At 46.8% G+C, this 115,343-nt stretch carries 95 protein-coding genes and 11 tRNA genes (2 of these 106 cut by a window edge); 49 read left to right on the top strand and 57 right to left on the bottom strand.

The window, feature by feature from the left end:
- From U0358_RS05245 to U0358_RS05215, 7 genes are all read left to right on the top strand, one after another.
- Positions 1-456, top strand: the 3' portion of a protein-coding gene (locus U0358_RS05245) for a class II fumarate hydratase (RefSeq protein ID WP_322407292.1). The gene continues 927 nt to the left of window position 1, outside the view; the window shows 456 of its 1,383 coding nt (coding positions 928-1,383); its start codon lies off the left edge, out of view; the stop codon is at positions 454-456.
- 24 nt (positions 457-480) lie between these two features.
- Positions 481-1,149, top strand: coding sequence for an SDR family oxidoreductase (locus tag U0358_RS05240; RefSeq protein ID WP_317496597.1), 669 nt, complete (start codon positions 481-483; stop codon positions 1,147-1,149).
- Between the two features lie 145 nt (positions 1,150-1,294).
- Positions 1,295-1,371, top strand: a tRNA-Met gene (locus U0358_RS05235).
- Between the two features lie 19 nt (positions 1,372-1,390).
- Positions 1,391-1,475 (top strand) — tRNA-Leu (locus U0358_RS05230).
- Between the two features lie 21 nt (positions 1,476-1,496).
- Positions 1,497-1,571: transfer RNA gene (locus U0358_RS05225), tRNA-Gln, on the top strand.
- 37 nt (positions 1,572-1,608) lie between these two features.
- A tRNA-Gln gene (locus U0358_RS05220) sits at positions 1,609-1,683 on the top strand.
- A gap of 14 nt (positions 1,684-1,697) precedes the next feature.
- Positions 1,698-1,784 (top strand) — tRNA-Leu (locus tag U0358_RS05215).
- Positions 1,785-1,861: 77 nt separating this feature from the next.
- Here U0358_RS05215 and U0358_RS05210 read toward each other — a convergent pair.
- Positions 1,862-3,004 (bottom strand): FAD-dependent oxidoreductase, encoded by a 1,143-nt coding sequence (locus tag U0358_RS05210; protein WP_322407291.1) that lies wholly within the window; start codon positions 3,002-3,004, stop codon positions 1,862-1,864.
- A gap of 106 nt (positions 3,005-3,110) precedes the next feature.
- On the opposite strand from U0358_RS05210, the gene U0358_RS05205 reads away from it, so the two are divergent.
- From U0358_RS05205 to U0358_RS05100, 22 genes are all read left to right on the top strand, one after another.
- Positions 3,111-3,980 carry a DMT family transporter gene (locus U0358_RS05205; RefSeq protein WP_317496595.1) on the top strand — a complete coding sequence of 290 codons (870 nt, stop codon included), beginning with the start codon at positions 3,111-3,113 and terminating at the stop codon, positions 3,978-3,980.
- A gap of 79 nt (positions 3,981-4,059) precedes the next feature.
- A complete protein-coding gene (miaB, locus tag U0358_RS05200) occupies positions 4,060-5,499 on the top strand; it encodes a tRNA (N6-isopentenyl adenosine(37)-C2)-methylthiotransferase MiaB (RefSeq protein ID WP_253619657.1) in 1,440 nt (479 codons plus the stop codon).
- A gap of 15 nt (positions 5,500-5,514) precedes the next feature.
- The gene (locus tag U0358_RS05195) at positions 5,515-6,504 is read left to right on the top strand and encodes a PhoH family protein (RefSeq protein WP_317496593.1); all 990 of its coding nucleotides are present in this window, start codon (positions 5,515-5,517) and stop codon (positions 6,502-6,504) included.
- On the top strand, positions 6,504-6,995 hold the full coding sequence (ybeY, locus tag U0358_RS05190) for an rRNA maturation RNase YbeY (protein WP_317496592.1): 492 nt from the start codon (positions 6,504-6,506) through the stop codon (positions 6,993-6,995). Before U0358_RS05195 ends, ybeY begins: the two co-directional genes overlap by 1 nt.
- The gene (gene corC / locus U0358_RS05185) at positions 6,992-7,879 is read left to right on the top strand and encodes a CNNM family magnesium/cobalt transport protein CorC (protein WP_317496591.1); all 888 of its coding nucleotides are present in this window, start codon (positions 6,992-6,994) and stop codon (positions 7,877-7,879) included. Before ybeY ends, corC begins: the two co-directional genes overlap by 4 nt.
- The gene (gene lnt, locus U0358_RS05180) at positions 7,879-9,390 is read left to right on the top strand and encodes an apolipoprotein N-acyltransferase (RefSeq protein ID WP_322407290.1); all 1,512 of its coding nucleotides are present in this window, start codon (positions 7,879-7,881) and stop codon (positions 9,388-9,390) included. Before corC ends, lnt begins: the two co-directional genes overlap by 1 nt.
- A gap of 88 nt (positions 9,391-9,478) precedes the next feature.
- A complete protein-coding gene (locus tag U0358_RS05175) occupies positions 9,479-9,676 on the top strand; it encodes a hypothetical protein (protein WP_322407289.1) in 198 nt (65 codons plus the stop codon).
- A gap of 36 nt (positions 9,677-9,712) precedes the next feature.
- Positions 9,713-12,289 (top strand): leucine--tRNA ligase, encoded by a 2,577-nt coding sequence (gene leuS, locus U0358_RS05170; RefSeq protein WP_322407288.1) that lies wholly within the window; start codon positions 9,713-9,715, stop codon positions 12,287-12,289.
- 3 nt (positions 12,290-12,292) lie between these two features.
- Positions 12,293-12,778, top strand: coding sequence for an LPS-assembly lipoprotein LptE (lptE, locus tag U0358_RS05165; RefSeq protein ID WP_322407287.1), 486 nt, complete (start codon positions 12,293-12,295; stop codon positions 12,776-12,778).
- Positions 12,779-12,790: 12 nt separating this feature from the next.
- The gene (holA, locus tag U0358_RS05160; RefSeq protein ID WP_322407286.1) at positions 12,791-13,873 is read left to right on the top strand and encodes a DNA polymerase III subunit delta; all 1,083 of its coding nucleotides are present in this window, start codon (positions 12,791-12,793) and stop codon (positions 13,871-13,873) included.
- Positions 13,870-14,499: a nicotinate-nucleotide adenylyltransferase gene (gene nadD, locus U0358_RS05155; RefSeq protein ID WP_322407285.1), complete on the top strand. Its 630-nt coding sequence runs from the start codon at positions 13,870-13,872 to the stop codon at positions 14,497-14,499. The genes holA and nadD overlap by 4 nt, the downstream gene beginning before the upstream one ends.
- Positions 14,500-14,562: 63 nt before the next feature.
- The gene (rsfS, locus tag U0358_RS05150) at positions 14,563-14,880 is read left to right on the top strand and encodes a ribosome silencing factor (RefSeq protein ID WP_317496585.1); all 318 of its coding nucleotides are present in this window, start codon (positions 14,563-14,565) and stop codon (positions 14,878-14,880) included.
- 3 nt (positions 14,881-14,883) lie between these two features.
- Positions 14,884-15,354 carry a 23S rRNA (pseudouridine(1915)-N(3))-methyltransferase RlmH gene (gene rlmH, locus U0358_RS05145; protein WP_317496584.1) on the top strand — a complete coding sequence of 157 codons (471 nt, stop codon included), beginning with the start codon at positions 14,884-14,886 and terminating at the stop codon, positions 15,352-15,354.
- A gap of 8 nt (positions 15,355-15,362) precedes the next feature.
- The gene (gene mrdA / locus U0358_RS05140) at positions 15,363-17,258 is read left to right on the top strand and encodes a penicillin-binding protein 2 (RefSeq protein WP_322407284.1); all 1,896 of its coding nucleotides are present in this window, start codon (positions 15,363-15,365) and stop codon (positions 17,256-17,258) included.
- Positions 17,245-18,363: a rod shape-determining protein RodA gene (gene rodA, locus U0358_RS05135; RefSeq protein ID WP_317496582.1), complete on the top strand. Its 1,119-nt coding sequence runs from the start codon at positions 17,245-17,247 to the stop codon at positions 18,361-18,363. Before mrdA ends, rodA begins: the two co-directional genes overlap by 14 nt.
- 17 nt (positions 18,364-18,380) lie before the next feature.
- Entirely contained in the window at positions 18,381-19,352 is a 972-nt protein-coding gene (gene mltB / locus U0358_RS05130; RefSeq protein WP_322407283.1) for a lytic murein transglycosylase B, read from the top strand.
- Positions 19,339-20,166: a septal ring lytic transglycosylase RlpA family protein gene (locus U0358_RS05125; protein WP_322407282.1), complete on the top strand. Its 828-nt coding sequence runs from the start codon at positions 19,339-19,341 to the stop codon at positions 20,164-20,166. The genes mltB and U0358_RS05125 overlap by 14 nt, the downstream gene beginning before the upstream one ends.
- Positions 20,167-20,228: 62 nt before the next feature.
- Positions 20,229-21,386: a serine hydrolase gene (locus U0358_RS05120; protein WP_317496579.1), complete on the top strand. Its 1,158-nt coding sequence runs from the start codon at positions 20,229-20,231 to the stop codon at positions 21,384-21,386.
- A 12-nt stretch (positions 21,387-21,398) separates the two neighbouring features.
- Positions 21,399-21,665 carry a DUF493 family protein YbeD gene (gene ybeD, locus U0358_RS05115; protein ID WP_322407281.1) on the top strand — a complete coding sequence of 89 codons (267 nt, stop codon included), beginning with the start codon at positions 21,399-21,401 and terminating at the stop codon, positions 21,663-21,665.
- Positions 21,666-21,709: 44 nt separating this feature from the next.
- Positions 21,710-22,375, top strand: a complete 666-nt coding sequence (gene lipB, locus U0358_RS05110; RefSeq protein WP_317496577.1) for a lipoyl(octanoyl) transferase LipB — start codon at positions 21,710-21,712, stop codon at positions 22,373-22,375.
- The gene (lipA, locus tag U0358_RS05105) at positions 22,359-23,327 is read left to right on the top strand and encodes a lipoyl synthase (RefSeq protein ID WP_317496576.1); all 969 of its coding nucleotides are present in this window, start codon (positions 22,359-22,361) and stop codon (positions 23,325-23,327) included. Before lipB ends, lipA begins: the two co-directional genes overlap by 17 nt.
- Positions 23,328-23,343: 16 nt before the next feature.
- Entirely contained in the window at positions 23,344-23,736 is a 393-nt protein-coding gene (locus U0358_RS05100) for an MAPEG family protein (RefSeq protein ID WP_317496575.1), read from the top strand.
- Between the two features lie 9 nt (positions 23,737-23,745).
- On the opposite strand, the gene U0358_RS05095 is transcribed toward U0358_RS05100, so the two are convergent.
- From U0358_RS05095 to rlmE, 17 genes are all read right to left on the bottom strand, one after another.
- The gene (locus U0358_RS05095; RefSeq protein ID WP_322407280.1) at positions 23,746-24,861 is read right to left on the bottom strand and encodes an SEL1-like repeat protein; all 1,116 of its coding nucleotides are present in this window, start codon (positions 24,859-24,861) and stop codon (positions 23,746-23,748) included.
- An 11-nt stretch (positions 24,862-24,872) separates the two neighbouring features.
- Positions 24,873-25,757, bottom strand: a complete 885-nt coding sequence (nlpI, locus tag U0358_RS05090) for a lipoprotein NlpI (RefSeq protein WP_317496573.1) — start codon at positions 25,755-25,757, stop codon at positions 24,873-24,875.
- Between the two features lie 124 nt (positions 25,758-25,881).
- Entirely contained in the window at positions 25,882-28,032 is a 2,151-nt protein-coding gene (gene pnp, locus U0358_RS05085) for a polyribonucleotide nucleotidyltransferase (RefSeq protein WP_322407279.1), read from the bottom strand.
- A 180-nt stretch (positions 28,033-28,212) separates the two neighbouring features.
- Positions 28,213-28,482 carry a 30S ribosomal protein S15 gene (rpsO, locus tag U0358_RS05080; protein ID WP_011234216.1) on the bottom strand — a complete coding sequence of 90 codons (270 nt, stop codon included), beginning with the start codon at positions 28,480-28,482 and terminating at the stop codon, positions 28,213-28,215.
- A gap of 97 nt (positions 28,483-28,579) precedes the next feature.
- Entirely contained in the window at positions 28,580-29,512 is a 933-nt protein-coding gene (truB, locus tag U0358_RS05075; protein ID WP_322407278.1) for a tRNA pseudouridine(55) synthase TruB, read from the bottom strand.
- Positions 29,512-29,898 carry a 30S ribosome-binding factor RbfA gene (gene rbfA / locus U0358_RS05070; RefSeq protein WP_322407277.1) on the bottom strand — a complete coding sequence of 129 codons (387 nt, stop codon included), beginning with the start codon at positions 29,896-29,898 and terminating at the stop codon, positions 29,512-29,514. Before rbfA ends, truB begins: the two co-directional genes overlap by 1 nt.
- Before the next feature lie 18 nt (positions 29,899-29,916).
- A complete protein-coding gene (gene infB, locus U0358_RS05065; protein ID WP_322407276.1) occupies positions 29,917-32,607 on the bottom strand; it encodes a translation initiation factor IF-2 in 2,691 nt (896 codons plus the stop codon).
- 26 nt (positions 32,608-32,633) lie between these two features.
- Complete coding sequence (nusA, locus tag U0358_RS05060) at positions 32,634-34,133, bottom strand: transcription termination factor NusA (protein ID WP_322407275.1); 1,500 nt, start codon at positions 34,131-34,133, stop codon at positions 32,634-32,636.
- A 26-nt stretch (positions 34,134-34,159) separates the two neighbouring features.
- Positions 34,160-34,618: a ribosome maturation factor RimP gene (gene rimP, locus U0358_RS05055; RefSeq protein WP_317496567.1), complete on the bottom strand. Its 459-nt coding sequence runs from the start codon at positions 34,616-34,618 to the stop codon at positions 34,160-34,162.
- A 176-nt stretch (positions 34,619-34,794) separates the two neighbouring features.
- Positions 34,795-34,871, bottom strand: a tRNA-Met gene (locus U0358_RS05050).
- 75 nt (positions 34,872-34,946) lie between these two features.
- Positions 34,947-35,033 (bottom strand) — tRNA-Leu (locus U0358_RS05045).
- 6 nt (positions 35,034-35,039) lie between these two features.
- A complete protein-coding gene (gene secG, locus U0358_RS05040; protein WP_317496566.1) occupies positions 35,040-35,381 on the bottom strand; it encodes a preprotein translocase subunit SecG in 342 nt (113 codons plus the stop codon).
- Positions 35,382-35,385: 4 nt separating this feature from the next.
- Positions 35,386-36,144, bottom strand: a complete 759-nt coding sequence (tpiA, locus tag U0358_RS05035; RefSeq protein WP_322407274.1) for a triose-phosphate isomerase — start codon at positions 36,142-36,144, stop codon at positions 35,386-35,388.
- 87 nt (positions 36,145-36,231) lie between these two features.
- On the bottom strand, positions 36,232-37,572 hold the full coding sequence (gene glmM / locus U0358_RS05030; RefSeq protein WP_317496564.1) for a phosphoglucosamine mutase: 1,341 nt from the start codon (positions 37,570-37,572) through the stop codon (positions 36,232-36,234).
- Positions 37,569-38,384: a dihydropteroate synthase gene (gene folP, locus U0358_RS05025; protein ID WP_317496563.1), complete on the bottom strand. Its 816-nt coding sequence runs from the start codon at positions 38,382-38,384 to the stop codon at positions 37,569-37,571. Before folP ends, glmM begins: the two co-directional genes overlap by 4 nt.
- A gap of 70 nt (positions 38,385-38,454) precedes the next feature.
- Positions 38,455-40,404: an ATP-dependent zinc metalloprotease FtsH gene (gene ftsH / locus U0358_RS05020; protein ID WP_317496562.1), complete on the bottom strand. Its 1,950-nt coding sequence runs from the start codon at positions 40,402-40,404 to the stop codon at positions 38,455-38,457.
- Between the two features lie 41 nt (positions 40,405-40,445).
- The gene (gene rlmE / locus U0358_RS05015; RefSeq protein ID WP_011234227.1) at positions 40,446-41,072 is read right to left on the bottom strand and encodes a 23S rRNA (uridine(2552)-2'-O)-methyltransferase RlmE; all 627 of its coding nucleotides are present in this window, start codon (positions 41,070-41,072) and stop codon (positions 40,446-40,448) included.
- 91 nt (positions 41,073-41,163) lie between these two features.
- Here rlmE and yhbY point away from each other — a divergent pair, with 91 nt between their 5' ends.
- Complete coding sequence (gene yhbY / locus U0358_RS05010) at positions 41,164-41,460, top strand: ribosome assembly RNA-binding protein YhbY (protein ID WP_011234228.1); 297 nt, start codon at positions 41,164-41,166, stop codon at positions 41,458-41,460.
- Here yhbY and U0358_RS05005 read toward each other — a convergent pair.
- The 10 genes from U0358_RS05005 to grpE form a co-directional block, all read right to left on the bottom strand.
- On the bottom strand, positions 41,435-41,983 hold the full coding sequence (locus U0358_RS05005; protein ID WP_317496561.1) for a hypothetical protein: 549 nt from the start codon (positions 41,981-41,983) through the stop codon (positions 41,435-41,437). The two genes, yhbY and U0358_RS05005, sit on opposite strands and share 26 nt — an antisense overlap.
- A 157-nt stretch (positions 41,984-42,140) precedes the next feature.
- The gene (gene greA / locus U0358_RS05000) at positions 42,141-42,617 is read right to left on the bottom strand and encodes a transcription elongation factor GreA (RefSeq protein ID WP_322407273.1); all 477 of its coding nucleotides are present in this window, start codon (positions 42,615-42,617) and stop codon (positions 42,141-42,143) included.
- Positions 42,614-45,838, bottom strand: coding sequence for a carbamoyl-phosphate synthase large subunit (carB, locus tag U0358_RS04995; protein ID WP_322407272.1), 3,225 nt, complete (start codon positions 45,836-45,838; stop codon positions 42,614-42,616). The genes greA and carB overlap by 4 nt, the downstream gene beginning before the upstream one ends.
- Positions 45,839-45,896: 58 nt before the next feature.
- On the bottom strand, positions 45,897-47,042 hold the full coding sequence (carA, locus tag U0358_RS04990) for a glutamine-hydrolyzing carbamoyl-phosphate synthase small subunit (protein ID WP_322407271.1): 1,146 nt from the start codon (positions 47,040-47,042) through the stop codon (positions 45,897-45,899).
- Positions 47,043-47,200: 158 nt separating this feature from the next.
- On the bottom strand, positions 47,201-48,007 hold the full coding sequence (dapB, locus tag U0358_RS04985) for a 4-hydroxy-tetrahydrodipicolinate reductase (protein WP_317496558.1): 807 nt from the start codon (positions 48,005-48,007) through the stop codon (positions 47,201-47,203).
- Positions 48,007-49,239 (bottom strand): dicarboxylate/amino acid:cation symporter, encoded by a 1,233-nt coding sequence (locus U0358_RS04980; protein ID WP_322407270.1) that lies wholly within the window; start codon positions 49,237-49,239, stop codon positions 48,007-48,009. Before U0358_RS04980 ends, dapB begins: the two co-directional genes overlap by 1 nt.
- 129 nt (positions 49,240-49,368) lie before the next feature.
- A complete protein-coding gene (locus U0358_RS04975) occupies positions 49,369-50,205 on the bottom strand; it encodes a M48 family metallopeptidase (protein WP_322407269.1) in 837 nt (278 codons plus the stop codon).
- 49 nt (positions 50,206-50,254) lie between these two features.
- The gene (dnaJ, locus tag U0358_RS04970; protein ID WP_322407268.1) at positions 50,255-51,409 is read right to left on the bottom strand and encodes a molecular chaperone DnaJ; all 1,155 of its coding nucleotides are present in this window, start codon (positions 51,407-51,409) and stop codon (positions 50,255-50,257) included.
- Between the two features lie 102 nt (positions 51,410-51,511).
- A complete protein-coding gene (dnaK, locus tag U0358_RS04965; RefSeq protein ID WP_322407267.1) occupies positions 51,512-53,440 on the bottom strand; it encodes a molecular chaperone DnaK in 1,929 nt (642 codons plus the stop codon).
- A 105-nt stretch (positions 53,441-53,545) separates the two neighbouring features.
- Positions 53,546-54,211: a nucleotide exchange factor GrpE gene (gene grpE / locus U0358_RS04960; protein ID WP_317496553.1), complete on the bottom strand. Its 666-nt coding sequence runs from the start codon at positions 54,209-54,211 to the stop codon at positions 53,546-53,548.
- A 142-nt stretch (positions 54,212-54,353) separates the two neighbouring features.
- Here grpE and nadK point away from each other — a divergent pair, with 142 nt between their 5' ends.
- From nadK to U0358_RS04935, 5 genes are all read left to right on the top strand, one after another.
- Positions 54,354-55,232, top strand: a complete 879-nt coding sequence (gene nadK / locus U0358_RS04955; RefSeq protein ID WP_317496552.1) for an NAD(+) kinase — start codon at positions 54,354-54,356, stop codon at positions 55,230-55,232.
- Between the two features lie 80 nt (positions 55,233-55,312).
- Entirely contained in the window at positions 55,313-56,977 is a 1,665-nt protein-coding gene (recN, locus tag U0358_RS04950) for a DNA repair protein RecN (RefSeq protein WP_317496551.1), read from the top strand.
- A gap of 86 nt (positions 56,978-57,063) precedes the next feature.
- Positions 57,064-57,414, top strand: coding sequence for an outer membrane protein assembly factor BamE (locus U0358_RS04945; protein ID WP_322407266.1), 351 nt, complete (start codon positions 57,064-57,066; stop codon positions 57,412-57,414).
- Between the two features lie 30 nt (positions 57,415-57,444).
- A complete protein-coding gene (locus U0358_RS04940) occupies positions 57,445-60,180 on the top strand; it encodes an insulinase family protein (protein WP_322407265.1) in 2,736 nt (911 codons plus the stop codon).
- 192 nt (positions 60,181-60,372) lie between these two features.
- Complete coding sequence (locus U0358_RS04935) at positions 60,373-64,137, top strand: EAL domain-containing protein (RefSeq protein ID WP_322407264.1); 3,765 nt, start codon at positions 60,373-60,375, stop codon at positions 64,135-64,137.
- A gap of 14 nt (positions 64,138-64,151) precedes the next feature.
- Here U0358_RS04935 and fadJ read toward each other — a convergent pair whose 3' ends face one another.
- A complete protein-coding gene (fadJ, locus tag U0358_RS04930; RefSeq protein WP_322407263.1) occupies positions 64,152-66,278 on the bottom strand; it encodes a fatty acid oxidation complex subunit alpha FadJ in 2,127 nt (708 codons plus the stop codon).
- A complete protein-coding gene (gene fadI / locus U0358_RS04925) occupies positions 66,278-67,588 on the bottom strand; it encodes an acetyl-CoA C-acyltransferase FadI (RefSeq protein ID WP_317496546.1) in 1,311 nt (436 codons plus the stop codon). The genes fadJ and fadI overlap by 1 nt, the downstream gene beginning before the upstream one ends.
- A gap of 211 nt (positions 67,589-67,799) precedes the next feature.
- On the opposite strand from fadI, the gene U0358_RS04920 reads away from it, so the two are divergent.
- Genes U0358_RS04920 through U0358_RS04895 form a run of 6 tightly spaced genes read left to right on the top strand, consistent with a single transcriptional unit; the run spans position 67,800 to position 74,720 of the window.
- Positions 67,800-68,756 carry an AAA family ATPase gene (locus tag U0358_RS04920; RefSeq protein WP_322407262.1) on the top strand — a complete coding sequence of 319 codons (957 nt, stop codon included), beginning with the start codon at positions 67,800-67,802 and terminating at the stop codon, positions 68,754-68,756.
- Positions 68,756-69,715: a DUF58 domain-containing protein gene (locus U0358_RS04915; protein ID WP_322407260.1), complete on the top strand. Its 960-nt coding sequence runs from the start codon at positions 68,756-68,758 to the stop codon at positions 69,713-69,715. The genes U0358_RS04920 and U0358_RS04915 overlap by 1 nt, the downstream gene beginning before the upstream one ends.
- The gene (locus tag U0358_RS04910) at positions 69,715-70,191 is read left to right on the top strand and encodes a DUF4381 domain-containing protein (protein WP_322407259.1); all 477 of its coding nucleotides are present in this window, start codon (positions 69,715-69,717) and stop codon (positions 70,189-70,191) included. Before U0358_RS04915 ends, U0358_RS04910 begins: the two co-directional genes overlap by 1 nt.
- The gene (locus U0358_RS04905; protein WP_317496542.1) at positions 70,184-71,167 is read left to right on the top strand and encodes a vWA domain-containing protein; all 984 of its coding nucleotides are present in this window, start codon (positions 70,184-70,186) and stop codon (positions 71,165-71,167) included. Before U0358_RS04910 ends, U0358_RS04905 begins: the two co-directional genes overlap by 8 nt.
- Positions 71,164-73,002 carry a VWA domain-containing protein gene (locus U0358_RS04900; RefSeq protein WP_322407257.1) on the top strand — a complete coding sequence of 613 codons (1,839 nt, stop codon included), beginning with the start codon at positions 71,164-71,166 and terminating at the stop codon, positions 73,000-73,002. Before U0358_RS04905 ends, U0358_RS04900 begins: the two co-directional genes overlap by 4 nt.
- Positions 72,996-74,720, top strand: a complete 1,725-nt coding sequence (locus U0358_RS04895; RefSeq protein WP_322407256.1) for a BatD family protein — start codon at positions 72,996-72,998, stop codon at positions 74,718-74,720. The genes U0358_RS04900 and U0358_RS04895 overlap by 7 nt, the downstream gene beginning before the upstream one ends.
- A 76-nt stretch (positions 74,721-74,796) precedes the next feature.
- Here U0358_RS04895 and U0358_RS04890 read toward each other — a convergent pair whose 3' ends face one another.
- The 11 genes from U0358_RS04890 to U0358_RS04840 form a co-directional block, all read right to left on the bottom strand.
- Positions 74,797-76,665 (bottom strand): SurA N-terminal domain-containing protein, encoded by a 1,869-nt coding sequence (locus U0358_RS04890; protein WP_322407255.1) that lies wholly within the window; start codon positions 76,663-76,665, stop codon positions 74,797-74,799.
- Positions 76,666-76,818: 153 nt separating this feature from the next.
- Positions 76,819-77,091 (bottom strand): nucleoid-associated protein HU-beta, encoded by a 273-nt coding sequence (gene hupB, locus U0358_RS04885; RefSeq protein ID WP_317496538.1) that lies wholly within the window; start codon positions 77,089-77,091, stop codon positions 76,819-76,821.
- Between the two features lie 306 nt (positions 77,092-77,397).
- A complete protein-coding gene (lon, locus tag U0358_RS04880; protein ID WP_317496537.1) occupies positions 77,398-79,722 on the bottom strand; it encodes an endopeptidase La in 2,325 nt (774 codons plus the stop codon).
- 121 nt (positions 79,723-79,843) lie between these two features.
- Positions 79,844-81,115 (bottom strand): ATP-dependent protease ATP-binding subunit ClpX, encoded by a 1,272-nt coding sequence (gene clpX, locus U0358_RS04875; protein ID WP_317496536.1) that lies wholly within the window; start codon positions 81,113-81,115, stop codon positions 79,844-79,846.
- Positions 81,116-81,143: 28 nt separating this feature from the next.
- On the bottom strand, positions 81,144-81,764 hold the full coding sequence (gene clpP / locus U0358_RS04870) for an ATP-dependent Clp endopeptidase proteolytic subunit ClpP (RefSeq protein WP_317496535.1): 621 nt from the start codon (positions 81,762-81,764) through the stop codon (positions 81,144-81,146).
- Positions 81,765-81,863: 99 nt separating this feature from the next.
- Positions 81,864-83,165, bottom strand: coding sequence for a trigger factor (gene tig / locus U0358_RS04865; protein ID WP_317496534.1), 1,302 nt, complete (start codon positions 83,163-83,165; stop codon positions 81,864-81,866).
- A gap of 180 nt (positions 83,166-83,345) precedes the next feature.
- Positions 83,346-83,573, bottom strand: a complete 228-nt coding sequence (locus tag U0358_RS04860; RefSeq protein ID WP_322407254.1) for a hypothetical protein — start codon at positions 83,571-83,573, stop codon at positions 83,346-83,348.
- 99 nt (positions 83,574-83,672) lie between these two features.
- Positions 83,673-83,749, bottom strand: a tRNA-Pro gene (locus tag U0358_RS04855).
- A gap of 27 nt (positions 83,750-83,776) precedes the next feature.
- Positions 83,777-83,852 (bottom strand) — tRNA-His (locus U0358_RS04850).
- A 26-nt stretch (positions 83,853-83,878) separates the two neighbouring features.
- Positions 83,879-83,955 (bottom strand) — tRNA-Arg (locus U0358_RS04845).
- A 28-nt stretch (positions 83,956-83,983) separates the two neighbouring features.
- Positions 83,984-84,060: transfer RNA gene (locus tag U0358_RS04840), tRNA-Pro, on the bottom strand.
- On the opposite strand from U0358_RS04840, the gene U0358_RS04835 reads away from it, so the two are divergent.
- Positions 84,033-84,212 (top strand): hypothetical protein, encoded by a 180-nt coding sequence (locus U0358_RS04835; RefSeq protein WP_322407253.1) that lies wholly within the window; start codon positions 84,033-84,035, stop codon positions 84,210-84,212. The two genes, U0358_RS04840 and U0358_RS04835, sit on opposite strands and share 28 nt — an antisense overlap.
- Before the next feature lie 88 nt (positions 84,213-84,300).
- Complete coding sequence (gene folD / locus U0358_RS04830; RefSeq protein ID WP_317496531.1) at positions 84,301-85,161, top strand: bifunctional methylenetetrahydrofolate dehydrogenase/methenyltetrahydrofolate cyclohydrolase FolD; 861 nt, start codon at positions 84,301-84,303, stop codon at positions 85,159-85,161.
- A 3-nt stretch (positions 85,162-85,164) separates the two neighbouring features.
- Here the strand turns inward: folD and U0358_RS04825 are convergent, their stop codons facing one another.
- Positions 85,165-85,899, bottom strand: coding sequence for a TadE family protein (locus tag U0358_RS04825; protein ID WP_317496530.1), 735 nt, complete (start codon positions 85,897-85,899; stop codon positions 85,165-85,167).
- 111 nt (positions 85,900-86,010) lie between these two features.
- A complete protein-coding gene (gene topA / locus U0358_RS04820) occupies positions 86,011-88,629 on the bottom strand; it encodes a type I DNA topoisomerase (protein WP_322407252.1) in 2,619 nt (872 codons plus the stop codon).
- A 296-nt stretch (positions 88,630-88,925) separates the two neighbouring features.
- Here topA and astB point away from each other — a divergent pair, with 296 nt between their 5' ends.
- The gene (gene astB, locus U0358_RS04815; RefSeq protein WP_322407464.1) at positions 88,926-90,269 is read left to right on the top strand and encodes an N-succinylarginine dihydrolase; all 1,344 of its coding nucleotides are present in this window, start codon (positions 88,926-88,928) and stop codon (positions 90,267-90,269) included.
- A 34-nt stretch (positions 90,270-90,303) separates the two neighbouring features.
- On the opposite strand, the gene purF is transcribed toward astB, so the two are convergent.
- The 10 genes from purF to fabB form a co-directional block, all read right to left on the bottom strand.
- Positions 90,304-91,821, bottom strand: a complete 1,518-nt coding sequence (purF, locus tag U0358_RS04810; RefSeq protein WP_322407251.1) for an amidophosphoribosyltransferase — start codon at positions 91,819-91,821, stop codon at positions 90,304-90,306.
- 31 nt (positions 91,822-91,852) lie between these two features.
- The gene (locus U0358_RS04805; RefSeq protein ID WP_322407250.1) at positions 91,853-92,329 is read right to left on the bottom strand and encodes a CvpA family protein; all 477 of its coding nucleotides are present in this window, start codon (positions 92,327-92,329) and stop codon (positions 91,853-91,855) included.
- A gap of 89 nt (positions 92,330-92,418) precedes the next feature.
- The gene (locus U0358_RS04800; RefSeq protein WP_322407249.1) at positions 92,419-92,964 is read right to left on the bottom strand and encodes an SPOR domain-containing protein; all 546 of its coding nucleotides are present in this window, start codon (positions 92,962-92,964) and stop codon (positions 92,419-92,421) included.
- A gap of 3 nt (positions 92,965-92,967) precedes the next feature.
- Entirely contained in the window at positions 92,968-94,260 is a 1,293-nt protein-coding gene (folC, locus tag U0358_RS04795; RefSeq protein WP_322407248.1) for a bifunctional tetrahydrofolate synthase/dihydrofolate synthase, read from the bottom strand.
- Complete coding sequence (gene accD, locus U0358_RS04790) at positions 94,260-95,138, bottom strand: acetyl-CoA carboxylase, carboxyltransferase subunit beta (protein ID WP_317496524.1); 879 nt, start codon at positions 95,136-95,138, stop codon at positions 94,260-94,262. The genes folC and accD overlap by 1 nt, the downstream gene beginning before the upstream one ends.
- Positions 95,139-95,229: 91 nt before the next feature.
- Positions 95,230-96,015, bottom strand: coding sequence for a tRNA pseudouridine(38-40) synthase TruA (gene truA / locus U0358_RS04785; RefSeq protein WP_317496523.1), 786 nt, complete (start codon positions 96,013-96,015; stop codon positions 95,230-95,232).
- Positions 96,016-96,026: 11 nt separating this feature from the next.
- Positions 96,027-98,396 carry a FimV/HubP family polar landmark protein gene (locus tag U0358_RS04780; RefSeq protein ID WP_322407246.1) on the bottom strand — a complete coding sequence of 790 codons (2,370 nt, stop codon included), beginning with the start codon at positions 98,394-98,396 and terminating at the stop codon, positions 96,027-96,029.
- Between the two features lie 79 nt (positions 98,397-98,475).
- Positions 98,476-99,492, bottom strand: coding sequence for an aspartate-semialdehyde dehydrogenase (locus U0358_RS04775; RefSeq protein ID WP_322407245.1), 1,017 nt, complete (start codon positions 99,490-99,492; stop codon positions 98,476-98,478).
- 9 nt (positions 99,493-99,501) lie between these two features.
- Positions 99,502-100,647 carry a 4-phosphoerythronate dehydrogenase gene (locus U0358_RS04770; RefSeq protein ID WP_322407244.1) on the bottom strand — a complete coding sequence of 382 codons (1,146 nt, stop codon included), beginning with the start codon at positions 100,645-100,647 and terminating at the stop codon, positions 99,502-99,504.
- A gap of 21 nt (positions 100,648-100,668) precedes the next feature.
- The gene (gene fabB / locus U0358_RS04765) at positions 100,669-101,883 is read right to left on the bottom strand and encodes a beta-ketoacyl-ACP synthase I (RefSeq protein WP_317496519.1); all 1,215 of its coding nucleotides are present in this window, start codon (positions 101,881-101,883) and stop codon (positions 100,669-100,671) included.
- Positions 101,884-102,016: 133 nt separating this feature from the next.
- Here fabB and mnmC point away from each other — a divergent pair, with 133 nt between their 5' ends.
- Positions 102,017-103,837 carry a bifunctional tRNA (5-methylaminomethyl-2-thiouridine)(34)-methyltransferase MnmC2/FAD-dependent 5-carboxymethylaminomethyl-2-thiouridine(34) oxidoreductase MnmC1 gene (mnmC, locus tag U0358_RS04760; RefSeq protein WP_322407242.1) on the top strand — a complete coding sequence of 607 codons (1,821 nt, stop codon included), beginning with the start codon at positions 102,017-102,019 and terminating at the stop codon, positions 103,835-103,837.
- On the opposite strand, the gene U0358_RS04755 is transcribed toward mnmC, so the two are convergent.
- A complete protein-coding gene (locus U0358_RS04755; RefSeq protein ID WP_322407241.1) occupies positions 103,802-104,098 on the bottom strand; it encodes a YfcL family protein in 297 nt (98 codons plus the stop codon). The genes mnmC and U0358_RS04755 overlap by 36 nt on opposite strands.
- Positions 104,099-104,203: 105 nt before the next feature.
- Between U0358_RS04755 and fldB the strand changes: the two genes are divergently transcribed.
- Entirely contained in the window at positions 104,204-104,725 is a 522-nt protein-coding gene (gene fldB / locus U0358_RS04750; protein WP_322407463.1) for a flavodoxin FldB, read from the top strand.
- Between the two features lie 4 nt (positions 104,726-104,729).
- On the top strand, positions 104,730-107,132 hold the full coding sequence (locus U0358_RS04745; RefSeq protein WP_322407240.1) for a zinc-dependent metalloprotease: 2,403 nt from the start codon (positions 104,730-104,732) through the stop codon (positions 107,130-107,132).
- A gap of 32 nt (positions 107,133-107,164) precedes the next feature.
- Here the strand turns inward: U0358_RS04745 and U0358_RS04740 are convergent, their stop codons facing one another.
- The 3 genes from U0358_RS04740 to U0358_RS04730 all read right to left on the bottom strand — a co-directional run bounded on the left by U0358_RS04740 (position 107,165) and on the right by U0358_RS04730 (position 112,117).
- On the bottom strand, positions 107,165-107,545 hold the full coding sequence (locus U0358_RS04740) for an acyl-CoA thioesterase (RefSeq protein ID WP_322407239.1): 381 nt from the start codon (positions 107,543-107,545) through the stop codon (positions 107,165-107,167).
- A 40-nt stretch (positions 107,546-107,585) separates the two neighbouring features.
- Complete coding sequence (locus U0358_RS04735; protein ID WP_322407238.1) at positions 107,586-109,817, bottom strand: S9 family peptidase; 2,232 nt, start codon at positions 109,815-109,817, stop codon at positions 107,586-107,588.
- Between the two features lie 140 nt (positions 109,818-109,957).
- Positions 109,958-112,117: a TonB-dependent receptor gene (locus tag U0358_RS04730; RefSeq protein ID WP_322407237.1), complete on the bottom strand. Its 2,160-nt coding sequence runs from the start codon at positions 112,115-112,117 to the stop codon at positions 109,958-109,960.
- Between the two features lie 174 nt (positions 112,118-112,291).
- Here U0358_RS04730 and U0358_RS04725 point away from each other — a divergent pair, with 174 nt between their 5' ends.
- Both U0358_RS04725 and U0358_RS04720 read left to right on the top strand, forming a co-directional pair.
- Positions 112,292-113,938, top strand: coding sequence for a M28 family metallopeptidase (locus U0358_RS04725; RefSeq protein ID WP_322407236.1), 1,647 nt, complete (start codon positions 112,292-112,294; stop codon positions 113,936-113,938).
- A gap of 126 nt (positions 113,939-114,064) precedes the next feature.
- Positions 114,065-115,343, top strand: partial view of a bifunctional ornithine lipid synthase OlsF gene (locus U0358_RS04720; protein WP_322407235.1) — the 5' portion only. The gene runs 425 nt beyond the window's last position; the window shows 1,279 of its 1,704 coding nt (coding positions 1-1,279); its start codon is at positions 114,065-114,067; its stop codon lies beyond the right edge, outside the window.

Raw genomic sequence — 115,343 nt, 5'->3', positions numbered from 1 at the left:
CCCGGAAGCAGCATTATGCCGGGAAAGGTAAACCCGGTCATTCCGGAAGCTGTAGCTATGGTTACCGCTCAGGTAAATGGTAATCACACCACAATTACGACCGCAGCTCAGCAAGGCAATTTCCAACTAAACGTTATGCTGCCAGTTATTGGCTACAACTTGCTACAGTCCATTAATATACTTAGTAACAGTTGTGACGCACTGGCAAGCAAAGCCATTGCCGACTTCGAAGTTAATGAAGAGCGGTTACAACAAGCCTTAGCGAAAAACCCTATTCTGGTTACAGCCCTTAACCCGGTCATTGGCTACAATAAAGCCGCCGAAATTGCCAAAATAGCGTACAAAGATGGACGAGCCATTATCGATGTCGCTGATGATATGACCGACTTAGGTCGTGAGCGACTTGAGCAGTTGCTGGATCCGAAAAAACTAACTGAAGGTGGTGTTAGCGAATAACGCCTCTGGTATTTGGAGTACAAAATGAGTCAACAACAGATTTTAATTACCGGTGCTAACCGAGGCATTGGCTACGAATTTGCCCGACAGTATGCCGAACTAGGCCACAAAGTTATCGCCGTTTGCCGTAACAATTCAAAGCAATTAACAGAGTTGGACGTCGAAATTATTGAAGGCATTGATGTTACCAAAGCCTCCGACTTACTGCGTCTTTCTGAGACCATTGGCGATAAAAAGATTGATATCTTAATTAATAACGCCGGGCTTCTGCATAAAGACGTATTAGGTGAAATTGACGCTGGTAATATACGGGCTCAGTTTGAAGTCAATGCGTTAGCGCCATTAAGAGTCACCGAAACGCTGCTGAAAAACTTAAAGAAAGGCAGCAAGGTTGCCTTAATTACCAGCCGCATGGGCTCTATTGCAGACAATGGTTCAGGCAGCCGCTACGGGTACAGGATGTCAAAGGCAGCATTAAATGCGGCCGGAAAATCTCTTGCGCTTGACTTAAAAGAACAAGAAATTTCCGTGGTCTTGCTGCACCCCGGCTTTGTACAAACCGATATGGTGAATCATGCCGGCGATATTCCCGCAGAAACAGCAGCGGAACGCTTAATGCAACGTATTGAGGAATTAAGCTTAAGCACCACCGGACAATTTTTTCACAGTAACGGAGAAAGCCTGCCTTGGTGATTTGCTGCCTTTTTAAGCAAATCACTGCTTTTTTGCTCAAACGCGCCCGTTAATATCGTTTTTTCTCAAAAATAGGTTGACGGGCTGCGGAGCGATTTGCATAATACGCGCCGCACTCACAGAGAGCGGTAAGTAAAAAAGGTATGGCTACGTAGCTCAGCTGGTTAGAGCACAGCACTCATAATGCTGGGGTCGCAAGTTCGAATCTCGCCGTAGCCACCAACCTTTAACTGACTATGATGCGGACGTGGTGGAATTGGTAGACACGCTGGATTTAGGTTCCAGTGCCTCACGGCGTGAGAGTTCAAGTCTCTCCGTCCGCACCAACTCTCAGAGCCAGCTAAAATTGGGGCATAGCCAAGCGGTAAGGCAGCGGGTTTTGATCCCGCGATTCCCAGGTTCGATCCCTGGTGCCCCAGCCATTAGTTGTTTCCAAAAGTGATTGCCATCTTAGTAGGATGGGGCATAGCCAAGCGGTAAGGCAGCGGGTTTTGATCCCGCGATTCCCAGGTTCGATCCCTGGTGCCCCAGCCATACTAACTGCTGTTGCGGTGGTGGCGGAATTGGTAGACGCGCTAGCTTCAGGTGCTAGTGTCCGTAAGGACGTGGGGGTTCAAGTCCCCCCCTCCGCACCACTTTATTCGAGTATAATTTTACTCAAGTAAAAGTGGAAAACAGAAAAGGCCACCTTAAGGTGGTTTTTTTGTGCCTGTTATTCGCCCACAGCCTGTTGTAATAACCAACGTTTCACCCACGGTAAAGCAGCCATTTTCAAGGATGCTGCGGTTGCAAGCTGCATAACGGCATTACGACTGCGCCAGCCTAACTGTATAGCATCCATCATCCGCATCATTTTCGCATTTTCGCCTTTCCGGGTCTTTTCGTACTTAGCCAACGCGGCGCTTGGAGTATTTTTCTGTAGTACCTCAACCAGACAGCGAACATCGGCAAACCCCAGGTTAACGCCCTGCCCGGCCATTGGGTGAATACTGTGAGTAGCATCGCCTAATAAAACAATAGAGTCTTCTTTAACGTAGTGCGCAGCATGTTTTCTCTGCAGCGCAAAACTGGCGCTTCTTAGCACTCGGAAATTACCGATATGGGGAGAAAAGGTCTCACGCAAATAATCTTCAAGACCCGCCTTGTCTCTCTGCAGGGAACTGATGTTGTCACGTAAGCCGTAGTCTATAAGGCAAGCTTGTTGTTCGGTCAGCGGCAGCAAAGCATAAGGCCCCTGCGGGCGAAAAACTTCCCAGGTTTCGGGTTCTATTGGCTTTTCCAGACTGACATTTACTAATAAACAACGTTGGTCATAATCCCAGCCCCGATAATAAAAACCGGCAAGCTGAGCCACTTTAGAATTGGCTCCGTCACAGCCCAATAACAGATCATAACTGAGCGTATCGCCCTGACTTAAAACCACCGTTTTTGTCCGGGCATTGAGTTTATCGAGCGTGTCGCCTGCTCGTAAATCGACATTTTTGAGAGTGCGTAATTTTGTCCACAGAGCCAGCTGCAAAGCATTATTTTCAACCATAACGCCCAGTTTGGATAAGCCCGCTTCACTCGCCTGAAAGCTCAAATTATGGCCACTTTGCGATGTCACGCTCAGTTTCTGATAGTCAAAGACTCGCTGCTGACGCACACAAACACCGATACCTAAACCCAGCAACCATTCCCAGTTGCTGTTATTCACAGATGATATGCGTAAATCCCAGTCAGGATCTGTACTGCTATCTTCTCCTGGAGGAAAGGGTTCAAGTAAGGTCACATTTGCGCCTTGCTGCGCTAACGCTAGTGCAGCCGCAGCGCCGACCATTCCGCCGCCATTTATTAGTACTGATAGCTGTTTCATGTACCGCGCTCTCACTCCTTATATTCCTGCTAGCCCTTATAAATAACACATCTCGCTGTGAATTTCCGTTATCATAGTCAATAAGACGATGTTCAGAGTGTTTTTTATGCAGACCAGGGAAAGTTCACAAAAAGCGGTCATTATTGCTTCCTTGCTTATTCTAAGTGCCGAAGCCAGTTTTGCGGGCGTAAGTGCCCTGGTTAAATACATCAGTCAGGATCAACCTTTCGAGCAATTGGTCTTTTTCCGCAACCTTATGGCCTTTCTTGTTCTGCTTCCCTGGTTATGGCGCAAAGGTCTTGGCAACTTAAAAACTGAACGTCTGAAGCTGCACCTTATTCGTGGCGTTGCGGGCATTGCCGCTATGTACCTGTTTTTCTACGCCATTGCGACAATTCCGCTGGCGCAGGCCACTCTGGTTTTATTGTTGTCCCCCTTTTTAATACCGGTTATTGGCTGGCTTTGGCTGCGCGACTATGTGGCTAAACAAACCTGGCTGGCTATTGGTCTGGGATTTATTGGTGTCTTTATTTTTCTTGACCCTATGAACAGCGAACTTTCACCTGTCATCGGGTTAGCTTTTTTAGCCGCGGCACTAGCAGCTTTCACCAAAACTGTTATTCGCCGCATGTCGGATACCGAATCAACAAGTAAAATTGTATTTTATTTTTCTACTCTGGCTACCATAGCTTCAGGGCTTCCTTTGCTATGGCTGTGGCAGCCTATTCCAACGCAACACTGGCTGGGTGTTATCGTTATGGGCTTGCTGGCAGTTTATGGGCAATTGGCTATGACCAAAGCTTTTTCCATAGCTCCACCGGCAAAGGTTGGGGTGTTTACTTACAGCTCGGTTTTGTTCGCCGCGTTACTCGGCTACTGGTTATTTGGCGAGGAACTTGCCTGGCACATGTTGTGGGGCGCGTTAATCATTGTTGTTGCAGGCTATTTTGCCATACGGACACGGCGCAAAAGTTAATCATTTCAAACTTGGCAATCTGCTCCAATACGCGATAAAATAAGCGCCTTATACGAAATCCATCAACCATCGAGTGGTCATGAGTAAGAAGTTATATATCAAAACCTGGGGTTGCCAGATGAACGAGTACGATTCTGCAAAAATGGCAGAATTGCTCCACTCAACCCACGGCTACGATGTTGCCGAAGAAGCCGAAGATGCCGACCTCATTCTGTTGAACACCTGTTCCATCCGTGAAAAGGCGCAGGAAAAGGTCTTTCACCAATTAGGTCGCTGGAAAAATCTGAAAAAGAGCAACCCTAATTTATTGATTGGTGTTGGTGGCTGCGTTGCTTCTCAGGAAGGCAATGAAATTCGCGCCCGCGCGCCTTTTGTCGATATTATCTTTGGTCCTCAGACTCTGCACCGCTTGCCAGAAATGGTGAATCAGGTCAGCGAGACTCATGCACCTATGGTTGACGTCTCTTTTCCTGAAATTGAAAAGTTTGACCGTTTAGCCGAACCTAAAGCAGACGGAGCCAGCGCTTTTGTCTCTATCATGGAAGGCTGCAGCAAATATTGCTCATTCTGTGTTGTGCCCTACACTCGCGGCGAAGAAGTCAGTCGCCCGGTTGATGATGTCATTTATGAAATTGCACAACTGGCGGAACAAGGCGTTCGTGAAGTCAACCTGTTAGGACAAAACGTTAACGCCTATCGCGGTGAGCATTACGACGGCGAAGTGTGCCGCTTTGCTGAATTGCTGCACCTGGTTGCGGCCATTGATGGTATTGACCGCATTCGCTATACCACATCGCATCCGGTTGAGTTTACAGACGACATTACCGAAGCCTATAAAACCATTCCGGAACTGGTCAGTCATTTACACTTACCAGTACAAAGTGGTTCAGACCGTATATTAACCATGATGAAGCGTGGCCACACGGCACTGGAATACAAATCGAAAATTCGAGCCTTGAAAAAAGCGCGCCCTGATATCGCCATGTCATCCGACTTTATCATCGGTTTCCCCGGTGAAAGCGATGCCGATTTTGAAGCAACCATGGATCTTATCCAGAGTATTGACTTCGACATGAGCTTCAGCTTTATTTACAGTGCTCGCCCGGGAACGCCAGCGGCTGATTTACCTGACGACATTAGTGAAGAGACCAAGAAAAAGCGGCTGCAGCTATTACAGCAACGTTTGAACCAACAGTCTATGGCGCACGCTCGTCGTATGCTGGAAACAGAACAACGTATTCTGGTTACCGGACCATCGAAAAAGAACCCGATGGAACTGACCGGACGCACTGAGAACAATCGGGTTGTAAATTTCGTTGGTCAACCCCATATGATTGGACAGTTCGTTGATGTACGTATTACCGAAGTGCTTCCTAACTCATTACGTGGTGAGTTAATTCGGGAAGAGGCGGATATGGGGCTTCGTGTAGATACGGCACCAGAAATTATTTTGCAACGAGGAAAATCGAGCGAGCCAGATGAATTAGGCGTTGTTCGAATGCCTCGACAAGCCAGTTAAGTAAAGAGGAAACGATTGAGTCCACAAACACAGACACTTGATTTTGAATTAGAGCCGGCGGATTCACGTCGGCTTTCCAATCTCTGCGGCCCTTTAGACGAAAACCTGAAGCATGTAGAGCGGCGCCTGGGCGTAGAAATAACACACCGCGGTCATCAGTTTCAATTAATAGGCCACGCAGCCAGCGTTGCAGCCGTGCACAAATTGTTACTCGACCTCTACGTTGAAACAGCAACCGTAAAAGGCAAAGAAGGCCAGATTGAACCCGAACAAGTGCACCTGGCCATTCAGCAGGCAAAGGTTCTTGAGCAAAGCGACGATCAAGGCGACCCTGCCGCTGAAAAGATGACTCACATTAAAACCAAGCGAGGTTTAATTAAGCCTCGCAATCATAATCAGGCTGGTTATGTTCGCGCCATTCTGGCTCATGATGTGAATTTTGGTATTGGACCTGCCGGTACCGGCAAAACCTATCTCGCGGTAGCTTGTGCAGTAGATGCTTTGGAACGTCAGGAAGTACGCCGTATCCTCTTAACTCGTCCGGCCGTAGAAGCAGGTGAAAAACTCGGTTTCTTACCGGGAGACTTAGCTCAGAAAGTAGACCCCTACTTGCGCCCTCTCTATGACGCTTTATTTGAAATGCTCGGCTTTGAAAAAGTTGAAAAGCTGATTGAGCGTAACGTCATTGAGGTGGCTCCGCTGGCTTACATGCGCGGGCGTACGCTGAATGACGCCTTCATTATTTTAGATGAAAGCCAGAATACCACTTGTGAACAAATGAAGATGTTTCTGACCCGCATTGGCTTTAATTCACGAGCCGTTATTACCGGCGACATCACTCAGGTGGATTTACCCCGTGGCCAACGCTCAGGATTGAGGCACGCTATTGAGGTGCTGAATAAAGTCTCGGACATCAGCTTTACCTTCTTTCAGGCCGGTGATGTCGTACGCCACCCCGTAGTGCAGCGTATCGTTCAAGCCTACGAGGAATTCGATAAAAGCTAATGACTGATTTAACACTGGATTATCAGCTGGCTGACGGTATTACCAAGGCTCCTGAGGAACACGCTGTGCACAGGTGGGTTGCAACTACCTTGGATTACCTGCAAAAAAACGATAAAGCGGTTGAGCTAACGGTGCGCATTGCTGCATTAGAAGAAGCTCAGCAGCTTAATAATGAGTTCCGCAATAAAGATTACGCCACCAATGTTTTGTCTTTCCCCTTCAATAGCCCGGTAGAATTACCCGTCACTTTGTTAGGTGATTTGGTTATCTGTCAGAGCGTCGTTGAACGTGAAGCCGAAGAGCAACAAAAGTCAGCCATCGACCACTGGACGCATATGGTGATACACGGTACTCTCCACCTATTAGGTTACGATCATATTGAAGACGACGAAGCCGAAGAAATGGAACGAATTGAACGTAACATCTTAGCGAGTCTGGAAATATCAGACCCGTATCAAACTGCAGACAATATGGAGCTTAACACTCAATGAGCGACGACAACCCCCACTCAGCCAACGGCTCATCGGGAAAATCCTGGGCAGCGAGACTGCTGCAAGTATTCGCTGGTGAGCCGAAAAGCAGAGAAGAACTCGTCGATTTGATTCAGGACGCCGAAGACCGCGACCTGATAGACAACGATACCAGAGAGATGATTGAAGGCGTGCTCGATGTCGCTGAGCTTAAAGTCCGCGACATTATGATTCCACGCTCACAAATGGTCACCATTGATATCCATCAGGGTGTAGACGAATTCCTGCCTATCGTTATCGATTCTCAACACAGTCGTTACCCGGTTGTTACTGACAATAAAGATCACGTTGAGGGCATTCTGTTAGCAAAAGATTTGCTCAGCTACGGCTTTAACATGACCGATGAAGCCTTTTCGCTGGACAAAGTCATGCGCCCGGCTGTTATCGTTCCTGAGAGTAAACGCGTTGATGTGTTACTAAAAGAATTCCGTTCCAACCGTTATCATATGGCTATTGTTGTCGATGAATACGGCGGCGTATCTGGTCTGGTCACTATTGAAGACATTCTGGAAGAAATCGTTGGCGAAATTGAAGACGAAACCGATGCTCATGGTAACGATGAAAAGACCAATATCCGTCGTCTTAGCCCAAGCCGTTATTCTATAAAAGCGTTAACCACTATTGAAGATTTTAACCAATACTTTGACACCAATTTCAGTGATGAAGAGCACGATACTGTCGGTGGCCTTGTTGCGCACGGCTTTGGCCATTTACCGCAGGCAGGTGAAGAAGTAACGCTTGGCAACATGACCTTCCGGGTCACTAATGCAGATAAAAGACGTATTCAGCAGCTGCAAGTCAGTCTCGACTCTGATGTAAGCACCTCGCCGGAATCTGCACAGTAATGATGAAGCATTCAGGAAGCGTTACGCGCTCTTTGCTATTAGTGATTTGCGGCGCTCTCCTGACGCTGTCTTATTCACCTTTTCACTGGCACTGGCTGCCCTTTATCATACTTCCCATAGTGGTAAGACTGATATGGCCCCTCGCTCCCAAACGGGCATTCAAGGCGGGCTTTGTCTTTGGCATGGGTTGGTTCGGTGCTGGTTTAAGCTGGATTTACGTTAGCATCGATCAATATGGTGGTGTTCCGGTTCCGGTTACGCTGCTTCTATTAGTACTGCTTTTTGCTTATTTAGCACTGTTTCCAGCAATTGCATTTTGGTGCTGGCAGAAGCTCTCTCATCGTAAATTTGCCTGGCGCTTCAGCTTGCCTTTCTTTTGGCTTATTGCAGAACTACTCAGAGGCTGGCTATTCACTGGCTTCCCCTGGCTAAGTATCGGTTACAGTCAAACCGATGGCATTTTCGGCGGACTGGCGCCGGTTATTGGTGAAACAGGTATTACCGTGGCTCTTTGGTTTACTGCCATTACTTTGGTTCTGGCGCTAAGATTCAAAAAGCCGGCGTCGCTTTTAATTCCACTTATTCTTCTCACTTGCGCTGTCGTATTTCCTAAAATACAACCCACAGAGAGAAAAGCAGAATCTATGTCGGTATTGCTGGTTCAGGGCAACATTCAGCAATCATTAAAATGGCAGGCTGAACAACAATGGTCGAATATTCTTCGCTATTTGGATTTAACCCGCCCCAAATTTAATCACGATCTGGTTATTTGGCCGGAATCCGCGATAACCGCGCTTGAGCCTTATGCCAGTGATGTCCTCAATACGGTAAAACAGTCCGCGAGCATGAACGGTTCAGCCTTAATTACCGGTATTATTGATTACGACAGATTAAACGACGATTTTTACAACTCGGTTATTGTGCTGGACGAAAAAAACTACAGTTACGGTAATGCTAACCGCTACCAAAAACACCAACTGCTGCCAATTGGCGAGTTTGTCCCCTTCGAAGACTTTTTACGCCCGTTGGCTCCGCTATTTAATCTACCTATGTCGTCATTTAGCCGAGGGGGGTATCAACAACCTAACCTCAAAGCCAACGGTAACAATCTGGCCATGGCTATATGCTATGAAATAGCCTTTGCAGGTCAGGTTCGCAGCAATACCTACGACGATACCGATTACTTGGTAACGATTAGCAATGACACCTGGTTTGGTGATTCACATGGCCCCTGGCAACACATGCAAATAGCACGAATGCGTGCAATGGAACTTGGTAAACCCTTGTTGCGGGCAACGAATAATGGTGTTACTGCGGCCGTTGATGAGCATGGTCAGTACATAGAACTGGCTCCGCAGTTTACGGCAACAGCATTATCAGCCGATGTTTATCCGGTTAGTGGTTCAACGTTGTTTAATAAAATAGGTAACTGGGGGGCTATAATTCTGGCTCTGTTTGGCCTGTTACCTGTAATCGCTACAAAACGTACTAAGAAACGCGCTCAGACATAGTCATCGGGCGCGAAAATCAGTACACTATAAAGGCTTAGCAGAACTATTCTGTTGCTGTTCTTTTCCATTTTTTCACAGGGATCTCATTATGGAAAATATATTTGACGCCATTCTTTTTGCTGTGCTTATTGCTGCAGGTGGCCTGGGACTGACTTCTTTGCTCATGCTGTTCGCCATTGATAAATCAGAGCCTGCCGAAGTCAAACAACGCGCTGTTTTTGAAAACGGTTTTTTTGGTGTGGCCGGCATCGTCGTTGTACTTCTTATGTGGTACGCAATTAGCTAAACCGATATTTAAATTCAAACGGAATCAGCAGGAATTATGCAAGAACAATACAACCCGAGCAAAATCGAATCTGCCATGCAAAAACGCTGGCAGGAACAAGACGTATTTACGGCAAAAGAACAGCCGGGCAAAGACAAGTTCTACTGCCTGTCCATGTTCCCCTACCCCAGCGGAAAACTGCATATGGGGCATGTTCGTAACTATACTTTAGGTGATGTCATTAGCCGTCATCAGCGTATGCTCGGAAAAAATGTTATGCAACCTATGGGCTGGGATGCCTTTGGGCTTCCTGCTGAAAATGCCGCTATTCAGAATAAAACGGCACCGGCGAAATGGACTTATCAAAATATCGATTATATGCGCGAGCAGTTAAAAAGCTTAGGTTTTGGCTACGACTGGAACCGTGAGCTGGCAACTTGCTCGCCGGATTATTATCGCTGGGAACAATGGTTCTTCACTAAGCTTTATGAAAAAGGCCTGGTGTATAAGAAGAATGCGACGGTTAACTGGGATCCGGTAGACCAGACAGTCCTGGCCAATGAGCAAGTTATTGACGGCCGGGGCTGGCGTTCAGGCGCTAAAGTCGAGCAGAAAGAAATTCCTCAGTGGTTTATTAAAATAACCGATTACGCTGAAGAGCTGTTAGACGATTTGGATCAGCTTGATGGTTGGCCAGAACAAGTCAAAGCGATGCAGCGTAACTGGATCGGCCGCTCAGAGGGTGTCGAAATTGACTTTAACGTCGCCTCTTCTGAGCAGACCTTACGCGTTTATACCACCCGTCCAGATACGCTTTACGGCGTTACCTACATGGGCGTTGCGGCACAGCACCCTTTAGCTACGGAAGCCGCTAAAACGAATCCTGAACTGGCTAAATTCATTGAAGAGTGCAAAAACAGCAAAGTTGCAGAAGCTGATATTGCCACCATGGAAAAGCTGGGTATGGACACCGGTATTAAAGCCGTTCACCCAATGACCGGGGAAGAAATTCCGGTGTGGGTCGCTAACTTTGTTTTAATGGATTACGGTTCCGGCGCTGTTATGGCCGTGCCTGCACATGACCAGCGCGACTGGGAGTTTGCAACGAAATACCAATTGGAAATTCGCCCGGTAATTGAGCCTCTTAGTGGTGATAGTGACATTGAAAAAGCAGCCATTACTGAGAAAGGCACCGTTATTAACTCGGGGCCATATAACGACATGAGCTCGGCACAAGCCTTTGACGCTATTGCAACCGAGCTAAAAGAGAAAGGCATTGGTGAACGTAAAGTAAACTACCGTTTGCGCGACTGGGGAGTATCTCGTCAGCGTTACTGGGGAACCCCAATTCCAATGCTGAATCTGGAAAATGGTGAGTCCGTGCCCGTACCGGAAGATCAGCTACCGGTTAAACTGCCTGAAGATGTGGTTATGGACGGTGTGAATTCACCGATAAAATCTGACCCCAAATGGCGTAAAACCGAATATAACGGCCAGCCGGCAGAGCACGAAACCGATACCTTCGACACCTTTATGGAGTCGTCGTGGTACTACGCTCGTTACTGCAGCGCACAAACCGATGATGCCATGCTGGATCCGGAAAAAGCCAACTATTGGCTGCCGGTTGATCAGTATATTGGTGGTATTGAGCACGCCATTTTGCATTTGTTATACGCCCGCTTCTTCCATAAATTATTGCGCGACACCGGCTTAGTGGAGTCTGACGAACCATTCAAACGTCTGCTGTGCCAGGGCATGGTACTGGCAGACAGCTATTACCGCGAAGATGAAAAAGGCGGTAAGCAATGGGTATCGCCTCTTGAGGTTGACATTGAGCGTGACGAAAAAGGCGCTATTGCCGGCGCTAAACATAAGCAAGACGGTCAACCGGTTAATATCGGCGGCATGAGCAAAATGTCAAAGTCTAAAAATAACGGTATTGACCCGCAAACCATGGTTGAACGCTATGGCGCCGATACCGTGCGCTTATTTATGATGTTTGCTGCACCACCGGAAATGACGCTGGAGTGGTCAGATTCCGGTGTTGAAGGCGCACAACGCTTTTTACGCCGTTTGTGGAAACTGACTTATGACTTAAATAACGCCGGTGGCGCTTGTTCAGGTCAAAGCTTAAATGCAAACCAAAAGCAGCTACGTCGCGAGTTACATAAAACCATTGCCAAAGTCAGCGATGACATGGGACGCCGCCAGCATTTTAATACAGCAATAGCAGCCATTATGGAGCTGCTTAACCACTTACAAAAAGCGCCACTGGAAAGCGATGCCGACCGTCAGGTACTAGCTGAGTCTATTGATGCTATGGTGCGTATGCTTGCGCCTATCACGCCGCATATCTGTGAGCAGTTATGGCAGGAACTAGGACATCAGGAACCACTGTCTTTCGCCGACTGGCCAACGGTTGATGAAAGCGCGTTAGTTGAAGACGAAAAACTGATTGTGGTGCAAATTAATGGCAAAGTTCGGGCTAAATTAACCGTACCAGCCGATGCTTCCGCAGAACAAGTTGAGCAAATTGCTTTTGATGAAGAGGCCGTACAAAAGCATACTGAAGGCAAAGAAGTTCGTAAGAAAATCTACGTGCCCGGGAAAATTCTCAATATTGTTGTTGGATAACCTATGCGCGTTACCATAAACCTTGTACTCACCCTTCTGCTGATAGCCACTCTTAACGGGTGTGGCTTTCAGCTGCGCGGAAATTACCAACTGCCAGAAACACTGCAGTCGGTTTCTCTGCAAAGTCAGGTTTCAAAAGAATTAAGTGAGCATATGGAACAGCGCTTTATTCATTCGGGCATTCAGGTCTCTACAGCGGAGCAGCCTGTTGTCGTTCGGCTTCTTTCAGATAAGTTAGAACGAAGAACACTGTCGTTGTTTGAAAGTGGTCAGGTTGCGGAATACGAGCTTCTGTATCAAGTCAATTATCAGTTGTTCAACAACGAAAAGCTGTTACTTGAGCGAACGGTTGAGGTGGCGCGCGACTATCAGGACGACCCTAACTTTGCATTGGCTAAAACCCGCGAAAGGGAAATGCTGGTCGATGAAATGAGAGCCGAAGCGTCACGCCTTATTTTGCAACAAATCATCTCCGAAATGTCGGAATAGAACTCTTAGCCAATGCAAACTATCTACCCTGAAAAGCTCGAACATTACCTGCAACAGAATGGGGTCCCCCCTGTCCTGCTAGTGTTTGGTGATGACCTTTTACTCAGGAACGACGCGCTGGCTAGTATTCGGAAAAGCATAGCCAGCGATGATCTCGAGCGGGTGCATTGGTTACAAAGTAAAGACTTTGACTGGCAGCAACTGTCTTCCGGAGAACAGTCAATGAGTCTGTTTGGCAATATGCGTCTGGTGGAACTTGAATTACCCGAAAACAAACCCGGTCGGGACGGTTCTACCGCATTAACCGAATACGCAAAGAACCAGGCCGACAATGAAGTTCTGGTTGTGATTGGCGACCGGCTTAAAAAAGAGACGCAGAACAGTCGTTGGTTTAAAGCACTGGCAGAGCGCGGCCCGCTGGTTCGCACCCAAAGCCCGGATAAGTCACAGTTGCCGGCCTTTATTCACCAGCGTGCTCAACGCTATCAACTCACTCTCGCCGCGGGTGTTCCGGAAAAGTTATCGGACTGGTTTGAAGGAAACTTGCTTGCTCTGGATCAGGAGCTGAGTAAATGGCAATTGTTGAGCAACGATGGCGTCATTACGGAAGACTTTCTGAAAACATCAATTGATGATGTCAGTCGCTTTAGCGTGTTTGCGTTGCAGGAAAGTATCCAGCAACAAGACTTTGAAGGCGCATTGCATCGGCTGGAGCGATTGCTGGACGAAGAAAATGATTTTCACAGGCTCATCTGGATTTTGCAGCGCGAAGTACAACTGCTAACAGCGTTGCAAAAAGCTAAGCAGACACAAGCCGATACAAACGCACTTTTCCGTCAATTTATGATTTGGCCTAATCAACAACCGGGGTATCACCAGCGCGCAAATAAATTGAGCCAGCAAACTCTATTGAGTGCACAGCAGTTGATTGAGAGAATAGAAGCGGCGCTTAAGCTTGATAGCGGCGAATCCCCTCTTACACTCACGACTCATCTACTCAGTTTACTTTGCTGTAATAATGCCGACGCCATTAATGACGGGCTTTCGGTGTTTAATCACGGCATTGAGCCAAACGAAAAATTGATTCAGCTATGATACGCGCAATTTTTGGCGGCACTTTTGACCCTATTCATAACGGGCACCTGCAAACGGCAGCCGCTCTGGTAAAAGAGCTCGACATTTCTACTTTAGCACTGATGCCAAGCGCGGTACCGCCGCATCGTCCGCAACCAGATGCCAGCCCGGCGCAGCGGCTGGACATGGTTAAGCTTGCATCTCAACAACACACGGCCTTCACCGTCGAGGACTGGGAGTTAAGACAGAATAGACCTTCCTTTACGGCGAATACATTAAGTGAGTTTAAAACCCAGTTTCCTGATGACACCCTACTTTTTGTGATGGGGATGGACTCATTAATGAGTCTTCACCGCTGGCATCAGTGGCGCCAGCTTATTAAACACGCTCACCTGATTGTTATGCCAAGAGCAGGAGTACCTTTTAACCCTCAGGATGACGAGTTGAAAGCGTTTATTTCAGCGCATATGACCCGCGATAAAAACACCTTGAACGAACAACGCCAGGGCCTGCTTTATATTGCAGAAACACCAATGGTCGATGTTTCCGCCACTGAACTCCGGAAACAACTTCAGCAACGTGAAAAAAATCTGCCACTGCCTTCCAATGTTTATGACTATATAAGACAACATCAGCTGTATTTGTAACTGAACACTTCTCCTAATTTCTGTTAAACTTCGGGTTTTAATCCTTAAATCGGAGAAAATCTTTTGCAGGCAGAAGAATTGCGTGAATTTGTCATTGATAAAATCGATGATCTTAAAGGTCGTGACGTTCAAATTTTAGATGTTCATGATAAAACCGACGTTGTTGACTACATGATCATTTGCTCTGGCAGCTCGAAAACGCATGTAAGAAGCATTGCTGAACATGTGGCGACAGAAGCAAAGCATGCTGGCATACCACCTATTGGCGTAGAAGGTGGAGAACAGTCGGAGTGGGTTTTAGTTGACCTTGGTGATGTTGTTATACATGTTATGCAGGACAGCATCCGCGACTTCTATCAATTAGAAAAACTCTGGGGCTAGTCAGTGCAAATTCAATTACTCGCCGTTGGCACAAAAATGCCCACGTGGGTTACTGAAGGCTTCAACGAATATAAAAAACGGTTCCCGGCGGATTGTAAGTTGGTGCTGCATGAAATAGCCGCCCAAAAGCGAACGCGTAAAGCAGATTTAAACCGCGTTATGCAACAAGAAGGTAAGTCGCTGCTGCAAGCAATACCCAAAGGGAACCGAATTGTCACTTTAGAGGTCACAGGCCAGGACTGGGATACACCTAAGCTTGCTCAGCAACTAGAGAAATGGCAAATGGACGGCAGAGATGTCACTCTATTAATCGGCGGGCCTGAGGGTCTTTCCGATGAGTGCCTGGCAGCAGCGGAGCAACGCTGGTCTTTGTCTAAATTAACATTACCCCATCCGGTGGTGAGGTTAATCGTCGCAGAAAGCCTTTACCGGGCATGGAGCCTGAATAACAATCATCCGTACCATAGAGAATAAGAATAATAATGCGTCACCGCACCCACATACGTGATCATGATTCCGAAGCGGCCGTTTTTGGGCGACGCGTGCTTGTTGCTATGGTGATTGTTGTTGCTGCCTTTATTGCTCTGGCGTCAAACATGTATCACCTGCAAGTGAGTGAACATAACGAGCTTCAGACGCGCTCTAACGATAACCGAATAAAATTACTTCCTCTGGCGCCGAATCGGGGCTTAATCTATGACCGCAACGGTGTTTTATTAGCAGAAAACACACCAATTTACAGTCTGGATGTAACTCCGGAAGAAATCGATAACCTTGAGCAGACCCTAAGTCAACTTCAACAGTTACTCAACTTTCCTGACAGCACTATTGAGCGCTTCTACCGCAATCTAAAAAATCAGCGGCGTTTTAATAATGTGCCCTTACTCGACGAGTTGAATGAAAAGCAGCTGGCAGTTTTTGCTGCGCACCAACATAAATACCCAGGCATAAGCATCGAAGCTCGTCTGATACGAAACTACCCTCACAAAGAATTATTAACACACGCAGTTGGCTATGTTGCCAAGATCAACCCAAGAGATGTCGAGAGCCTGCGCGAAAATGGAGAATTACCTAATTACGCCGCTAGCCGGACGATAGGGAAACTCGGTATAGAGAGGTACTACGAAAAAGATCTTCATGGCGAAGTCGGCTATCAGAGCGTAGAGGTAAATAACCGGGGACGTGCAGTTAGGACACTGAGTATTGAAGCCCCTAAACCGGGTCAGGACATCGTCCTGGAACTGGATCTTGAATTACAGCGAAAAGCTTCGGAGTTACTGGGTGAGCAACGCGGCTCTATTATATTAATGGACGCCACCACCGGTGGAATACTGGCTATGGTCAGTACACCCAGCTACGATCCAAATTGGTTCGTTAATGGCATTTCGGTTAAGCAGTATCAATCGTTGTTGAATTCAACTCAGAGCCCGTTACTTAATCGCGTAACTCAGGGGGCGTATCCTCCGGCATCAACCATCAAGCCTCAAATCGGTTTGCTTGGATTAGAGGATGGCACTATTGAAGAAGACACTCGCATATGGGATCCCGGCTGGTTTGAAATAAAAGGCGTTGACCGACGCTACCGCGACTGGCTGGCCTGGGGACACGGCTGGGTCGATGTAGACAGAGCTATTACCGAAAGCTGTGATACATTTTATTACGATTTAGCCCTTAAGCTCGGCGTTGATAAGATATCCAGTTTTATGACCCAGTTTGGTTTTGGTGAAAGAACAGGCATCGATATTCACGAAGAAGTCTCTGCATTAATGCCCTCTCGTGGTTGGAAAAGAGCTCGTTTTGGTCAGCCCTGGTATGCGGGCGAAACGCTCTCTGTTGGTATTGGCCAAAGTTATTGGACAGCAACCCCGATGCAACTGGCGGTTGCCACTGCCATGGTTGCAAACAAAGGTGAGCACCTTATTCCCAGACTGCTCCGCGGAAAAATACAAGATGGTGTATTTGAGGAAGCTTTAATCGCCCACCGGGAAAAGTTGACCTTATCCGATAGCAGCAACTGGGAAGTTATCACTAAAGGGATGCGTAACGTCAACATGTCACCCAAAGGTACTGCGCATAGAGCGTTTAAAGACGCGCCCTACTCCTCGGCAGGTAAAACCGGAACAGCTCAGGTCAGAAGCCTGGGACAGGAAGAGGAATACAATGCAGAAGATATTGCCGAGCGCTACCGCGATAATGCAATGTATGTGGGTTATGCTCCGGCAGACGACCCTGAAGTTGTTGTCGTAGTGGCAATAGAAAACTCGCTTGGGGGCGGTGGAAGTGTTGCGGCACCGGTGGCAAGAGAAATATTAGACGTCTGGCACGCCCGATTTAACAATGGCAACAAACAGCAGGAAAAAACAAATGCTGACAACTGAAGAACGCCAAAGAAGCCCGCTACTGAAAAAGCTGCACATAGACGGGCCGCTACTGATTCCTCTGATTGTGCTCTCAGTTCTTAGTTTGTTTGTTATTTACAGCGCCGCAGGCCAGGACCTGGAAGTCGTAGAAAGACAGTCGATACGTATAGGTCTGTCTTTTGTTGTGCTTTTTGTGGTTGCACAAATTCCTCCACGTGCCCTTTCACGCTTTGCGGTGCCAGCTTTCGGTGGTGGGGTTCTGCTGCTAGTGGCCGTACTTGTTTTTGGTGAAATGGGAAAAGGCGCTCAACGTTGGTTGGATATCGGTCCTTTAACCATACAGCCGTCAGAAATAATGAAACTTGCCATGCCCCTTATGCTCGCCTGGTATATGAATCAACAGCCTATTCCTCCCTCCATTTATAGGCTGTTTGGCGCTTTAGTGCTGGTGATTATTCCAACCTTACTCATTGCCCGTCAACCCGATTTAGGAACTTCACTACTGGTTGCCTGCGCTGGACTTTTCGTTATATTTTTGGCTGGATTAAGCTGGAAGTTGGTTACCGCCGCAGCTATTGCTGCCGCAGCCTTTACCCCGGTACTCTGGTTTTATCTTATGCACGACTACCAACGTCAACGGGTGCTCACTTTTTTAAACCCTGAGCGTGATCCACTCGGTTCAGGTTACCACATTATTCAGTCAAAAATTGCCATCGGTTCAGGCGGCATTGATGGCAAGGGCTGGCTTCAGGGAACGCAGTCTCAACTCGAATTTTTACCTGAACGTCATACCGACTTTATTTTTTCTGTTTTTAGTGAAGAATTTGGCCTCACCGGAGTTATCCTTTTGCTTGCATTGTATGGCTTCATCATTTTACGAGGCCTAATTATTGCTCTGCAAACTCAGGATATCTTTTGTAAGTTATTAGCCGGTTCACTGACACTGACCTTCTTTGTTTATGTATTTGTAAATATTGGTATGGTTTCAGGACTATTACCGGTGGTTGGGGTACCATTACCTTTAATCAGTTATGGTGGCACGTCGATGGTGACACTTATGGCCGGCTTCGGCATGCTCATGTCCATTGCGACCCACCATCGCTTAGTTATGAAAAATGGCTAAAAAAACAGGAAAACTTTATGCGCACCTTATTAGGGTTAGCGTTGCTAACCGCAACAACCAGCTTGTCGGCATATGCTCAGGAGCAAACGCCTGAGGTTGAAGAGTTTATTCAACAGCAGGTAAAAGAGCATCAACTCGATGAAGCTCTGGTACGTCAATGGCTGTCAGAAGCAGAAAAAAATGCCGATGTACTGGAAGCTATTCAGCGCCCATGGGAGGCCAAACCCTGGTACCAATACCACCCTATTTTCTTGACTGATAAACGCTTAGACGCGGGGGTTAAATTCTGGAAAAAACACACAGAAACGCTGGAGCGTGCGGAAGCTGAATACGGCGTACCTGCTCCAATCATAGTTGCAATAATTGGTGTCGAAACCTTTTACGGCAATTACATGGGTAAATATTCCGTTCTGGATTCACTTTACACTTTAGGTTTCCATTATCCTCCCCGTTCAAATTTTTTCCGTTCCGAACTTAGTGAATTCTTTCAGTTAGCAACTGAAGAAGGTTGGGACGTAGCCGAAGCAAAAGGTTCCTACGCCGGCGCTATGGGTTTCGGTCAGTTTATTTCCTCTAGCTATCGGCATTACGCAGTGGACTTTGATAACGACGGACAGAGAGACATCCTGACGAATCCGGTCGATGCTATTGGTAGTGTGGCTAATTATTTTGCAGAGCATAGGTGGCAACAAGGTCAACCTGTGGCTCAACCTCTGACCGACAAACAGGATTGGAAGGCATTAGTTAGCGACGGTATGAAACCCAATACCACGCGTTCCGAAGTTAAGCGTAAAGGCTATGAGCTTACGCAGCATCAGGCGGTTAATGATGACACCGAAGTTAGGGTATTTGAGTTTGAAACAAAAGACGCTTATGAATACTGGCTGGGATACGACAACTTCTATGTCATTACCAGGTATAATCATAGCCCACTGTACGCGATGGCTGTTTACCAGTTTAGCGAGCAACTGAAAAATGAAATGCAGTAATTTATCAACCATAATGCTGAGCGTATTTTTGCTCAGCAGTTGTTCCAGCGGTCCTTCCGGTCGCTATTCTCAACATAAAGACAGTGCACCGACTCGATTACCTAACGAGTCAGAGTTACGCAGCGCCGTTCCTGTTCATGAGCCTATTAGCCCTCAAGGCAACCGGGACTACCGGGTTTTAGGTAATGATTATGAGGTAATGGACAGTGCTATTGGTTATGTCGAGGAAGGTTATGCTTCCTGGTATGGCAATAAATTTCACGGTCATCTGACGTCCAATGGCGAGTACTATGACATGTACAGTATGTCAGCAGCTCATACCCGGTTACCTCTGCCTACTTATGTAAAAGTCACTAACTTAAACAACGACCGTACCGTCACGGTTAGGGTAAATGATCGCGGACCATTCCATCCTGAACGTATTATCGACTTGTCATTTGCGGCAGCTTATAAGTTGGGTATGCTGGATAGTGGTACAGCCCCAGTTCGGGTTGAAGCCATTAATTTAAATACTCCAATGCGAGTCGAAGAGCAATCTGCCCCGAGAAGCCAATCGAATTATCATATTCAATTAGCCGCTTCGTCAAATATCGACCGTTTATCGCAGTTAAAACACAACTTACCGCCCAAGTTCCGGGAAATTGCAACTACTGAACAAACTCATGGTCTACATAAACTCATGCTGGGGCCGGTTTCTGAAGATGCAAGTCACAATTTACTCGAGCAGATACGATCTTCCGGATACCCTGAAGCTTTTCGAGTAAAGGCAGCGCAAAGTCAGGCGGATACTCCTGACGCTGTGCAACAGAACTGATATAATCCAGCTTCCTTAAGCACATGATTCACTTTTTGACCGATAAGATAAAGATAATTCCAATGAAAAAAATTTGTCACCTCTTTACCGTTGTAACCCTATTGTTCAGCTCAGCAAGTTTTGCGGCCCAGTCATTGGTTCCCAATGCGCCGTCAGTAAATGCCAAGGCTTATATCCTTATCGATCACACCACCGGCAAGGTTTTAGCAGAGAGTAATTCGAGCGAAAGTTTGCCTCCTGCCAGCCTGACCAAGATGATGACCAGCTACATTATTGGTAAAGAGATGTTGTCCGGCCGTATTAGCGAGAACGATCTCGTTACCATCAGCGAAAATGCCTGGGCCAAAAATTTCCCTGAATCATCCAAAATGTTTATCGAAGTTGGCAAAGAAGTCAGTGTTAAAGACTTAAACCGCGGCATTATTATCTCTTCTGGTAACGACGCCTGTGTTGCTATGGCTGAGCATATCGCCGGAAGTGAAGACGCTTTTGCCGACTTAATGAATAACTATGCCGAACAAATTGGTATGAAAGACAGCCATTTTGCTAACAGTCATGGTCTACCCGATTCTGAGCAATACGTCTCCGCTCGTGATATGGCGACGTTAGCAAGTGCTTTAATAAATGAGACTCCCGAAGAATATAAACTCTACGCAGAAAAGTCTTTTACCTACAATAATATCAAGCAGTACAATCGTAACTCGCTGTTATGGGATCGTAGCTTGAATGTTGATGGTATAAAGACCGGCCATACTAATGAAGCAGGTTATAGTCTGGTTTCTTCTGCAGTTGAAGACGGAACACGTTTAATTGCAGTAGTAATGGGCACCGGTAGCGAGCAGGCTCGCAAAGTTGAAAGTAAAAAACTACTTAACTACGGATTCCGTTATTTCGAAACCGTCAAAGCATATTCTGCCGGCGAAAGTTTTATTTCCCAACGTATTTGGGGTGGTGACTTAGATGAAGTCGAGCTGGGCATCAGTGAAGATGTCGTTATCACTTTACCTAAGGGCCAACGGGATAAGTTAAAGGCTAATTTTGAGCTTGATGAGCAACTACAGGCACCGCTTTCGAAAGGCCAGCACGTAGGCACCGTTTACCTTCAGCTAAACGGTGAAGATGTAGCTTCATTTCCGCTGGTAACCTTACAAGCTGTCGAAGAAGGTGGATTCTTCAAGAAAATGATGGACTATATAAAACAGCAATTTACTGAAGAATAAAGGTTTAGATAGATGCAAAAAACTCGTTTTGACGAACTGGTCGATTTTCCCTGTCACTTTACTTTTAAAGTGATGGGGGTTGCTAGTGAGAGCCTTCCTGATCAGGTTGTAGAAGTTTTACAAGAGCATGCTCCGGGCGACTACAGTCCTTCCGTAAGGCCCAGCAGCAAAGGTAACTACCATTCAATTTCTGTTGCTGTGCGTGTCGAAAGCCAGCAGCATATCGAAATATTGTATCGTTCACTCTCAGATATCGAGGACGTTCGCTACGTTCTGTAGCGGCAGGACTAGCCGTTGTTGCTGACAAACGTTATAATGATGGCATGAACGATACACTCATTATCCGTGAATTGGGCAGGCAGCCATACGAACCCGTATGGCATGCTATGCAGAAATTCACTGACCAACGCGACGAACACACTGCCGACGAGCTGTGGGTAGTCGAGCACGACCCTGTGTTCACTCAAGGACAAGCCGGCAAAGCTGAGCATATCCTTGCTCCGGGAAATATTCCGGTTATCCAGGTCGACCGAGGCGGACAGGTTACCTATCACGGGCCGGGTCAACTCGTTATCTATTTTCTCCTTAATATCCGTCGTCTTAATTATGGTGTCCGTCAACTCGTTAACCACATTGAAAACACCGTCATTGACACCCTTTCCGACTACGAAATTGATGCCAAAGCGCGTCGAGACGCCCCTGGGGTTTATGTCGATGCAGATAAAATCTGCTCTCTGGGACTGCGTATTCGTAAAGGCTGCTCTTTCCACGGATTGGCATTGAACGTTAATATGGACATGGAACCTTTTTCCCGAATAAACCCTTGTGGCCTTTCGGGCATAAAAATGATTCAAACTAAGGATCTCAATGGTCCTGATAGCTTTAGTGAAGCGGCTGATGCAGTGATAAAACACTTTACCAGCTCTCTTTCCTACAGCAACATTCTTCAACAAACGGGACTCGCTCAAGATTATGTCAAAGCCAGTTAGAGTTGAACCTGGTGTCAAAATGCGTGACGCCGATAAAATGGCACTGATACCAGTACAAATTATTCCTACCGAACGCGACCAAATGTTGCGCAAGCCGTCGTGGCTGAAGGTTAAGTTGCCTTCTTCAACTGAGCGTATTGATGAAATTAAGCAAGCAATGCGCAGCCATGGTCTGCACTCTGTTTGTGAAGAAGCATCCTGTCCAAATTTACCGGAATGTTTTAATCACGGTACAGCCAGCTTTATGATTCTGGGCGACATTTGCACACGTCGTTGCCCATTCTGTGACGTTGCCCACGGTCGCCCTCTTCCTCCCGATCCGGGAGAAGCTGAAAAACTGGGCAAAACCATCCGCGACATGAAAGTGAAGTATGTCGTCATTACCTCGGTTGACCGTGATGATTTACGCGACGGCGGTGCTCAGCATTTTGCAGACTGTATTCGTGAAATTCGTAAGCACAGTGAGAACAACATTCAGGTAGAAGTGCTGGTACCGGATTTTCGTGGTCGTATGCAGGTTGCCCTGGATATTCTGAAAGGTGAAGCACCTGACGTCTTTAACCACAACCTTGAAACCGTGCCTCGCCTCTATAAAGCGGCCCGCCCCGGTGCAAATTACCAGTGGTCATTAGATTTGCTGCAAAAGTACAAGGAAGCACGTCCGGATATCCGTACCAAGTCGGGACTTATGGTCGGCCTTGGGGAAACCAAAGAAGAAATACTGGAAGTCATGAAAGATCTTCGTGCGCACGATGTCGACATGTTAACTATCGGACAGTATTTGCAGCCTAGCCGCCATCATATTCCGGTAGCGCGCTACGTGCATCCCGACGAATTTGAAGAGCTGCGTGTTGCTGGTGTAGAAATGGGCTTTAGCCACATTGCCAGTGGTCCACTTGTGCGTTCGTCTTACCATGCTGACTTACAAGCTGCGGGCGAAACCGTACGTTAATTAGGGAAGAATGACCATGAGCCTTTTACTGTGGTGTTTACTTATTGCCGGAGTTCTGCCAATTTTGGCTAAGGCGCCTGTGGTTTATTTTCAGAACCGGGAGAACGGTTATGACAATAAACACCCGAGAGCTCAACAGCAGCGGCTACTTGGGCGTGGAGCCCGAGCCGTTGCCGGTCACTATAATGCCTATGAAGCCTTCCCATTATTTGCTGCGGCCGTATTGGCGGCCTTAGCAACCTCCCAGGTTACCGAGCGCATTGAGTTTTTGAGTATTTCTTTTATTGTGCTTAGAGTGCTTTATCACATTGCTTATGTAAGTAACTATGACAAACTTCGGTCACTTATTTGGTTTCTGGCAACACTTTGCCCAGTGTTAATTCTGGCGCAAGTCGCTATTAGCGTCTAAATCAAAGTATCAATTTTTGCGTTTCAGCAATCTTAAGTAGAGTTCGGGCCATATTTGGGTGTCATGCTGCTCCATGGCGGTTCTAATATTAACTGGACGCCATGCTTGCCTGTCATCTACAGAATTACAGGTATCCGCTTTAAAAAGGCCGACAATAGCGTCTTCTGGGCTTCCTAAACGCCACTTCCCTTGCTTCTTAATCGCAATATCTTGCCAGGACCTGAGTTCATCTTTCCACGGCAGGCTTTTATAAATCGCTTTAACCTGCCGCGCCGAATAATCGTTATGAGCTTCAGTTACAATAATATTCAGGGTGTCATGATCGTAATAGCCATAGCAAAACTTCTGGGCGAGTACTTCCGACATTTCGTACTCATCAGCAAACCCAACCCAGTGTCCCAGCTCATGTTGAATAACTGCTTCTGAACTGTCAGCAGTTAAAGTCAATGTCTGACTATTGGCACTGGCAATACCCTTTTCGGCTAATATTACCTGCCTATCAAAACTTTTTTCAAAATGACAACTTGCCCGTTTTCTCTGCGTATCGGTTACACAAGATAAGTTTTCGTCCAAAGTAAAGCTGACGCACCAATTCTGAGTATCAAAAGGTGCATTTTGTACCGCGGACAAAAAGTTAAGGTAACGTCGTTTTTCGCCAGAATCAGCCGCAATCACATTAATTTCCATATGACACTGGTCATTATTCTTATAGCGTTCCATCAGTTTAAGCTTGCTCTGCAACCAAGGGTCACTCGAGTTTGTCCAACGACTCTGCCATTGATCTATTGATGTGTTCTGATCAGTTAATTCAACAGTAGCTACCTCCCGTTGAGCCGCAGGGTCACCAGCAGCAACGGCCAGTTCAAGCCAGGTATCATTTGCTCTTGGAAATTCGTTGATTAAGCTTTCTATGGCTGGAAAATAGTGCTGCTTCGCCGACCGCTGCCACCAATAATAAGCAGCGGTGCGGTTATTAAGTTTCCAGTGATGATTTGCCAGTTGGTGTTGTGCCCGGGCATTACCCTGATGCGCTAGCCTGTAGCGCTCTTGTTGTTGGTTATAAACCTGATGAGACCACCCACTTAAAGCGAGCAGAAACAACACAATTAAGAGTCCGGCTTTCACTCCTTTTCTCTTTAACGACTAAGTAAGGATTCACGAATACGGGTTAACTCAACCGACGCATAACGGTGTTCAACGAAGCCATATACATTTGTCATTAAAGCCAATTTAAAATAGTTAACAGCCTGCAGTTGCTCCCCTTTCATTTGCATATATTTGCCAAGATAAAAATAGGCTTCACACAAACGTTCAGTCAGCTTTTCCGACTCACCTAAGTTACGAGTCATACGTTGTAAAAACTCTTCTTCAGAAAGTTTCCCCGTATAAAGCTGTACAATCTGATAGCCCCAGTCGGACTTATCCAGTTTCTCAGCGTTTTGCGCAAGACTTTCTTGTGCCAGTTCAGCATCATTTTCATGTTCAGCAAGAAACAGCCAAATAACACGGTAAGGGTCATCGGGTTCTTTTTCCAGGTGGTATTCTAAGTCTTCCTGAGACAATTTCGTTCTCGCGTCGTAATACTCAGCTATACCACGGTTCAAATAGGCGTAACGATGTTCGGGGTTTAGTTCAATTGCGGAATCAAAAGCCTCGTAAGCGTAATCAAATTCTTCTAATTGCGTATATTGAATACCTAAGAAATTATACGCATCAGCCAGTCTCGGGTTATATTCTAAAGCCCGGGTAAAATCCATTCTCGCAAGTGTTCTTAAGCCGACTGCGTCGTATAATGCCCCACGACGGTAATATAGCTCTCCGCGCTGTTCTTCGGTTAAATCTTCTCTTAACATTTGCGCAATGCGTGCCAGCTCAATTTCATAGCGAAATTCCGCACGCTCAGGTTCAGCGAGTACCACAGTATCAGGTAACTGATTAAATGAACTTTGCGAGGCACACCCCGTCATGGCGCCTAATAACAACAAAGTTCCAATGAACCTAACACTTCTGCGCTCTTGCATAATTTTATCCTTAAATAAACACTGGCCTCTATTACAGCACATTCAACGCCATTCAGGCAAAAAGCAGACATAAAAAAACCCCGTTTACACGGGGTTCTTAACAAAGCTGAGAAAATCTTTACGATTATTCTTCGCTTTTGGTTTCTTCTTCAGCTGCAGGCTCTGCCGGCGCTTCAGTTGCTGGTTCTTCTTTTTTCTCAGCAGCTTCTTTCATGCTTAGACGAACGCGGCCCTGACGGTCAATCTCCAGTACTTTAACCGGAACAACATCGCCTACTTTCAGGTATTCGTTTACGTCGTTTACACGCTCTTCTGCTATTTGAGAAATGTGAACTAAGCCATCTTTACCTGGCAAAACAGTAACAAAGGCACCGAAATCTACGATACGAGCTACTTTACCCTGGTAAATTTTACCGACTTCTACGTTAGCCGTTAACTGCTTGATTTTCTCAATAGCGGCGTCAGCATCAGCCTGGTCGCTTGCTGCAACTTTGATGGTACCGTCATCACCAATCTCAATGTTGGTATTGGTCGATTCAGTCAGCTCGCGAATGACCGCTCCGCCTTTACCGATAACGTCTTTGATCTTGTCCTGATCAATTTTAATGGTGGTAAAACGAGGTGCATAAGTCGACAATTCTTCACGGTGACCGCCAATAGCTTCGTCCATCACTTTCAGAATGTGTAAGCGAGCTGATTTAGCCTGCGCTAATGCACTTTCCATGATGTCGCGAGTAATGCCGTCAATTTTGATGTCCATTTGCAGCGCAGTAATACCATCGGTGTTACCCGCTACTTTAAAGTCCATATCACCTAAGTGATCTTCATCACCGAGAATGTCAGACAGAACAACGTGCTTGTCGCCTTCTTTGACCAAGCCCATAGCAATACCCGCTACAGAAGACTTGATTGGTACACCTGCATCCATCAACGCCAGTGAAGAACCACAAACGGAGGCCATAGAGCTTGAACCGTTTGATTCCGTAATTTCTGAAACAACACGAATGGTGTATGGGAACTCGTCGTGGCTAGGCATAACCGCCTGAATACCACGTTTAGCCAAACGACCATGACCAATTTCACGACGTTTTGGCGAACCAACCATCCCTGTTTCGCCAACACAGTATGGAGGGAAGTTATAATGCAGCATGAAACGATTGGTGTTCATACCGGTCAGCTCGTCAATCATCTGAGCATCACGATCGGTACCTAAAGTCGCCGTTACCAGCGCCTGAGTCTCACCACGGGTAAACAATGATGAACCGTGAGTACGCGGTAATACACCAGTCGCCACGCTAATAGCACGAACCATGTCAGGGTCGCGGCCATCAATACGCTTTTCACCCGCAATAATACGGCTGCGGACAATGTCACTTTCCAGGTCGTGGAAGATTTTGCCGGCTTCTTCTAAATCGACATTTTCATCTTCAGCAGTCAGCTTCTCGACCATCTGCTCTTTAACTTGGTCAAGCTTGCCTTTACGTTCTGCTTTGTCGGTAGTGCGGTAGGCTTCGCCAATACCTTGCTCTGCCAATTCACGGATTTTAGTCTGTAAGCTTTCATCTTTTGCAGGTGCCTGCCAGTCCCACTTCTCTTTGCCTGCTTCTGCAGTAAATTCAGTAATGGCTTTTATAACGTCCTGCATTGCTTCGTGACCGTACATAACGGCGCCAAGCATTTGGTCTTCAGACAGCAGTTCAGCTTCTGATTCAACCATTAATACTGCTTTATCCGTACCCGCAACCACAAGGTCCAGCTTGGAGTTTTCTAGCTCGTCGGCGGTTGGATTTAGTACGTATTCATCATTAACCACACCAACACGTGCCGCGCCAATTGGTCCTGCAAAAGGAGCTCCAGAAATAGATAAAGCGGCTGATGCACCAATTAATGCGACAATGTCAGGGTTAATTTGAGGGTTGACTGAAACGACAGTCGCAACAACTTGAACTTCGTTCATGAAACCATCAGGGAATAATGGACGAATTGGACGGTCGATCAAGCGACTTGTCAAAGTCTCATTTTCGCTGGGACGCCCTTCACGCTTAAAGAAACCGCCAGGAATTTTACCGGCTGCGTAAGTCTTTTCCTGGTAATTGACTGTTAATGGGAAAAAGTTTTGCCCTTCACGTGCTTCTTTTTTAGCAACAACAGTGACCAAGACTGTTGTATCATCGATGCTGGCAAGTACAGAACCAGTCGCCTGACGGGCTATTACGCCAGTTTCTAATGTGACTGTATGCTGACCGTACTGAAATTGTTTAGTTATTGGATTCACGTTGCTTTCCTTTACCTTCAAAATATAGAGTATCCGGATTGATACTCGTCTTCTCTCTTTATTTATCTCACCGCATAGTATAGGGGAATTGTGACGAAATTAAGACCCATAAGCCTAAAAAAGAATACAAAAAAAGGGCCTCAAGGCCCTTTTTATTTTATTCTTTTCAGAACGTTTGTCTTAACGGCGGATGCCCAGACGTTCTACGATAGCTACGTAGCGTTTTTCGTCTTTACGCTTCAGGTAATCGAGAAGCTTACGACGGCGACTAACCATACGTAACAAACCACGACGTGAGTGGTGATCTTTCTTATGTTCTTTAAAGTGGTCTTGTAATTCAGCCAAGTTTTTAGTTAAAAGTGCAACTTGCACTTCAGGAGAACCGGTATCGTTCTCGCCTTGACCAAATTCTTTTAAAATCTCAGCTTTCTGTTCAACAGTTAGTGACATGCTAACTCCTAAGTTTTGTCAAAATGATCGACGCCAATCACTAATTCAGCATCGATATGAAGGCGGCGATTATACTCGCCAGCTGCCGTAAAAACAACTATAAATCCACATACTCTCGTGCAACAACCCGGCGCGGCCATAATTCCGCATTTTTCACCCGTCCGACGCCAAGAAATAGTGAGTTTTCAGTCGTAACCCGCCATTCTTCTGCTTCATTAACATTTTGCTCAGGTAAAGGAATGGGCTGTCCATGCAAAAAGTCCCGAGTTTGCTCTTGAGTTACCGTTACCCCGGGCAATTCGCCCAGTAATAAGTCAGCCGGATGCAATAACGCATCGAGAGCTTCATAGCCCTCTTCTGCTAACGTTTCCAGTTGTTCCAGAGTCACCATAGCGGCTTCAGCTATGTCGGCTACTCCGTTACGGTGTAGCATGGATACGTGAGCACCACAGCCTAATAACTGACCCAAGTCATCAACTAAAGTACGAATGTAGGTACCTTTGCTGCAACTCACTTGCAGGGTCACTTTCGTGTCCTCGATATCCAACAACTCGATTGAATGAACGGTGATTGTGCGTGTTTTTTTGGGAACTTCAATGCCTTGCCGCGCATAATAATATAGCGGGCGACCTTCGTGTTTAAGTGCCGAATAAATAGAGGGAGACTGCTCCTGTTCACCAAGAAACTGCTTTACTGCATCAGCAACCTTAGCGGCATCAACTGCTACAGGCTTTTCCTCTACCACTTCACCTTCTGCGTCACTGGTGGTTGTTCTTACTCCCAGCGTAGCCTCGACTCGGTAGGCTTTATCGGCTTCCAGCAGATATTGCGAGAATTTGGTCGCCTCTCCAAGACAAACAGGCAAAATCCCGGTTGCCAGAGGGTCCAACGCACCAGTATGACCCGCTTTTTGTGCATTATATAGACGCTTAACACGCTGCAGGGCATGGTTTGAACTCATGCCCTGCGGTTTATTCAATAATACTACGCCCGTGACAGCGCGGCCTTTGCGTAGACGAGGTTTAGACATTAATCGTCTCCGCTGTTTTCGCTGCTTTTCTTATCTCTTTCACGAGCTTCCGCAACCAATTTCCCCATACGAATTCCTTCATTTAAAGAAGCGTCGTGCTGGAACTTCAGTTGCGGAACAATACGTGCTTTGATGCGCTTACCCAATAAAGAGCGAATGAAACCTGAGGCTTCATTCAACACTTTTAATGCCTGTTTAACTTGCTCAGGCTCATCTTGGAAAAAGGTAACAAACACTTTGGCATAAGCTAAATCACGAGAAACTTCCACGTCGGATACTGTGACCATGCTAACGCGAGGATCTTTTATCTCACGTTGCAGGATCATAGCAATTTCTCGTTGTAGCTGATGCCGTACCCTCTCGGTACGGCTAAACTCTTGAGCCATAAATTACTGTGTCCTTGATTACAGCGTACGTTCAATCTGAATGGTTTCGAAGACTTCGATTTGGTCGCCTTCTTTGACATCGTTGTAGTTCTTAACGCCGATACCACATTCCATGCCATTACGAACTTCCTGAACGTCATCTTTAAAGCGACGTAAAGATTCAAGCTCGCCCTCGTAAATAACAACGTTATCACGCAATACACGAATTGGAGCAGAACGCTTCACCACACCTTCAGTGACCATACAACCAGCAATGGCTCCAATCTTAGGTGATTTAAAGACATCACGAACTTCAGCCAAACCAATGATCTGCTGTTTAAACTCAGGCTGCAGCATACCGCTCATTGCCGCTTTAACTTCGTCAATTAAGTCATAAATAACGCTGTAATAGCGTAAGTCGACACTTTCCTGTTCAACCAGCTTTCTGGCTGCAGCTTCCGCGCGAACGTTAAAACCAACAACAATGGCATTTGACGCACTGGCCAGAGAAATATCGGTTTCAGTGATACCACCAACGCCGCTACCGATGATGTTCACTTTCACTTCCTCAGTAGAAAGCTTAGTCAACGCATCAGAAATGGCCTCCAGTGAACCTTGTACATCAGACTTAAGTACAATATTCAGCTCAGCAACATCCCCTTCAGCCATGTCCGCAAACATGTTTTCCAGTTTCGCTTTTTGCTGCTTCGCTAATTTCACATCGCGATATTTACCCTGACGGTAGTTAGCAACTTCACGCGCTTTACGCTCATCTTTGACAACTGTAGCTTCATCACCAGCCTGAGGAACACCAGACAGACCTAGTATTTCTACAGGAATAGATGGACCTGCTTCTTTAATTTCTTTGCCGGTTTCATCACGCATAGCACGGATGCGACCGTATTCAAGACCACATAGTACGACGTCACCCTGCTTCAGCAAACCACGCTGAACCAATATCGTTGCTACCGGCCCCCGGCCACGATCCAAGCGCGATTCAACCACAATACCTGACGCCATGCCGGTTTCTTCTGCGCGTAAATCCAAGACTTCGGATTGAAGCAAAATGGCTTCCAACAGCTCATCTATGCCTTCACCGGTGTGAGCCGACAGTGGAATAAACTGCACGTCACCACCCCAGTCTTCAGGAATAACATCTAACTGAGACAGTTCGTTTTTGACACGATCTGGATCTGCGCCTTCTTTATCCATCTTGTTCACAGCAACCACCAGAGGTACGCCAGCTGCTTTTGCGTGCTGAACCGCTTCTTTGGTTTGCGGCATAACACCGTCGTCCGCTGCAACTACGAGAATGACAACGTCTGTTGCGCCGGCACCACGTGCACGCATAGAAGTAAAGGCGGCGTGTCCTGGAGTATCCAGGAAAGTTACCATGCCGTGACCCGTTTCAACGTGGTACGCACCAATGTGCTGAGTAATACCACCCGCTTCCCCTGATGCAACTTTGGCTTTACGAATGTAATCCAGCAACGATGTCTTACCATGGTCAACGTGACCCATAACAGTAACGACCGGCGCACGAGGTGCCTCTTCTCCGCCTTCCTGACGGTCAGAAAGCACTTCTTCTTCCAGCGCATTATCTTTCACTAGCGCAGGTTTGTGACCCAGTTCTTCAACCACCAGGGCGGCTGTGTCCTGATCAAGAATCTGGTTAATGGTAACCATCTCACCCATTTTCATCATGGTTTTGATAAGGTCACTGGCCTTAACCGCCATACGGTTAGCGAGTTCACCAACGGTAATGGTCTCACCAATTTTCACGTCTCGTTCAACTGGCTGAGCTGGTTTATTGAAGCCCTGCTGCAGCGATGAGCCGCGACGACCACCTTTACGACGCTTCTCGCGGCGTGGAGTCTCATCGCTTTCTTCATCTTTACGACGACGTTTTTTACCGCGTTTACGGCTTTTACGCTCTTCGTCAAAGTCTTGTGCGTCTTCAGCTTCTTGAGCGGTAGACGACGTTGTAAAGTGTACGTCTTCCTGCTCTTGCTGCTTGCGTTTTTGCTCTTCTTCTTCCCAGCGTTTTGCGTTTTCTTCTGCCAGTTTACGAGCTTCTTCCGCTTGAGCTTCCGCTTCTTTTTCCGCTTTTTTACGCGCTTCTTCTTCCTGCTGACGTTTCAACTTTTCAGCCTCAGCTTTCGCTTTGTCTGCTGCTTCACGCTCTTCAGGAGTCATTGCTGCACGCTTTTCAGCTTCTGCTTTTTGACGCTCTTTCTCTTTTTCTTTGCGCAGCTTTTCTTTCTCAGCTTTTTCTTTCTCAGCTTTTTCGCGTTCTGCCTTCGCTTTCGCTTCGGCTTCTTTACGCTGCTGCTCTTCTTCACGTTGCTTTTCTTCTTCGCGAAGCTTCGCCTCTTCAGCTTCTTTTTCTTTAGCTAAGCGCTCCTGTTCCTCACGTTCCTGCTCTTCAGTTGCTGAACGCTTCACGTAGGTACGCTTTTTACGTACTTCTACCTGAACAGATTTAGCGTCTCTACCACCACCGACATTTAGTGTACTTTTCGTTTTACGCTTTAACGTCATTTTGCTGGGTTCAGAGCTGCCGCCACCGCCGTGCTGACGGTTCAAGTGAGCCAGTAATTTCTGTTTTTCTTCTTCGTTAACAGAATCACCCGCTTTCTTGGTCATGCCCGCTTCAGCGAACTGCTGAACCAGACGATCAACTGTTGTACCGACATCTGTGGCCAGCTTATCGAGCGTTACTTCTTCCATAGTCTGTTGTACCTCCGCTGATCGTTCTACTGTTCTTCATTGAACCAGCAAATATTGCGGGCTTTCATAATCAAATCGCCAGCCTGCTGTTCATTTAATTCTTCAATATCGGCTAAGTCGTCAACGCCCTGTTCCGCTAACTCTTCCAGAGTTGTCACGCCTTTACTGGCTAACACATAAGCCAGATGACGCTCCATTCCTTCCAGGTTCAACAGTGTGTCGTCTGGTTCAGCCGATTCCAGAGATTCTTCTGTAGCCAGAGCTTTCGTGGTTAAATAAGCACGTGCTCTGCTACGTAATTCTTCTACGATATCTTCGTCCATTCCTTCAATATCAAGGAATTCTGCAACCGGGACATAAGCCACTTCTTCAAGTGAAGAGAAGCCTTCATCAACCAGTACACTTGCAAAATCTTCATCGATATCTAAAGTCGATACGAACAAGTTCAATAGGCGCTGAGTTTCCGCTTCATTTTTTTCGTTGAAATCGTCTTCGGTCATAACATTCAGCGTCCAGCCGGTTAGCTGGCTGGCAAGGCGAACGTTCTGTCCACCTTTACCAATAGCTTGCGCCAGATTATCTGCTGCAACCGCAATATCCATAGTGTGTGCATCTTCATCCACAACTATAGACGCGACTTCAGCAGGTGCCATCGCGTTAATGACGTACTGTGCTGGATTGTCATCCCAAAGCACAATGTCTACGCGCTCACCACCAAGTTCACCAGAGACCGCTTGAACTCGTGCACCGCGCATACCGACGCAAGCCCCAACAGGATCTATGCGCTTATCATTGCTCTTAACCGCAATTTTAGCACGCGAACCCGGGTCTCGGGCAGCACCGCGAAGCTCAATCATCTCTTCACCTATTTCAGGCACTTCGATACGGAACAATTCCAACAAGAAATTAGGATTGGTTCTGCTTACAAATAATTGTGCACCCCGGGCTTCCGGACGAACGTCATAAAGCAACCCGCGAATACGGTCACCTGGACGCACCGATTCTCGCGGTAACATTTCGTCGCGATAAATAATTGCTTCTGCGTTATTACCTAAATCCAGAATAACGTGTTCCCGATTTGCACGCTTAACAATACCGCTGACCATTTCGCCCACTTGCTCGCGATATTCATCGACAACTTGAGCTCGTTCAGCTTCACGCACCTTTTGTACAATAACCTGTTTTGCCGTTTGGGTCGTAATACGGTCAAACTCTATCGAATCGATTTGTTCTTCTACGTAATCACCAGCCTGAACCGATGAATCTTCGTATTGCGCTGCTGACAAGCTAATTTCACGGTAAGGGTGTTCTAACCCTAAATCCGTGTCTTCAACGACCAACCAACGACGAAATGTATCAAATTCGCCGGTGGTACGATCGATATCAATACGAACTTCAATATCGCCGTCGTACTTCTTTTTGGTCGCATGAGCCAACGCTGACTCTAACGCTTCAAATATCTTTTCGCGTGGTACTGCTTTTTCGTTTGAAACCGCTTCTGCGACTAACAGTATTTCTTTACTCATGAGTGCTGCCTCGCCAACGCAATCTTTTAATCAAATGCCGGAACCAGGTGAGCGTTTTTCACATCGCGCATATTCACCTGAAAAGTATCGTTATCAACGGCAAGGGTCAGTTCTTCTCCCTCAACCGCAATCAATTCTGCCTTAAATTTTCTTTTGTTCTTTTGCGCCGCTATTAGTTCAAAAGCAACGGTTTCTTTTATATAAGGCTGCATTTGTTCGGCATTAAAAAACGGTCTTTCCATTCCCGGAGAGGACACTTCCAGGTTGTATTCAACATTGATAGGGTCTTCAACATCCAGTAGTGAACTGACCTGATAACTCACGTCTGCACAGTTATCCACACTGATACCTTCCGGATGATCGATATAAACCCGTAACGTTGAAAACTTACCGGCGCGGATAAACTCTACGCCCCACAATTCAAAGTCCAGCGCTTCTACCGCCGGCCGAATTATATCGGTTAACCGTTCTTGCAAATTTGCCAATTACTGCCTCCTGAAACAAAAAAAGGGCGCAAGCGCCCAGTGTTCTGGCTATCCTAAGATAGCTAAGGCCGCATAGCAAAAAGCCCCGAGCTGCTGCGGGGCTTTCTGAACACTGGACCCTTTGTCAGTTATTTTAGCAAAAGCGACGCCTTAATGCGAAATGCTGCTACTAAAATTGGTTGCGGGGGCAGGATTTGAACCTACGACCTTCGGGTTATGAGCCCGACGAGCTACCAGACTGCTCCACCCCGCGTCCGAAACTTGTTGCACATTATACGTATTTTACGTTTATTTTCAACCTCTGAGGCAACAATCAGAGAGTTAATTTTGGTGCAGAAGGCGGGACTTGAACCCGCACGCCCGTACGAGCACTACCCCCTCAAGGTAGCGTGTCTACCAATTCCACCACTTCTGCAAAATCTTAGTCAATTGGCGGCACGTCAGATTCAGAGTCTGACTTATCATCAGCTGGAGGTAACTCTTGCTCTTCAGCCGGAACTGAAAGGTCTGAAAAGTCATTTGATGACTCATCAGTAGAAGTCGATAAGTTACCCAGTACCAGGCTCAGAATGAAAAACACTACCGCCAACCCGGCTGTTGCGCGGGTCAGGAAGTTACCGGAACCTGATGAACCAAAAACAGTGTTCGATGCTCCTGAGCCAAAAGATGCGCCCATGTCTGCGCCTTTGCCTTGTTGCAGCATAATAAAGCCAATTAAGACCAAAGCGACAACGAGAAATGCGATCATCAAAATTTCGTACATAATTTTACCCTTGAGCAGCTTGGCAAATAGCAACAAAGTCTGACTCTTTCAAACTTGCGCCACCTATCAGGCCGCCGTCAATGTCTTTTTGCGCAAATAATTCGGCAGCGTTGTCAGCTTTAACTGAGCCGCCGTACAATAACGGCATTTTCTCACCAATCGCGCCAAATTGCTCTACCAGTAACGCTCTTAATTTTGCATGAACGTCCTGTGCTTGTTCTGGTGAAGCCGTTTCTCCGGTACCAATTGCCCAAACTGGCTCGTAGGCCAAAACAATTTTACCGGCTTGCTCTTTAGGAAGGTCAGCCAAAGCCGCTTGCGCTTGCTCTGCTACAACTTCCCAGGTGTTTCCCTCATCGCGTTGTGCTTTATTCTCGCCAACACAAATTACCGCTGTCATACCAGCATTAACCGTAGCTAAGGTCTTCTCATTCACCATTTTGTCGGTTTCTGCGAAAAACTGCCGACGCTCTGAATGTCCCACTAGCACGTAGCTAACACCAAACTCTTGTAGCTGCGAGGTTGAAATTTCACCGGTGAAAGCGCCGCCAGTGTATTCAGATACACTCTGAGCACCAATGGCAATGTCATCGTAATAACACTGATTAGCCAGCTCGCTAATAAGGGTGAACGGAGGACAGATAACTAACTTAACTTGCTGTAGCTGATTAAGTTTTTCCCGCAAAGCTGTCGACATTGTTTTCGTTAGCTTGCGATTTCCGTTCATTTTCCAATTTGCAATCACTAGTGATGCATTAGGCATAGTTTGTCCTCTACTCCAGAGCGCGGGAATAGTAGCGAAACACTCACCAACTTACAAGCGAGATTTTCACCACTAGCCGCTAACTGTTTAATTTGTAGCCGCTTCGACCTCTTTAGCAATTTGCTGAGCAAAGGCTTTTACCTTTGCTTCGTTCTCACCTTCAACCATTACGCGAATTAAAGGTTCAGTGCCAGACTTCCGTAATAAGACCCGACCGCTGCCTGCAAGAGCCTCTTCCACTTCACGCACAACACTTTTCACATTTGCTGATTCCAGAGGCTGTTTATCACTCTCGAAACGAACATTAATAAGTACTTGCGGCAGTTTATGAAAGTCACAGCTCAGTTTTTCCAGGGACTTTTGTTCCTGGTACATCGCCGCTAGAACCTGTAGGCCGGCTATAATGCCGTCTCCGGTCGTGTGATGCTGACGGTTTATAACGTGCCCGGAATTTTCGCCACCGAGATACCAGTCACGCTTAACCAGTTCCTCAATAACATAACGGTCGCCGACTTTCGCCCGAACAAAAGGAATGCGCCGTTTATCCAGCTCCTTCTCCAAAGCAAAGTTCGTCATCAAAGTACCAACAACCCCGCCCTGAAGCTGCCCCTGATTCTGCGCAGTGACAGCAAGCATATAAAGAATTTCGTCACCATCAATGGGGCGTCCGTTTTCAGTCACCATCATTATGCGGTCACCGTCACCGTCAAGCGCTATACCAAGGTCAGCTTTTGTTTCCAGTACTTCATTCTGCAATGCCGTTAAGTGCGTTGCACCACACTCTTTATTAATATTCAGTCCATTCGGCTGCGTGCCTATTTCGGTCACTTCAGCACCGAGTTCCCGAAGCACATTTGGTGCAATGTGGTAAGTAGCCCCGTGAGCGCAGTCAACCACTATGTGAAACCCTTCCAGAGTCATTTCATTGGGGAACACGCTTTTACAAAACTCGATATAGCGGCCTGCGGCATCGTTAATGCGTTTTGCCCGCCCCAGCTCTTCGGAAATAACGCAATCCATCGGCTCGTCCAGCAAGCGCTCAATTTCCAACTCGACTTCGTCCGGAAGTTTGTGCCCGTTATCAGCAAAAAATTTAATGCCATTGTCATAATATGGGTTATGGGAAGCGCTGATTACGATTCCGGCAGCGGCTCTGAACGTACGTGTAAGGTAAGCAATTCCCGGAGTCGGCATAGGCCCTAAGAAGTCGACCCCGACACCAGCAGCGGCTAAGCCTGCCTCCAGTGCTGACTCAAGCATATAACCAGAAACCCGGGTGTCTTTGCCCACTAATACGCGACTGGTGCCCTTAGCGGCAAGCACACGCCCGGCCGCCCACCCAAGCTTAACTGCAAACTCAGGGGTTATCGGGAAGTGCCCGACACGTCCGCGCACGCCATCGGTGCCGAAATATTTACGCTCACTCAAAGGTGTTCTCCTTCTGTAGTTGCTGCAACCACTTTCATTGCGTCAACTGTCTCCTTAACATCATGAACGCGAATTATACGTGCTCCTTTCATAGCTGCAATGGTTGCAGCTGCTAAACTGCCTGCTAAGCGGTCTTTTACTTCACGTCCTGTAACATGACCTATCATGCTTTTTCGTGACATTCCTACCAATAACGGTAACTGCAATTCGTGAAACGCCTGCAAACGTTGCAATAACTGATAGTTATGTCGCTGCGACTTGCCAAAACCAAAACCAGGATCCAGCCAAATTCTCTTGCGCTCTATGCCTGCTTTTTCACACTCTATGACACGCTCTTGTAAAAACGTCTTAACGTCGAAAACAACATCGTCGTAATTAGGATTCTGTTGCATACTACGAGGCTCACCCTGCATGTGCATCAGGCACACCTCTGCGTTTGTTTCAGCCAGCGCCTTAAGAGCGCCCTCCTCACGCAACGCATTAACATCATTAATAATATTCGCGCCAACTTGTATCGATTCTGTCATTACTTTCGGTTTGGTTGTATCCACTGAAATAGAAACGTCAAAGCGCTCCCTTACCGCGTTTACCAAAGGAACAACTCTGTCCAACTCTTCTTGTTCAGCAACCGAATAAGCACCAGGACGGGTAGATTCCCCCCCAATATCCACAATATCAGCGCCATCTTTGATCAGCTGTGCAACGTGATCTATGGCGTCATTTAGGCGATTGTACTCCCCACCGTCTGAAAATGAATCCGGAGTAACATTAACAATTCCCATCACTCGCAACGGCTTTGGATTTTTTGGCATGGCTTAGCTCCGCTAATAACTGTGTCCTACAAAAAAGCCACCTTTCGGTGGCTTTTTAAAAGAATCAACGTTAAGAAGTTGCATCCCCGGGTTTATCAACATTAATGGGGCGGTCTGGACGTTCTTCGGTGTTTTCTGCTTTAGCAGCCCCACCATCAGAATCGTTACCACCACTGTCTCTGTCATCCCAGTCTTTTGGCTGACGAACATCGCGGCGGTTCATTAAGTCATCAATTTGGTCGGCATCAATCGTTTCATAGCGAACTAATGCGTCTTTCATTGAATGCAAAATATCTTCGTTTTCTTCCAGCAGTTTTTTCGCACGCTGGTAATTGCGATCAATTACTGACTTCACTTCTTCATCAATAGCGCGCGCCGTGTCGTCTGACATGTGCTTGTGCTGAGTAACTGAGCGCCCGAGGAATACTTCGTTTTCATCTTCGGCGTACAGCAACGGCCCCATTTTCTCTGAAAGCCCCCACTGGGTAACCATTTTACGAGCAATTTCAGTTGCACGTTCAATGTCGTTAGAAGCACCGGTAGTCACTTTATCGTTACCATAAATAATGGCTTCTGCGAGGCGTCCACCGAACAAGCTTGAAATCATACTTTCAAGGTGCTGCTTACTGTGGCTGACACGATCCTGCTCTGGCAGATACATTGTCACACCCAGCGCACGGCCTCGTGGAATAATCGATACTTTGTAGACTGGATCATGTTCTGGCACAAGGCGACCAACAATGGCGTGGCCGGCTTCGTGATAAGCGGTCATCGCTTTTTCATCGTCCGTCATCACCATTGAGCGGCGCTCTGCACCCATCATGATCTTGTCTTTTGCTTTATCGAATTCTTCCATTGAAACAACACGCTTGTCGCCCCGGGCGGCAAATAGCGCAGCTTCGTTTACTAAGTTCGCTAAATCCGCACCAGAAAAGCCAGGTGTACCACGAGCGATCACTGACGGTTTGACGTCATCGCCTAATGGCACTTTACGCATGTGCACTTTAAGAATTTGCTCACGACCACGAACATCCGGTAAACCAACAATAACCTGACGGTCAAAGCGACCGGGACGTAATAAAGCAGGGTCTAATACATCTGGACGGTTAGTAGCGGCAATAACGATAATGCCTTCATTACCTTCAAAACCATCCATTTCAACCAACATTTGGTTCAGTGTCTGTTCACGTTCGTCGTGGCCACCACCTAATCCGGCACCACGTTGACGACCCACGGCATCAAGCTCATCAATAAAGATAATGCATGGCGCAGATTTTTTCGCTTGTTCGAACATGTCACGAACACGGGAAGCACCAACACCAACAAACATCTCAACGAAGTCTGAACCGGAAATACTGAAGAACGGCACTTTAGCCTCGCCGGAAATCGCTTTAGCCAGCAATGTTTTACCGGTTCCCGGAGGACCAACCATGAGCACGCCTTTCGGTATTTTGCCGCCAAGACGCTGAAATTTAGAAGGGTCTTTCAGATAGTCGACAAGCTCTGAGACTTCTTCTTTAGCCTCATCACACCCCGCAACATCTTTAAACGTTGTTTTTGACTGCTCTTCGTTCATCAGCTTGGCTTTGCTCTTACCAAACGACATGGCTCCACGGCCACCACCACCGCCTTGCATCTGACGCATGAAGAATATCCATACACCAATCAACAGCAGCATCGGGAACCACGAAATAAAAATAGATGCCAGAATACTCTGCTCTTCTGGCGGAGTACCTTGGGTTTCTACATCGTTCGCCAACAAATCATCCAGAATTTTTGGATCATATTGAGTTGGTACAACAGTTTTATAAGATTGACCATTGCGAGTCATACCTGAAATAGTGCGTCCATCATCACCAAACTCAGCACGACGAATGTTGCCATTATTAACCTGGGATACAAATTCGCTGTATACCATGGTTGATGATGACGTTCCGCTCGGACTGAAGCTCTGAAAAACGCTCATCAGTACGACGGCTATTACAAGCCACAAGATGAGATTCTTTGCCATATCGCTCAAAGCCTATTACCTCTATTAAAAATCAACTACCCAACAGGGTACTACAGTTTATAGTCTGTCGCTACCAAGTAGACCTCTCTCGAACGTGCTCTTGAGGACTCTGGTTTTCTCGTTTTCACATCATTAAACGCTGCACGTACATCTTTCAGGAAAGATTCAAAACCTTGCCCCTGAAACACTTTGACGGCAAAACTTCCGCCGGGTTTCAAAACCTGATGGCACATGTCCAACGCCAGCTCTACCAAATACATAGAGCGCGCCTGGTCTACCGTGCCATTACCGCTCATATTAGGTGCCATGTCTGACAGCACCACATCAACATTTTTACCACCGATACGTTCTAATAAAGCTTCCAGTACCGATTCTTCACGAAAATCGCCCTGAAGAAAATCGACTCCGGCGATTGGGTCCATCGCTAAAATATCACAAGCAATGATTTGACCGTCGCCGTTAAAGTAGTCGGCAACGTATTGTGACCACCCGCCCGGGGCCGCTCCTAGATCAACGACGGTTTGACCTTTTTTGATCAGTTTGTCCCGTTTTTGTATTTCTTCCAATTTAAAAACAGCGCGGGAGCGTAATCCCTTCTTCTGAGCTTTTTGGACAAACTGATCGTCAAAATGTTCTTTCAGCCAGCGCTGACTACTTACACTGCGTTTTTTTCCCATGATTTAACGAAGTTTCCTTAATTGTCTGGCCTGAATACCTGATCTGGCGTTACAATGTTAAAAAATCAAGCTCTAAAACGGATATTATCGAATGTCATTAAGTAATAAGCAAAAACAGCACTTAAAAGGTTTAGCACATCCGCTCAAACCCGTCGTACTACTTGGGGCTAACGGCCTTACTGAAGGTGTTCTTGCAGAAATTGAGCAAGCACTTGACCACCATGAACTGATTAAAATAAAAGTGCCGGAAGAAGACCGCGAGCTCAGAAAGCAAATTATGGCAACCATTGTACATGAAACCGGTGCCGCTGAAGTGCAAATTATCGGTAAAACACAAGTGATATACCGTGCTGCAGAAGAACCTAAGATTCGTCTTCCACGCGGTTAACCTTTTGAATCGCAGGCTTAAGAGCTAATGCTTTCGCTACTAACTCTAATGCCTGCGATTTCTCCATCCACTTATCTGTAGTGGAAAAATAAGCATCCAGCATCAAAGTCATGCATTGTTCATCATCTTGCAGCCCGTAGTCTTTCAGTAACGGTTCTATCTTTTTGTGCGCTTTTAGAAATTCAATTCGTCGTTTCCGTTCTTCCTCTACTACGCTACTCTTAACATAGTCTCGCTGAGTGTAAGCATAGTTGGGTTCATGCAAGGTATAACCTGGAGCGAAAAACCAATTAAGAGAGATTCTTTCTTGCAGTAGTTTTCGGATAATTTCAGCAAAAGGTAGTTTGTTACTACGTTTCCAGTAGGCGTAATCGTTGGCATTGCGGCCTAACCAAACAGAAACATCTTTATAAGTTGCTTTTTGTGAGATGAGTTTTAAACGTTCGAGGCATTCCGCGACAGTAAGTTCATCAAGAGGTGTATGCTGAAAACTGTTAAATGATAGTGACTGTTCCTTGTCCATTGTCATCCTACTTTGTAATTTTAATGTTATTAATTAACAGAAGAACAAACTATACAATAAACCGTATAAAAAACAAACAACAATGTATTTCAAAAGCCGATAAAAAGAAAGGCTGGTAAACTTACGTTTCCAGCCTTTTAAAAAATCATTTTAGATATTAATTATATTGTACTGCAACAACCTCGTATTCAACTTCACCGTTAGGCGTCGTTACTGTCGCAATATCATCGATTTCTTTACCAATAAGTGCACGCGCAATAGGTGAATTCACAGATATTAAGTTTGATTTAATATCCGCTTCATCATCGCCGACTATTTTATAAGTAACTTCTTCATCCGTTTTCGTATTGTAAACGGTGACTGTGGAGCCAAAAATAACCTTGCCGTTATTTGGCACTTTAGTTACATCAATAATCTGCGCATTAGAAAGCTTGGATTCAATTTCCTGAATACGGCCTTCACAAAAGCCTTGCTGTTCACGCGCTGCATGATATTCCGCATTTTCTTTTAAATCGCCGTGCTCACGAGCATCAGCAATAGCTTCAACGATGCGCGGACGCTCAACCGTTTTTAAACGTTTAAGCTCGTCACGTAATAATTGCGCGCCATGTTCCGTCATTGGAATCTGGTTCATATTAACGATACCCTTTTATGTAATTCTTGTACCGAACTCACCCGAGCCCGATCATCCGCTGTATTTGCTTTAACTGTCGCAAACGCAGCATTTAATGTTGTGGTGTAAATAACTTTATTCAATAGTGCTTCACGGCGAATATAGACCGAGTCTTCAATCGCCTGACGGCCTTCTACTGTATTTATAATATAGCAATATTCGCCGTTTTTAATCGCATCAACAATATTTGGACGGCCTTCTTGCAGTTTATTTACAATACTGCAGTCAATACCTTCTTCACCAAGCATTTTAGCTGTACCGCGCGTTGCTTCTAAACTGAAGCCTAACGCCAATAAACCGCGGGCTAGGTCCATCAAACGTTGTTTGTCACTGTCTTTTACAGAAATGAGTGCTTTGCCTTTTTTAGCCAGCGCTTCGCCAGCACCCAGGTTAGCTTTAGCATAAGCTTCTTCAAAGCTTTCACCTACGCCCATAACTTCGCCGGTTGAGCGCATTTCAGGTCCGCGAATAGGATCCACGCCCTGGAATTTAGCAAAAGGAATAACCACTTCTTTCACCGAGTAATACGGTGGAATAATTTCTTTTACATAGCCCTGCTCTTGCAGTGACTGACCAACCATTACTCGCGCTGCCACTTTGGCTAACGGCACACCTGTCGCTTTAGAAACAAAAGGTACGGTTCGCGCAGCTCTAGGGTTTACCTCAATAAGATAAATTTCATCATCTTTAACCGCAAACTGAGCGTTCATCAAGCCATTCACATTCAATTCAAAAGCTAAATTACGCATTTGTTCACGTAATTGAGCCTGAATAATGTCACTCAATGAATATGGAGGCAATGAACACGCTGAGTCCCCCGAATGTACACCGGCTTCCTCTATATGCTGCATAATGCCGCCAATTAGCACGTCGGTACCATCGCAAATAGCATCAACGTCAACTTCTATCGCGTTATCAAGGAAACGATCCAGTAGTACCGGCGCATCATTTGACACTTTGACCGCGTCAGTCAGATAACGTTGCAAATCCACTTCGTCATAGACAATTTCCATTGCCCTTCCACCCAGAACATAGGATGGACGAACGACTAACGGATAACCGATACGTTTAGCCTCAGTTAGTGCTTCGTTGAAGCCTGTAACTGTTGAGTTCTCGGGTTGTTTTAACCCCAGACGACGTACGGCCGTCTGAAAACGCGCCCGGTCTTCTGCTCTATCAATCGCGTCAGGTGAAGTACCGATAATTGGCACGCCATTAGCCTCAAGCTCACGCGCCAGCTTCAGCGGAGTCTGACCACCATATTGAACAATAACCCCTTTAGGCTTTTCAATACGGACAATTTCAAGAACATCCTCGAGTGTAATAGACTCAAAGTAAAGACGATCTGAAGTGTCGTAATCGGTAGATACTGTTTCCGGGTTACAGTTGACCATAATGGTTTCATAACCGTCTTCGCGCAGCGCCAGCGACGCATGTACACAGCAATAGTCGAACTCAATGCCCTGCCCGATACGATTAGGTCCGCCACCAATAACCATGATTTTTTCTTTGTCGGACGGAGCCGCTTCGCATTCTTCATCGTAGCTTGAATACATGTAAGCTGTGCCAGAGGCGAATTCAGCCGCACAGGTATCAACACGTTTGTAAACGGGATGAATGTTATACTTATGGCGCTTTTTACGAACTTCAGCTTCACTCACATGCAGAACGTCGGCTATACGAGAATCAGCAAAACCGCGGCGTTTTAATACCGTAATAACGTCTGCGGTGAGTCCCGCTAAACCGAGTTCATCAATCTCTTTCTCAAGGTTTACAAGCTCTTCAATCTGAATCAGATACCATTCGTCTATGCGTGTCAGCTCAAAGACTTCGCGTACCGTCATTCCTAAGCGGAAGGCGTCGGCGATATACCAAATACGCTCAGCACCCGGTTCTTTTAATTCACGGATGACTTTTGAACGGGCATCTTTAGCTTCTAAGTCCACAATAGGGTCAAAGCCTGAGGCACCAAGCTCCAGACCACGCAGGGCTTTTTGCATCGACTCCTGGAAGTTACGGCCAATAGCCATGACTTCACCGACCGACTTCATTTGCGTGGTCAGCCGGTCATTGCAGTTAGCAAACTTTTCAAAGTTAAAGCGCGGTATTTTGGTGACTACGTAATCTAACGCGGGTTCAAAAGACGCAGGCGTTCTGCCGCCGGTTATCTCGTTATCCAGTTCATCCAGCGTATAACCAACCGCCAGTTTCGCTGCAACCTTAGCAATTGGGAAGCCTGTAGCTTTTGATGCCAGAGCCGATGACCGGGAAACCCGAGGGTTCATTTCAATAATAACCACACGCCCGGTGTCCGGGTTAACGCCAAACTGTACGTTAGAGCCTCCGGTTTCTACACCGATTTCACGCAGAACGGCCATTGCCGCATCACGCATTAGCTGGAATTCTTTATCGGTTAACGTCTGAGCGGGAGCAACAGTTATCGAGTCACCGGTATGAATTCCCATTGGATCGAAGTTTTCAATGGTACAGACAATGATGCAGTTATCGCTTTTATCGCGCACAACTTCCATCTCGTACTCTTTCCAACCCAGCAATGACTCATCAATTAGCAGTTCATTGGTTGGCGAGAGGTCTAAACCCCGTCTACAAATTTCTTCAAACTCTTCGCGGTTATAGGCAATGCCACCGCCACTGCCGCCCATAGTGAAAGACGGTCGTATAATGCAAGGGAAACCCAGTCGGCTTAGCACATCAAAGGCTTCATCCAGACTATGAGCCATTTCTGCATTCGGTGTTTCCAGACCAATCGCTTTCATTGCTTTATCGAAGCGATCACGGTTTTCCGCTTTATCAATCGCATCGGCATTGGCGCCAATCATTTCAACCTTGTAGCGTTCCAGCACACCGTGGCGATCTAAATCCAGCGCACAGTTCAAAGCGGTTTGGCCACCCATGGTCGGTAACACCGCATCTGGACGCTCACGCTCAATAATTTTCTCTACTACTTCCCAGTGAATTGGCTCGATATAAGTTGCATCGGCCATTTCCGGGTCAGTCATAATGGTAGCGGGGTTAGAATTTACCAAAATGACTCGGTAACCTTCCTCGCGCAGCGCTTTGCACGCTTGAGCGCCGGAGTAATCAAACTCACAGGCCTGGCCGATAACAATAGGGCCTGCCCCCAGAATCAGAATGCTTTTAATGTCGGTTCGTTTTGGCATAAAGTCGCTCTATCTGTCCTTTCGCTACGGATGACGGCATCGAATATCATTCGACGAATCAGGCTTTGGCCTGCATCAATTCAATAAATTGGTCAAACAGTTCACTGGCATCGTGCGGCCCCGGACTTGCTTCGGGGTGCCCCTGGAAACTAAAGGCCGGCTTATCTTTACGGCGAATACCCTGCAATGTTCCATCGAACAAAGATACGTGAGTCACTTCCAGATTATCCGGCAACTGTTTCTCATCAACGGCAAAGCCATGGTTCTGACTGGTAATCATCACCCGTTTCGTTTTTACATCTTGTACCGGGTGGTTAGCGCCGTGATGACCAAACTTCATTTTCATGGAGTGCGCGCCACTGGCAATGGCCAGTAACTGATGGCCAAGACAAATACCAAAAATTGGAATGTCTTTATCCAGCAAGGTTTTGATTGCTGTAATCGCATAATCACAAGGCTCAGGGTCGCCCGGACCATTCGATAAGAAAACCCCATCGGGTTTTAATGCTAGTACATCTTCGGCCGACGTTTGAGCCGGTACGACTGTAATTTTACAATTTCGGTCCGCAAGCAAACGCAGAATGTTGTGTTTACAACCGTAATCATAAGCGACTACATGGTATTTATTCTGCTCTGGTTTGGTATGGCCTTCGCCCAGCTGCCAGCTACCGCCCTGCCAGTCATAAGGTTTGTCGCAGCAAACTTCTTTCGCAAGATCCATTCCCTTTAAGCCCGGAAACTTCTGAGCCAGTTCCTGCGCTTTATTTTCATCCAGCTCGCCAACCATAATGCAGCCATTTTGCGCGCCTTTTTCGCGCAAAATGCGAGTTAAACGACGCGTATCAATATCTGCAATACCCACCACATTGTGACGTTGCAAGTAAGCGCTTAGCGTTTCCTCACTACGGAAATTGCTGGCTTTCATTGCCAAATCTCTAATGATAAGTCCTTTCGCCCAAACCTGATCAGACTCTGCGTCTTCAGAGTTAATACCGGTATTGCCTATATGGGGATAAGTGAGAGTAACGATTTGTTCTGTATAAGATGGGTCAGTAAGAATTTCCTGGTAACCTGTCATGGCCGTGTTGAAGACCACTTCGCCGACTGCAGAGCCTTCGGCTCCGATAGCGGTTCCGCGAAACACGGTCCCGTCAGCAAGCACCAGAATCGCTCGTTTAGCGGATTGACTCGCTAGAATACTCAAGGGCAACCTCCGTACATAAAAAAACGGGTAAATCAATAATTTGACTTCCCCGTCTTGCGTCCTGAACCGCGCGTTTTGCCAAATCACGCCGGCCTTCGGACTGATTCAGGCAAATTCCCGCCATTCTACGAAATATTACGAAAATCGTCCAGCAGTATTTATTGCTTGAGCATGCGTTGCAGTATGTCCTGCAAATTTAAGGTGTCCTGCAGGCTATAAAAACCGGGCGCTTGTTCTTCAAGCCATTTGGCGGCACGTAAGGCTCCGTCGGCAAAAGTTTTTCGATTACTGACACGGTGTCCAATCTCAATGCGTTCACCCGCAACCGCCAGAGTGACTTGATGTTCACCGATAATATCTGCTGCCCGCATTACCGAGAAGCCAATACCGTCGTCGCTGCGCAGCCCGTCAGCGCGAATACCGTCGTTAACCTGTTCCCAGTTTTGCTGCCGGCCTTTTGCTGCAGCCTGCCCCAAACTCAGTGCCGTTCCGGACGGGCCATCTTTTTTATCTCGGTGATGCGCCTCAAAAATTTCAATGTCAGCATTGGGCAATGCAGCACTGCTTAAACCAACCAACTGTTCTAGCAAGGCAATCCCGATGCTGGTATTACTGGCGTACAGTACCGGCACTGTCTCGGCCGCCTGAGCCATACGTTCTCTCTGCTCGTCTTTTAGCCCCGTCGTACAAACAACAATAGGTAACTGATATTGTTCAGCAAGCTTCAGGTTTTCAGTGAGCGCTTCAGGCAAAGAGAAATCAATAAGAACATCGACCTGCTCTGGCTGCAGCTCATCGGCACTAATAAAATGAACAGGCTCGCTCTCTGTCGCACTGTCGCCGTAACTGTTGCTGCTTTTTCTGACAATGGCTGCGCCCAGCTTAGCTTGGTTATCGTCCGTCAAAGCCTGAATAACGGCTCTCCCCATTCTGCCCGAGGCTCCAAATACGCCCACATTGATCATTATTTTGACTCCGTCGCTAAATGAGTTTGATCCTGCAACAGGTTTTCACTGCGCGCAACGACTCTGGAAACCATCATATCGCCAGTCACATTGGTCAGGGTTCGGGCCATGTCAATGATGCGATCGATAGCAGCGATAAACGCAATGCCTTCTAAAGGCAACCCAATAACATTCAGAGTAACGGTTAACATTACCAGAGCGGTGCCCGGTACGCCTGCCGTTCCCACCGAAGCCAGCGTCGCTGTTAGCATGATCAAACCGTAATCCATCGACTCTAACGGTATTCCGTAGAGCTGCGCAATAAAAATAGAGGCAACGGCCGGATAAATGCCACCGCAGCCGTCCATATTAATGGTGGCACCTAAAGGTAAAACGAAACTGGCATAATCCTTCGAGACACCCAAACGTTCTGTGACAGCCCGGTGCGCCGCTGGTAATGAGCCAAACGAACTGCACGTGGTAAAGGCGACAATCTGCGCATCAAATACCGCTTTGAAAAACTGCCAGGGACTCATGCCGCCTGCGGTGCGAATTAAACCGCCGTAAACCACCACAATATGGATAAGACAGGCCAAATAAATAACACCCACAAATTTCGCCAGTGGCAGCAAGGTACTAAAACCGTATTCACCAATAACCCAGGACATTAAACCAAGTACACCAATAGGCGTTAACTGCAACACCATACGAGTAATTTCATACATGACTTCAGCGCCCGACTTTATCGTCTTACGCAAAGGCTCGCCTTTGCCTTTTAAACGCTGAATAGCAATACCAACCAAAGCCGCAAAAACAACGATTTGCAGTACATTACCTTCAGTTAACGCTGCGAAAGGATTACTGGGCACAAAATTGAGGAAAACTTGAGCTATACCGGGAATTTGCTTTTCATTTTGCTCTGTTGCAGTCAGCGTGTCTGCAGGGCTCATATCAATTAGACTGGCCAGAGTTAAGCCAATAGCACTGGCAATAATCGCGGTCAGCATAAATAAACCAATGGTTTTAGCACCCAAACGACCTAATTTCTTCCCATCATTCAGATCCGTAATAGCACTAACAATGGCACAGAAAATAAGCGGCGCGACCAGCATCTTAATGGCTTTTATAAACAAATCGCCAAGAGGCTTAAGCGCAACACCAACCTCAGGAGCCAGCCCACCTATTAGCATACCTAATACAAAGGCACCTAAAACACGTTGCCAAAATGGAATTGCAAACCACGCTTTAAACATAATTCCCCAGCCGCTTTATAAAAAATGGGAGCTAGGGTAAAACGTTAAAGAGAAGGTCAAAAAGAATAAATTGAACTAGGTTATAACCTTTTGAAAGGCAGAGGGAACGGAGTCATTCCCTCTGTTACTTTATGTGCCTGAATTACCCACCGATGGCGGACGTTGACAATCTGGTGTATTCCCCGCGGCACGAGCCGCAGAGTAACGCTCTTGTAACGACGGGATCAGCGCTTCAAGGTCTTTAATACGAGTTTGGGGATTCGGGTGAGTCGACAACAACTCAGGCGGCGATTTACCGTCTGAAGCCGATTGCATATTGCGCCACAACTCAGGAGCCTCTTCCAGTTTGAATCCAGCGTCGGCCATATATTCCATACCCAGTTCATCCGATTCTGATTCATGGGTACGTGAATAAGGCAGCAGGATACCAACCTGAGCCCCTACACCTAAAGCGGCCATTAATAGGCCGGCTTTATCGTTATCCAATTGAGTACTGGCAAGAATGCCACCGAGCTGCAAACCTAGCCCGACCATCATGTTGCTAGAGATGCGTTCATTACTGTGCTCAGCAATAACGTGGCCAATTTCGTGCCCAATAACTGCCGCAAGCTGATGCTGGTTTTCGGCAACCTCTATCAGGCCGTCGTATACGCCAATATAACCACCCGGTAGAGCAAAAGCATTGACAGCGGGCTCTGCAAAAACAGTCACTTGCCAGTCCATTTCACTGTAGTTTCCTGGCAAGTTTTCAACTAATGCATCGCTGACACAACGCACGTAAGCATTGACCTCAGCATCGTCATTAATTTTTTTCTTTTCGCGCATTTCCTCGTAGGAGGCAGCCCCCATTTTATTCAATTCGCTACTTGAATAAAGTTGCAACTGCGAGCGCCCCGTCGGAGATTTAGCACAACTGGCCAGTGCGACCAACATGCAGGCGCTTAACGTCACCGTCTTCCAATTCATTGACTGCCTCCGGTCTTTTTTATCATGCACTTATCCAGTGATAGACAATTTAGCTACGTAAGTCATCAAAGAATTGTTTCACGCCGTCGAAAAAACCTTTTTCTTTGGGTCTGAATTTGGCAGCTTCATCGCCGGTACCCATTGAATTTTCGAGCTCTTCCAACATGTCACGTTGCTTAGATGACAGGTTCACCGGAGTTTCAATCACCACTTTGCAAATCAGGTCGCCGACTTCACCAGTGCGAACCGACTTAACGCCTTTACCACGTAACCGGAAGTGTTTACCCGTCTGTGTCTCTTTAGGTACTTTCAGTTTGACTTTACCTTCCAGGGTTGGCACCTCAATGTCACCACCAAGAGCCGCTTTAGTGAAGCTTACAGGTACTTCACAGAAGAGGTTATTGCCGTCGCGGGCAAAAATAGGGTGCTCTCGTACATGAACCTGAACGTATAAGTCACCTGCCGGCGCGCCGTGCTCACCCGCTTCGCCTTCATTCGCTAAACGAATGCGGTCACCTGTATCGACACCGGCCGGAATCTTAACCGATAAAGTTTTAGTCTCTTCTTTACGGCCATGTCCATGGCATGTGCGGCAAGGATCTTTAATAATCGTACCCGTTCCGCGGCATTGAGGACAGGTTTGCTGTACAGCAAAAAAGCCTTGGCGCATTTGGATTTGACCTGCGCCATGACAATGGCCACAGGTTTGCGGCTTACTGCCTTTTTTCGCACCACTACCATTACAGTCGCGACACTCAACCAGAGTGGGAATTTCAAGCTCAACGGTTTTACCACGAACCGCTTCTTCCAGCGACATATCCAAGTTGTAACGCAAATCAGCACCACGCTGGGCACGAGCTTGCTGACGTCTGCCGCCGCCAAAAATATCGCCGAAGACATCACCAAAGATATCAGCAAAATCAGCACCGCCCCCGCCGAATCCGCCTGCACCATGGCCAGCTCCGCCCTGGCGTGCCTGTTCGAAAGCTTCGTGCCCATATTGATCATACATCTGGCGTTTCTGAGGATCAGAAAGGACTTCGTACGCTTGCTTAATTTCTTTAAACTTAATTTCCATTTCTTTATCACCCTCGGTTCTGTCGGGGTGATACTTCATCGCCATACGTTTGTAGGCTTTTTTAATGTCACGTTCATTGGCGTCTTTCGATACGCCCAGAACCTGGTAAAAATCTTGCGTCGCCATAATTTCTTCGTCTTCTATCTGTGCTGTTTATCAGCCTGATACAAATACACGGGCATTACCTTGCGGCAACACCCGTGTGCTTTTGCGAAGTTGCCTTAATGCTTACTTCTTATCGTCGCCTTTGACTTCTTCAAATTCAGCATCAACGACATCATCATCTGCTTTGGAAGACTGCTGTTCACCGCCAGCTGCGCCTTCAGCACCTTGCTGTGCCTGTTGCTGCTGAGCAGCTTCCATCAGCTTTTGTGATGCTTCCATCAACGCCTGAGATTTCGTATCAATGGCTTCTTTGTCACCATCTTTAGACGCTTGCTCAAGTTCTTCACAAGCTTTCTCAATAGCGTCTTTGTCTTCCTGAGACAAGGCGTCGCCAACTTCCTTCAACTGGTTACGGGTTGCATGAACCAAACCGTCTGCCTGGTTGCGTGCCTGCACCATTTCTTCAAACTTCTTATCTTCCTCAGCGTGTGCTTCGGCATCTTTAACCATTTTATCAACTTCAGATTCATCCAGACCAGAAGATGCTTTAATGGTGATTTTCTGTTCTTTACCTGTGTCTTTATCTTTGGCTGACACGTGCAGGATACCGTCCGCATCGATGTCAAAAGTCACTTCAATTTGTGGTACACCACGCGCCGCTGCACGAATACCTTCAAGGTTAAACTGACCCAGCGATTTGTTATCCCCAGCGCGCTTACGCTCACCCTGGATAACATGGATAGTTACTGCAGACTGGTTGTCTTCAGCCGTTGAGAAAGTTTGCGATTCTTTAGTCGGAATCGTCGTGTTTTTCTCAATCAGTTTCGTCATTACGCCGCCCATGGTTTCGATACCCAGCGACAACGGGCATACGTCCAGCAGCAGTACGTCTTTAACGTCGCCCTGCAGTACACCAGCCTGAACCGCAGCACCAACGGCAACCGCTTCATCAGGGTTAACGTCGCGGCGTGGTTCTTTACCAAAGAAGTCAGTTACGGCAGCCTGTACTTTCGGCATACGAGTCTGACCACCCACCATGATAATGTCCTGAATGTCACTGACAGACAGATCAGCATCCGCTAACGCCTGTTTCAGTGGCTCAAGCGATTTCTTAATCAGGTCTTCAACCAGTGACTCAAGTTTCGCACGGGTCACTTTAATTGCCATGTGCTTAGGACCGGTGTTATCTGCCGTAATGTATGGCAGGTTCACTTCGGTTTGCTGCGCAGATGATAATTCTATTTTCGCTTTCTCTGCCGCTTCTTTTAAGCGCTGCATAGCCAGTGGATCTTTACGCAAGTCAATGCCCTGGTCTTTTTCAAACTGCTCAACCAAGTAATTAATTAAGCGGTTATCAAAGTCCTCACCGCCTAAGTGCGTATCACCGTTAGTCGCCAGTACTTCAAAGGTGTGCTCGCCCTCAACTTCATCAATTTCGATAATAGAGATATCGAACGTACCACCACCTAGGTCATACACGGCAATGACGTTGTCGCCGGACTTCTTGTCCATACCGTACGCCAGCGCAGCTGCTGTTGGTTCGTTAATAATACGTTTAACATTAAGGCCTGCGATTTTGCCCGCGTCTTTGGTTGCCTGACGCTGAGCATCGTTAAAGTATGCCGGTACAGTAATTACCGCATCCGTGACTTCTTCGCCCAGAAACTCTTCGGCGGTCTTTTTCATTTTTTTCAGAACTTCAGCAGAAATTTGCGGCGGTGCTTTTTTATCACCGTCAATTTCTACCCACGCATCACCGTTGTCAGCCTTAACAATGTTGTAAGGCATAATGCCGATGTCACGCTGTACTTCATCATCCTGAAAGCGACGCCCGATAAGGCGCTTAATTGCAAATAAAGTTTTATTTGGGTTAGTTACTGCCTGGCGTTTTGCCGGCGAACCCACCAAAATTTCACCATCATCAGTGAATGCAACTACTGACGGAGTTGTGCGGTCGCCTTCGCCGTTTTCAATAACGCGAGCTTTGCCACCATCCAGTACAGCAACACAAGAGTTTGTCGTACCTAAATCTATACCAATTGTTTTACCCATGATTCGTCTCCAACTTCTGATTCATGTAATTTGTTTCGTTACCCCTTATCTGGGGTGCCTATGTTCGAATTTCAATACCCAACACAGGGATAATTTTCGATTTTATTACGCCTTTGTATCCACACCCGAGTTCGAGTTACGCGCAACCATCACCATCGCTGGGCGCAACAAACGCCCGTTCAGCTCATAGCCTTTTTGCATTACTGCAATAATAGTGTTGTTCGGATGCTCATCAGATTCCTGCATTGACATGGCCTGGTGTTGATCCGGATTAAACGCTTCGCCCTCTTCACCAACGGCTTGAACACCAAACTTCTCCAGCGTTGAGGTTAAGCTTTTGTAGGTAAGCTCAATTCCCTCAACAAAGTTTTTGTTCGTTTCGTCTTCTTTGTCAGCCAGCTGTAAAGCGCGTTCAAGGTTATCTACCGAAGTCAGTATCTCGTTAGCGAACTTCTCCAGCGCAAACTTATGCGCCTTTTCAACATCCTGACTGGCCCGGCGACGCACGTTTTCCATTTCAGCCTGAGTGCGCAGTACCGAGTCGCGTTGATCATTCGCCTTCGCCTCTGCTTTACTTAAAGCCAGCTCAAGTTCCGCAATGCGATCCGTTTGCTCTGATGACTGTCCCGCAGTTTCAGCTTCATCGGCTGCGACGTCCTGCTGCAAAGCTTCTTCCGCCGCCTGCGCGGCTTCCTGTTCAGCTTTCTGCTGCTCTACGGTCGGCTCAGCAGCCGCTTCATTTTTTTGTTTCGAATCGTTTTTATCGGTCATAAGTGACTCTCTTTAACCAGTTTAAAATTAAGGTTGCAGAATTAATGGGGGCAAGTTTTTTTCTTTCAAGGGGATTTCTCTTACTTGATAAATTTTCTTGCTCATCGTAGCGTAAGCACACGAACGCACAAGGATTCCGTTAATGAGCGCTTTTACAAAGATTGGGTTACTCGGCAAAGCTGATGATCGTGGGACCCAGTTAACTTTAGAAACGATTGCCACGGCTTTAATTCATCGTGGTTTTGTTCTGTGTCTGGAAGCACGCACGGCGGAGCAATTAAACTTGCCGGAAGAAATCGAGACACTAAGCCTGCAGGACTTAGGCGAATGGGCCGAAATTGCTGTTGTCGTCGGCGGTGACGGCAACATGCTCGGTGCTGCCCGCGCCTTATGTGAGTACGATATCGGTGTTATCGGCGTCAATCGCGGTAATTTGGGGTTTTTAACCGATTTAGATCCCGACGAAGTCATGACGCCTTTGTTGTCGGTACTCAATGGAGACTACCACGTAGAGGAACGTTTCCTGCTCTCCGCCGAAGTCATTAACAACGGCAGTTCATCGGGTACCGGCAGAGCAATTAATGAAATTGTCCTGCACTCCGACAAAGTTGCGCACATGATAGAGTTTGAACTCTATGTGAACGACCATTTTGTCTTTAGTCAACGCTCTGATGGTTTAATTTGCGCCACCCCAACCGGCTCAACCGCCTATTCACTATCCGGTGGCGGCCCCATTCTGCATCCTGGCCTGGACGCAATGACTCTGGTGACTATGTTTCCTCATACCTTAAGCAGTCGACCAATTGTCGTCGATGGCAACAGTGAAGTCAGGTTAAAGGCTGCTTTAGACAATGACTTACTGCAAATTAGTTGCGACGGTCATGTTCGGATGACAGTTCACCCAGGCGATGATGTCATTATCAAAAAGTACCCGAAAGCCTTACGTATGATTCACCCTATTGACCACAACTACTATCACGTATTACGTAATAAACTCGGTTGGGGTAGCCGACTTTTTTAAGCGGGATACTTGCATTTCGACTCAGCTACTGTATAAATACTGTATAACCTGTATATATCAACAGTATTGGAGCGAAGGCTATGTTATCCCAATTAACTATTCGCAACTTTGCAGTCGTTAAATCGTTAGACATTGAATTTCACAGCGGCATGACCGCTATCACCGGCGAAACTGGTGCCGGTAAATCTATAGCTCTGGATGCCCTGAGCCTTTGCCTGGGGAGCCGGGCCGACGCTAACTGGGTTCGCCCGGGTCAGGAAAAAGCCGAAATTACAGCCGTTTTCGCGTTGGAAGATGCCAGCCCCGCTCACCAGTGGTTAGCTGATAATGAGTTTGACGCTGATGATGACTGCGTTTTACGTCGTGTTATTCAGCGCGACGGACGCTCCAAAGCATGGATTAACGGGACACCGGTTCCTGTCAGTCAACAAAAATCTCTGGCACCACTATTAGTCAACATTCATGGTCAACACGAACATCAACTGTTGTTAAAGGACGAGCATCAATTAACGCTACTCGACAGCTACGCCCGCCATCAGCACTTGTTAGACAAAGTCCAACAAGACTATAAAAACTGGGCTTCAGTTGAGAAGCAATACCAAAGCTACCAGCAACAAAAAGAAGAACTGGAAGCCCAGCGTCAGTTACTTGAATATCAGGTTAATGAGCTGAATGAGTTTGCGCTGGAAGATGGCGAATTCGACGAGCTGGAGCAAAAACACAAGCGCTTAAGTAACAGCAAGGTTTTACTCGAAGCCGGTGTGTTTGCCTTAAACGCTCTTTACGAAGGAGAACACAATAACGCATCCAGTCTGGTTCAGTCAGCCAGCCAGCGCTTAGCTGAAGCTGAGGAGATGGACACCGCACTTTCTCCTGTTACCCAGTTATTGCAACAGGCAAAAGTACACATTGAAGAAGCGGCACTTGAGTTACGCCAGTATCAGGACGATTTAGAACTCGACCCGGGCGAACTTCAGATTATAGAAGACCGTTTAAGCGCCGCTATTCATTTAGCGAAGAAGCACCAGATACCCGGTTCAGAACTGAGCCAGCAACACAAAAAGTTAATAGACGAACTTGATAATCTAGAGCAAGCGGGCGAACAAGCCGAGAAACTTGACGAAGACCGGCAGCAGGCTCGAAAAGTCTACCGCGAGAGTGCTCTTAAGCTTTCGGCGAGCCGCGAACAGGCAGCTGCGGAGTTAAGTCAGCAAATAAGCAGCTCGATGCAAGAGTTGAATATGCCACATGGCCGTTTTGTTATTCAGGTTGAGCATGACACCAGCGCCCGGGCTACGCGACTGGGTACCGATGAAGTCGAGTTCCTGGTAACAACCAACCCCGGACAACCCATACAGGCACTGAATAAAGTCGCTTCTGGGGGTGAACTTTCGCGAATTAGCCTTGCCATACAGGTGATGACAGCGACACAGAAAACGGTTCCTACCATGATGTTTGATGAGGTTGATGTTGGCGTCAGTGGCCCTACGGCATCAATAGTGGGGTCTATGCTTCAGGCTTTGGGGAAGACCTCTCAGGTTATTTGTGTTACACACTTACCACAAGTCGCGGCTAAAGCTCATCAGCAATTACAAGTGAGTAAGTCAACTGATGGGGCCGAAACTGAAACCTCGGTAGTTGCGTTATCTAAAGAACAGAGGGTTATCGAACTGGCGCGCTTATTGGGTGGCGACAAAGTTACCGACATGGCAAAAGCAAACGCGAGAGAGTTACTCGCCAGTTAAATTCGTTCTATACTGGCGTTCGGGTAAGTCATTGTTTATCATCGACGCCAATACAATCAATTGAGATTAATTTTAATAGGTATTTCATGTCAAGATTTGGAGTTTTTCTAGTTGCCGTTATAACCTTAAATGGCTGTTCTCTTCTCGATAAAATGGTATATCGCATTGATATTCCTCAGGGGAATTATCTTGAGCAGGACGATGTCGACAAATTGCGGGTGGGAATGACTGAAGAGCAAGTTGTCTTTGTGCTGGGAACTCCTGTTGCGCAGAACAGTTTTGACTCTGACCGCTGGGTATATCTTTATAAAATGGATCCCAATTCAGGTAAAGATTACCGCAAAGAGTTGATGTTAACCTTCAATAACGAGCGTTTACAGGATTTTAAAGGCGACTTTGATAAACCCGAAGACTTTAACCAGGCTCTGGATCAGTAACTCGCCTCGAAATCGACATCAAGGAGAATTATGGCGAACTCTTCACTTAACGATGAGGTCGTCCGTGTTGTCCGAAGTTCTGAAGACAAACGAGACTATCAGCACCTGACATTAGGGAACCAATTAAAGGTGTTATTGGTTCACTCCCCTGATAGCCAGAAAGCCGCGGCGTCTGTCGCGGTAAATGCCGGCCATTTTGATGATCCTGAACATACTCAGGGGTTGGCTCATTTTTTAGAGCACATGTTATTTTTAGGCAGCCAAACGTTTCCTGAACCCTCCGCTTTTGGACATTTCTTAAATTTGCAAGGTGGTCAGCACAACGCCTGGACCGGCACTGAATTTACGAACTATCACTTTGACTGCAATGCTAATGCACTACCGCAGGCGCTGGAATATTTTTCCGCTGTGCTGAAGTCCCCTTTGCTCTCAGAGAGTTGGATAGACAAAGAAATAAGTTCTATAGAGTCTGAGTTTCGCCTGAAACAGAATGATGAACTCAGACGTTTGTATCAGGTTCATAAGGTTACCGCGAACTCAAAGCACCCTTTCAGTCAGTTCTCTGTTGGCAACCTTAATACCCTAAAACACGATGAGCACGGCACCTTAAAAAGCAAGTTGCAGCGTTTTTTTAACGAGCATTACGTGGCGCAAAGGATGCGTCTGGTCATCGCCGGTCCTCAGTCTCTTTCTGAGCTCAAACAATTAGCCCACCGCTACTTTGCTGATATTAAACAACAACGCATTGGCAAGGCGTCTATCAACGTTCCTCTTTATCGTCAGGAACAAAAAGGCGTGTGGATAACAGTTAAACCCGTCAAGGCAGCTTACCGTCTTATTTTGACATTACCGTTACCAAGTATCGACGCAGACTACCCGCATAAAACCACCAGCTTTATCGCGCATTTATTGGGCTACGAAGGTCCCGGAAGTTTATTCAGCGCTTTGCGTTCGAAAGGTTGGGTCAACTCACTCTCGGCGGGTGGAGGTATTAGTGGTAGTAATTTCAAAGACTTTAATATTAATATCCAGCTTACTGAGGCAGGGCGCCGCCAGGTTGAACCGGTTGTTCAGTGGGTTTTTGCCTATATCAGAAAAATTGAAGCTGACGGGATTGAAGACTGGCGCTACAAAGAGCGCCGCATTACCACAGAAATGAGTTTTCTGTATCAAGAGCCGACTCCGGTCGGAGAACTGGCTAATCAGCTCGCTGTAAACGCTTTTCACTATAGTCCAGAAGACACACTCTACGGTGATTATCGTATGGATGGGTTGAATCACTCGTATGCAGCAAAAATCTTGCAGCAGATGACCGCCGAGAACGCGCGCATCACTTTAATCGCTCCTGATGTCCGTACGACTGAAATCGCGCCGATTTATCATACGGAATATGGCTTAAGTCCTATCAGCAAAGAACAGTTTCAGTTGTTTTTATCAACACCAGATGACTTCAACTGCCAGCTACCCAAGCCCAACCGTTTTCTCAACTCCCGCTTTAAACCATTGCCTCTGGAGGCTGGAGGCTCTCTGCCAACACGATTAGAAGACAGCGCACAGTTACAATTATGGCACCTGCAGGATCGCGATTTTCGAGTGCCCAAAGGGCACATTTACTTGTCCTTAAGATTACCCGCGGTAACCAGTTCAGCTTTTCACTTCGCTATCGCCAGATTATGGTCTGAGCTTATGATAGATGCGTTAAATGATGACTTATATGACGCCGAAGTCGCTGGCTTACATTTTAATATTTACCCAACTCAAAACGGTATCACAATACATACAACCGGACTTTCTGCCGGGCAAATTCCATTAATGCAACATCTTATCCGGCGAGCTTTGAAAACTCGTTTTGCGAGACGCCGCTGGCAGGATCTGAAACAAAGCTTACTAAGTAACTGGCATTCAGCTCATCAGAGCCAACCACTGAACAAGCTTTTTGCTGAACTGAACCAACAACTGCAGTCTGGCTTATTTCGGCTTAGCGATTTAGCCTATGAACTCGAGAAAATCTCTTTCCGCCAGTTTACTGTAGAAATAGCTAAGCTTTTCTCCCCGGTGCACGTTACTGCATTAGCTCACGGTGACTGGCAAAAAAGCGAGGCCCTGGAACTGGGACAGCTTATTAAAAAGAGTCTCCCTGACCAACGCAGCGTTCCCAACAAAAGGCTTCCGGTTAAACGTGTCCGTGATTTTTGTTCGCAGCAATTAATTGTTCCTGCTGAACATTCAGACATCGCTATTTTGCTTTATTTTCAGGGCGAAGATGATACTTCAACAGAGCAAATCAGTTTTATGCTCTTGCAGCAGTTAATTCATCAACCTATATTCCAGGCGTTAAGAACCGAACAACAACTGGGTTATGCCGCCGGGAGCCAGTACTTTTCGGTAAAGCGTTTGCCCGGGATCTTATTCTTTTTACAGTCACATGAGTTTGATGCTGAAAAACTTTATCAAGCAATACATGACGTGATTAAAGTGCAAGTGGCGGAGCTTGAGGATCTGACACTGAAGGAATGGCATCACGCTAAATCGGTACTTAAACAGCAGATTAAGACGGTTGATCGTAACTTAAGGGTTCGCAGCCAGCGGCTCTGGGGTGCTATTCAGCTCGCCGATACAGGGTTTAATCGCCAGCAAGAACTCCTCAGTGCCCTGGAACATTGCCAACTCACCGACTGGCTGGAACGAATAAAACAGCGTTTAGGTGATAAATCGCAAGCGCTAAGGCTTCAAACCGAAACACTGACTGAATCGAATAGTCTTTGACAGTCAGTGCTTCTCTCGTTATCTTAACGCTATACTAACAATAAAGAGCTGCTGAAGTAGCCATTCAATAGGTTTTTCGTGAATTTTACATTGCCTATCAGGACATTATGCCCTGCTCTTTTTCTATGTATTTTGTTATTCGGAAGCTTTAGCTTCCATGTTTACGCGCAACACTCCTCCACACAAAATGCTGTGCACCAGTGGACCTTTAATGAGGGCTTACCCAGCAACCATGTAAATGTTATAGCTCAGGGACCACAACGTTTCTTGTGGATAGCGACAGCCAGTGGCTTAACTCGATTTGATGGCAACGAATTCAAAAATATTTTAGCTACACCTGAGGCAAAGAGACATTTACTTTCAGATAATATCGAACATCTGTTTTTCGATACATCGGGTGCGCTATGGCTCGGAACCCGAGACGGCTTGGCAAAACTCCAGCTTAACTCCGAAAATAGGCTTAAAACATTTGAGTTATCGGGACGTCAGTCCGGCAGTGAAACTCGTATAAAACACATTTCGGAAGATGACAAAGGCCGGTTACTGGTTAGTACAGATCGATTCATTTACCGCCACACTCCCGGGACAGAAGATGTTGAACCCTTAAGCCTAAACTATAACGGCGCCCCCATTCAGAACGTAAACTATATGTATCACGGCAAAAACTGGAGCTGGTTAAGTACTGAAAATCAGGGAGTGTTTGCCTGGGACGGTTTTTCCAGTGACGTTTTTGCGGTTAATAAACAAAATCCAATTACAGAAAGGCTACCGGGTAGGCTACTTTATGCTGCGGTTCATTTTCAAAATCAGCTATGGCTTGCAACAGAGCAAGGTTTGATTCTGCTGGACAAAGATTTACGCTTACAACCACTCCCCGAGCATCTTAGCAACCTGGATAAAGTTAATGATATAGCATTAACGCAAGACCGTTCCGCCATTTTACTCAGTACGACAAATGGCCTGTATGAATTACGAAATGAAAAGCTTACCCAACTTCATAACGCGCCCGCAGCCGCAGCTATAGAAATTACCCGGGGCGATGTTTTTTTCTTAACGAATAATCAGGGCGTATTTCAAATTGATACGCCCTTGGCTCCGTCTGTCCTGGCCTCCTCAAATACACAAAAAAGCTCAGCCAGCATAACAATGCCGCAACTGATGCAACAAGTATCAGCAGCAATAGAAGATGACAGCGGTAACTGGTGGTTAGCGACAGACTTAGGGCTAGTATTTTACAATACCGTCAATGAAGAAATCTCGGAGCTTAATCACTACCCCGACGCTCAGTTTGAGATCAGTAAAATGCGTTTATTCGCTAACCAACTTTATATTGTCAATAACTCTGGAGCTCTATATCAGTACGATATTATCAATAGAAACTGGAGTTCACTGGCAACGCCAGTATTGTCGGCAACGCCCGGTAATTTAAATTTAACGACTTTTGACCACTCGCTTTGGCTGCATACTAAAACCGAAGCCATCGAAATAAACGCATTTGGACAAGTCTCTCAGAAAAAAACAATTTCTGTCGATAATGAACGGTTAAACAAACCTCCCTATATAGACTTAAAACAAGTCGGTAACGCCACCTTTATAGCTGACTTTGCGGTTCCGTTCGCGGCTGCTCCGGCAGAGTTACGCTACCGCTACAAATTGAATCACGGCGAAAATAGCTGGCAAACGTTAGAAAAAAGTGGTGCTCCGCTACAACTATCGTCTTTGCCCGCAGGTTCGCATAAATTAGAGGTTCAGGTATCTTACAATGATGACCTCTGGTCCCCATCGACGATAGCTCAGCTTGACGTTGCCGTTCCTTTTTGGAAAACACCTTTTGCATGGGTTTGCTACATACTTATCTGTGCCCTGGGTCTGTTATCGTATTGGCGTTATCTGCGCCAGCGGCAAACCCAAATGCGTCACGACCTTAAGCAGTATCGGCGACAGGCTCAGGGTGTCCTTTCCAGCCGTTACCAATGCTGGGAATGGGACCTCGAATCAGGCGAACTGATACGACAGAATATCTGGGAAAACTGTCCTTCTTTCCCTATTGACGGGAAGCGACTCGGCCTATCTGGTGGTAAGTCGAACGTACACCCGGAAGACTTAAAACGACTGCAAAAAAGCCTTGAAGATCATTTAAATGGTGAGTCTGATTCGTTCGAATGCAGCTACCGGCTCGACAACCAAGGAAATTGGCTGTGGGTGTTAGATAGAGGAAAACTCCAAGTTAACGGTGAACATCGAACCATGTTCGGTACTCTTGGTGATATAAGCAGTCTGATAAGCTCTGAAGAGCGAATTACAATGCTGGCCTCATCTATCACAAATATATCTGATGGAATTTGCATTTATGACCGTTTTTTCAGAAAGCGTGAGGTTAACAACGCATTTGAGAAAATTAGCGGTTTCAGTCGTGAACAGGTTTTAGGCCAGTTACTAACACTTGAGTGTTACCCTGAAAGCTTTGTTAATCAAATAAAAAGAGCCGTCATAAAAGAGGGAACCTGGCGTGGCGAAGTCACCGATATTAAAGCCAACGGTGAAGAGTTCCTGATGGAATTAACTCTTGATGCTGTTCGGGATGATAACAGCGAAATATCACTCATTGTTGCCAGCTTCTCGGATATTACCGAAAGGCGCCACACAGAAAATGAGCTTCGTCGCTTGTCAAACACCGATACTTTAACCGGTCTCCCCAATCGTTCTTACTTTCAAGTCAGTCATTCAAATCTGGTTAGGAAAAAAGTCTCACATACTCTATTGCTCTTTGATTTAGATGACTTTAAGAAAATTAACGACTCCTTAGGTCATGAAGTAGGCGATCAGCTTTTATGTCAGGTTGCCGAGCGACTCATGGACATTGGTCGTCGGCAGGATACTCTTTATCGATTGGGTGGAGACGAGTTTGGTTTGCTCATTGAAGACAGCGTGGACATAAACCTAATTGGTGATTTGGCCAATCAAATTAACCTAAAAGTCGCAGAGCCTTACTTCATTGAGCAGCAGGAAATTGTCATTGGCAGTTCCATTGGCATTGTACTTTACCCTCACGACGGCCGGACGTCGCAGGAGCTTTTGCAGAAAGCCGATATGGCGATGTATCATGCGAAGCAGCGTGGCGGAAACTGCTATCAGTTTTTCAGCCAGTCAATGAACGAAAACGCAGTCAAACGACTTAAATTGGAAAATGAATTAAGGGCGGCTTTAAAATCTCATAATATTCGTGTTTACTATCAGCCGAAAATAGAAATACACTCCGGCCATATTGCCGGACTTGAGGCGCTGGCTCGCATTGAGAACGAAGACGGCTCAATGATTAATCCCGCTGACTTCATTCCTCTGGCCGAAGAAACCGGGCTTATCATTCCCCTCGGCGAAGAAGTTTTGCGCCTGGCATGCCGTGATATGAAGCGCTTTATGGCCTGCCAGGGTTCGCCCAAGAGCATTGCTGTTAATTTATCTGCGCGGCAGTTTATGCAATCCAGTCTGGCCTTACAAATTGAACAAATTTTACGAGAAGAAGAGTTGCACCCTCGACATGTTGAGTTTGAGATAACCGAAGGCATGGTCATGAGCGACCCTGAACGCGCCATTACTATGATGGAAAATCTCTCAGATATGGGCGTAAAACTGGCTCTGGATGACTTTGGTACAGGTTACTCTTCGCTGTCTTATCTTAAGCGCTTTCCAATGAACAGCCTGAAAATTGATAAAGCCTTTGTTGACGACATTACCATCAACGACAAAGACCGCAATATGGTGGCGTCAATTATTGCAATGGCGCATAACCTTGGTTTGAGGGTTGTTGCAGAAGGCGTTGAAACCAAAGCCCAGCTGCAGACATTAAAAAGCCTCAAATGCGAATGCATTCAAGGCTTTTATTTTGCAAGGCCAATGCCGGCTGATGCATTAATTGAGTTTATTGAGCAGCACAACGAAGTTACTGCTCAGGCTTAACCCATTAAGAAAAACTATTGATAAAAACTCCAGCCATTCTCTACCATCTTTTTAAGTAATGGTGCCGGGGTGTATCGTTCACCTCGCTCGGTCGCCAGCTTCTCCAGTTTGTTCACTATGTTTCCAAGCCCCTGGCTGTCCATATAGCGGAAAGGCCCACCAAGGAAAGGGGGGAAACCGATACCAAAAATTGCACCGATATCACCATCACGAGGACTTCGGATAATCTCTTCCTGCAAGCAGTACGCCGCTTCATTCAGCATAGGCAACAGACAAATATCAACGATATCGTCCGCAGATTTACTCTGGCTCGGATCAATATCCAGCAACGAATACACTGAAGTGTCTACCGGTTTGCCCTTCACTCCCTTACCGTATTGATAAAAGCCTTTCTGATTTTTCTTGCCTTTACGATCATCGTCTATCAATTTTTCAAAAGCTTCAGGGGCTTCAAAGCGATCACCCAGTTCCTTCACTAATACCGGAGCCACTTTTGCCGCCACATCAATACCAACCTCATCAAGTAAAGTAATTGGCCCGACCGGGAAACCAAACTTCACCAAAGTTTTATCTAAGTGCTCAATAGGCTCTCCGGCCAGCAGCAGGCGTGCCGCTTCGTTCATGTAGGGCGCAAGAATCCGGTTTACATAGAATCCGGCACCATCTTTCACAACTATTGGAGTTTTGCCCTGCTTCTTAGCCAGAGACACCGTTGTGGCTATGGTCTTATCCGACGTCCCCGGATGGGTAATAATTTCTGCCAACGGCATTTTATCGACCGGAGAAAAATAGTGGAGCCCAATAACCTGCTCCGGACGTTTGGCTTTAGCCGCTATTTGAGTAATAGGCAGTGAGCTCGTATTGGTAGCAAAAATGGTCGACTCGGCGGCGTACTCTTCGACGTCAGCAACCATTTTTTGCTTCAGGTTAAGGTCTTCAAATACCGCTTCAATAACCACATCGGTACGTTCAAAACCGCTATAGTCAAGCGAGCCGCTAAGCATTAGCATGGTCTTTTCAAGCTCTGCACGACGCATATGACGACGCTTCACTTTTTTATCTAGACGCTCGTAACTGTAATGTAACGCATGCCGAATTCCGTCTTCAGCGATGTCCTTGATACGCGCGGGAATGCCTGCTTTAGCCGCCGTAACATAGGCAATGCCACCGCCCATCAATCCACCACCTAAAACGCCAACCCGTTTAACCGTATCGGGTTTAACACCATCGGCACCGGTTTCTTTCTTCATTTCTGTGGTGGCGAAGAAAATCTGGCGCAGCTCATAAGATTCTGGTGTCATCGCCAATTCACCAAAACTGCGGGCTTCTTTGTCTAAACCTGCTTCACGGCCACGTTCAACACCTTCACGCACTGTCTGAATGATTTTATCAATTGCCGGGTAATTGCCCTGAGCTTTCTTCTGCGCCTGCTCGCTGGCCTTTTTAAAGATAATGTCGCGGCCAAACTTGGTCGCTTCCAGCACTTTGCTGATGCCCTTAAGTGGTGGCTTAGTGGCTTTTGGCTTACGTTTTAACGCGTTCTCAACGGCAACATCCAACAATATGCTTTGAGGCACAACCTCAGCAACGAGCCCTGCTTTTTTAGCCTGTTTGGCTCGCAACTCCTTACCAGTCAGGATCATCGTCAGTCCTTGCTGGACACCAACCAGTTCAGGTAGACGCTGAGTACCGCCACTGCCCGGTAACAAGCCTAATTTCACTTCAGGTAAGCCCAGAGCTGTCTTGCTGTTGTCGGTACAAACGCGTACATGACACGCCATCGCCAGTTCCAGTCCACCGCCCAGACAGGCTCCGTTAATAGCCGCAACCACAGGCACATTCAACTGCTCGATGCGATCAAACATAGCCTGCCCTTTTCGCGCCAGACTTTCTGCGTCCACGGCATTTTCACAACCGTCTATCATGTTGATATCAGCACCGGCAATAAAGGAGCCTGGTTTACCACTAATAAAAACCACGCCCTTAACTGAATCATCGCTCTCTAAACGATTCATTAAGCTGCCGACTTCTTCAGCAAATGAGTCTTTTAAGGTGTTCATCGACTCACCAGGGACATCAATCGTAATTACAGCGACGCCGTCGTCCCTAACTTCCATAGTGAATGCTTTATCCTGACTCATTATTCTGTCTCCACAATCATTGCTGCACCCAGGCCACCGGCAGCACAAGCGGTTGTTAAACCGACACCACCACCGCGACGGCGCAATTCATTCAAAGTCTGTGTGATCATTCTGGTACCAGTTGCGGCAAACGGGTGACCATAAGCAATGGAGCCGCCCAGCACGTTAAATTTATCCATGTCGATTTCGCCAATGGCTTTATCACGACCCAGCTTCTCTTGCGCAAACTTGTCACTGGCAAACATTTTCATATTCGCCAATGTTTGCGCTGCAAAAGCCTCGTGCATATCAATAAGGTCTAAATCATTTAAGCTCATACCGGCACGGTCAAGCGCAACCGGAGTTGAATAGGAAGGTCCCATCAGCATGTCTTCTTCCACCTGCAGGGCAGCAAACGCGTAACTGCGCAAGTAACCTAATACCGGCAGACCCAGTTCTTTTGCGCGGCTTTCGGTCATCATCATGACAGCGGAAGCTCCGTCCGTTAATGGTGTACTGTTTGCAGCGGTCACTGAACCATACTTGCGATCGAATACCGGTTTTAATTTTCCCAGCTTTTCTATCTGACTGTCGCCACGGATATTATTATCGCGGCTCAAGTGCTGTTTGTAAGGTTCAGGGTAGGCAGTCATCACTTCATCACTTAACCAGCCAGCTTCCCACGCCGCATGAGCTTTTTGGTGCGATCTTACCGTTAACTCATCTTGATCTTCACGGCTAATGTTATGCGTTTTCGCCATTTGTTCAGCCGTTTGTCCCATACTAAGCCCGGTACTGTATTCAGCCACAGCCGGTGGTACAGGCAATAAGTCTTTAAAGCCTAAACGCTTCAATATTGAAAACCGTTGCCCTAAGGTTTTTGCTTTATTCAAATCGACTAAAGCACGCGCCAGACGTTTACTCACACCGATAGGCAACACCGAAGACGAGTCGGCACCACCGGCGATACCACCACGGATGTGTCCGGCCACCATAGCTTCGGCAATATTTACTGCGGACTGAAAGCTGGTAGCACAGGCGCGTGATACACTGTAAGCGTCGGTACCAACAGGTAGGCTGGTTCCCAACACGATTTCACGGGCGATGTTAGGCGCTTCCGGCATTTGCACAACCTGCCCAAACACCAGTTGCTCAACCCAGTCACCTTCAATACCGGTTTTATTCACTAACTCCTGGACAACCATTTTACCTAAGTCGACTGCCGGTATGCCGTGAAAGTCCGTTGCCTGTTTCGCAAAGGGTGTTCTTATACCTGCCACAAAGGCAATTCTTTCACCATTTACGGTTAGCAAGCGTTGTGCTGCTGTCATAATAAATCCTCAATTCAAAAACCAATACTGGTCTGACCACAAATTATGTTACAAATTCTAGCCCGTAATAGAGCAGATTAAAACCACCGTTTTCGGTAAAGTATGCTGTGTAGATTGAAATTTCGGAACAAAGACAGCATTGTTGCTGTCATTGCTATGCAGTACTGACAGCATAGTCAGTTTTCGCCGATAACGACAGCCTGGAGTAAACATGACCGCGACAGCGTTTCAACAATTACAAACTTACCTGAATCGGCAAGTGCTTGGACAGCCGGACTTCACTCAGAACCTTCTAATTGCCGTACTGGCTGACGGCCATCTGCTAGTAGAAGGCCCTCCTGGTCTGGCTAAAACTCGGGCAGTACAGGCTTTAGCAAAAGGTATTGAAGGCAACTTCCATCGGGTGCAGTTCACTCCCGACTTATTACCTGCCGATTTAACCGGTACCGACATTTTTCGTCCCGAAACCGGACAGTTTGAGTTTCAACAAGGCCCTTTGTTCCATAATTTAATTCTGGCCGATGAAATTAACAGGGCTCCGGCAAAAGTGCAGTCGGCGTTACTGGAGGCTATGGCAGAGCGACAAATTACTGTGGGCCAGCGCAGCTACCCACTTTCTGATCTTTTCATGGTGTTAGCAACACAGAACCCTCTGGAGCAGGAAGGGACCTATCCACTTCCTGAGGCTCAGCTCGACCGCTTTTTATTGCATCTAAAACTCGACTATCCAGATGCCGAAACTGAACAGCAAATTCTGCGGTTAACCCGGGGAGAAGCCTTATCAGGTGACCTCGATATGCCTACGCCGTTAACGCAAAAACAGTTATTTGACGCACGTCACGAAGTTTTGCAATTGTATTTAGATGACGCAGTCGAAAACTATCTGGTGCAGCTTATTATTGCCACCCGTCAGCCGCAGCGCTACGACCAGAGTTTAGCTCAATGGATAGGTTACGGTGCCAGCCCTCGTGCCACTATAGCTGTGGAACGTTGCGCCAGAGCTAAAGCCTGGCTCGATGGTCGTGACTTTGTAACACCTGACGATGTTATTAGTGTTTTCCACAATGCTTTACGGCACCGGATTATTTTAAGTTATCAAGCCGAAGCCGACGGCGTATCACACGATCAGGTTCTTGATACGATACTGAAACTTGTACCGGCACCATAATGTTAAAAGCGGAAGTTGAACAATGGCTTAAGCAGTTGCACTGCGATGGAGTCAGTCCCGGTATTCAGGAGCTTCTCTACTATCGCAGTAAAATTAATGCGTTTGCGCGCCACCATAAAAGCCTGCCGCGCTCAAGCCAGACAGGCCCCCTGCTAAGCAAAAGCCGGGGGCGCGGAATGGAGTTTGATGAAGTACGGCATTACCAGCCTGGTGATGATATCCGCTCCATTGACTGGCGGGTGACCGCGCGAACCGGTAAAGCCCATACCAAACTCTATCGTGAAGAAAAAGAACGCCCGGTATTTATCTGGGTGGACTTATCTCTGACTCAGCTTTTTGGCAGCCAATTTGTATTCAAATCTGTTCAGGCCTGCCATTTAGCCGCGGCACTGGCTTGGCATGCACAACACAAAGGCGACCGTATTGGTGGGCTGATTGGCAACGGCTGGCAACATCAGGAATTAAAACCTATAGCCAGACAAAAAGGCGTTTTACGTTTGTGTCATGCACTTCTGGAGATTCATAAAGACAGCCTGAGCCGCTGGCAAGACAAGCAAAAACAGCAACAAAACACGCTGGATGATAACTTAAAACGCATACGACAACTGGTTAAACCTGGCAGCAGCATTCATGTTATCAGTGATTTCTATAACGCCGGCGAACGCTTTCTGGATGGTTTGCGCGTGCTATCCCAGCATAATTCGGTTCGTTGTTTTGGGCTTTACGACCCTATGGAACATGAATTGCCTCAGGGATACTCGTCTCATCCGCTGGCGATTACCGATGGTCAGCAACAGGTCAGTATAAATCTCGCTGACCAACAACAGAGAAAAACATACCAAAATGCCGCCGAGCTTCGCTGGAGCAGTATTCAGCAAGAATTCAGGAAGCGGAAGTTGTCTTTAACACCAATATCCAGTGCTTTACCATTGGAACAGCAATGGGCAGAGGTAAAATAATGCAGCAACCGTCATTAGATAAGCTTAATGATATTGTCGAGCCGGGGTCGGCGAGTTGGTGGCCGCCGTCATGGCCGGCAATTGCTATTGCCGTTGCGCTACTGGCAGGCATTGCTTTATTTATTTTCTGGTTAGTTCGACGTCGGCAGCAATCGCGCGCGCGTAAAGCGGCTATCAAACAGCTGCAGCAAGACAGAAACATGAGTATCGAAGAGCTTACTATATTGTTGAAACGCACCGCACTGGCATATTACCCCAGAGAGCTCGTTGCGGAAAAACACGGTCGTCAATGGATACGTTTTTTGCTCATTCCTTTGTCAGACAAAGAAAAGTCAACTTATGAACCCTTGCTTAATGAGGCAAATAAGAACTTTTATGGCAGTGCTGATAATAACTTTAATCAACACTACTACGAACTCGCTCGCCTGTGGCTGAGTAAAGATTTAAGCAAGCAACCCGGAGCCGAAGATGTTTGAATTTGCCTGGCCGTGGATGTTTTGCCTACTGCCCTTACCCGCCATTATCTGGAAATGGTTTCCAGCCGTACGTAAAAACAGCTCGGCTATACGCCTTCCCAGCACTTACGGTTTAGTTAGCGGCAGTCAGAATTCTGGTAAACGCTGGCTTTTATTACCGTTGATGAGCTTATGCTGGATCATGCTGGTCGCGGCTGTAGCAAAGCCTCAGTGGCTAGGCGAGCCGCTCGCAATTCGGGCTGAAGGAAGAGAAATTATGCTGGCGGTGGATCTATCCGGCAGTATGGAAATTGCCGACATGCAACTGGAAGGCCGCTCAGTGAATCGTTTAACTATGGTTAAGCACGTTTTGAGCGACTTCATTGAACGCCGCGAAGGTGACAGGCTTGGGCTTATTCTATTTGCTGATACCGCCTATTTACAGACTCCCATGACTTACGACCGCAACACCGTAAAACAGATGCTTAATGAATCTGTACTCGGCTTAGTTGGTGAACGCACCGCAATAGGAGACGCTATTGCTTTGTCGGTGAAACGCTTTCGTGACGACGACGAATCGAACCGGGTACTGGTATTACTAACCGATGGTCAAAACACAGCGGGGAATTTGACTCCGGAGCAGGCACTTGAGCTGGCTCAGGCTTACGATGTGACGATTTACCCTATTGCAGTTGGTGCTGAAGAAGTGGTAGTTGATAGCTTTTTTGGACAGCGGAGAGTTAATCCAAGCCGAGATCTGGACGTGCCGTTAATGCAAAGTATCGCTAAACAAACTGATGGTAAATATTTCCGTGCCCGCAGTACCAATGAGCTCGAAGAAATTTATCAACGCCTGGACAAGCTAGAGCCTATTGCCGGAGACCCTCAGCAACTAAGGCCTCGAGTAAGTTTATTTTACTGGCCATTAGCAATCAGTTTTCTTCTGTTTATTGCGGTAGCCTTGTTACACTATCGCCCATGGGGGAGTCGTTCATGAGCGAGTTTCACTTATTGCGCCCCTGGTGGTTGCTGGCATTAATTCCAGTCGCACTGCTGTATTGGCGTTTACTCTACAGTCAGAAACATCAGGCAGGATGGCATCAATGGCTACCCGGCCACCTGTCAAAAGTATTGGTTAAGTCAGGGTCACAACCCTCTCTCTGGCCAGCCCACCGATTTCTGTTAATTTCAGTTCTGGCAACACTGGCGCTGTGCGGGCCTACCTGGGAACGACTGCCACAACCGGTTTACCAACTCGAATCGGGACAGGTTGTGATTATGGACATGTCGCCATCGATTTTAGCCGACGACATTTCACCCAACCGACTAACCCGAATGAGATACAAAGCCATTGATTTAGTCCGGGCGGGACTTGATGGTGACACGGGTCTTATCGCTTACGCCGACGATGCTTTTATCATTAGTCCCCTGACTGCCGATAACCGTAATTTAATGAACCTCATTCCCTCACTGTCACCCGACATTATGCCGGCGCAAGGCAGCGAACCTCAGTTAGCTCTGGAACTCGCTGACGACTTACTAAAAAATGCCGGCTATCCGCAAGGCGATATATACTGGCTTACCGACGGCATCAGTAGTAGCGAACTCAACCAGCTCAGTCGTTATTTGCGCTCTATTGAGCATCGGGTTTCTATTCTGGCGGTTGGTACTGAAGAAGGTGCCGCAATCCGCGACAACTCGGGCCGTTTATTAAAAGACAACAATCAGGTCATTATTGCCAAAACCTATCCTTCGCGACTATCTGATCTGGCTTCTATTACGGGAGGAGCCTTCTCATCAGTAACCGCCGACAATAGTGATATTGATAAACTGATAAACCAGCCACCACTAACGCGTGAAGGTAAAGACGGTGATGATCAGCAGCAAGGAGACGCATGGCGTGATATGGGCCCTTACGTTGCACTCTTTATCTTGCCTATTATGTTGTTCAGCTGGCGTCGGGGCAATCTGCTAAGCCCTTTGTTAGTCTCTATGTTATTGCCTTTAATCGGCTTCACTCCAAGTGCTCATGCTGAACAGGAGTCCGTCTGGCAGAAACAACTACTGAATCAGGAGCAACGTGCACAACGTTTATATCAGGAAGAAGAATACCAACAAGCGGCTAACCTTAGTGAAACGCCTTTTCGCCAGGGCGCGGCTCTGTACCGCGATGGCAACTATGAAGCTGCCGCCGAGGCTTTCTCTCAGGACGATTCAGCAGAAGCGCAGTACAATTTAGGTAATGCTCTGGCTCAGCAACAGCAATACGATGCGGCAATAAAAGCTTACGACAAGGCGTTAGAACAACGGCCTGACTGGTCACGGGCAGCCGAAAACAAGCAGCTTGTTGAGCAATTACAACAACAGCAGGAGTCCGAAGACTCCGGCGGCTCGGACGAATCCTCCAAGAAGTCAGATTCCGATAGTAACGAATCGGATAAGAATTCTGAGCAAAATGGTGACAGCGAAGAGCAGCAAAGTAGTCAACCCAACAACAATGATGGTCCTCCTAACCCGGATGAGCAGGGCCAGCAAGATGGAGAGTCTGACCCAGAGCAAAAAGAACAGGAGCAGGAGTCATCTCAGGAAGAAATACAAAAGCAGCAGAGCCAGGATCAAGACACCGAAAGCGCAGAAGAATCCAGCGAACAACTTCAACAACAGGTGCGCGAAGGCGACATTGATCCTGAGAAAGCTCAACAATTGGAACAGTGGATGAACCGAGTACCTGATGACCCAAGTATACTGCTACGCAATAAAATGCTTCTGGAGAGCCAGAAACGGCGTCAGCGAAGAGCCTCAGAACCCCAGGGAGAAGATAAAAAATGGTAAGAGTATGGCGGCACATTATCTTATTGATGAGTTTTTTGCTCGTGAGTCAGCTTGCTTACGCTGATGTCTCTGAGGTTACCGCAACGGTCGATCGCAACCCGGTTACGGCCAACGAGTCCTTCGTTTTAACGGTAACCGTTGACGACGATGTGGCTAACGACAGCTTTTCGCCATCTAAATTACTAAAAGACTTTGTTGTGGGCAGAACTTCGGTTAGCCGCCAGACGTCAATGATTAACGGTAAACTGAGCAAACAGACGCGCTTTACAACCGTGCTCATTCCCCAGTCTGCCGGCGACTATAAAATTCCCGAAATTAGCATAGGTGGAGCCTCATCGGATCCTATTTCACTGCAAGTTCTGGAGCCAGGCAACAACCAGGACAATGAGCAGAAAGTCGCTTTCCTTGAAGCTCAGGTGGACAATCAGCAAGTCTATTTACAGCAGCCTATCACCTATGTTGCGCGGCTATTTCTTGCTGCCGACTTAAACAAGGGAAACTTAATACCGCCTGAAGCAGAGAATGCCGACATTCAGCAAATAGGCCGGGATGAAGAAAGTACAGAAATGGTGAATGGCAGGCGCTATAAGGTTTATCAGCGTGTTTATCAAATAACACCAAGCAAGTCCGGTTCTTTAAGTATTACAGGAGCCCGTTTCGATGGTGAAGTTTTCACTCAGGGCCAGCGTTCTATCTTTTCTTCTTTTTCCAATACGCAGCCTGTCAGCACCATTGCTGAAACTATAGAAGTTGAGGTGCAAGCCGTTCCGGATAATTGGCAAGGCCATTGGTTACCCAGCGAGCTTGTCAGTGTTTCTCAGTCTGTTTCGCCTGAACAAGACAGTTATACCGTAGGCGAACCCTTTACGGTTTCTTATATGCTGACCGCGGTTGGTGTGAAACCAGAGCAATTACCGGACATTCAACCCGAATTTCCCGATACGGTAAGAATTTATCCGGATGGCGATGAGACGGATCAGTTTAGCCGTAACGGCGTTATTATTTCGCAAAAAACAATAAGCTTTGCGATCGTTCCTAATCAGCCTGGGCCGTTAAAAATTCCGGCGCTAAGCATCCCCTGGTTTAATACCAAAACAGGCTCACCTGCATCGGCAAAAACCGAAGAGCTTAACTTTTCTGTCGCAATGGGCGACGGCATGCAGTCTATTCCGACGCCAAATGATAATGCCGAAGCTCCTGCTACTGAAGAGCAACCAGAAAATAGTGAGAAGCCGGCTTCAACTGAGGTGAAAACCCAATCAGCTGAATGGAGTATCTGGGTAATAAGCTTACTTGCCCTTGCATTGGTTATTTCGCTCATACTGAACGCCTACCTTCTTTGGCATAAAGGCACAATATCTCAGAGCAGAGTGCCGTCGCGTAAACCGGAAGAAACACCGCGTAACCTCAATAAAGATAAGTTCTGGAGAGAATTCCAACTCGCCTGCCGTAACAATAATGCGCAAGAAGCAAAGGACTCTCTATTAAAGTGGGCAAACCGATATTTTGAGCGTTCCTTTAATAGCTTAACAGAGCTGTCCCAGTACCTTTCGATAGAAGCTTCATGCTCAAGCTTGCAGCAAAGTCTCTACCATCCGGGGGCTACTCCATGGCAAGATGGTAAAGTGCTTTATAAAGAGGTTAGAGCGTCTATAGAGAGTAGGAAAAATAAAGCAACAACCAAAAACGTGCTGCCTAATTTATATGGCAGTGGTTAGTAAAAACTTTCTGTAATAGAAATAAAAAAGGCTCAGACTTCTAACGGTCTGAGCCTTTTTTTTTGATATTAATCGTCTACGGAGTTAATAAACGTTTAATGTCTGCGTCCGCTTTTAAGTTATTAATAAAGGCCTGTAACATAACCTGAGCCTGACGGTTCTTCATCTGACTCGTTAACTCGTCAAGTTGGCTGTCATCAGCATTTCCCGGAGAAACGTCGGTCAACGCGACAACAGCAGCATCGCCATTTGGCAAGGCAACCGTATTAAACACACTCTCATCGCTGGCTGAAGGAGACATAGAGAATAACTCACGTACGATGGTCCTTGGATACTCAGCGTTGTTACGCTGTATGCTATCGACCCAAACAATTTCATCGCTCACTTCTTTGCCCTCTTTCCAGGCTTGCATCCATTCATTCGCCTGGTCAAGCGCCAATTTCTGGGCTTTCTCTACACGCAGTTCGGACACGATGTTTTCTCGAACCTCATCCAGTTCTTTTACTCGTACTGGCTGATGCTCAGTTACACGTACTACCAAGGACCGATCATCCGAAGTTTCAATAATATCGCTGTTCAACTTCTCTTTAATTAGCTGTTCTGAGAATAAGTTGTTGAGAATAACATCGTCACTCAAGGGAGTTGGGGCTCTGTCTCGAGTGAACAGATCGGAACGACGTACAGTAGCTCCAATTTCCTCAGCCGCAGGTTCTAAAGTGTCAGGTTGCTCAAAACTAATTTCCGCTAGTTTTTGTTGCTTTTCAAAATAGCGGTCTTCCGCTTTTTCGGTCAACAGTTGCTGACGCACTTCGTCTTCTACTTCGCTAAATGGTGTCACTGAACCTTCGCGTAAATCGGTCAGTTTAATAATGTGATAACCAAAACTGGTTTCCACAATACCGGATAAGTCGCCAACACTCTCTAATTCAAAAGCTGCGGCATCAAAGTCTTCATCCATCATACCGGCTTCTATCCAGCCCAGGTCGCCGCCCTGTTCAGCTGAAAAGGTGTCATCTGAGTAAGTTTGCGCGACCTCTGGAAAGTCAGCACCTTGTTCAAGTTCAACAAGCGCTTCTTCGGCTTTTTCTTTGGCGTTATCAGTATCGAACTCGACCAAAATATGAGACATCCGACGCTCTTCTTCTGTCGAATACTGCTGTTGACGTTCATCATAATATTGAAGTACTTCTTCGTCTGAAATCTCGACTTCCGATTCAACAGCCGCTAGCGAAAGCTCAACATAAGCAACGCTAAGCTTTTCCTGAGTCCGGAACATATCTTGATTTTGCTGATAGAAGTTTTCAATATCTTGCTCAGAAATCTCTACCTGCTCTTCGAAGTTCTCATTATTAGCGACCAGAAAGCCACCTGAACGTGACTGGCTTTGTAAGCGCATAAGAGCAATAGCTTCAGGTTCAAGCACGAATGCAGTCGCAGACAGTCCTCGTAGCAACTGATTTCGGGTCATGTCCTGCTGCATGACATTTGCGAAAGCCTCGGGGCTGTAACCCGCATTACGTAACGCCATTAAGTAGACATCGTTATCAAATTGCCCTGCTGTGCGAAATTGAGGAATATCACGGATTGCAGATTTTACTTGCTCAGGACTCACTCTCATTCCGTTATCTTCAGCGTATTGCACTAAAAGCTCTTGTTCGATGAGTTGCTCTAATACTCCACTGCGTAAATTACGCATGTAATCTGGATCGGACGTAATAGCAGAAAACATATCGCCAAACTGCTCTTGCAAGCGGCTGCGCTCGTTTTCATAAGCACGATCGTAGTCACTACGAGGAATTTCTTCTCCATTAACTTTTGCGACAGCATCTTCTGTGTCACCAGTGATATAACCACCAACACCTGCTAATGCAAAAGTTAGAATGATTAACACAAGAATGGCCTTAGCAGTGTAACTCTGCGAGCCTTCCCGAATTCGCTCTAACATAATAAGGCTTTCCTTATTTAACCTAAATAAACGACGTCACATTATAAGGTGATTCGTCTTAAAACTCACCATTCATACAAAAAAATAACCCGAGGCTTTATAAACCTCGGGCTACTATTATTATTCTTTAAAAAAAGCGCTAATGCGCTTTTATTAATTTACTGCGTCTTTCAGTGCTTTACCTGCTTTAAAAGAAGGAACTTTAGCAGCAGCGATCTGAATAGTCTCACCCGTTTGAGGGTTACGACCAGTACGAGCAGAACGCTCACGCACGCTAAACGTACCGAAGCCAACTAATGCGACTTGGTCATCTTGTTTTAGAGCATCAGTTACTGCATCGATCATAGAGTCCAGAGCACGACCAGCAGCAGCCTTAGAAATATCTGCACCTGCCGCGATTTTGTCAATAAGCTGAGACTTGTTCACAGTATCATCCCCTTAGATTGTTATTATCAAGTTTCCGTGGTTCCATTCGAATTTTAAAATGGGCCAGAACGGTTATATCAATCTTGATCTGATTGTTCAAGCACCACTGTTATCCAAATGGTTATCCTATCCAGCTGTTCTTATGTCATACATGTGAATCAGCTATAAAGCCTAGGCTACCACAGTCTTTTAGATTGAAAACCCTTTTTACTCACTTTTTAACGAAAAAATGCGGCCTGAGGGACAATTTCTCACCCGCAGGCCGCATTCTAGTGCTTTAATATGACTTTAGTATCAGTCTATTGATTAACCTTTAACCAAAGCGACATCTAATACTTCGTCAATCCATTTTACTGGCTGAATCACTAAATCTTCTTTTACGTTATCGGCAATTTCTTTTAAGTCGCGTTCATTCTCTTTAGGAATTAACACATGCTTAATTCCACCGCGATGAGCCGCCAGTAATTTCTCTTTTAAGCCACCAATGGCCAGAACTTCCCCACGCAACGTAATCTCGCCGGTCATTGCGACATCAGAACGAACAGGTTTACCGGTTAGCGACGACACCATAGCTGTAACCATAGCAATACCCGCACTCGGTCCATCTTTTGGTGTGGCGCCTTCTGGCACGTGCACATGAATATCGCGTTTTTCATGAAAGTCTTCGGCTATCCCTAGTTTGTCAGCACGGCTACGCACAACTGTAAGGGCCGTCTGAATGGACTCCTGCATCACATCACCCAGAGAGCCTGTGGTGGTGGTTTTCCCTTTACCGGCTACGTTAGTTGCTTCGATGGTCAGCAAGTCACCACCAACTTCAGTCCAGGCCAGACCGGTAACCTGACCGATTTGATTGGCCTCTTCTGCTTTACCGTAATCAAACCGTTGCACGCCCAGATAATCGCTCAGGTTGTCGCCGGTAATCTCAACGTGCTTTATCGATTTATCCAGCACAATTTGCTTCACCGATTTACGGCATAAGCGTGACAACTCACGTTCAAGATTACGCACTCCCGCTTCGCGGGTGTAATACCGAATAATGCCTATAATGGCACTGTCCTGAACCGTTATTTCTTTTTCTTTTAAACCATTACGGCCAATTTGCTTTGTTAATAAATGTCGCTTCGCTATATTTAGCTTCTCTTCTTCGGTGTAACCCGATAAACGAATAACTTCCATGCGGTCTAATAATGGCGCTGGAATATTCATACTGTTCGATGTGGCAACAAACATGACATCTGATAAATCGTAATCCACCTCAAGATAATGGTCATTGAAGTTAATGTTTTGCTCCGGATCCAGAACTTCAAGCAATGCTGAAGCCGGGTCACCGCGCATGTCAGCCGACATTTTGTCAATTTCATCTAACAAGAACAGAGGATTACGAACGCCAACTTTCGACATTTTTTGGATCAGTTTACCCGGCATAGAGCCAATATAAGTGCGACGGTGACCACGTATTTCCGCTTCATCGCGCACGCCGCCTAATGCCATACGCACGTACTCACGTCCCGTTGCTTTCGCTATCGACTGTCCCAACGACGTTTTACCTACACCCGGGGGACCCACTAAGCAAAGAATCGCACCTTTTACTTTGGTGGTTCGTTGTTGTACCGCAAGATATTCAATAATACGTTCTTTAACTTTCTCTAGCCCGTAATGGTCAGCATCCAAAACTTTTTCGGCGTGAGCTAAATCCTTCTTAATACGCGAACGTTTTTTCCATGGAACCGATACCATCCAATCAATGTAACCGCGTACGACAGTTGCTTCCGCCGACATCGGTGACATCATTTTTAATTTTTGCAGCTCAGCTTCAGTCTTTTTCTTCGCTTCTGCTGGCATTTTAGCGTCATCAATTTTCTTCTGCAGCTGCTCAAATTCATCGACGCCATCTTCGGTTTCACCCAGCTCTTTCTGAATGGCTTTCATTTGCTCATTCAAATAGTATTCGCGCTGGCTTTTTTCCATCTGTTTCTTAACGCGACTACGAATGCGTTTTTCTACTTGCAGGATATCGATCTCACCTTCCATCAGAGCCATCAGGTGTTCGATGCGCTCGCGAATGTCGGTAATTTCAAGAATAGTCTGCTTTTCTGCAAGTTTCAGTGGCATATGAGCAGCCATTGTATCCGCTAAACGGTCACCGTCTTCAATGCCCGATAAAGACGTCAATACTTCCGGTGGAATCTTCTTGTTTAGCTTCACATAGCCTTCGAACTGATTCAGTGCCGAACGAATAAGAATCTCTTCCTCTTTTTCCGGCAACTCTTCCGCGGCCAGGTAATGAATACTGGCCTGAAAATATTCTTCGTTATCCTGCAATTCATCCAGCTGCGCCCGCTGCTTACCTTCGACCAGCACTTTAACAGTACCGTCGGGTAGCTTCAGTAACTGTAAGACCGTCGCGACTGTACCTACCTGATAAATATCCTCAGTAGTAGGTTCATCCACAGAAGCGTCTTTCTGAGCCGCCAGAAAAACTTGTTTATCTTCATCCATAGCAGCTTGTAAGCATCGAATCGACTTTTCCCGACCGACAAACAGCGGTATCACCATATGTGGGTATACCACAACATCTCTCAACGGCAGAACCGGCATCGTTAATTGTTCGGTGCGCTCTTCGCTCATTAAATTCTCTCCCGACCTAGGTTTACTTTGTAATATGCGGTCTTTACCTGAAAGTTCAATCCTTGACAGAAAAAAAGGGCCTTTCCGGCCCTTTTTCGAACACTTTTAATACAGTTTCGGATTATTCACCCGAAGCCTGCTTATTTTTCTGCTGATTTGCGTAAATTAGAATAGGATCGGATTCACCAGCGATTACTGACTCATCCACTACAACTTTCGCGACCCCTTCAATAGAAGGCAGTTCATACATAGTACCCAGCAGAACACCTTCAACAATGGAACGTAAACCACGAGCACCTGTTTTGCGAGCCATAGCTTTTTTGGCGATAGCTCTTAACGCGTCTTCACGAAACTCCAGTTCAACATCTTCCATTTCAAACAAAGCTGAATACTGTTTGGTTAACGCATTCTTTGGTTCGCGCAAAATTTCAATCAGCGCTTCTTCGTCGAGCTCATCTAGCGTAGCGACAACCGGTAAGCGACCAATGAATTCAGGGATTAATCCATAGCGAACCAAATCTTCTGGTTCAACTTTGGCAATAATTGCTCCTTCTTCACTTTGCGTCTTACTCTTCACTTCTGCACCAAAACCAATACCGGTTCCAGTCGACAAGCGTTGCTCGATAACTTTATTTAAACCGGCAAAAGCCCCACCGCAAATAAACAGAATTTTTGATGTGTCGACTTGCAAAAACTCTTGTTGAGGATGTTTCCGGCCACCCTGCGGCGGCACAGAAGCAACGGTTCCTTCGATCAGTTTTAACAAGGCTTGTTGCACACCCTCGCCACTGACATCACGGGTAATCGACGGGTTGTCCGACTTACGGGAAATCTTATCAATCTCATCAATGTAGACAATGCCGCGTTCTGCTTTCTCAACGTCGTAATCACATTTCTGTAAAAGTTTCTGAATAATATTTTCAACGTCTTCGCCAACATAGCCCGCTTCAGTTAATGTTGTTGCATCGGCCATAGTAAATGGCACATTCAAATAACGGGCTAAGGTTTCAGCCAGGAAAGTTTTACCTGAGCCTGTCGGCCCAATTAGCAAGATGTTACTTTTGCCAAGCTCAACTTCTTGCTTCGCTGAACCGCGTAAGCGTTTGTAGTGATTATAAACAGCTACTGACAGCACCTTTTTAGCGCGATCCTGACCAATAACATAGTCGTCCAAATTCTTACGAATAGCTTTTGGCACAGGCAACTCATCCTGATCCGGAACCGGAGACAGTTGATGAATTTCTTCTTTTAGAATGTCATTGCATAGCTCAACGCATTCATCACAAATGAACACGGACGGTCCCGCAATAAGCTTCTTAACTTCGTGCTGACTTTTGCCACAAAAAGTGCAATATAGCGGCTTATCGCCGTCACCTTTGGACTGATCCGTCATGCTTTTCTCCTAACTGCTCTGTGCCAACTCAGGACTCTTCGCCACGTTGACGTAAAATACCATCGACCAGGCCGTAATCGATTGACTCTTCTGCCGATAAAAAGTGATCGCGATCAGTATCTCTGGCCACTTTATCGTAATCCTGACCTGTGTTCTCCGCTAACATACGGTTTAAACGCTCTTTCAGATCCAAAATTTGTTTCGCATGTATTTCAAAATCTGACGCTTGCCCCTGGAATCCGCCCAAAGGCTGATGAATCATTACTCGGGAATTAGGTAAACAGTAACGTTTACCCTGAGCGCCTCCAGCTAACAGAAATGCTCCCATACTGGCTGCCTGCCCCATACACACGGTGCTAACGTCTGGCTTAATAAAACGCATGGTATCGTAAATAGCCATACCAGCGGTCACTACGCCGCCAGGCGAGTTAATATACAGATAAATGTCTTTATCAGGATTATCTGATTCTAAAAACAGTAGCTGAGCCACAATGAGATTGGCCATGTGATCTTCTACCTGACCACAACAAAAAATGACACGTTCTTTTAAGAGACGCGAATAGATGTCGTAAGAGCGCTCACCTTTCGAAGTCTGCTCGACGACCATAGGGACTAGCTGTGCCATTGGATCCTGAATATCGCTCGACATGTTTTATAAAGCTCCTGAAATAAAAATGGCTCGTATGAGGTCATACGAGCCATTAAACCAAGCTGTAGCGGGACCCGTCAAGGATTCCGTTACAAGAGATTACTGCTGCTTCGGATTCATGATGTCGTCAAAGCTTGCTTTCTTGTCTTTCACGGAAGCTTTTTCCAACACAAATTCGATAGCCTGCTCTTCCAACGCTAAGTTACGAACTTGCTGCATCATATCGTTGTTTGACTTGTAGTACTCGACAACTTCCTGCGGGTCTTCATAAGCAGAAGCTGCTGTCGCGATTATCTCATCAACTTTCTCATCATCAGCTTTAAGCTCGTTACCACGAATCACTTCACCTAATAACAAACCAACTTTAACGCGCTCTTTCGCTTGCTCTTCGAACAACTCAGCCGGTAAGTCAGGCATTTGTTCAGCATTACCACCAAAGCGTTGAGCAGCTTGCTTACGTAGCTGGTCAATTTCCTGGTCGATCATTGATTTAGGTAGTTCAACGTCGTTGTTTTCAACAATACCTTTCAGTACTTGTTCTTTAACTTTTGCTTTCACTGCGTTTTTCAGCTCGCGTTCCATATTTTTGCGAACTTCTTCTTTCAACGCTTCAACGCCGCCTTCTTTCACGCCGAACAATGCAACGAACTCATCGTTTAGCTCAGGCAGGTCACGTGCTTCGACTTTCTTCGCAGTGACCACAAATTGCGCTTCTTTACCTTTTAGGTTTTCAGCGTGGTAGTCTTCCGGGAAAGTGACTTCGATAGTCTTTTCTTCGCCCGCTTTAATTCCTTTAATTTGATCTTCAAAACCAGGAATCATACGACCTTCGCCCAGTTCAAGCGCGAAGTCGTCAGCTTTACCGCCTTCAAATTCTTCACCGTCGATAGAGCCGACGAAATCCATAGTGACACGGTCACCCTTTTTGGATTTACGCTTAACTTCTTTCCAGTCAGCGTGTTGTTTCTGCAACGTTTCCAGCATGTTGTCAACGTCTTTCTCAGTGACTTCAACAGCAGGCTTTTCAACTTCTACTTTGTCCAGGTTCTGTACTTCTACTTCTGGATACACTTCAAACGTAGCCGTGAACTCAAGATCTTTACCTGGTTCATTGACTTTAGGTTCAATTGCAGGTGCGCCAGCAGGGTTCAGTTTTTCCTGCATAACAGCTTCAAAGTACTTACTTTGCATGACACTTGACGCTGCACGTGAACGGGCTTCGCGACCAAACAGCTTCTGTAATACGTTCGGTGGAATTTTTCCTTTGCGGAAACCATTCACACGACGATGGCGATATTCTTCTTTTAATAAGCGTTTTACTTCGCTATCAATTGTATCTGCCGGGACTGTAACAGTCACACGACGTTCTAAACCTTGAGTTGTCTCTACAGAAACCTGCATTGCTTCATTACCTCGGTTTCAATCAATGAATGTTACGCGCATCAACTTATCATTATAAAAATGAGATACGGCAACGGCGTTGACCTTTAAAAATGACGCAGCATTATAGCGAGGTGACCGCCCGGAGTCGAGCCCCCGAGCGGCAATTTTTAGGCTTCACTTTAACGGAAGGAAAAATAACTAAGATTTATCTTTAAGTTCAAGAAGTAAATTATTGATTTCGCCCAGTTTATCCGGTTTATCCCCGGCCATGTTTTCTTGATCGGCTACTTCGGTTTCCAGTTCATCGTAGCGCCACTGCGTAAGCACTTCAATTTTCTGCTCGTTTGAAAGCTCGGGATGATTTGCCACGTCTTGCGGAGAATCAAACGCTTCAGCGGGGTTCTTTAAACTTTTCTTAAAGTCCATAACAATAGCTCCAGCTAAGGATTAACAACACAATCTTTTGATTAAGTATCCGTTAAATGTAGCAGTAGTGGCTAAAAAGAAAAAGGGGAATTAGTGTAATGGTCGGCGATGCAGGATTTGAACCTGCGACCCCTTGGACCCAAACCAAGTGCGCTACCAAACTGCGCTAATCGCCGAAATACAGAATATGACTTCAAAAGAAATGGGGTGGATGATGGGACTTGAACCCACGACAACCGGAATCACAATCCGGGGCTCTACCAACTGAGCTACACCCACCACTGAGTGATTTCTTTGGCGCGTTATGGCGCACCCGGCAGGATTCGAACCTGCGACCCACGGCTTAGAAGGCCGTTGCTCTATCCAACTGAGCTACGGGCGCATATCGAACCAACAAACCGTCAGAAGAATGGTCGGCGATGCAGGATTTGAACCTGCGACCCCTTGGACCCAAACCAAGTGCGCTACCAAACTGCGCTAATCGCCGAATTTCTCCGAAAGCCGTGTCAGACGCAGCTTTTAAAAACGCTATTGCTGGTCGACAACGGTGGCGAATATTACCTGCTGAATGCTGACCCGTCAAACTTTTTTTCGGTTATTGATGCCGACTGGCTACTTTTGCAACAACCTGACGACTAAACCAACAACCGGTGACATTCAGGGCCGAAAAAAGTTACAATACGCCTTATACATCACCTTGAATTCTCTCATCTTTGGGAACGTCATTATGCCAGCTCAAATTATCGATGGTAAAACCATCGCTGCCACTGTTCGCCAATCGGTTAAACAGCAAGTAAAAGAACGCCTTGATTCCGGTTTACGGGCGCCCGGGTTAGCTGTTGTCCTGGTCGGAAGCGACGCCGCTTCAGAAGTTTACGTGGGCAACAAGCGCCGTGCCTGCGAAGACGTTGGTTTCCGCTCGTTTGATTACGACTTGCCAATAACCACTACGCAACAAGAACTTGAAAAGCTCATTGAAGAACTGAACGATGACGACGCCGTAGATGGTATTTTAGTTCAGCTTCCGTTGCCCGCTGGCCTTGACGCCACACCGATTTTAGAACGAATTCGGCCGGATAAAGATGTCGATGGTTTTCATCCTTTCAATATCGGACGCTTGTCACAACGTATTCCTGCTTTGCGCCCCTGTACCCCCAAGGGCATTATGACACTGTTAGAGCACACGCAAATCGACTTACATGGATTAAACGCCGTAGTTGTCGGGGCATCGAATATTGTCGGTCGCCCAATGAGCCTGGAATTATTATTAGCCGGAGCAACAACAACGGTATGTCATCGCTTTACCAAAGACTTATCTGACCATGTAAAGCGTGCTGACATCGTCGTCGTTGCAGTAGGCAAAGCAGAGTTCATTCCCGGCGAGTGGATTAAACCGGGCGCAATTGTCATAGATGTAGGAATGAATCGTTTACCGGACGGCCGGTTAACCGGTGACGTTGAATTCTCTGTCGCTGCCGAGAGAGCTGGCTGGATCACTCCTGTTCCCGGTGGCGTTGGCCCCATGACAGTGGCTTCATTAATTGAGAACACATTACAGGCCTGTGTCGATTATCACGACGTTCGTTAAATTTTATTGCTGTCGGTAGCCGCTTAACATGGCATGTTGAGCGGTATTCGATAACCCCCACAACGGTTTATCGAATAAAGTGCTGCGGCCGGCACAGTAAGTCGCAGCTTTTGAATCTGAGAGTAAACTCTGTGTTGCCGCCAGAAAATCAGCAGCAATTGGAATTGCCAGTGGCAAGCACCAATAAGTTTCAATGACCAAAACGCGTGCCTGATGCCATTCCTCGGAGGCATTATCGCCAGCCCGCGCATGATAATGATCGACCGAAATTTCCAATACATCTTTTTGCAATTCGTGATCCCAACGCCAGTCGGAAAACTGGCGAAAATCATCAGTACTGGGCGAGAGAACCTTTAATTGTCCAAACCGCGAGAAATGCAGTCGCTGTTTAGCTATAGCCTCAGCTGCGGCGGTTATTTTGTTATCAATGTCCAGTTGTGGTTTTAAACCGGCCATTCCTGCCGCCAGCGTGTTCACCATGGCATTATTATTACCATGGTTAAGACTTCCCGCTCTCACAGCATACTGATTCGCTACCGTGAGTGTTTGCTGCGCCCACCAAATAAAAAGAGCCTGAACAAAAGTAAAAACGCAGGCGACGATAACAGGCCAGACGACCAGCAGTTCAACACTCGCCTGCCCGGATTGTTTTTTCAGTATTTTAGCGGGGTTCAGAAAAGAAAAACCCGCTGCCGGAAAAGCAGCGGGAAGTGTTATGCTCAAGCGAGACAATAACATTAGGACCTCCGTGTCCGGTGTGCCGTGTCCTTCAATAGACACGGCACTATGTTAGTCCAGCTTTTATCTTTTAACTATTGGCAAATTGAGTGTTTGCTCGTAAGCCTTTAGCTACTTTTCTTCTACCTGCCACTTACCGTTACGGTAGAACGCCTTCCAACCCGTTTGTTTCTTCTTAATTTCAGTTACAACGTACTGTTCTTTGTTCTTTCTTGAAAAACGAACAATAGCATCATTACCGTCATTATCTTCCTTAGGCGCTTCTGCCAGGTACTTGAATTTTTCCGGTAAACGATCTTTAAACTGAGCCAGTTCTTTTACCGTTACCGCCCGAGTTTCTCTCGATTTAGGGAAGGTATTGGCCGAAAGAAAAATACCGGAAGCCCCGTCTCTTAGCACAAAGTAAGCATCCGACTCTTCACAAGGTAACTCAGGTAACGGCACCGGATCTTCTTTCGGTGGCGCAGCTTCTCCGCTTCGCAGTAATTTCCGGGTATTTTTACATTCACTGTTAGTGCAGCCAAAGTACTTACCAAAGCGTCCCGTTTTTAACTGCATTTCAGAGCCACACTTATCGCATTCAATGGTGGGTCCATCATACCCCTTAATGCGGAAAGTCCCCTCTTCAACCAGTTGACCGTCACAGGTTGGGTTGTTACCACAAACGTGTAACTTACGCTTTTCGTCAATAAGGTAACTGTCCATTGCGGTGCCACATTTAGGGCAACGCTTTTTGGCTCGAAGCGCTTCAGTTTCACGCTCTTCTTCGTCAGTCACCTCTATCGCTTCTTCGCCCGGTGTCAGGTTAAGCGTTTTAGTACAACGTTCTTTGGGCGGCAGGTTATAGCCAGAACAACCAAGGAATACACCCGTGGAAGCTGTTCTTATTCCCATTTTTCGACCGCACTCAGGGCAGTCGATATCGGTAAGAACCATGCTGTTCTCACGCATGCCTCCCTCGGTCGGTTCCAGTTCAGCTTTTTCCAGGCGCTCTTTAAAGTCAGCATAAAACTTATCCAGAGTCTCTTTCCAGTCCCGCTTTCCGGCGGCAATATCATCCAGAGCCTGTTCCATTTCCGCCGTAAAGTTATAATTCATTAGCTCAGTGAAGTTTTCAATCAAGCGGTCATTGACAATTTCACCCATTTTTTCAGCAAAGAACCGACGGCTCTCAACCCGAACATAACCGCGATCCTGAATGGTAGAAATAATGGAAGCATAAGTTGATGGACGACCAATGCCTCGTTTCTCTAGTTCTTTTACCAGAGAAGCTTCACCATAACGCGCCGGTGGCTTAGTAAAATGTTGTTCCGGGTTCAGCTTCTCCAGCTCTAATGCATCGCCTTTTTTTACATCGGGCAAGGTCGCATCACCATCTTTTTTACTACTGGCCGGGGGCATTACCTTAGTCCAACCCGCAAACCGCATAACGCGCCCGCGAGCTTTCAATTCAAAATCGCCGGCGGTTGCCGTCAAAGTGGTACTGTCATAACGAGCCGGTACCATTTGGCAGGCCACAAATTGACGCCAGATAAGCTCATACAAACGTTGCGCATCTCGCTCAACAGACGCCAGTGACTCAGACTTAACCTTTACGTCTGACGGGCGTATCGCCTCGTGCGCTTCCTGCGCATTACTTTTTGCACCATAGCGAACAGGAGCATCCGGTAAATAATTTTTTCCGAAATCCTTGGTAATTAATTCACGACAGGCATCAACAGCTTCAGAACTTAAATTGGTTGAATCAGTACGCATGTACGTAATATGACCTGCTTCATACAAACGCTGAGCCATCATCATGGTTTTCTTGACGCCAAAGCCTAATCGGGTACTGGCAGCTTGCTGCAGAGTCGAGGTAATAAAAGGCGCGCTGGGTTTGCTGGACGTTGGTTTATCTTCACGCCCGGTAATTTCATAATTGGCTTTTTTCAGTAGCGCTAAGGCCTCGTCCGTTTCCTGTTTATTGGACGGACGGAAGTTCTTACCTGCCTGCTTCATCACCTGCATGCGCAGAGACTCGTCCGCAGGCGTATTTAAGTCCGCATGGACGTCCCAGTACTCTTCCGGTACAAAGGCTTTAATTTCACGCTCACGTTCAACCACAAGCCTTACAGCAACAGATTGGACACGCCCTGCTGACAACCCTCGGGCGATTTTTTTCCACAGTAAGGGAGACACCATAAAACCAACGACGCGATCCAGGAAACGTCGGGTCTGCTGCGCATTAACCCGGTCAGTGTTCAGCTCTGCCGGATGTTCAAAGGCCTCCTGAATGGCTTTTTTCGTTATTTCATTAAACACCACGCGTTTATAACGCGAGTCGTCACCACCAATAAGTTCCCGCAAGTGCCAGGCTATCGCCTCCCCCTCGCGGTCCAAATCCGTTGCCAGAATAATTTCATCTGACTTTTTGGCTAACTGTTTTAGCTCTTTAACGACTTTCTCTTTTCCCTGCAAAACCTCGTAATGTGCTTCCCAGTCATTTTCCGGGTCAACCCCCATACGAGCAATCAGTCGCTTATAATCACGTTCTTTCTGGTATTTTGCCTTAGCGTCCGGCGCCATTTTGCGTACTTCCGCAGCCGGCTTACTCTTTATAGTCTCAGTGGCACGGGTAGGCAGATCACGGACATGACCAACACTGGACTTAACGACAAAGTCCTTACCTAAATACTTATTAATCGTTTTGGCTTTTGCCGGAGACTCGACAATGACGAGCGATTTTGCCATAGAATAATCGTTCTCTTGTTGTAGATGACCGTGTATATACGTGCTAACAGTAACAATTACAAGTGCAATTGCTCTTTAGCGGCCTTTTTTAGGTATATCGGTTATCGCTCGCAGAAACAACCGCAACTCGGTTATTTGATAAAAATTCGCACAAGTTAAATAAACAGTCATAATTAAACTAGCAGGCCAAAGTCCAGAAAAATAAAGGCTTTCAAGGCAGTTTTAAAACAGTATAATGGCAATTAAGTTTCTATTTTTAGGTGCACGACACGTGCAGGGAGTATCGAAAAGTGAGCATGCAACACTTCGAAGTCAACTATGACGGTTTGGTTGGCCCAACTCATAATTACGCTGGGCTGTCGTTCGGCAACGTTGCCTCTTTAGCTAATGCAAAAGCAACTTCCAGCCCTAAACATGCTGCCCTGCAAGGCCTGAAAAAAATGAAAGCCTTGCACGATATGGGAATGAAACAAGGCGTGTTAGCCCCACAGGAACGCCCGGATATTTTTGCTTTACGTCGTCTGGGCTTCCACGGTACTGATTCCGAAGTGTTGTACCGTGCAGCAACCGAAGCCCCCGCTATATTTCAGGCCGTTTGCTCCGCTTCCAGTATGTGGACAGCCAATGCCGCGACGGTGTCGCCAAGTGCAGACACCGCTAACGGGAAAGTGCATTTTACCCCGGCGAATCTGACCAATAAGTTTCACCGTTCGTTAGAACCACAAACCAGTGGCCGTATTCTGCAGGCAATGTTCAATAATGGTCGTTATTTTGAGCATCACACTCACTTGCCGGACAATGAACACTTTGGTGACGAAGGTGCCGCGAACCACACTCGCCTTTGCCGTGAATATGGTCATGCCGGAATTGAACTCTTTGTTTTTGGCCGTTACGCTTTCGATAGCTCTAAACCTGCACCTAAGCGCTTTCCGGCAAGACAGACTCTGGAAGCTTCCCAGGCAATTGCCCGGTTGCATGGTTTAAGTGAAGACAACACCGTTTACATTCAGCAGAACCCCGATGTCATTGATCAGGGCGTGTTTCATAACGATGTCATTGCAGTCGGTAATCAAAATGTACTTTTTTATCACGAGCAGGCCTTTGCAGATACCGAGTCGAAATTAGCAGAAATTCAACGCAAATTCGGCGAACATCCGCTACATTTCATTAAAGTTGCTACAGAGCAAGTAAGTATTCAGGACGCAGTAAATACCTATTTATTCAATACTCAGTTAATCACACCACCCGATGGTCAAATGACCATTGTCGCGCCTAAGGAGTGTCAGGAAAACGATAATGTCCGTTCCTATCTCGAACAATTAACACAAAGCGCTGACAGCCCGATTAAGCGGGTTGAATACTTTGATGTGAAACAAAGTATGCGTAACGGCGGCGGTCCAGCCTGTTTGCGTTTACGTGTTGCTTTAAACGATGAAGAAATAGCTGGTGCAAACCAGAATTGCCTAATGTCTGACGGGCTATTTAATCGTTTGAATCAGTGGGTAGAGAAGCATTACCGTGACGAGTTAGCGGTCGATGATTTACGTGACCCTGCGCTATTGGAAGAATCGCGTACGGCGCTAGATGAGTTAACACAAATTATGAAGCTGGGTTCAGTGTACCCATTCCAGCAAGACTGAGCGCCAAGCGCTCAGTCTTTTATTTCAGAATAAATTAATCGTTGTCGTTGTGAAGTTCCAGGTTGGCGTCTTCTGAGCCGTCACGGTCGGACCTCGCAACGTCGTTACGTGCCGCATGCAAACGATCCAGGTATTCCTGACTCACATCACCCGTTACGTATTCACCACTGAATACCGAGGTATCAAAACGTTTAATAGAACGATTTTCAGCTCCTACTGCTTCAATTAAATCGTCAAGATCCTGATAAATGAGACCATCAGCTTTAATTATGTCACGAATTTCCTCTGCTTCACGTCCGTGACCAATCAGCTCGTTAGCGCTTGGCATATCAATCCCGTAAACGTTCGGGAAGCGAATTTCCGGAGCCGCTGATGCAAAATAGACTTTTTTTGCACCGGCTTCTCGAGCCATTTCAATTATCTGCTCTGATGTTGTCCCACGTACAATTGAATCATCAACCAGCAGAACATTTTTACCACGGAATTCCGCGCTAATAGCATTTAATTTTCGGCGTACTGATTTACGTCGCTGAGTCTGTCCCGGCATAATAAAGGTACGACCAATATAGCGGTTTTTCACAAAGCCCTGGCGATAAGGTAAGTCCAGCACGCTGGCTATCTCTAAAGCAATATCACAGCTGGTTTCAGGGATTGGAATAACCACATCAATATCGAGATCGTCGTAATCACGCTTTATCTTCTCGCCCAGCTTACGGCCCATATTTACCCGAGAGGCATAGACCGAAATGCCATCAATAAACGAGTCAGGACGCGCAAAATACACGTATTCAAAAATACACGGACAATGTATTGGCTTATCAGCGCACTGACGAGAATACAGCTTGCCGTCGTTAGTAATATAAATAGCTTCACCAGGCTCGACATCGCGCATATATTTAAAACCGGTGCCGTCAATGGCAACGCTTTCAGAGGCAACAATGTACTCTTCGCCGTCTTCGGTATCACGTTTACCCAGAGCTAAAGGACGAATGCCCCACGGGTCACGGAATGCAACCATGCCATGACCCAGAATCATGGCTACCACAGCGTAAGAACCACGAACCTGACGGTGAACCGCGGTCATGGTGCGAAAAACGTCTTCTTCGCTCAGCGTTAAACTCTCGTTTTTATCCAGCTCATTGGCAAAAATGTTCAGCAAAATTTCCGAGTCGGAGGTGGTATTAATATGACGACGAGCCGTTTGAAACAAATGTTCCTGAACGTCAGCAGCATTCGTCAAATTACCGTTGTGCGCCATCGCAATACCAAAAGGCGAATTAACATAGAATGGTTGCGCCTCCGCTGAACTCGAACTACCTGCAGTAGGATAACGCACATGACCAATACCAACGTTGCCCGACAACCGGTGCATGTGACGCGTATGGAACACATCCCTTACCAGTCCGTTGGCTTTTCTTAAACGCAAAGTACAGTGTTCATCAACTGTCATAATACCAGCGGCGTCCTGGCCACGATGTTGAAGCATGGTTAACCCATCGTAAAGCGCTTGGTTAACAGGTTGCTTACCAACAATACCAACAATACCACACATGTCTTTTCACCTTTTTATACAGGTTGAGGGACTAAAAACTGGAGCTGTTTTCCAGATAACTGAAAAACCACTGAATAAATATACCGAAATGGGGAATTAACACGGACCCCTTCCACCAGTCACTGGAAGATAACGTGGTAAAGGAGTCGATAAAGAATAATAACGCACTGACAATCAGCACTCCGCGTAAGGCGCCAAACACCAGACCAAGAACCCGATCAGTTCCTGATAAGCCGGTGTGATGAACTAATTGAGAAAGAATATAATTGATAATAGCGCCCAGAATAAGTGTCGCTACGAACAATGCAGCAATAGCGGCTGCGTTCCTCACCAAAGGGTCACCAATTTGGGTAAAGTATACCGCGAGATCTTCGTAGAACTGACTAGCGATAAAAAAAGCTGCTATCCAGATGGCCAGAGACACGGCTTCTTTAACGAAGCCTCTTACCAGACTGATAAGCGTAGAAAGGCCAATAACAATGATAACGGCGTAGTCAATCCAGAGCATAATGACTCACAATTGCTGAGCTAAAGACGCGGGCGATTTTAACAGAATGCGATTCATAATGTGATTTCTTTTCGCATATATTGCAAAACTTATGGCCGGTAGGTAATGACCTTACCTTCTAGACCGGTTAATTCTTTTAATGGCGTTAATTGCTTTTCAAGCTCTGCTTTAGACGTATCAGGACCAACCAATACCCGAATCAAAGAGCTGCCTGAGGATTTTTGTGAGTATGCGGCAAAACCCTTTGCCTGTAACTGAGAAATTAGCCGCTTAACGCTGTCTTCCTGACTAAAAGCACCTAACTGAATCACCCAGGCTTTACCGTCGACCGCGAATTCGACTGGCTCACGTGAGGGAGCCTGTACGTTGTTGTCGTCCTGAACCGAAGCGGCCTCGTCAGCTGTCTTCTCAACATTTGATGACGCTTCTTCAACCGTAACCGGCTCTGCTACTGTTCTATCTGAGAGAGTTTCAGGTTTCTGTAGCTGCTCCTCTACTGCGGGCTTTAACGGAATGGTTTCCATTGGTTCCACAGACCCTTTCTTTTCGCCATCAAGCACATCAGGAATAATGATCACGGCTAACGCCACCAATATTAACGTGCCAACGAGACGATTTTGCAGAGGACTGGACAAAGCTCAAGCTCCTTTTAGATACGCGTTAATTCTCGCTACAGTGTAAAACGAGCCGAAGCCGAAAACCAGAGCCTTACCATGATTCATTTGCCATTGCTGCGCTGCTGTTACAGCGGCAGCAAATGCCTGTTCCACAGATTTAAACAAATAACAGGATTCTGTAGGTAGTTTAGCACTGATCACCAAGTTATCCGCTGTTTCACCACGCGGCTCCGACAGCGAGCCAAGATACCAGCCAGAAGTCTGAGAACTCAATGCGTTAGCAACACCGGCATGGTCTTTATCACTTAACATACCAACTACAGCAAAAACCTTATGCCCGGGATAAAACTTACGTAAATAACGACTGGCATAAACTGCCGCCTGCGGGTTATGCGCAACATCCAGCAAGACTTCAATATCATCAACGTTATGAGATTGCATTCGCCCGGGCAGACTTGCCTGAGTGATACCTTCACGAATAGCCGATAAGCTGACGGGTAACGGCAATTGTTCGATAGCCGCAATGGCTGTTGATGCATTGATCAGAGGCAGTTTGGGTAACGGTAAGTCATTCAATTGGGTGTTCTGACTGCGATAACTCCAGCTTCCTTTATATTCGGTACGATGAAAGTCACGCCCGACTTGATAAAGCTTAGCTCCTATACGCTCCGCGCTTTCTGCAATACTGGCCGTTGGATTTGCTTCACCGCAAATTAATGGTTTACCCGCTCTGGCAATACCGGCTTTTTCATACCCTATGTGCTCACGATTATTTCCGAGAAAAGCAATGTGATCGATGCCGATGCTGGTGACCACCGCCACGTCTGCGTCAACACAGTTAACTGCGTCTAATCGCCCACCGAGACCCACCTCAAGAATAGCGACATCCGGAGACTGGCGACCCATCAACCAAAGCGCGGCTAAAGTACCGAACTCAAAATAAGTTAATGACGTATTGTTACGAGCCTGCTCAATAGCATGAAAGGCATTAACGTGTTCGGAGTCCGGCAATTCTTGCGCATTAACCCGAACTCGTTCGCGGTACTCAGTAATATGCGGTGAGGTATAAACGCCAGTCGTGTAGCCTGCCGCCTGCAAAATCGTTTCCAGATAACAAACTGTTGAGCCTTTACCATTGGTTCCGCTAACCGTGATGACTAAAGGTGCGGGCTTTAATACGCCAGCATTAGCGGCCACTTTGGCTGCACGCGCCAGACCCATATCGATATTTTTCGAGTGAAGATTTTCCAGATAGGACAGCCACTCCTGCAGTGGGGCTGTCACCGCAGGAGCTGATAAAGATATTTCGGCCATTACTCGTTTACGCTTACTTCCGTAGCCTCGGTAGAGGGTAAGTTTTGCATTTTTGCTAGCAAACGGGCAACGGTGTCGCGCATATCACGACGGTCGGTAATCATATCGATGGCCCCATGTTCCAGCAAGAACTCAGCACGTTGAAAGCCTTCCGGTAAAGTCTGACGAACCGTTTGTTCAATAACTCGTGGCCCGGCAAAACCGATGAGTGCTTTAGGTTCAGCAATATGAATATCGCCCAACATTGCCAGACTCGCAGAAACACCACCCATGGTCGGGTCGGTTAGTATCGAGATGAACGGCAGACCTTCTTCGCTCATACGGGCTAAAGCCGCAGAGGTCTTAGCCATTTGCATTAACGACATCAGCGCTTCCTGCATACGAGCACCGCCGGAGGCAGAGAAACAGACCAGCGGAATACGATGCTTAAGGCAAACTTCGGCAGCCAGTACAAACTTAGCCCCTACGACCGATGCCATGGAGCCGCCCATAAAGTTAAAGTCAAAGGCAACCGCGACTAAAGGAACACCTTTTACGGTACCCTTCTCGGCAATTAAGGCGTCGTTCTCGCCCGTGCTTTTTTGTGCGGCTGCAATACGGTCTTTATATTTTTTTGAATCTTTAAAGCGCAGCACATCTTTTGGCTCTAAATCTGTGCCTATTTCTTCGCGATTATCTTTATCCAGAAAAATGTCTAACCGACTACGCCCGGTAACCCGCATGTGGTGATCGCACTTAGGGCAAACATTAAGGCTGCGCTCTAAGTCAGCCTTATAAATAATATTGTCACAGGCCGTGCACTTACTCCACACGCCCTCTGGAACACCACGTCGTTTGTTAATTTTTGGCTTCGCAAGAATTCTTTCTATCCAGCTCATACTATTCCGCCCAAAGGCTGTTATTAGTCAATTTGATGTAGCTTACATGGTACCACAAATGGGTCAAGCAAAGAGGTCATAACAGTGACTCTTAATCGCCTAGCCATAAAGGCCCCAGTGGAGCATCGGGTATATTATAGTGTTCCGGGTAAGTTACTGCCACCAGATAAAGCCCACCCGGTTTCGCTGTAGCTGCGGCCTTGGTGCGGTCTTTTTGTCTTAGCAGTTCACCAATCCACTCCGGTGGCTGCAAATGCTGACCAACGACAATCAAACTACCGACGATATTGCGCACCATATGGTGTAAAAACGCATTCGCCGAAATATCCACGATAATATAGTCACCGCGGCGTTCAACCGTTAAGCCGGAAACCTTACGAAACGGCGTATGCGACTGGCAGTGAGATGCCCGGAAAGCAGTGAAGTCGTGTTCACCGATGAGCGCCTGAGCAGCTTCTTGCATAACCTCAGCATCAAGCGGTTGATGATAATGACTGACTCCAGCCGAATGGATACCCGGACGGAATCTGGTATTGGCAATAATATAACGGTAACGTCGTGAGGTAGCGCTAAAACGAGCACTGAATTCGCTGTCAACCTCGCGCGCCCAGCGCACAGCAATGCCAGCGGGCAAATTACTGTTTACTCCTAACGTCCAGGCAACATCAGCTCTTGGTACCGGGACATCAAAATGCACTATCTGTGCGGTAGCGTGAACGCCGGCATCCGTTCTGCCTGCGCAGGTCACCGCAACAGGAGCATTGGCTATTTTACTCAAAGCCTCTTCAACACACTGTTGAACACTGGCTACTTCACGTTGTCGTTGCCATCCATAATAACGACTGCCGTCGTATTCAAGGCATAAGGCCATTCGCATACTACTTTATCCTACGAATCTAATTTTTGTTGCAGCGTCTTAGCTTCATTTGCCAGCGCTTCATCATCACCTTCTGCTAATTGCTGAAGAATCTCCCGCGCTTCGTCCTCTTCGCCCATTTCAATATAGGCTCTGGCCAAGTCGAGCTGACCCGCCGGATCATCATCTTGTGGAGCACCTTCTGCGTCTCCTGATTTATCATCCGGTAAAACGTCTTTTACTGCCGAGGACTGATAGCGGTCACTGTCTTCATCTTCCTCATCGGCGTCCGCCATTAAGGAGTCAATATCCACAAATTCATCATCGTCGGTAGCGCTCTCGGTTTCATCTTTTTCCGCAACCGGCTCATCTTTATCGGCAGTGTTATCCGCGTTATCGGTACCGCCAAAGAGTGACTCTAAGTCTTTGTCTGCTTCGTCTTCGGCCTGATCAAGTTCCGCATCGTCGTCGGGAACTTCTTCTTCAAGGTCATCCAGTTCGTCTAGCGACTGCGTCAGCTCATCCGACTCTTGCAGCAACTGTTCAAGATTATCCTCTTCGGAGTTTTCTTCTGCAGACTGATTTTCTTCCTTCGGCGTTAGCTCGTTTTCTTCCGGTTCGGGAGTCTCTTCTGGTTTAGCCTCATCAGCTTCTTGTTCACCTTCTGCTTCGGAGCTGTCTGTTTCTATGCTTTTAACTTCATCGCTTTCCGACTCGTCGTCCTGGCTTTCCGAAAGACCTAATTCAGCGAGAACATCATCAACTTCGCTGTCGTCAAAATCATCCGGCAGCAAATCATCATTTTCTTCATCAGACTCGCCTTCACCTTCGTCCGGAGTTTCATCAGCCGCAGGCTCATCATTGCTGTCAGCTTCTTCAGGGGCTTCTGAAGGCGCATTATCGGACAAAATGTCATCTATATCATCGGCGTCCGCTACCGCAGACTCGTCTTCCGTTGCTTGGTCTTTTTGCTCATTATATTCTGAGTCAGGCTCATCAGCTTCTGCACTTGATGACTCCGGAGACTCTTCTTCATCATCTACGGAAAGGTCTATGGCCTGTTCATCATCATCGTCGGCTTCGCCAAACAAACGGTCCAGTTCATCCTGAGACAATTCACCAGATTCTTCGTCTTCTTCATCCGGCAGTACAGCCTCATCATCATCATCTAAATCGTCTTCTACAGCAGGATTATCCTCTACATCAGGTTCAGGTTCAGCTTCGGCTGCCGGTTTCGGCTTTTCCTTTTTGGCATCAGCTTTACTGTCGTCTTTTTCATCATCAAGACGAACGCTCAAATCAGCGGCTTCCGGTTCACCCGAATTGCCGGTTAACTCGGCTTCTAATGCACTTAAGTCGTCACCTTCATCGTCAGAGCTTTCTTCACCGTCAATATCGAATAAGCCATCCGTACTGTCGTTAGGCGCATCACCCAACAATTCTTTATCAAGTTCCGCGGCAGCTTCTTCTTCAGTAAGCTCTTTGCTGGTCTTCTCTTCCGCCTCTTCATCTTCCTCTGACGGTCTTGTTGAACGGCGTAAAAAGAAGAAAACAATAAGACCGATAATGAGCAGTGCCGGTAATACCGATACAAGCAACATATTCAGAGGACTTTGCAACCAGTCAGAAAAACCGGACTCCTCCTCTATTTCTTCCCGGGCTTGCTGTTCAAGCAGTTCTCGCTGTTGAGCTAATACCTGTTGAAACTGAACTTCCAGCTCATCGGTTTTGCTTACATTGTTGGTGAGCTCATCTAAGCGCGACGCTAGTGCGTCGATGCGCTCCTGTAAAGACTTATTCTCCTCATACATGCGTTCAACCGCCTGCATGGACTGCTGCATATCAGAGCGCAGTTCCTGAAAATTCTGTTCCTGTCGCTGTTCAACTTCCTGAATCGTTTGTTCAGCTTTCTCCCGAGCCTGTTCAAGTAATTCCTGCTGTTCCGCACGAGTTTCTTGAGTGTCCTGCCGAGCTTGCGAAAGTTGTTGAGACTTAGTTTTTAACTGACCATCAACCACGACTTGCCGGCGCGCGGCTTCGGGGTTAACCATTTTAATTTCTTGTAAAGAGGGAATGCGCAGATAAAAACCGTCGAGCATTCGGTTCATATTGCCATCGACGAAGGCCTCGTCGTTCGCCTGTACAATAGCCACCATAGTTTGATACTGAGTCACACTTGAGTGGGGCTTATAGCGTTGCGCAATATCCCACAGCGTGTCGTTGCTGTTGATAGGCCCATAGCGCTCCTGACCAATACGGACATCGGTTGCTTCTGAACCCTTCTCGCCTTTTATAACGACACCATCCTGCCAACCTGCGGCAGCGACAGTGACGCTGCCGGACAACAACATGGTTGCCAGCGAGAAATATCTCAGTACCTGCACTATCTTGGTTTTTCTCATCCTTCAGTCTCTGCCCGCGCTTTGCTCTTATCTTTAACGGCGTTCGTTAAAAAAACTTTATGACATACAGCGGCTTAAATTACCAGTAATCACGAATTAAAGTTTCCGCAATTTGTATGCTGTTGGTCGCCGCACCTTTGCGTATGTTGTCCGATACAACCCACAGGTTAAGTCCGTTAGGATGGCTGATATCTTCCCGTACCCGTCCGACAAAGACATCGTCATTGCCAGCGGCATCCCCCACTTGAGTTGGAAATTCCTCGCGCTGCTCCATTAAGGTAACACCAGGGGCTTCACTTAACAGCTGCTTTGCATGCTCAGCTGTAATTGGCTGACGCGTTTCAATATGAATAGCTTCTGCGTGCCCGAAAAACACAGGAACCCTGACCGCCGTAGGATTCACCCGAATACTGGGGTCATTAAATATCTTTTGAGTTTCCCACACCATTTTCATTTCTTCTTTGGTGTAGTCGTTCTCCTGGAAAACGTCTATTTGAGGAATACAGTTGAAAGCAATTTGTCGACTAAAGTTCGCGACCGTCGGCTGCTTTCCATTTAATAGTTCTGCAGTTTGCTTCGCCAGCTCTTCCATCGCATCTTTACCAGCGCCGGATACCGACTGATAGGTACTGACATTAATGCGTTCAATACCAACCGCATCATGAATAGGCTTAAGTGCCACCATCATTTGAATAGTGGAGCAATTCGGATTGGCAATAATATTACGGTTCCTGAAATCAGCTAAAGCCCAGGCATTCACCTCCGGCACCACCAAAGGAATATCCGGTTCATAGCGATATTCAGAAGTATTATCAATAACAACACAGCCGGCTTCAGCAGCTTTTGGAGCAAACTCCCGTGAAATTGAGCCACCAGCGGAAAAGAATGCGATATCAGCATTAGACCAGTCGAACTCACCAGCATCTAACACTTCTATTTCCTCGCCATTAAAGTCGATTGTTGCGCCAGCAGAGCGAGTACTTGCTAATGGAAAAAGTTCTGCCACTGGGAATTTTCGCTCAGCTAAGATTTCTATCATTTGCTTACCTACTAAACCTGTTGCACCTAATACGGCAACGCGAAACCCATGTGACATGCTGACTCCTTACTTAGACAATAGTCGGGCATCGAAGCCCAACTGTAAAAACTGTATATATTGCTCTCTATTATGGCATGTAACGACCTGATTAATGAACTCTCTGCGGGGGCTTTCTTTGCGATAGTTGCGCCGCAAACTGTCAAAACCGTCGGTAGTGAGGGCCCGTTGCCGAAAAAGCTCATCGTCCCGGAACAAGTCGAAGTGTTCTTTTGCCCACAAGTTAAGGTTTTCCGGTAAGTCCAACTCACTAGCGTTACGAGGATTCCAGACGACCGCGGGCAACACATCAGGTAAAGTCTTACTGAATGGCCTGCCAAAGTGTTCCAGCAGTGCATTTGAAATCATTACCGCCCCGCCAACTTTACCTTCCAGACTGTGGCCGGCAATGTGCGGAGTTGCGATATCAACGTAAGGCACCAGACCTGACAATACTTTGGGTTCATTTTCCCAGACATCCAACACCAGCGATGGTCGTTCACCCTGTTCTGCTCGCTCCAGTAAAGCCTGATTGTCGATAACCGCACCCCGGCTGGCGTTAATTAATAACTGCTGCGAATGCAGAGACTGCAATGCCGTATTTTCAAACAAATGCCGGGTCGGAAAATCGCCGTTTTGCGTCAGGGGAACATGACAGGAGATAATATCGGCCGTCAGTACTCGCTGCCAATGGTCATGCACAAACTTAATGCCTTTTTTACACAAGGGAGGATCATAATAATGAACATTGAGTCCCAGAGCCTCCAGTCTTTTTCCTGCCGCTTTTCCCGTATGCCCGGCACCGACAATAGCAACATCGATTTCGTCAGCTACATATTGGGGTTTGTCACTTAACCAATTGAGCACCGCGCACAATACATACTCACCAACCGATTGCGCATTTGCCCCCGGCGCGTGGGCAAACCCAATCCTCCGCTCTTTTAAAGCCTGAATATCTATATGCTCAGTGCCAATGGTTGCGGACGCAACAAATTTAAGTTTAGGAGCTCGTTCTAAGAGTGCTCTATCAACTTGAGTCACAGAACGCACGAGTAAAGCGTCAGCTTCTGCTAACAGTTTCTGCGGGGGGATTCGTTCAGAAAAGTAGGAAAGAGTTCCCGCATCCGACAATAAGTCGGAAAGTGCGGGAATATTCTGATCGGCAACGATTTTCATCGAAATAACCGATCTTGTCGATTATTCAGAGTATTGGCGCATCACTAACGACGCGTTTGTACCACCGAAGCCAAAGCTATTAGACATAACCGTTCGCAGCGGTGCTTCAGTTGTCTGTCTAATGATGTTCATGCCGTCGGCTTTTTCATCCAGCTCTTCAATATTGATTGAGGGTGTTACAAACCCATTCTTAAGCATAAGCAGCGAGTAAATAGCTTCGTGCACACCAGCTGCGCCCAGAGCATGGCCTGTCATTGCTTTTGTCGCACTAATCATTGGCGTTTTCTCTGGGAAAACCTCACGAATGGCTTCTAACTCTTTAACGTCACCAACTGGTGTACTGGTACCATGCGTATTCAAATAATCGACTGGCGTATCTACCGTTTCCATTGCCATTTTCATGCAGCGGACGGCACCTTCACCCGATGGGGCAACCATATCGTAGCCATCTGACGTCGCACCGTAACCAACAATTTCACCGTAAATTTTGGCGCCACGAGCTTTTGCTGCTTCCAGTTCTTCAATAACCAGAATACCGCCGCCACCAGCAGGTACAAAACCATCACGCCCCTGATCGTAAGTACGTGACGCTTTTTCAGGCGTATCATTGTACTTAGTACTTAATGCACCCATGGCATCAAATTCCATGCCCAGCGTCCAATGCAGCTCTTCACCACCGCCGGCAAAAACGCGATCTTGTTTACCGAACTGAATTAATTCCAGCGCATGGCCGATACAATGCGCAGAGGTTGCACAAGCAGAGCTTATTGAATAATTAACGCCTTTAATTTTAAAAGGCGTTGCCAGGCAAGCCGAAGTGGTTGAAGCCATGCAACGAGGTACCATGTATGGACCTACTTTTTTCACGCCACGCTCACGCAAAATATCAGCCGCAGCAACCTGATGCTCACCAGAAGCACCACCGGAACCAACAACTAACCCCGTACGCGGGTGAGAGACTTGCTCTTCGGTTAAGCCTGAATCCTCGATAGCCTGAGCCATTGCGATGTAAGCATAAGCTGCCGAATCACCCATAAAGCGCAACGCTTTGCGATCAATATGGTCTTTAGGATTTAAATCAACAGCTCCCCAAACCTGGCAGCGAAGTCCCATTTCCGCAAAAGACTCTGAACGGGTAATACCCGACTTGCCGGTGCGTAATGACTCCAGCACTTCTTCTTGATTGTTCCCGATACTCGATACAATACCCAGTCCGGTGATAACAGCTCTTCTCATTCTTTAATCCTGTCTGACATTTCTACGTCGATATCTTACCAACGTCGTGTGTGAATGTGGTCTGCTTTGTCCACTGTTGTTCGTAAAGTTGTTATTATAGCGTTCATCAACCAATAAATCATGGGATAGCCGCTTGAATTCTAATTCATCTGTTCAGTTTAACGAGCAAGGCGTGCCCGTTTCCACTACTTTCGATGATATTTATTTTTCTGTCGAAAGCGGTGTTGACGAAAGTCAGTACGTATTTCTGGCGCAAAACGGATTACCGGAACGCTGGCTATCGCTACCAGCTCATTACAGCTTTACCATAGCCGAAACCGGGTTTGGTACAGGGTTAAACTTTCTGCTGACCTGGAAACGTTTTTTAGAGCAGGCACCTGCCAACACACGTCTTCATTTTGTCAGTTTCGAAAAGTTCCCTTTATCGCGTCAGCAACTTAAACAAGCATACCAATTGCTCGAACCCATAGAGGAATTCAGTCAGTCGTTTCTAGAGCACTACCCGGCAACGGATCCCGGCTGTCATCGCATTATACTATCACAGGGCAGGGTCATTCTGGATCTGTGGATAGGCGACCTTAATGAGCTGATACCAGAATGGCTTCCACAAGCACAGCAACAAATTGACACCTGGTTTCTCGACGGTTTTGCTCCAGCAAAGAACCCGGAAATGTGGCAGCCAGCACTTTTTGATGCCATGAAGCAAACCGCACACAGCGGGACAACCTTTGCTACCTTTACCGCTGCCGGCAGTGTCAAAAGAGCACTACAGCAAAGCGGATTCGAGGTTCAAAAAGTAGCGGGCTTTGGCCGCAAACGAGAAATGCTTTGTGGTCACTATCATAGCGCCGAAGTTTGTCAAAAATATTACGACAGGCGTGATGTTACCATTATTGGCGGCGGCATCAGTGCAGCGTGTTCTGCCCTTGCACTGAAACAAAGAGGCGTGAACGTCAGAGTTATTAGTACCGGTACTGCTGACGGTGCATCCGGAAACCCTCAGGGAGCAGTTTATCCTCTGTTACACGCCGAGCATACGCCGCTCAGTCGTTTTTACTGGCAGGCGTTCTCCACAGCCACCAGCTTCTACCGTAACTTTTGTGCAGACCACTGGTTTCCTGTCGGCGTTATGCAACCGGCCTTTAACGATGACAGAGCTAAGCGTTACCAGCGTATAGCCGATAACCTTTACGCGACAGACACGGTACGCTATTTACCTCAGCCGGAGGCAGAACAAGAAGCCGGGGTTCCACTGGCAGTTCCAGCGCTGCACTACCCTAAAGCCGGATGGTTACGGCCGGCGGCTGTGGTCAAAAGCCTTTTGGAAGTCGCAAAAATTGAACTTGTTGAAGGCGAAGCTACGGCTCTGGAGAAAACTGAAAATGGCAGTTGGCAGATATCACTAAAGGACGAAAGTGCGCTGATCGCTGAGCGGGTTCTCATTGCCGCGGGTCATCACATCAATTCGTTATTGCCGGAAAGCGTCAAACCGTTGCCAATACAATCGGTTCGCGGACAAGTCAGTCTGGTGCAAACAACACCGTTATTGTCTTCGCTGAAAACGGTTTTATGCTTTAAAGGCTATTTAGTTCCGGAAGATGGCAAGCATCACTGTGTTGGCGCAACCTTTAATCGCGGTAGAGAGGATTTAGAGCCAACCACTAAGGATGATGAAGAAAACCTGAAACAACTGGCTGAAAATGCGAAACAACCATGGGCTGAGTCTCTGCACTTAACATCCCAAAGGGTCTCGGTACGGGCGACCAGCCCCGATCACCAGCCTGTTACCGGAGCGGTTGCCGAAGATTTATATGTTATTACAGCGCTGGGGTCACGAGGCTTCACTTCTGCCCCTATTCTGGCAGAAGTGCTAGCCTGTCAGTTAACCGGAGAGTTAGTGCCGTTAACTCAGGATGCTTTACGCCGTATCTCCGCCAGTCGCTTTGAGAGCTAATTTGTCCAGTACATTGTTAATGTGAGCCTGGTCGGCCGGAGACAACTCATGCCGCGTTTTGTGAACTGCCTCACGCAAAGCCGGCATGATCTTCTCCGGCTGAGTCTCACCAGCCATTTCCAGTTGCGCAACGACTAAGTCGAAATGCCCGCGCAAATACCCGCAGGCAAATAACTCATCATCTGTCCCGGAAACCACCGCATCATCGAATACGGTTTCAAGTTGTTCCACTAATTGATCAAAGTCCGTACGAGTTCCCATCTGCAGTTTCCCGTTGAAAAACAAAGGCACTCATTCTAACGGTCTTTTTGTTACAATGCATCCGCATCACAGACTCAACCTATGACAGAGGTAGTTATTATGTCCCTGGAAATTGGCTTGTTTTACGGCTCTACCACTTGCTATACCGAAATTGCTGCAGAAAAAATTCAGCAAGCCATCGGCGAGGACATCGTCCAGCTGTTTGATATAAAAAATACCCCGCTAAAAGAAGCTGAGCAATTTGATATTCTTATTTTCGGCATTTCCACCTGGGACTTTGGCGAACTTCAGGAAGACTGGGAAAGCCATTGGGACGACATAAATGATGTGAACCTGAACGGTAAAATTGTTGCGCTTTTTGGCATGGGCGATCAGGAAGGTTATACCGATTGGTTCCAGGACGCTCTGGGCATGCTGCACGATGCCATAGCCAACCACGGCTGCAAGCGCATTGGTTTTTGGCCAAATCAGGGGTACGAATTTGCTGCTTCCAAAGCGTTAACCGCAGATAACACTCAGTTCGTCGGTTTATCACTAGATGAAGACTCCCAATATGAGCTATCAGATGAACGTATCGAACAATGGACGACGCAAGTTTTAGAAGAAACTGCCGAACAATTAGGATAATAAAATGCAAAGCTTTCTTTCAAAAGCCCTGCTGTTACTCGCTTTGCTAATATCGGTAACGGCTCAGGCAAAAACCGAAGTTTCCAGTATTGACCAGTTCACCTCGTCATTTCAGGAGCACCCCGGTTTTTTCACCTTTTACCACGATGAAGCGAGTGCAAAGTTTTATCTGGAAGTGCCCAGACAAGGACCACAGTTTATTGTTCAAACCAGTCTTCCCTGGGGCTTAGGTTCTAATGATGTCGGGCTGGACCGCGGTCAACTGGGGGAAACTCGGTTAGCCTCATTTCATGTTGAGGGAAATAAGGCGTTACTGGTTCAACACAACACCGAGTTTCGTGCACAAACCAGGAATCAGGCTGAACGCAGTAGTGTCGATCAAGCGTTTGCCGACGCCATGCTTTATGGTTTTGACGTTGTTGCCAGCAACAACGAACGTGTATTAATAGACTACACCCCTTACTTGTTGAGCGATGTACACGGTGTTAGTAAGCGCTTACAGCAGACCGAGCAAGGACAGTTTAAGGCTGATACAAGCCGCTCAGTGATTTACCCTGAACGCAGCAAAGCCTTTTCAGAAAATACGGAACTGGAAGCAAAAGTCACTTTTGTCGGCGAAGGAAAAGGGCAGTGGGTCAATCAGGTTGCAGCCAACGCCGATGCGCTTTCTTTGCACCTCCATCATTCTTTTATAAAGTTACCTGACGCCGGATACCAACCCCGGAAATTTCATCCAAACAGTGGTTTCTGGGCTCACAGTTTTAAAGACTACGCCGCACCTCTTGGCGAATCGATGACAGTTCAATATATCCCACGCCACCGGTTGAATAAGAAAGACCCTATTGCCTCACAAAGTGAGGCGCGTGAACCTATTGTTTATTATCTTGATCCGGGTGCTCCGGAACCTGTCAAAACAGCACTGCTTGAAGGTGCCCGCTGGTGGGCTCGGGGCTTTGAAGCCTTGGGTTACGAAAATGCTTTTCAGGTAAAAGTTCTGCCCGACGATGCTGACCCTATGGATGTGCGCTACAACGTCATTCAGTGGGTTCACCGTGCAACTCGAGGTTGGTCTTACGGCTCATCGGTAATAGACCCTCGTACCGGCGAAATCATTAAAGGTCATGTCACCCTTGGGTCACTGCGTGTCCGCCAAGATATGAAAATAGCCGAAGGCTTATTGACCCCTTTTATCGAAAACCCCAGAGAACTTAAAAGCGCGGTTAAAAATATGGCTCTGGCTCGTATTCGCCAATTAAGTGCACACGAGATAGGCCATACCTTAGGCATTGCTCATAACTTTGCTGCCAGCGCGTCAGACAGGGCTTCCGTTATGGACTATCCTCACCCGCTGGTAAACCTGACAACCAATGGCAGTTTAAGCTTGAGCAACGCTTACACAGAAGGCCTAGGAATATGGGATAAGCAAGTTCTGGCTTATGGGTACAGTGACTTTGGCGGTATGCCGTCGTCTGACGAGCAACTCGCCCGTATTCTGGACAAAAATAAAACACTCAACCTGAGCTTTATTTCCGACAGAGACGCACGCCCTGCCGGTGGTGCTCACCCTCAGGCACATTTATGGGATAACGGCGGTGACCCTGTTACCGAGCTTGAGCGAATGCTTTCCGTGCGTCAGCAAGTGTTGGATAACTTCAGCAAAGACATGCTGAACGGCGATCAGCCATTAAGCCAGTTGCAATCGACTTTTGTACCTATTTACTTGCTGCACCGCTACCAGACCGAAGCGGCAGTAAAACGTCTGGGTGGTGTTAATTACCATTATTATATGGCTGACGAATCTACAGACGACTACCAGCCAGTAGGTGCTGCCAGACAACAAACTGCTCTGAAGCAGTTATTAAAAACCATTCAAGCAGATACTTTGCGCGTACCCTCACATATTCAACAATGGCTGGTGCCGCCAGCTTACGGTGAAAGCCCGTCCCGCGAAAACTTCAGTGGTAAAACAGGGCTAATCCCCGATACCGTCAGCATGGCTGCCAGTGCCGCGGATCACAGTTTGAATTTGATGCTAAACAGCCAGCGTCTGAACCGGTTAGCACAACAACACGCGGACAATGACCGAGTGCCTTCTCCGGCCGGACTGATGACAGCAATTTTCAATACTGTTTTCAGCGACTGGGAAAACGCAAAGAAAGCCCCTGTTCAGCAGCGCTTATTGGCAACGGCCATCAACGCCGAAGTAAGAGCAGTAAAAAATTCGGGACTGGCTGCAGAAACCCGGTTAGTCATGCGAGCAGAGCTGGCTGAACAACAACAGCAACTTGCCAAGTCCGACTCACTACTAATACAACAATTAGCAAAAGATTTAGATAAATTTTTAAACGAGGGGGAATGGCCCGAACAGTACGAACCCGAGCCGTTACCGCCGGGTTCGCCCATCTAAAACCGTTAATGTAGAGCCGCTTTGGGCGGCTCTTAAAAGTCGTCTAACTGTTCTTTCGTTTTGCCATGAGGCGTTGGCTGGCGCGTTTCCGGATCAATATGTACGAACACAATGTCGTCAGCTGAACAAATGTTTTGCTTGGTGTGCTTATTGCGTACCAGACAAGTGATAGCTAACGACGTACGTCCCGCAGATTTCACCTGCAAGCCAAATTCAACGACATCGCCCTGAAACGCTGAGGTTTCAAAGGTAATAGCACCAATATGCTTAGTTACCAGGCTTTTTGCCCCTAACTGGCAACTGGCAAAGATATAAGCTTCTTCGTCAATCCATTCTAAAATACGGCCACCAAATAGCGAACCGGCAAAGTTCAAATCATTTGGCATAACCAGTCGGCGAGATAAAAAGCGCATAGTCACTCCTTGTTCATGGAAGATATGTACATATTATAACCTATTGTTCGCCAATGGTTTGTTGAAAAAATTGAGCAATCATCGAATATAAATGAATTTTTGTATTACGCCCGTTAATAGAATGCTTTTTCCCCGGATAATTCATCATTTCAAAAGCCTGAGCGTTATCCTGTAATTGCTTGTAGAGCTTTGTGCTATGAGTAAACAAAACATTGTCATCGGCCATTCCATGATAAATCAGTAAATCACCTTTTAAGTTCTTACTGTATGGAAAAACCGATGAGTTTTCATAGGCATCGCCGTCATTGGGCATGCCCATAAAACGTTCAGTATAATGCGTATCATATAGACGCCAGTCGGTTACCGGTGCGCCAGCTACTCCGGCCTTAAAGTATTCAGGTGCTTTAAACATAGCCAGCAACGACATATATCCACCGTAGCTGTGACCGTATATACCAATACGCTTTGAATCGACATAAGGCAGGCTGGTTAAATACTTAACCCCCACCACCTGATCGTCCACTTCCGGGCTCCCCATGTTTTTATAAATAGGTGCCTCGAAGCGTTTTCCCCGGTTCGCCGAACCCCGGTTGTCCAGAGTAAAGACGATAAAGCCCTGCTGAGCCATATACTGAACAAAACCGCTACCCCAGCTTTTCGTTACTCGCTGAGCGCCGGGTCCACCGTAAACATACACAAGAACCGGATACTGCTTTTCTGCATCAAAGTCTTTTGGCTTGGTCATTTTGTAGTACAGTGTCTGACCGTCTTCAGCTTCCAGTTCACCAAATTCAGGGTAACGCCAGTTTCTCAAATAAGGAGAGAGTGCATGCTCTCCAGTCACTTTGTTTTCAGCCAGCCACACCAGATGATTCCCTGTAGGACCGTGTAAACTCACTTGTTTAGGCTGCTGAGACGATGAGTAGGTATCCAGATACGAGCGTGCATCGGTGTCAAATTTAATATTGTGCATGCCTTCGCGTGCAGTAATGCGCGTAGGATTAGCCGCAGAACTGGCATTTAGCTGAGTACGATACAGGTGAGATTCCAGAGGTGACTTTTTCCGAGCGGTAAAATACAGTGTACCAGTACTTTCATCAATCGCTTCCAGTTCATCAACCTGCCAGTCGCCGGCACTCAATTGACGAATTAATGACCCATCCAGGCGATATAAATAAAGGTGTTTGAAACCACTTCGTTCAGATGCCCAAATGAAATGTTTGTTATCATTTAAGAAATACAAGTCATCGTGCAGGTTCAGCCAGCTGTCCGAGGTCTCCGTTAATAACTCGCGCTGAGTTTCGCTTGCTCTATTATAAAGCCAAAGCGTCAAGGCCTGCTGATTCCGGCTCTGCCATTGGTAACTCAAACGATTGCTGTCACCAACCCATTTCACCCGGGCCAAATAACCATCACTTTTCTTATCCAGCTGCAACCAATTGGTCTGCTTGTCGGCAATTTTATATACACCCAGGTCAATCTCAACATTGTCACTTCCGGCGAACGGATAACGTTGTTGTATGGTTTCAATTCGGTCTGCGTATATCTCGCTACGGGTGGCCAGAGGCACCGGGCTTTCATCGACTTTAGTCAGCGCGATAGCCGACTCATCCGGAGCCCACCAGTAACCTGTCATGCGCTTCATTTCTTCCTGTGCAACAAACTCCGCCATGCCAAACTTAAGCGTGTTACCGCCTTCGCTTGTAACCGCGTATTCTTCGCCATTGGCAAGATCAATAAAGTACAAGTTCTGTTCCCGGACAAAAGACACATAGCCGCTTTTTGGCGAGAACTTAACGTCAGTTTCAAAAGCATCCGTCTTTGTCAGCTGAGTCACTTTTTCTTCATCAGTCCGGTAATAAAAAACATCACCGTTATAGGGAAAAAGCAGCGCGTCCCCTTTTGCTGACCAGCTGTACTCAATTATGCCATTGCCACTAATGCGTTGACGCTCCCTGCGGGCTTTCTCTTCATCGGACAATTCAAGCTCATCGGCGGCAAGCTGGTCTGCTGAAACTAACAATTTATGCTTGTCGGCTTCAATATCGTATAACCAGAGATCATAACGTTGCGGGTCTTCCTTACTGCCTTTTAAGTATGAAAGGTATTGCCCGCCGGGCGCAAACTTTAACGACTTGGGAGTTTCACCCGTAAGACTGGGACCACTAAATAAACGCTCTATGGTTAATTCTTCGGCAAAAACAGAGAGACTAAAAAAGCTAAAAACAATAACAGCAATCGCCTGGATACGACGATTAAAATGAAAAGGCATGATGCAAGATCCAACGATGAGTTTATTACCAATTATATTAACAAAGTTCGGAATAAAAATGGGTTGGCTGCGGTGAAATAACACGAAAACGCTACCGTCGAATTACGACGATAGCGTTATTTTCCGAAAAGACAGTTCAATTAAAAGCTAATAGAAACGCCAGCCTGAAAACGACGACCCATAACAGGCGCATCATCTTTTATAAAGGAGCTGTGAACAAAGCCTAACTGATCCGTCAAGTTTTCACCTTTCAGGTAAAGGGTAGCACCGTAATTTGCTAACCATTCAGGATAAAAGTTGACGCGGGCGTTCAATAAGCCATAAGCGTCAGTAACTGTTTCATTCTGCCCTATTTTATCCTGTTCCATATAGCGCGTATAACCGATAGCACCGTCCCAGCCAACGGCCTGGTAACGCACTTCAGTACCAAAACGCTGAGCCGGAATTCGCGGCAAATCATTACCATCACGCTGTTTTGCGCGAGTGTAATCGCTAAAGCCGTGGAGTGACCACTGTTCTGTAAATTTCCAGTCTAACTCAAGTTCATAGCCATAAAGCTCGGCGTCAATCTGTTTAAACTGAACCACTTCGAGACCGCCGTGTTCATGAGCATGTTCATCTGCATGCTCCTCTTCATGAGCATGCTCTTCGTGGCCATGGCCTTCATCGCCATGTAATTGTTCACTGTTCAGGCCAATGAAATCATCGTAGATGAAGTCATCAACGCGGTTGTAAAACACATTCAAATTTGCATGAAAACGATCATTCTCGTAATGGAATCCCGCATCAATATTGTTTGATGTTTCGGTTGTAATCGCAGCATCATTCGGCTCAATATGGTATTCATCGTGCTCTTCTTCATGCAGCTCATAACCCAGGCCAAGCTCGTAAGTGCGGGTTGCAAAGTGATTACCGTTAGCAAAGACTTCGTTTGCAGCCGGCGCCCTTTCTGCATGACTCAGGTTGAATGAAACCGATGTGTGGTCACTGAAATGATAGAGGTAACCGGCAGATGCCGAAGTGGCGTCAAAGGTATCCAGTTTGCGCTCTTCGCTGGAAAGCGATGTACGTTCGTGGCGAACACCTAAATCAACGTGATGAGATCCAAATTCCTGCTCTACGACCCAGAACAAGCCTTGGGTACGACGAGACGTGTTCGGCGTGAAGGCTTCTTCCCCAAAAGCAGATTTATCGCTGATGTCCCACTGCCAACCAACCGCGCCTTTCCAGCCAGCAATCTCTTTATGCTGACCAATCAGTCGTATCTCTTTTTGCGCATTTTCAAATTGAGTTGCGACGAGGTTGTCTTCAATTTCCTGATGCTGGTAATCCGTTAAGGCGGCGCGGAAATCCACACGATTAAAGCCACTAAAAGGATTACGCCATTGGCCTGCAAATTGAATACGTTCTTGCTCTAAATCAGCATAAGGACCAGCTTCCACATGGTCATGATCTTCCTCTTGACCATGTTCTTCTTCATGCTCACCTTCTTCCTCACCATGGCCATGGTTGTGACCAGGAATACCGTATTCTTGATAAAGTCCCTGATAAGACACTCCGAAAAAGCCATCATCGAACTGGTAACTGGCGCCAATAGTGCCGCCCTGGGCATCAATAAACGAGTTCTCAATGTGATCCACCGTTTCACCTTCGTCATTCGTAAACGACGGTGTCTCATAGTCATTTGCACGGCGAATAAAAGCGTCGGTATAAAGCGCCCAACGACCATTGCCTACTTGCAAATCGTAAGATCCCTCTTTGTTGTCGTTATTGGTAGAAGCTGACACATTCGCATTACCCTGCATGCCGTAAACAGGCTCAGAAGGAATGCGGTTATCGACTACATTAATGACCCCGCCAATTGCTCCACTGCCATACAGCAGTGTTGCCGGGCCTCTTAGTACTTCAATTTGCTGTGCGGTACTGGTTTCTGTTGTGACCGCATGGTCGGGACCACCTCGAGATACGTCACCAGTATCAAGTCCGTTTTGGGTGATCTTTACTCGAGGCCCGCCGAGGCCCCGAATAATAGGGCTGCCAGCAACATTCGCAAAATGGGTATTGTTAATACCCGGCTCCATTGCCAGAGTTTCTCCCAGACTATGGGCATTCTTTTGCTTAAGCGCGTCACCAGAAATAATATTGACAGGCTGCGCCGATTCAAGCGCCGTCTTATCCAGCGGGCTTGCATTAATGACAATGACTTCATAGTCATTTATGTGTTCATGTTCTTCTTGCTGTTGCGCCTGTGCAACAGTACTTGTTGCCAGTAATGCAAGAGTTAACGCATTCAGTTTCATAACCACTCCAGTTAACGTTGTTTCAGATTAACGCCATCTCGTTATTGTAATAATATAACATTACAAAATCCTGATACGTTTTGCAACACTCTTTCAATTATCCACTCTGGTTGTCTGCTACCTGCTGCGGTACACTAGCTTGGCTATTATGATAAAAAACACCAAGGACATGATATGAAGCCATCCCATATTCTTCTGCCCGTCACATTAAGTCTGCTGATAGCGGCTTGTGGCGCATCAGAACCCGAACTAAAAAAGACGGAAATCCGTGCTGAAGAATCCAATATCCGTGCTCATTTAGAGTTTCTTGCAGACGATGACCTTAAAGGTCGCGAAACTGGTAGTAACGAGCATGAAATTGCCTCTAACTACATTGTTTCTGAGTTCAAACAGTTAGGCCTTGAGCCTGCTGGTGATGACGGCACTTATTATCAGCGTGTTCCCTTTCGTAAAAGTACACTGAAAGAAAACAGCGCTAGCATGACCTTTGAAAACAACGGCGAAGTGGTTGAATTTGAATTCCCTAAGCAATTCATTACCGGCCCAAGTCATTATGAAGAAAAAGATGAAATTACTGCGCCATTAGTTTTTGTCGGCTATGGTATGGAAGCTCCTGAATTTGGTCTTGATGATTACAACGGCCTTGACGTAGAAGGCAAAATTGTTGTGATGCTAACCGGTCGTCCGGACTTTTTGCCTAGTGAAGAAGGCGCTCATTTAGCCAATATTAAAAATGATATTGCCCGGGAAAAAGGTGCGGTTGGTATTATTACTTTGCACACTCCAGTGCGCGAAAAAACTCGCAAATACGAAACCAGCGTTTATTACACCAAAACGCCACGCATGACCTGGTTAGGTCCTAATGGTTTGCCTAAAGGTGAAGAACAACAGTTAAAAGGTTCCGCCTATATTGATGATGAACCCGCCGAAAAACTCTTTGCCAGTGCACCGACAGAACTGAGCACTATCTTCGAGAAAATCGAAGAAGACCCTGACTTCTCTCCTGAAGGGTTTGAACTGGAAGGTGAAGTCACTCTGGCTCGCGAATCGCGTCACGAAGAAATTTCCAGCCCTAACGTCGCAGCTGTATTGCCCGGTTCTGACGAAACCCTGAAAGACGAGTACGTTGTTTATACAGCGCATTCCGATCATATTGGCGTAGTAAAAGACATGAGCCGCGAAGACAATATCAATAATGGTGCTATGGATAATGCCAGTGGTGTTTCTATTATGCTGGAAACCGCGCGCTTGTTTGTAGAGTCAGAGCAAAAATTCGATCGTTCAATTATGTTCTTGTCTGTCACCGCAGAAGAAAAAGGCTTGTTAGGTGCAGACTACTTTGCGAATAACCCGACGGTTCCATTAGAAAACATCGTAGCAAATGTGAATCTGGATATGCCGGTACTGCTGTATGATTTTGCCGACGTCATTGCCTTTGGTGCTTCCCATTCAACTTTAGGCGAGACAGTTAGCAAGGCTGCTGAGCAGTTCGATACAACGCAAAGCCCTGATCCTATGCCCGAGCAGGCTATTTTTACACGCTCAGACCATTACACTTTGGTTAAAAAAGGCATTCCGGCGGTGTTCTTGATGACCGGATTTACCTCACGTACCGAAGGTGAAGACGGCGGCGAAGTCTGGGGCAAGTTTTTTGCTGAGCACTATCATAAGCCCAGCGATGGACTCAACTTAGACATTAACTACGAAGCTGGAGCGCGCTTTACCGACATTAACTTTGCCATTGGTAAAGATATTGCAAATGCCGATAAGCGCCCACAATGGCTGGAAGACTCGTTCTTCGGTAGACAATTTAACGACTAGGTGTACGGTTAAAGTAAAGAACGAATTCGAGGGAGCCCTAATCGGCTCCCTTTTTGTTAGCGACCGTCATTAAAATGTCATTTACGCTCTCTACACTTTTACCATCAGTAGCTGCCGGAGCACTTGATGTTATCTGTAGACAAAGTTGTTAATGACAAGCTTCCACTCATTAAAGGGAAACCTTGGTTAGAAAAGCCAACGACCTGGGTTTTACGCAACCTTTTACACGAAGAAGACATTCAGAAGTTTGGCAAAAGCTCTCCTTCTTTAGAAGGCATAGACTTTGTTGAACACACTCTGGACTATTTCAATTTCACTTACGCCTACTCTTCGCAAGAACTGGATAATATTCCTGTAAGCGGACGTCTGGTTATTATTGCGAATCATCCGATAGGCTCTCTTGATGGGTTGGCATTATTAAAGTTAGTGAGTGAAATGCGCAGCGATGTAAAAATAGTTGCCAATGAATGGCTGTCTGCACTTGAACCGCTTAGCTCCCTGTTGCTGCCCATTAATGTTTTTGGCGGCAAGCCCAGCCGCAAAGACATTCGCAACATACATAATCACCTTCACGGCGAAGGGTGCGTCATATTGTTTCCTGCTGGCGAAGTGTCGCGGCTACGCCCCAATGGGGTACGCGATACTCACTGGCAAAGTGGCTTTCTGAAAATAGCCAAGGCAACCCAAAGTGACATTTTGCCCATACGTCTCGACGCTCATAACTCAGCCTGGTTTTACACCGCTTCTATGGTCTACAAGCCTTTAGCTACCATGCTCTTGGTAAAGGAAATGTTTCGTCAGCAACGTAAGCAGGTTAAGTGCCATATAGGGCAAAGAATACCTGTTGAAGCCTTTCTTCATCAGGGCCTTAGTATCAACCAGCAGGTTAAACTGTTTAAAAAGCACTTGTACCGTTTAGGCACTCAAAAAAAATCGATTTTCCCAACTCAGACAGCAATAGCCCGTCCTGAATCGCGCCAACCTTTGAAAGCGGCCATTGAGGCCTGTGAATTACTGGGTGAAACCCCATGTGGCAAAAAGATTTATCTGTATGAATTCAGTGGTAGCTCCCCTATTCTTCGGGAAATAGGCCGCTTAAGAGAAGTGGCTTTTCGCACCGTGGGCGAAGGTACCTGGCGTAAACGCGACCTTGATGAGTACGATACCTGGTATATGCACCTGATACTCTGGGATCCGGATGATCTTGAAATTGCTGGTGCTTACCGTCTGGGCGACTGCAATAAAATAATAGAAACGCACGGCCAAAACGGACTCTACAGTGACGGATTCTATGAGTTCTCGGACGCTATGAAGGATATTTTTCCGCAAAGTCTGGAACTGGGCCGTTCATTTGTACAACCCCGGTATTGGGGTAAGCGCAGTCTGGACTATCTCTGGGTAGGTA

The sequence above is a fragment of the Idiomarina sp. PL1-037 genome (assembly GCF_034422975.1).
Classification (GTDB): Bacteria; Pseudomonadota; Gammaproteobacteria; order Enterobacterales; family Alteromonadaceae; genus Idiomarina.
This window is presented reverse-complemented; position numbering and strand designations above follow the sequence as displayed.

Coding starts and splice junctions, on each gene's coding strand:
- U0358_RS05240 (WP_317496597.1), top strand. CDS start 481: ATGAGTCAACAACAGATTTTAATTACCGGTGCTAACCGAGGCATTGGC.
- U0358_RS05210 (WP_322407291.1), bottom strand. CDS start 3,004: ATGAAACAGCTATCAGTACTAATAAATGGCGGCGGAATGGTCGGCGCT.
- U0358_RS05205 (WP_317496595.1), top strand. CDS start 3,111: ATGCAGACCAGGGAAAGTTCACAAAAAGCGGTCATTATTGCTTCCTTG.
- miaB (WP_253619657.1), top strand. CDS start 4,060: ATGAGTAAGAAGTTATATATCAAAACCTGGGGTTGCCAGATGAACGAG.
- ybeY (WP_317496592.1), top strand. CDS start 6,504: ATGACTGATTTAACACTGGATTATCAGCTGGCTGACGGTATTACCAAG.
- corC (WP_317496591.1), top strand. CDS start 6,992: ATGAGCGACGACAACCCCCACTCAGCCAACGGCTCATCGGGAAAATCC.
- lnt (WP_322407290.1), top strand. CDS start 7,879: ATGATGAAGCATTCAGGAAGCGTTACGCGCTCTTTGCTATTAGTGATT.
- U0358_RS05175 (WP_322407289.1), top strand. CDS start 9,479: ATGGAAAATATATTTGACGCCATTCTTTTTGCTGTGCTTATTGCTGCA.
- leuS (WP_322407288.1), top strand. CDS start 9,713: ATGCAAGAACAATACAACCCGAGCAAAATCGAATCTGCCATGCAAAAA.
- lptE (WP_322407287.1), top strand. CDS start 12,293: ATGCGCGTTACCATAAACCTTGTACTCACCCTTCTGCTGATAGCCACT.
- holA (WP_322407286.1), top strand. CDS start 12,791: ATGCAAACTATCTACCCTGAAAAGCTCGAACATTACCTGCAACAGAAT.
- nadD (WP_322407285.1), top strand. CDS start 13,870: ATGATACGCGCAATTTTTGGCGGCACTTTTGACCCTATTCATAACGGG.
- mrdA (WP_322407284.1), top strand. CDS start 15,363: ATGCGTCACCGCACCCACATACGTGATCATGATTCCGAAGCGGCCGTT.
- rodA (WP_317496582.1), top strand. CDS start 17,245: ATGCTGACAACTGAAGAACGCCAAAGAAGCCCGCTACTGAAAAAGCTG.
- mltB (WP_322407283.1), top strand. CDS start 18,381: ATGCGCACCTTATTAGGGTTAGCGTTGCTAACCGCAACAACCAGCTTG.
- U0358_RS05125 (WP_322407282.1), top strand. CDS start 19,339: ATGAAATGCAGTAATTTATCAACCATAATGCTGAGCGTATTTTTGCTC.
- U0358_RS05120 (WP_317496579.1), top strand. CDS start 20,229: ATGAAAAAAATTTGTCACCTCTTTACCGTTGTAACCCTATTGTTCAGC.
- ybeD (WP_322407281.1), top strand. CDS start 21,399: ATGCAAAAAACTCGTTTTGACGAACTGGTCGATTTTCCCTGTCACTTT.
- lipB (WP_317496577.1), top strand. CDS start 21,710: ATGAACGATACACTCATTATCCGTGAATTGGGCAGGCAGCCATACGAA.
- lipA (WP_317496576.1), top strand. CDS start 22,359: ATGTCAAAGCCAGTTAGAGTTGAACCTGGTGTCAAAATGCGTGACGCC.
- U0358_RS05100 (WP_317496575.1), top strand. CDS start 23,344: ATGAGCCTTTTACTGTGGTGTTTACTTATTGCCGGAGTTCTGCCAATT.
- nlpI (WP_317496573.1), bottom strand. CDS start 25,757: ATGCAAGAGCGCAGAAGTGTTAGGTTCATTGGAACTTTGTTGTTATTA.
- rpsO (WP_011234216.1), bottom strand. CDS start 28,482: ATGTCACTAACTGTTGAACAGAAAGCTGAGATTTTAAAAGAATTTGGT.
- truB (WP_322407278.1), bottom strand. CDS start 29,512: ATGTCTAAACCTCGTCTACGCAAAGGCCGCGCTGTCACGGGCGTAGTA.
- rbfA (WP_322407277.1), bottom strand. CDS start 29,898: ATGGCTCAAGAGTTTAGCCGTACCGAGAGGGTACGGCATCAGCTACAA.
- infB (WP_322407276.1), bottom strand. CDS start 32,607: ATGGAAGAAGTAACGCTCGATAAGCTGGCCACAGATGTCGGTACAACA.
- nusA (WP_322407275.1), bottom strand. CDS start 34,133: ATGAGTAAAGAAATACTGTTAGTCGCAGAAGCGGTTTCAAACGAAAAA.
- secG (WP_317496566.1), bottom strand. CDS start 35,381: ATGTACGAAATTTTGATGATCGCATTTCTCGTTGTCGCTTTGGTCTTA.
- tpiA (WP_322407274.1), bottom strand. CDS start 36,144: ATGCCTAATGCATCACTAGTGATTGCAAATTGGAAAATGAACGGAAAT.
- folP (WP_317496563.1), bottom strand. CDS start 38,384: ATGCCAAAAAATCCAAAGCCGTTGCGAGTGATGGGAATTGTTAATGTT.
- rlmE (WP_011234227.1), bottom strand. CDS start 41,072: ATGGGAAAAAAACGCAGTGTAAGTAGTCAGCGCTGGCTGAAAGAACAT.
- yhbY (WP_011234228.1), top strand. CDS start 41,164: ATGTCATTAAGTAATAAGCAAAAACAGCACTTAAAAGGTTTAGCACAT.
- U0358_RS05005 (WP_317496561.1), bottom strand. CDS start 41,983: ATGGACAAGGAACAGTCACTATCATTTAACAGTTTTCAGCATACACCT.
- greA (WP_322407273.1), bottom strand. CDS start 42,617: ATGAACCAGATTCCAATGACGGAACATGGCGCGCAATTATTACGTGAC.
- carB (WP_322407272.1), bottom strand. CDS start 45,838: ATGCCAAAACGAACCGACATTAAAAGCATTCTGATTCTGGGGGCAGGC.
- dapB (WP_317496558.1), bottom strand. CDS start 48,007: ATGATCAATGTGGGCGTATTTGGAGCCTCGGGCAGAATGGGGAGAGCC.
- U0358_RS04980 (WP_322407270.1), bottom strand. CDS start 49,239: ATGTTTAAAGCGTGGTTTGCAATTCCATTTTGGCAACGTGTTTTAGGT.
- U0358_RS04975 (WP_322407269.1), bottom strand. CDS start 50,205: ATGAATTGGAAGACGGTGACGTTAAGCGCCTGCATGTTGGTCGCACTG.
- dnaJ (WP_322407268.1), bottom strand. CDS start 51,409: ATGGCGACGCAAGATTTTTACCAGGTTCTGGGCGTATCGAAAGACGCC.
- dnaK (WP_322407267.1), bottom strand. CDS start 53,440: ATGGGTAAAACAATTGGTATAGATTTAGGTACGACAAACTCTTGTGTT.
- grpE (WP_317496553.1), bottom strand. CDS start 54,211: ATGACCGATAAAAACGATTCGAAACAAAAAAATGAAGCGGCTGCTGAG.
- nadK (WP_317496552.1), top strand. CDS start 54,354: ATGAGCGCTTTTACAAAGATTGGGTTACTCGGCAAAGCTGATGATCGT.
- recN (WP_317496551.1), top strand. CDS start 55,313: ATGTTATCCCAATTAACTATTCGCAACTTTGCAGTCGTTAAATCGTTA.
- U0358_RS04945 (WP_322407266.1), top strand. CDS start 57,064: ATGTCAAGATTTGGAGTTTTTCTAGTTGCCGTTATAACCTTAAATGGC.
- U0358_RS04940 (WP_322407265.1), top strand. CDS start 57,445: ATGGCGAACTCTTCACTTAACGATGAGGTCGTCCGTGTTGTCCGAAGT.
- fadJ (WP_322407263.1), bottom strand. CDS start 66,278: ATGAGTCAGGATAAAGCATTCACTATGGAAGTTAGGGACGACGGCGTC.
- fadI (WP_317496546.1), bottom strand. CDS start 67,588: ATGACAGCAGCACAACGCTTGCTAACCGTAAATGGTGAAAGAATTGCC.
- U0358_RS04920 (WP_322407262.1), top strand. CDS start 67,800: ATGACCGCGACAGCGTTTCAACAATTACAAACTTACCTGAATCGGCAA.
- U0358_RS04915 (WP_322407260.1), top strand. CDS start 68,756: ATGTTAAAAGCGGAAGTTGAACAATGGCTTAAGCAGTTGCACTGCGAT.
- U0358_RS04910 (WP_322407259.1), top strand. CDS start 69,715: ATGCAGCAACCGTCATTAGATAAGCTTAATGATATTGTCGAGCCGGGG.
- U0358_RS04905 (WP_317496542.1), top strand. CDS start 70,184: ATGTTTGAATTTGCCTGGCCGTGGATGTTTTGCCTACTGCCCTTACCC.
- U0358_RS04900 (WP_322407257.1), top strand. CDS start 71,164: ATGAGCGAGTTTCACTTATTGCGCCCCTGGTGGTTGCTGGCATTAATT.
- U0358_RS04895 (WP_322407256.1), top strand. CDS start 72,996: ATGGTAAGAGTATGGCGGCACATTATCTTATTGATGAGTTTTTTGCTC.
- U0358_RS04890 (WP_322407255.1), bottom strand. CDS start 76,665: ATGTTAGAGCGAATTCGGGAAGGCTCGCAGAGTTACACTGCTAAGGCC.
- lon (WP_317496537.1), bottom strand. CDS start 79,722: ATGAGCGAAGAGCGCACCGAACAATTAACGATGCCGGTTCTGCCGTTG.
- clpX (WP_317496536.1), bottom strand. CDS start 81,115: ATGACGGATCAGTCCAAAGGTGACGGCGATAAGCCGCTATATTGCACT.
- clpP (WP_317496535.1), bottom strand. CDS start 81,764: ATGTCGAGCGATATTCAGGATCCAATGGCACAGCTAGTCCCTATGGTC.
- tig (WP_317496534.1), bottom strand. CDS start 83,165: ATGCAGGTTTCTGTAGAGACAACTCAAGGTTTAGAACGTCGTGTGACT.
- U0358_RS04860 (WP_322407254.1), bottom strand. CDS start 83,573: ATGGACTTTAAGAAAAGTTTAAAGAACCCCGCTGAAGCGTTTGATTCT.
- folD (WP_317496531.1), top strand. CDS start 84,301: ATGCCAGCTCAAATTATCGATGGTAAAACCATCGCTGCCACTGTTCGC.
- U0358_RS04825 (WP_317496530.1), bottom strand. CDS start 85,899: ATGTTATTGTCTCGCTTGAGCATAACACTTCCCGCTGCTTTTCCGGCA.
- topA (WP_322407252.1), bottom strand. CDS start 88,629: ATGGCAAAATCGCTCGTCATTGTCGAGTCTCCGGCAAAAGCCAAAACG.
- astB (WP_322407464.1), top strand. CDS start 88,926: ATGCAACACTTCGAAGTCAACTATGACGGTTTGGTTGGCCCAACTCAT.
- purF (WP_322407251.1), bottom strand. CDS start 91,821: ATGTGTGGTATTGTTGGTATTGTTGGTAAGCAACCTGTTAACCAAGCG.
- U0358_RS04805 (WP_322407250.1), bottom strand. CDS start 92,329: ATGCTCTGGATTGACTACGCCGTTATCATTGTTATTGGCCTTTCTACG.
- folC (WP_322407248.1), bottom strand. CDS start 94,260: ATGGCCGAAATATCTTTATCAGCTCCTGCGGTGACAGCCCCACTGCAG.
- accD (WP_317496524.1), bottom strand. CDS start 95,138: ATGAGCTGGATAGAAAGAATTCTTGCGAAGCCAAAAATTAACAAACGA.
- truA (WP_317496523.1), bottom strand. CDS start 96,015: ATGCGAATGGCCTTATGCCTTGAATACGACGGCAGTCGTTATTATGGA.
- U0358_RS04780 (WP_322407246.1), bottom strand. CDS start 98,396: ATGAGAAAAACCAAGATAGTGCAGGTACTGAGATATTTCTCGCTGGCA.
- U0358_RS04775 (WP_322407245.1), bottom strand. CDS start 99,492: ATGTCACATGGGTTTCGCGTTGCCGTATTAGGTGCAACAGGTTTAGTA.
- U0358_RS04770 (WP_322407244.1), bottom strand. CDS start 100,647: ATGAAAATCGTTGCCGATCAGAATATTCCCGCACTTTCCGACTTATTG.
- fabB (WP_317496519.1), bottom strand. CDS start 101,883: ATGAGAAGAGCTGTTATCACCGGACTGGGTATTGTATCGAGTATCGGG.
- U0358_RS04755 (WP_322407241.1), bottom strand. CDS start 104,098: ATGGGAACTCGTACGGACTTTGATCAATTAGTGGAACAACTTGAAACC.
- U0358_RS04745 (WP_322407240.1), top strand. CDS start 104,730: ATGCAAAGCTTTCTTTCAAAAGCCCTGCTGTTACTCGCTTTGCTAATA.
- U0358_RS04740 (WP_322407239.1), bottom strand. CDS start 107,545: ATGCGCTTTTTATCTCGCCGACTGGTTATGCCAAATGATTTGAACTTT.
- U0358_RS04735 (WP_322407238.1), bottom strand. CDS start 109,817: ATGCCTTTTCATTTTAATCGTCGTATCCAGGCGATTGCTGTTATTGTT.
- U0358_RS04730 (WP_322407237.1), bottom strand. CDS start 112,117: ATGAAACTGAATGCGTTAACTCTTGCATTACTGGCAACAAGTACTGTT.
- U0358_RS04725 (WP_322407236.1), top strand. CDS start 112,292: ATGAAGCCATCCCATATTCTTCTGCCCGTCACATTAAGTCTGCTGATA.